Here is a 115,343-nt window from a genome sequence, read left to right as displayed (position 1 = left end):
CTACCCAATACCGCCGTGAAGGATTGCATCTTCCGGATTAACCGCGATATCCGGTTTTCCAAAGACAAGGCGCCGTACAAGAAAAATCTGGCGGCCGCCGTTGGTCCGGGTGGTCGTCATTCGGGGCGGATCGACTATTATTTTCACCTGCAGCCGGGCGGAGAAACGTTTCTGGGCGCGGGCATGTGGCAACCGACGCCGACGCAACTGGCGAAGTTCCGGCAGGAAATTGACTACAATGTCGATGAACTGAAAGACCTCATCGAAGCGCCTGATTTCAAGGCGTATTTTCCCGAAATCTCGGGTGAAAGCATGAAAACGTCACCGAAAGGCTATTCGGCCGACCATCCTGAAATTGGCTTGTTGCGTCGCAAAGAGTTATTTTTTCTGCACCGGTATTCGGATCAGGAGGTGCTCAAACCGGATTTTGTCGAAGAAGTGGTCCGCGGATGCCGGTTGATCAAACCGTATTGTGATTACCTGAATTATCTCTTTTACGAAGAAAAGGACGAATCGATCACTTTGTAATTTCATTTGGATTGGCCGGATCCGTGCGGATCGCCAGATGTAAAAAGAGTTGGGTTGCTCCCTTTTTTGCGTCTAGCGACCCGCACGGATCCTTTTTCATTTCAGAAATCTTCCCACGTCAGGATCAATATTCCAGTCCGGCCGGTAATGTTTTGGCCTGATTGATGAAAGCCGTGATTTGATCCAGGGTGGGCGGGCGTTGGGTCAGCTGGCGGGTCTGGTTAATTTCAGTAATTTTGGCAACCAGATTTTCCGGATTACGCTGGGCCAGTTCCTTGACGGTATCAACACCGGCTTCTTCCAGTAAATCGCTGTAAACCCCGCCAATGCCGTCAATTCGGTTCAGATCCGCGCGATTGGCCAGATCCAGAATGACGCTCGTTTCAACACCGACCGTCGCGGCCAGTTGTTTGCGTAACGCTGCGGTTTTGGTCGCTTCCAGCAACGCTTCACTAGTGGTCAATCCCTGGGTTTTCAACGCTTCGGCCACCAGGCTGGTAATGCCTCTTAATTCTTGAACGGGTAAACTCATTTTTTTAATTTTTTTTAGGAATAATAATGATTATTTTAGGACTTTAACCTGACCAATCGCTTTTTCGGTGGTTTGGTAAAGTCTCCGTACTTGAGACGATTTTTCACCAGAAAGTAACGCGGGCGATCGAATAAACCGGTTTTCCTGAAACTTGACCATCGTAGTCCAATGCAAACCAAGTCTCTTGTGGCGCTGCTCTTTACCGGCCTGTTCCTTTCGTGTCAGGAGCCGGAAAAGGAATCGATTTTGCTCGATCTTCCGCTGGTGGTTCAGGAAGGATACGGGCCTTTTCTGCCGGGGTTCAGCATTTTAAGCCCGGAATCCGACGACTACCCCAAAGGCACGACCCTCGGAAACAGCAGCCAGCCCGTGAGCGGAATTCCTAAAAACTGGACAAACCGCCTGAAAAGCAGAATTGATCTAAACCCCCGGCAGTTTATTTATCAGAATTTCTGTGCGGGCAACGTGGATCCGGTCTGGTATGAGGGCTTAAAGGAGTATTTTAAATGGCCGCGCGAGAACGCCCAATTATCCAGAAAGCCCATCAAATGTTATATCTACGTCGTTCAGGGCTTCGATCCGCAGGCGGGTCAATGGGCGGTACTGGTGGATACGAACAACAACCTCGATTTCAGCGACGAAACCGCCATTTATCCCGAATCGATGGACGAAAACGACTTGACTTTTCCGTATAAAAACCCTTTGCCGGTGACGTATCAGCAGTACCAGAACGGCAATGTTGTTTCGGGGCAGATTCCACTGGTAATCAAACGGTTCAGGGGCAATTTCGTCTATAACTTTCCGCAGTATATGAAGGCGGTTTTGAAACGAGGTTCGCAGGAATACGAAATTGCGGTCAGCTCCGGTAATTTTAACCGGCTGAGTACTGAGAGCGTCCAGATTGCAAAAAAGCCGTCCTGGTTCTGGCAGAAAAAAGTAAAGGCCGACGAGCTTGTTGAAGTGGGTGATTACCTTACGCTGGATGGAACGACGTATAAAAACAAGGGCGTTGATCTCGCAGCGAATGTCTTACAACTGGAACGCATCAATCCGGATTTTAAAGAATTTCTGCTCCAAACCGGACACCCTTTTCTGCCTTTCAAAGCAAAAGAATTCACCACCGGCGCGCCTTTTTCACTCGACGATTACAAAGGAAAATACGTGTTCATCGATTTTTGGGCTACCTGGTGCAAAGGCTGCGTTGCCGACATGCCTGAACTGAAAAAACTCCATCAGAAACTGGACCCAAGCCGCTTTGCCTTTCTGGGGGTGGTTGCCGAAGATTCGCCCGAACGGGCGCGGGCATTCCTGCAAAAACAAGCCCTTACCTGGCCCCAGATTTTTTCGGATTCTACGGACCAACTCACTCAATTCTACGGTATTACCGGGCTTCCGGTAACGGTGTTGCTGGATCCTACCGGAAAAATAATTGCCAAAGATCTTCGCGGAAAATCGTTGGCGGATAAACTCACTGAACTGGATGCGTTTTAGTTTACGGTTTACCGAATCCGGTAAACCGTAAACCACCCACCATTTTACCACCGAACGCCCACTTTCACGCCACCGGTGACGTTTCGGCGCGGAGCTGCATTGTAAAACCGCCCGCCAAACGCGTTCAGATCGTAGCCCAGGCTGTAGGTTTGATCGAGCAAATTATCCCCACTTAGATAGGCATCGAGCGTCCAGCGTTTGGCAACCACTTTTCGAAACCCAACGGTTGCGTTCAGCATCCGGGCGATGTCGGACTTGAAAGCATTGGCATCGTCGAGCGGGAATTTGTCGATGAACTGGTGCGTCAGGTGCGCGTACAAACCCGCCCGCGTCTCGGCATCAAACCCCGTTACAACCACCAGGGGCGGCACGCCCGTCACGCGGTTGCCCGACACATCGGCCGTGCCCTGCTGGTAATTCTTAAACCGGTAATTCGTTACGGTCGTGCTGTTCCAGATGCGAACGCTCCGCCAGAAACTACCCGGTTTCGGAACAATCAGATTATAAGCCACCTGGGCTTCCAATCCTTTCTGGTTGGTGGCACCGGCGTTGATGAAATACTCCGCTCCGCTTTCCACCGACCGGCGAACGATCGTTTGTCGCAACCGGAATTGATACACGGCTACATCGAACTGAAACCGGTTGAGTTGCCCGCGTACAGCCGCTTCCAGGTTGGTGCCCCGCTCCGGTTCCAGCGTCGGATTAAAGGTCCCCTCCGACGGGCGAACTTCCTGAATCGTCGGGGCCGAATAGCCCGTACTTACGCTGGCAAAAACCGATATGGATTCACCAATTTTCTTCAACAAAGCCACCCGAGGGAGCCAAACCGGCTGAAATCCGCGCGGTTGGGCCACGACGGGCTGCACCGAAAAGCGGGTAAAACCGTAGGCCACTTCGTTGCGGCTGAGTCCGGCGGTGGCAATAATTCCCAACGGCAGGGTGGCTTCCAACTGGGCAAACAAAACGGTTTGTGAGGCCCGAAGTTCGTCATCCGCCTGAAGCGTGTCGGGCCGGCCCCGGCGATTGCCGTAATTGCGGTCGACCGTGAAATTCTGCTGCCATTCGCCCCCGAAAACCAGCTGGGTCGGCACGCCCTCTTCCACCAGTTGCCACTTCGTTACCGTCCGACCGCCGATGCCCTGATCGGCCCGTTTTTCGTAGTTGGTAATAAAGGGATTGGCAAAATCGGTTAAAGAGCCGAAAATAACCGTTGTATTCTGGATGCGGTCGTTCCAGCGGTATTGGTGCGAAAACCCCAGATAACCGGTTTTCTGGTAAATAGCCGCCCGCTGGTCAACGCTGCCGGGTGTAACCCGCGTGGAGGGTCGCGCCTGACGCGGATCGGCCAGAAACTGCGCCTGCGTCAACCCGCCGGGGGTCTGGTACATCAAATCAGAATACAGGCCCATGACCGAAACGGTTTGTTTCGGATTAACCGCAAACGTGGCGTTCAAAGCCAGATTGTCGCGATACATCCGGCTATTGACGCGGTAGCCGTCGGATTGCAAATGGCCGTAGTTCAGGGAGATCGCCGAGTTGTTTTTGCCGGTTTGAAATGTATAGTTCTGGCCCGACAAACCGTAGGATCCCGCCAGAGCACTCACTTCGGCCCGGTTGGCCGACTCGCCCAACGAACTGGTCGAACCGCTCAGCAAAACCGTGCCGCCCGTTCCGGCCCCGTACAAACTTCCCGACGGTCCTTTGATGACTTCCACCCGGCCAATGGACCGGACGTCCAGCGCGTTGAGATACGTCGTGCCGCCCGCATCGGTCATCGGTAATTCATTCCAGTAAATTTTAACATTGCGAACGCCAAACGGCGAGCGGATGAGGCTGCCCCGAATCGAGAGCCGATAACTTCCCGGCGACCGTTCGTCCATCCGAACTCCCGGCAACGTATTGAACGCAGGCACCAGCGTCGGGCTCCCAAACCGCTGATTCAGTTCCTTTCCGGAAAGCACATTGACCGACGCGGCCGTTTCAAGCAACGGGCGATTGGTTTCGTATCCGCGTACGGTAACCTCCGACAACTGAATGGAATCCACCACCGATCGGCCGGTTTCGGGTTGCTGAGCATAGGCAGCGAAAGAAATCAGCACGAAAAGGGTACTGTATCGAATCATATTTTTAACGATTTCCTGGGTTTTCCGTAAATGTACGGCCCCAAAATGATTTTATACTCTTTAGGAGGCACTAACCTCAATTCAACGCCAAAAGTTGGCGTTTCATTCAAGTCGGTATTGAGCGAACGGTCAGATACAGCTTATTTTACTGCACATTTTAATGACCAGTAAAGTACGTGACGACGTTGGAGAGACCGAATGACCGATGGCTCCGTGGGATTGGCATTCCGCTGATTGTGCTGTTGGCGAATTTAATTTATCTGAAAGATTACCACGAAAACCCCGTTCTGTATTCCGGTTGGGTGTTTATCGGTATGGGGTATATGACGCTGGCGTGGGAAGGTTCCGTGAGCTGGGTTCATTATGTGCGAACCCATTTTCCCGATGCCCGGCATACTTTCCGGCGGATTACCATCACTTTTGCCGGCTATTTCCTGCTGGCAATTGTTTGCCAGTCCCTGTTCATTTTTCTGACCGATCTGAGCGGGCTTGCCATTATTCCCATTACGCCCCGCGTCTATCAGGCCTACATCGGAATTGGCATCGTTTGTTCGTTAATTCTGGGCACAACCTACGAAATCATCTATTACCTGCAACAATACCGCAACGCCATTGCGGAAGCCGAAGCCATTCAGAAATCACGGATTCAGGGGCAGTTCGACAGTTTGAAGAGTCAGGTCAATCCCCATTTTCTGTTTAACAGTCTCAACTCGTTGTCGGCTCTGATTTCGGAGGACAAACAACAGGCTAATAAATTTCTGGAAGAGTTATCGAGTGTCTACCGGTATTTGCTGCAATCCAATGATCGGAAGCTGGTTACGCTCCAAACCGAAATCAACTTTATCCAATCCTTTTTTTATTTGCTCAAGGCCCGCTACGGCCCGGCCATCGAGTTGCATCTCAACCTCGACAACAGTTTGCTGGATTGTTACTTACCTCCGTTTAGCCTCCAAATTCTGATCGAAAATGCCCTGTGCTACAACATCGTTCTGGCCGACCGCCCACTAATTATCGGCATTGAAGCGCAATCCGGCCGGAACCAGGAGGTGAAGTCGTTGCGGGTCTGGAATACGATTCAGCGGAAAAATCTCCAGGTCAACCGGCAGCCGGGCGGCTTGAGTCAACTGACAGAACGGTTTACCTTGCTGCGGCTGCCCCGCCCGGTCATTACCGACGACGGGCATCAATTTAGTGTCCGGGTGCCGCTGTCCGTCAAAGGTGCCGAATTTTTAATAAATTTACCCTGACTTCTTCGAACCGATGTGGGCTTTACATTAAATCGCTATACCAACCGGGATACCTGGATTGCATTAGGCATTTTGCCCGGTTATTATGTGTTCCTGAATTACATGCTGTTTGGGAAACTATACTTCCAGAGGCTGGATATTTTTGTGGGGGCTTCCCTGATTACGACCATCATCTGGACCCCGGCATTTTTTCTTCATGCCCTGCCCGCTGTTTATCTTCGCAAGCGATTTCCGAATATTCGCCAGACCTGGATGCGCATGTGTCTGGCGTTTTCAATCCATGTCGCGATGTCTTCGGCGGTAATAACGTTTCTTTTTTTCTTCTACGACTGGATCCATTTTCCCGCCTATGCGTTCAATAGCAACCGGCTTTTTTGGGCTATTTCTTTAGGAACAGTCGGCAACCTGGTTGCCAATATCGTCCATGAAAGTGTGTATACTTTTGAGAAATGGTCGCAAACCATCAGCGAAACCGAAAAACTTAAAAAAGCGAATCTTCAGAGCCAGCTCGACAGTTTAAAACAGCAGGTTAATCCCCACTTTCTGTTCAATAGCCTCAACACCCTTTCGTCGCTCATCGATGAAGACACCGACAAGGCCGAACTCTTTATTGAGGAATTATCGAGTGTCTACCGGTATTTGTTGCAGACGAATGAAAATGCGCTGACGAGCCTGCAGGATGAGCTGCGTTTCATCGAATCGTACTTTCATCTCCTGAAAACCCGTTACGGAAACGCAATTGATCTGGACGTACAGGTTGCGGAGGGGTATAAAGCGGCCCAATTGCCGCCCCTTACGCTCCAGATGCTGGTCGAAAACGCCGTGAAGCACAACATCATACTGTCTGACCAACCGCTCCAGATCCGGATTCTGACCACGGAAAACGGTCGATTGACGGTGTCGAACAACTTACAGTTAAAAAACATCCGGGCAACTTCCAATGGCGTCGGCTTGGCTAATATTGCCACAAAATACCAGTTATTAGGTCACGGCGGTATGGAAATCCAAAATACGGAAAATCAGTTCAGTGTCACCCTTCCGCTCATGACTAATTAGCGGAACGATGCTATTTAATCGTCGTTTATGAAGACATTTAACGATACCCGCCTTCGGTTAACCGGGCCCCTGTTATTGTTCTTTTTCGGTTCGTTATTCTTCCGGGTAAAACTACTTCTTAGCTATACATCGGTCGAATTGATACGGTATTTTATCGTTGGCATTGCTTCCGGTTATATTTGCTGGAATCTGACGCGCTGGCAGGTTCGAATGATTCAGCGCCGGTATCCGAGTCTGGGCCACACCCGGTATCGACTGTATTTATTGCTGCTGGCCTTCCCGGTATTGGTGAACATCGGTTATTTTATCCGGCATTTCGGACACATTCTGATTGCTCCGGATGCCGCAGAGCAGCCAACGTATTTTGATGTTAAGTTCTTTATCAATTATTTAGAAACCATCGGTATTCAGATTTTTTACCACATTTTATACATCGGCATTTACGAAGGATCGTATATTTTTATTCAATGGCGGAAAACCAATATTGAAAAGGAAGCCCTCCTCCGCACCCTTTGGCAGGACCGTTTTGAAGTACTCAAAAATCAGGTGAATCCGCATTTCCTGTTCAATTCACTGAATACCTTGTCGTCACTTATCTCCGAAAATCCCGATTTGGCGGAACGATTTGTCGATGACATGGCCAGCGTATACCGCTATTTATTACACACCAACGAACAGGAGCTGACGACGCTCCGGAAAGAACTGGCGTTTATTGGCTCGTATTACCATCTGCTGAAAACCCGCTACGGGTCGGGGCTGTCACTTCAGGTAGCAGTCGGCGAAGCGGATCAGGATGCTTTGCTCCCTCCTTTAACGCTGCAAATGCTGGTTGAAAATGCCGTAAAGCACAATGTGATGCTTCCCGAACAACCGCTGCAAATCGAAATTAAGACCATCGGTGGCGTATTGCAGGTATCCAATACCCTGCAGCGCAAGAAGGTTCGGGTTGAATCGAACCACGTCGGACTGTCCAACATTACCTCCAAATACAAGCTCCTGAATCAAGCCAGCCCCCTTATCGAGGAAAAAGACGGCTCTTTTTGCGTCACGCTTCCCTTGTTACACGAGAAAGTGGCGGCAAATTGAGAAGGGCCCGGTTCATCGGGTGCCTGTACCGCTTCGATCCCCCAAAATGCGGTTTCAACGGAGTAGGATTTGGAAAAAACCAGCCGAATATGCTATTTGTAACAAAGATTTGACCTGAACGATATCACCCGCCTACCCGAAAAATAACGCCCGATTCGTATGGATGTACTGGTAATTGAAGATGAAGAACTGGCTGTCCGTAAGCTGACGAAACTGCTACAGGATGTGGATAATTCCATCCGGATTGTTGGAACGGCCGCCAGTGTGCGCGCTTCGGTACAATGGCTCCAGAACAACGCAACCCCCGACCTGATTTTGATGGACATCGAGCTGGCGGATGGACAGAGTTTTGAAATCTTTGAACAGACGCCGGTCGAATCACCGGTTATTTTTACGACATCCTACGACGAATATGCGCTTCGGGCTTTTAAAGTCAACAGCATCGACTACTTATTGAAACCCATCAAGCGGCACGAACTGGAAGCCAGCCTGGAAAAACACCGGAAACTGCGCAACCCGGCCGAACCCGAAACCGGCGGCCGGATGGCAATCGACGCGCTCGTTCAGCAGCTCCGCCAGCAGATTCAACCCGCCGAATACCGCAAACGGTTTCTGGTAAAACACCTTTCGCAATGGATGCCGGTCGAAGTGGCGGATATCGCTTATTTTTATTCCGAAGAGGGCGTCAGTTTGTTCCGAACGCGAACCAACCAGAAGTTTTCGGTGGATTATACGCTCGACGAACTCGAAGCAATGCTCGATCCCTTGCAGTTTTTTCGCGCCAACCGGCAATTCATTGTCGATATCAACTGCGTGCAGCAGATTCATCCCTATTTTAACAACAAGCTCAAACTGACGTTGAAACCGGCGCCGGAAGAAGAAGTGCTGGTGAGCCGCGAACGCGCCACGGAGTTCAAAAAGTGGATGGGAAAATAGACAACCGATTCTAGAAAAGCCGTTTGGGAAGCTCGATCAGCGGATTGGGCGTTTCTTCCAGCAGTTGCTTCGCACGCCCAAGATCATTCCGGAACTGGCGCTGCAACTGATGAATCAGCAGGGGCGCCATCAGCCGTTGCCAGCCTTTTAACTCCAGACTCAGCTCGTAGGTCACCCGGGTGTCTTTATCGACTCGCTCAAAAAGCCGCTGTTCCCATAATTCGACCGGACTTTCTACGCTCTCGTGAGCGGTCCGGCGGTTTGGTGCGGCCGCGGTTACTTCGACTAAAATCGTCATTTCCTGGTCAAAAAGCCGGACCACCTGCTGGATTTTCATGCCCGACCGGGCCAATCCGGGCATGTCCTGCTTGATGGCGGACAAATTGCTTCGCCACAATAAATCGTATTCGTAACACCCCAATAATCCGTAGACTTCCGTTAACGGCAATCGAATCAATTCGGAATGACGAACGGTAATCATCTATAACGGTTTGTTTGTATGGACAGAAACTCGATTGAAGAAGAGGGAACACACGATCAAAGCCTTTTCCACCCACGTTACTTCTACCATCCTTCCATCTGATTTTGTTCAGCAATAAAGCGTTCTGCTTCTGACAGCGTCTCGCACAACCGGGTCGGCAATACCGGGTTACTTTTCTCAAACAGAGCCTCCGACGACAATTTCGAAAATAAATCCGGCGACAGAATGCTGATGTTGTAGCGCACGCCAGCGTCGTAAATTTTTGGAAAATACTCATTCACGATCCAGTCCACCGTTCCGGCCCAGGCAACGTCAAATTCCTTCGTATCGTGAACGTGAAACCGGCAAGCCTTTTGTTTTCCTTCCGCCAGTTGCCATTCCAGCATCCTGAGCGTAGCCTGCATCAATTCTTCGTCGGTACAAAAGCCGATCCACTTCATTAACAGGTAGTTCTTCGCGGGTTCGTAGCTTAGTATGGCATAGACGACCCCTTCTTCGTTCTCAATTTTTGTTAGTTCATTCACGGCAGATCGCACCCTAAAATAGCGGTAACACATCAGAAACTTTCAATTTTTCAGGCGTTCAGGGAGCCTTTATCAAGCTACTTAAACCCCAATACCCGACCGGTAACGGCCCAGTGTTTCGGGGGTAATTCCTAAATAACTGGCGACAAATTCGGGTGGGATGCGGTTCAATACTTTGGGATGCTCTTCCAGCAACCGGCGATACCGGTCTTCGGGGGCGTCTTTCAACAAAGACGCTTCCCGCCTTTCCACGCGCATGAGCTGATCCTGGAGCAAGAGGGTTGCAAAGCGTTGCCAGACCGGATAGGTTCGGCAAAGTTGCATAACGTCATCGTAGTTCATTTCGAGCAATTGCGTCTCTTCAACGGTCGCAACGTTCACATTCGAAGGTTTTTGGGTAAAAAAGCCAACGAATGAACCCAGCAGTGAATTTTCAAATAAAAACTCTTTGGAAACTTCCCACCCGTCAATTTCATAGAACAGTCGGCCGCACCCCTTCTCGATAAAACCGATGGTTTTACAGGCTGCGCCCTCGCGCACGTACAACTCGTTTTTGGCGATCACGCGGTGATGAATGATTTGCTCAAAGGCGGTTTTTTCCTCGCTGTTTGGTCGAACAATGCGCTCAATATTGAACAGAACCCGATGCATAGAAAAGCAGTATTGAGCAGAAATATAGTTAAAAATCCACGGTATACAAGGTTTCCAATTGTCGATCATGAATACTGGCTGGTAACATCCTGAACAACCCATTGCGCAAAGCCGCCAGCACCGGATTCTGCGTCTGGGCCACCTGACCAATTCGCCGGGAAGTCTCCACAATGTAATGCGTCCGCTTCAGGCGACGCTGCTCAAACCGTTTGAAGGCGACCGGCGCAGCATCGCCAACGGCCAGCTCATCCGCCAAAATGACGGCATCTTCGATGGCCTGACAGGCTCCCTGCCCCATGTTGGGCGTGGTGGCGTGGGCCGCATCGCCCAACAGCACCACCTTGTCGAAGGCGAAGTGAGACAGCGGTTTTAGATCGAAAATGTCGTTCCAGAGCAGGTTTTCGTCTTTCGTTTGAGAAATGATTTCAGGAATTGGCGCGTGGTAATTTTTAAACAAAGCCGTCAAATCCCGGACCTGATACCCGCGCATTTTAGGGTCATTGGCCGGAGCATTCACGCAGGCAAACCAGTAGATTTTATGATCAGCCAACGGCACGATGCCAACCCGTCCGCACACGCCCCAGGTTTCGGTGGCTTCGCTCAAATTCAGATCGGGCCTGTCAACAACCGCCCGCCAGCAGGTATACCCGGCATATCGTGGCTGGGTTGACGGCAGCAGCTGTTGCCGGATCGCCGAATGAATTCCGTCGGCAACCACCAGATAATCCGTAAGATGGACGGTACCGTCGTCAAAACGCATCATCAGGCCGTCGCCACTCTGGTCGATTGAAATGGCCCGTTTCCCGAGTAGAATCGGGGTTCCGGCCAGCTGATCGAGTAAGGCCCGGTGCAGGCTGGCCCGATGAATGGTAAAATTATCGATACCGTATTTTCGGCTCACGGCGCGCGTATCTGTCCGGGTGACCTCCCGGCCGTGCTGATCCCGAATCACCAGGGCATCCAGCGCCCGGCCAGCGGGCAGAATGGCTTCGGAAATACCCAATTTCTGAAACGCTTTGATGGCATTGGCGGCCAGTGCCAACCCGGCGCCAAGGGGTTTCATAATCGGTGCAGCCTCGAAAACGGTCGCCCGAATACCGACTTTCTGTAGGGCGATTGCCGCCGTCAGTCCCGCAATACCGCCCCCGATGATCGTAAAGTGATTGAGATTTTTCATGCTACGGTACGCTCTGCGAGCGCACGATTGTTTGTCGCTCAAAGGTGGCGCAAACCGCCCACTAAAACCAGTTCAACCGCCTTGAAACGGAAAAAGGCAAGGGTGAACCGACCCGCTCAATGAATCAAGGGCAAGGTCACAATAAATTCGCGGTCGGTCTCCTGCACGGTTGGCGTTGGCTGCCCCAGCATTTTGTATTTTGTCAGGATATTGAGCAACCCTTTCTTGGTTGATTTTACCCGATCGATCGGCTTTCGTTGCAGGTTATTCCGCACCGTCAGCAAGGCCAGTTCATCGGTCGAAATGGAGATTTTCAACGGTTGATCGCTGGAAACGATGTTGTGTTTTACGGCATTCTCGATGAGCAATTGCAGCGTAAGCGGTGGCAGTTGCGCATTTAAAAAGCCATCCGAAACCTCGATAGCAAGACTGATCCCGCGCCCATAGCGGGTTTGCAGCAAATGAAAATACGAATGGAGAAATTGAAGCTCCCGGTTCAGCGTTGTCAACTCAACGTCATTGGTTTGAAGAATATACCGGTAAACGCTGGCCATTTCGTCCACAAACTGCTCGGCCTTTACCGGCTCGTCGGCAATCAGTGACGACAGCGAATTGAGGCTATTGAAGAGAAAATGCGGATTGAGCTGGGATTGCAACGCCCGCATTTGCACTTCGGACATTTCCTGCCGGAGTTGCTGCACGGAAAGCTCCGTTTCGAGTTGTTTGCGCTCGTGTTTTTCCTGCTGCCGCTCGATTTTTTGTTCCAGCACGGCCGACCGGATCGCGGCTGTTCGTTGTCGATACCCCAATCCCAACGAAAAAAAGATCAGTTCAAGGATAATTCCAATCTGAATTGCCGTGATGGGTGCCTGCCAGAAATAAATGACCTGGTCCGGATCATAAACCGTAAAAGTCAAGACCATGGATGTGACGGCGCCCACCATCAAACAGGCCGTCCCGATTATAAAATACCGGGCAACGACATCTTTCAAATGTAAAATTTTATAGATTCCGAAAACGGCGATCCCAATCATTCCCAGTCGAATAGCCGTATGAGCGGTGTCGTAAACGCGGGGATACCAGTCTGCGGTCAGGTAACAAATCGTAAATTGAAGAATCACGTAGGCAGCGATGCAAAGCCGCGTATACTGAAAGAGCCGGAACAAAGCCGGAAGTCGTTTTCGCAAGCCAATAAACGCATCGGCGAACCCAAAATAAATGAAGTAGGCGATCATGGGCGCACAGGCCCGGAGGAAGTACGAATCGTTGCTGGAGATGGAAAGCAGTTCCCTGAACTCGTCGACCCGAATGGAGAAATAAGCCAGCCAGGCCAGCATGTAAAGCGTGTACAACCCATAGATTCGCTCCCGATAGGTAATCCATTGGACTACATTGATGAGCAGAATCGAAATCACCATGCCGATGAACATGGGTTGCCAGACTTCATAGGTCATACGGTACGCTAGGCTTGTGCGTTAAGTTACCGGCAAACTTACCAACTATTCAATTCTTTTCCCGATGAAACGGTATAAATGGGGGGTGAAGTGATTATTACACAGAGTTGATCAGAGAATATCAGAGTTACACAGAGTTTTTTTCTCTGATAACCTCAGATATTCTCTGATCAACTCTGTGTAATAATCACTTCAAACAAAAAGCCCCCAAAACACGAGCGGTTTTGAGGGCTTAAGTCAATTGGTCAGCAACGCATCTTACGCGTTTTGCTTCTGCTTGATCAGGTTCAGGGCCGAACCGGCTTTGAACCATTCGATCTGGGTTTCATTGTAGGTATGATTGACCTGGAATTCTTCGCTCGTTCCATCCGAGTGGTTCAGGCGAATGGTCAACTGGCCGTTCGGACTGAATTCGGTCAGACCCAGAATGTCGATCGTATCATCTTCGCGGATGTCACCGTAGTCGTCCGGATCCGCAAACGTCAAGGCCAGCATGCCCTGTTTTTTCAGGTTTGTTTCGTGAATCCGGGCGAATGATTTCACCAGAATGGCCCGAACGCCCAGAAAACGGGGTTCCATAGCTGCGTGTTCGCGCGAGGATCCTTCGCCGTAGTTTTCGTCACCAACGACAATCGAACCAATACCGGCGGCTTTATACGCCCGCTGCGTCGCCGGCACTTCGCCGTATTCGCCCGTCAACTGGTTTTTCACGGTATTGGTCTTTTCGTTGTAGAAATTGACCGCGCCGATCAACATGTTGTTGGAAATATTATCGAGGTGACCCCGGTATTTCAACCACGGACCCGCCATCGAAATGTGGTCGGTTGTACACTTGCCTTTCGCTTTGATGAGCAGTTTCAAGCCCAGCAGGTCGGTGCCTTCCCACGCCTTGAACGATTCGAGCAGTTGCAGCCGATCCGATGTCGGGCTTACCAGGATCTGAACACCGCTCCCATCTTCGGCCGGAGCCTGGTAACCGGCATCGTCCACCGCAAAGCCGTTGACCGGCAATTCGATGCCCTGTGGTTCGTCCAGCATCACTTCTTCGCCCGTTTCGTTGGTCAGCGTATCGGTCATCGGATTGAACGTCAGGCTTCCGGCAATCGCCATGGCCGTTACCAGTTCCGGTGATGCCACAAACGCGTGGGTAGTCGCCAGACCGTCATTCCGTTTGGCGAAGTTCCGGTTGAAGGAAGTAATGATCGAATTCTGACGGTTCGGATCGTCGATGTGACGCGCCCACTGACCAATACAGGGTCCGCAGGCATTGGCCAGCACCACACCACCAATTTTTTCGAATGTATCCAGTAAACCATCGCGTTCGGTCGTGAAACGAACCAGTTCCGACCCCGGTGTTACCGTATATTCCGAATGCGTTTTCAGATTTTTGGAAATGGCCTGCTGAGCGATGGAAGCCGCCCGGGTCAGGTCTTCATACGACGAGTTCGTGCAGGAACCGATCAGACCAACGTCCAGTTTTTCGGGCCAGCCGTTTTCTTTCACCGCCTGGGCAAATTTAGACAACGGCCACGCCAAATCCGGAGTATACGGACCATTGACGTGCGGTTCGAGTTCGGACAGGTTTATTTCAATAACCTGATCATAGTATGATGCGGGATCGGCATACACTTCGTCGTCCGAACGCAGGTGCTCACGAACGGCATTGGCCGCATCGGCCACATCAGCCCGGTCGGTTACCCGCAGGTAATCGCCCATTTTCTCGTCATAAGCAAAAATAGAGGTCGTTGCCCCAATTTCGGCACCCATGTTACAGATCGTCGCTTTTCCCGTAGCCGACAGGCTATCGGCACCTTCGCCGAAGTATTCGACGATGCAGCCCGTTCCGCCTTTTACGGTCAGAATACCGGCAACGCGCAGGATAATGTCTTTGGCGGATGCCCAACCGGATAATTTCCCGGTCAGTTTGATCCCGATCAGTTTCGGCATTTTCAGTTCCCAGGGCAAACCGGCCATTACGTCGCAGGCATCAGCACCGCCGACGCCAATCGCGATCATTCCCAAACCACCGGCGTTGGGCGTATGCGAATCCGTTCCGATCATCAAACCGCCCGGAAACGCGTAATTTTCAAGCACAACCTGGTGAATAATTCCGGCACCCGGTTTCCAGAAACCGATGCCATATTTATCGGAAACCGACGCCAGAAAGGCATACACTTCCCGGTTTTTATTGTTAGCATTTTCAAGATCCTGCGCAGCACCGATTTCCGCCTGAATCAGGTGGTCACAGTGAACAGTCGACGGCACAGCCACTTTGGAACGGCCAGCCTGCATGAACTGCAAGAGGGCCATCTGGGCCGTGGCATCCTGCATCGCCACGCGATCGGGTGCAAAATCAACGTAATCTTTACCCCGATTCAGCGCCTTTTGGGCATTTCCAATGGTTAAGTGGGCGTACAATATTTTTTCCGACAGCGTGAGCGGATGTCCCACAACGTGCCGGGCCGCTTCGACACGTTCGCCGAAACCATCGTATACGCGCTGAATCATGTCAAAATCAAAAGCCATAGACAGGAGGAATTTAAGCAGTGAATAAGAAATAGGTATCTGGGTAGATAACACCCGCTACCGGAAAATGAGTTTCCTGATAAGCGTGTCAAAATTAGATGATTTTCATTCTAAAATAAAACGGGAAGCCATTTTCCGATTAATTTGTAAACGTTATCGCTATTTGGATGCGTTTTTCGTTGCTTTCTGGCGCAATCCCGACCATTATCGGGGTATTGGCCGGGCCGAATCGACATCCAGAACGGCTTTTGTATTCGCCTTCGTAAGAAATAAATTGTATTTCAGAATGCAGAATATAGCCCGGAAGCCGTCGCGCCAACCGATCTTCTTGCCTTCCTGATACGTCCGTCCGTAATACGAAATGCCCACTTCATAAATCCGAATACCGGGAATCCGTGCTATTTTGGCGGTAACTTCGGGTTCAAACCCAAACCGTTTTTCGTTCAGCTCAACATTCTTGATGATTTCACTGCGAAAAACCTTGAAGCAGGTTTCCATATCCGTCAGATTCAAATCGGTCAGCATGTTGGACAGCAGCGTTAAAAACCGGTTGCCGACGGTATGCCAGAAATACAACACGCGGTGGGGCCTTCCGCCCATGAAACGCGACCCATACACCACATCGGCGCGTCCGGCCAGCAAGGGCTGTAGCAAGTGGGCATATTCTTCCGGATCGTATTCCAGATCGGCATCCTGAATGATAATAAACTGACCGTGAGCCTGTTGAATACCCAAACGCAAGGCTTCACCTTTACCCTGATTGACGGGTTGTTTGAAATATCGGATGGTGTCCTGCGGGTTTTTCGCCTGAAACTGCTCGACAATCCGATCGGTCTGATCGGTGGAACCATCGTCTACCACGACAATTTCCCGGCTTAAGGGAACAGGAAGATTGACTTCCGTTACGCGTTTCAGAACCAGTCCGATGGTTTTTTCCTCATTAAAAGCAGGAATGATAATCGACAAAAGCATGGAGAAAAACGGAGTTTACCCCCTATTTTAACAGCTTTTGTTCAATAATCTTAAAAAACGGTTACAAATTTACTGAGCAACGGCGCCCGAACTCCGAAAACCGTCAGCCAGCGTTGCGCCCCTGAGCTCCAAATCCGGATATGAATAGGGTGAGCAGGGCAACTCCTGATCAAAACAACTTTGCTGAAGGGGGCTTTCCTTCGGGGTTAAAATTAGCAATCCGCTCCGGGTCCGGTAGGGTCTGAAAAAATTCGCTTCGGTGGTCAGGTTCCGGTAGCTCAGCGGTTTCGGCAGCAGGGCATATCGTTGCACCGGAAACCGCTCCTGTCCGAGAAAATGAACCGCATAATAACCGATTAAAGTGACTAGTAAACCGGCTAAAACCGCATTACTCCAGGGTCTGAGATTCCAGTAGCGTGTTTGATCCGGGATAAATGGTAACAATGGCAAAAAAGCCGTCATCCAGACAAAGCAATAGCCAAAGCGGAACTCGGGGGCCGACAAAAACCAGAACAGGAAACCGGACAAAGCCACCAAATACGGGAAAACCAGGGGCTGGACCCGCGTCCGAAACATCGGATTCAAATACTGAAAGATGACAACCACCGGCGAACACACGGCCAGTAGCCAGACCGGTTTGTTCAACGCGTAATATTCTTTGTGGTGCCACCACACCGGAATCCATTCTGAAGCGGGTGTTTTCAACAGAGCGGGATCAAAATCCGGTTCGGCAATGCGAAACTTTCCCCAAAATTCAACGAAATCTTTTTCGAAACGAACCCGCTCAAGGGGAATTTCCCAGTCGAACGAAAACAGGTCAAGGGCCGGAAAGGGATACAACAGATACCCCGACAGAATGGTGGTGCGAACCAGCCACGGCACCACCATCAACAAGGCAAAACCGCCTAAGCACCACACGTGGCGCAAAGTCAGCTGTCGCCTGACTGCCCAGGCCAGCGGCACCAAACTCAGCGCAACGGGAATGGTCGCTAATTTGACGGTAATGCAAAGACAGACGAGCATAAACAGAACGACGTGCCGAATGGAAAAAACCGGCCGCATTTCCAGCCAGAGCATGAAGATGGTGATGGGCAAAAGCGTCGCCCACAGATCCGGCGTCGGTGAAAACACCTGACGAATGAGGTAATAGACAATCAGGGCCAGTAGGATGAGCGCTAAAAACCGGATTGGCGTCGCCGAGCGAATCTGCCCCAGAAACCGCCAGCAAACCACTAAAAACACCAGGCCGTTGAGCGGAAACAGGGTCTGGCCTGCCCAGTCCGTAAAGCCAAAAGCGGCCGAAGTGACCAGGAAGCTTGAGTTGAAGGCCAGTCGTCCGTGCAGATTTCCCAGGCCCGGAATCACCCGAAAGCGTTCGTACCACCGAATGGACGGCAGGTGATACATGCCACTGTCAACGTTGCTGGGTTCAAGGGTAGAATACAGCACCACAACTCCCACGAAGAGCCAGAAAAGAGGAATCTGTTTTTGCTGACGGACAAACCGCCGGAGGTAGGTTTTCACCGATGCGAACGAACCCAGTGCTACGGATGCGGCTCCGAGCAGCCAGATTAGCGCCAGAACGTAATTGGCCGGCACAAAAATGGACGCCAGTTGCATCAGCATCACCAAAAGACACAACCCCATTAATAACAGGTCGGTGCCTCTGACGGCTTCAGAGGGATCGACCAACTGCCACTTGATGAGTACTTTATAAAAAAACAAACCGTATGCCAAACAGCCGGACGCCAACACCGCCCATAAAAGTAGAAGGATCATTGCTCGAAATTGAAGCGATTAAAGGAGGAAGCATTCGGTCGAAACACCCTCGCCGACTCAGTCCATCTTCCAACGTTAGGCATTTTACCGGTTTTATATCCAAATTTAATTTTATTTCTTTTTTGACAGGCTGTCCGAATGAAGCGGGCAACTGCATTCCAGAACGGTAGAAACAGCGTTTCAAATTGGCGGATAAGGATAAACCAAAAGGCTTTTTGGTGTAAATCAAGCGATTGTATACTGATCATTATTACCTAATTTTTCGGAACGATTGACCGCCCAAAATCGTTAATCTAATGCAAATATCACCTGCCCGGCAAGCTTTCCCACAATTGGATTCGTAAGTATTATGTCTTTTGCTTCTATATTTGGCACGGGACGTGAGAACCGATTGTCGGTGCAGTTAAACTTTCAACCTGAATCTATATGTCAAAAAACCTGGTTATCGTGGAATCACCCGCGAAGGCGAGGACCATTGAAGGGTATCTGGGTAAAGATTTCGTGGTAAAATCGAGCTATGGTCACGTGCGGGATTTACCAAAAGATGACATGGCGATTGATATCCAGAATGGCTTTCGTCCAATCTATGAAGTCACCCCTGATAAACGTCAGGTTATCAGCGAATTAAAGAAACTCGTAAAGGAATCTGATGTTATCTGGCTCGCAACGGATGATGACCGTGAAGGAGAAGCGATTTCCTGGCACCTCAAAGAAGCCCTGGGGCTGAAAGACGATACCAAACGGATTGTCTTCCATGAAATCACAAAAAAAGCCATTCAGAATGCCATCGAGTCGCCCCGACTGATTGACATCGATCTGGTCAATGCCCAGCAGGCACGGCGTGTGCTCGACCGTTTGGTGGGTTTTGAGCTGTCACCGGTTTTGTGGAAAAAAATCAAATCCGGCAGTTCGATGGCCCTTTCGGCGGGTCGGGTACAATCCGTAGCGGTTCGTCTGATTGTGGAACGCGAACGGGAAATCGACGGGCACAATACCAAATCCAGCTACAAAGTTACGGCGCAGTTTATTGTCGACAACGGCAAGATTCTGAATTCCGAATTGCCCAAAAACTTCAGTACACTCGACGAAGCGCGGGCGTTTCTGGACAAATGCCGGGAAGCCATTTTCACGATCAGGAACCTGGAAACCAAACCGGCTAAAAAGTCACCGGCACCGCCCTTTACCACCTCTACCCTGCAACAGGAAGCCTCACGCAAGCTGTCGTTTTCGGTTTTGCAAACCATGACACTGGCTCAGAAGCTGTACGAAAGCGGTAAGATTTCGTACATGCGGACGGATTCGATCAGTCTGTCTCAGGAAGCGATCGACAAAGCCAAACAGGCAATCACCAGCGATTTTGGCGAAAAATATGTGCATACCCGGCAATACAAAACCAAGTCAGAATCGGCACAGGAAGCCCACGAAGCGATCCGGCCAACCGACTTTTCTGTGAAAACCGCCGGTGGCGACCGCAACGAACAACGGCTGTATGACCTGATCTGGAAACGCTCCATTGCCTCGCAAATGGCTGATGCGCAACTGGAACGGACAACGGCGACCATCGGCATTTCGACCACCCCGGAAGAATTGATTGCTCAGGGCGAAGTCATTAAGTTCGACGGTTTTCTGAAAGTATATCTGGAATCGACTGACGACGAGGATGAGGAAAGCAAAGGCATGCTGCCCCCACTTTCGATTGGTCAGGTGTTGAATCTGGACCAGATGAAGGCCACCCAGAAGTTTAGCCGCCCGGCCCCGCGCTACACGGAAGCGAGTCTGGTGAAAAAGCTGGAAGAAATGGGCATTGGCCGTCCGTCGACGTATGCTCCGACGATTTCGACTATTGTCAAACGGCAATATGTTATTAAGGAAGACCGGCCCGGAAAAGAGCGTGATTTCAAGGAATTGATTCTGAAACAGGGTCAGATTCAGGAGAAAACCGGCAAGGAAAATTACGGTTCGGAAAAGGCGAAACTTTTTCCGACCAACATGGGTCTGGTTGTGAACGACTTTCTGGTAGAATATTTCGAAGGTATTGTCGATTACAAGTTTACGGCGAACGTTGAGAAAGAATTTGATGAGATTGCCAACGGCAAAGTCGGCTGGCAGGACATGATTCAAAACTTCTACGGGGATTTCCACCGGAACGTTGAAACGGTTCAGGGCGCAACGCTGACGGGTTCAAAACCGGGTAGCCGGGACCTGGGAATACATCCCGAATCGGGCAAAAAGGTGTCGGCCCGACTGGGTAAATACGGCGCTTACGTGCAGATTGGCGAAGCCACCGACGAAGACAAACCGCAGTTTGCCAACCTCAAGAAAGACCAGCTGATCGAAAGCATTTCGCTCGACGAAGCCCTCGATTTGTTCTCGTTACCCCGCGAAGTTGGTTTTTTTGAAGACAAACCGATGGTGATCGGAATTGGCAAGTATGGCCCTTACGTCAAGCATGACGACAAATACGTTTCGCTTTCGAAAGACGATGATCCGTATACCGTCACCGCCGAACGCGCCGTTGAACTGATTCAGCAAAAGCGGATTGAAAACATTAGCGAGTCCATCGGCGAATTTGAAGGCAAACTGATTACGACCGGCAAAGGCCGTTTCGGGCCGTATGTCAAACACGACGAAAAATACATTTCATTGCCAAAAGGAGAATTTCCTGCCGGTCTGACACTCGAACGTGCTATCGAACTGATTCAGCAGAAGCGGTTGACGGAAAGCAATAAATACATCAGGGAATTCCCCGAAAATCCGGCGGTGAAAGTCGTCAACGGCATGTACGGACCCTATCTTGCCATTGGAAAACGCAACATCAAAATTCCGAAAGATGTTGAACCCGCTTCGTTGACGCTGGAAGACTGTCTGAAACTGGCGGGCGACACGGGGGGCGATGAGAAACCAAAAGCAAAAAAAGGTACGAAAGCCCCGGCAAAAAGCACGGTTGCGGCTAAAAAAACCGCCGTGAAGAAGTAACACTTACCGCTGACGGAAGTCCGTGAGTACGTTAGGCCACTCGATCCGTATTGATTGAGTGGCCTTTTTTCTTGCTGATTTTCAGTTTTTTACACTAAAAACGACGTTATTTCATCCCGTTATTTGTAAAAACCGCAAAGTGGTTGCCTTCCCCGGCCCCAACTCATGCAGGGCATTGGAAAGAGCATAAAAAGTAAAACTGGTTGGCGGCAGGAGAGCATTCGGCTGTATCAGGAACAGACGGTTTGCCGGTGGGAGCCGAAAATGGACTTTACCGGTAAACAAAAAGCGGTTGCTCTTTTACAAAAGTGACCGCTTTTTTGTTTGCCTCAGATACACTACTTTCAAAAGAGCATTCGTATCCGTTTTTTATGAAGAAACTTGTTGTGCTATCCGGTGCCGGAATCAGTGCCGAAAGTGGACTAAAAACCTTCCGGGATTCGAACGGTTTGTGGGAAAATTACCGCATCGAGGATGTGGCTACGCCCGAAGGCTGGGCGAAAGATCCGGATCTGGTGCTGGAATTTTACAACCAGCGTCGTAAACAGGCACTCGATGCCAAACCCAATGCCGGCCATCTGGCTCTGAAACAGTTGGAAGCGTATTACGAAGTAACGATCATTACCCAGAACGTCGATAACCTCCACGAAAAAGCCGGGTCTTCGAACGTCATCCATCTGCACGGTGAGTTGTTCAAGTCGCGCAGCACGCGGGATGAAAACCTGGTGTATGACATCGAGGGGTGGGAACTGAAGCGGAACGACCGCTGCGAAAAAGGTTCGCAGTTACGCCCGCACATCGTCTGGTTTGGTGAAACCGTACCGCTGATGGAAACCGCCGTTGAAATTACCCATGCTGCCGATGTTTTGATTATCGTCGGCACGTCGATGGTCGTTTACCCCGCTGCCGGATTGATCGACTGCGTTCGACCGGGCGTTCCCATTTACGTCATCGACCCGAATGTGCCGGATATTCGTCCGCGCAAAAACCTGACGTTTATTCCCAAACCAGCCACAACCGGTTTGTCGCGGCTGGCCGGGCAATTGATTACGAGTGCAACGGGCGGGGTTTGATCATCCCGCCTTTTACGTCGGCAATGCTGTGTTCGATCAGAAAGGCTTTTTCATCGACTTCACTGATTTTATCTTTTAACCGGGTGATTTCCAGCCGCGTAACTACTGCATACAGGATGTTAATGTCATTATCCCGCATGCCGCGTTTGCCAAATCCTTTTTCGCCCTTCAAAACGGTTACACCCCGTTCGAGTTCTTCCGTGATCAGTTGGCGGACTTCTTCGTGGCGGTCCGAAACGATCATCACGGCAATGTATTCTTCGATACCGTGAATGATAAAATCGACCGTTTTCGACGCAGCCAGGTACGTCAGCATGGCGTACAGGGCGGTTTCGACGTTAATAAAGACGGCGGCTGACCCAAAAATCAGCACGTTGATCACCATGATGACGTCGCCCACCGACAATGGCGACCGACGGCTGACGTAAATAGCCAGCACCTCCGTTCCGTCGAGGACCCCGCCACCGCGCATGGCCAGTCCGATGCCGGCTCCGAGGAAAAAACCGCCAAATACCGCAATCAGCAATTTATCGGTGGTTACCATCGGGTATGGGATGAAGGCAAGACACAACGCCAGCAACCCGATTCCGAAGGCGGTTTTGAGCGCAAAGGTCCAGGAAACCTGCCGATAGCCCATCCAGATAAAAGGAATATTAACGATTACGACCAGAATAGCCAGGTCGATACCGGTTTTGATCTGGAGCAGGAGCGAAATACCGATGACGCCCCCGTCCAGAAAGTCGTTGGGGAGCAAAAAACCTTTCAGACCCATCCCGGCGCAGAGTACGCCCAGGATGATTAATACAACTTCTTTTATTTCTCGATACAGGGACGAATTTCTGGCCCGTTGGATGCGTTTTTTTACCATGATTTCCTGGTTGATGATGAGCTATAAAATGGAATTCGGAAGCTAGTATAGCCGCGTTTGAGCCATTTGAACTAGTTTCTTTCACTATGAAAACCGGAAGTGTTCTCGCCAATCAGGAAATTAGGGGGCATTGATGGAAATCTGGTGACCGAATAGACGCCGGATCCAGGCAAAGTAAACGTAGAAAACACGGCGTAGCAGGATCCGCTTGATCCCACCGATCAACGTCCAGACCGTGGCAATAATCGCGAAAAACAACAGCGGCTGCTGGTGTGAAACCGTGGGGGCCGCAATCGCTTCGTGAATTAAAAGATGGGCAAAGCCATTCGTCAGATGGTCTGCTTTTTCAAGCGTCGATGAGGCTTCGATCGTAGCAACTTCCCTGGGCTTTTCCACCAGCCGGCCGTCGGACGGCCCGGCCCAGCGGCCCAGCGCCCACCCCATCGGGAGGAGAAAAATCAGGAAAGCTATCGAACGATAAAATTTCATCAGGGAGACGTTCTGGCGGATAATAAAATGAAACTTAACAGGTGGTTTTTACAATTATACTAAATTTTTCGCCAAAAACCCAGCCTTGTTTCAAACAATGAACCAAAAAGCCGGTAATTCGTCGGTACAAAACCATTACCTTTGCGTTTTATCAAATTAGCGCATGCAACTCCTCGACGGAAAATTTCTCTCCCAGCAAATCAAGCAGGAACTCGCGGCCGAAGTGGCCGAAATCAAATCACAAGGTGGTAAAATTCCGCATCTGGTAGCCATTCTGGTTGGCACGGCGGGACGGAGCGAAACCTACGTTGCCAGCAAGATGAAAAGCTGCGAGGAGGTCGGCATGACCTCGACCCTCATCCGGTTTGATGATTCCGTTTCGGAAGATGAATTGATCGAAGCGGTACAGGCCGTGAATGCCAATCCGGATATGGATGGCCTGATCGTTCAGTTGCCCCTACCCGCTCATATTTCCGCCGATAAAATAATGGAAACCATCGATCCGGCGAAAGATGTGGACGGTTTTCATCCAATCAATATTGGCCGCATGGCCAAAGGCTTACCGGCGTATATCTCGGCCACTCCTCAGGGCATTCTGGAAATGCTGAAACGGTATGAGATCGAAACGGCAGGCAAACACTGTGTGGTGGTGGGTCGCAGCCAGATTGTGGGTCTACCCATGAGCATTCTGATGCAGCGCAACACGAATCCGGGCAACTGCACGGTTACTTTGACCCACAGCCGGACGCAAAATCTGGGCGAAATCTGCCGGTCTGCGGACATTCTGATTGCCGCCCTGGGACGTCCGGAATTCATAACCGCCGATATGGTAAAGGATGGCGCGGTCGTGATCGATGTCGGTCTGGAACGGGTGGCCGATGCGTCTAAAAAAAGCGGTTTCTCCTTAAAAGGTGATGTGAAATTTGACGAGGTTGCTCCAAAAACCAGCTCCATCACGCCCGTTCCCGGTGGCGTCGGCCTGATGACCATTTGTTCCCTGATGCAAAATACCCTGAAAGCGGCCCGAAAAGAGATCTATCAGTGAGAGATTTGTGATTGTGTGATTTGTGATTGAGTGAAACGATCACCTTCCAGCCACTCAATCACAAATCACACAATCACTCAATGAAATCAGAATCCGATTCCGATCACCAGTGGCTGAACCAGGAATTCGCCCGATTTGAGGTTGTAAATGGTACGAACACCCGCTTCGAACGGAGTCCGCAGCCGCATGACATTGAAGACGAACGAAAGATCCAGGCCCGTGGTGTAATACTGATCGGAAATAGTCCGGCGTTGGCCCTGCACCAGCACCTGGCTTTCACCCTGCGCGGCATCGTAAAAACCGGTCGCTTTGACACGTTGAATATACACCCAGCGACCAAGCGTCCAGTGCGGATTGAGCAGTGGCAGGCGGTATTCCGCACTGGCGGTCCTTAAATGATCGTAACTCACGTACGATTGACCGCGGGGATAAAACACCGCGGCTGCAAAGCGATACGTCCCCCGCATCTGGTGCTGATAACCCGCCCGTAAGCGCAATGAGTGGTGTTTTCCCAAACCCGGCACATACAGACCGCCCTGCACGCCCCACACTTCTCCGGTCAATTTGCCACCAAAAGGCGTCGTCCGCCAGACCGCCGAAACCGTTTGCCCCCAGCGCGGAGCCACATCGCGTTTGCTCTGTTTCAAGGTTCGGGAGTAAGACAGGCCGTAGGACAGGCCGTGCAGCGCCCGATCAAAGCCTACTTCGGTAACGGGACGCACCGGCAAATCGTAGCCACTAACCTGCTGTAAATTATAATAGGCTGAAAAATAAGCACTTTGCAAATATTTTGAGGTAGTCAACTGCAACGGAATTCGTATACCGGCATTCAACTGGTTGTAATTCCAGGAATCGCTCCGCAATGAATCGAGTGGCGTTCGGCGATCGATGTAGACGGAAGTGGACCGGCGTCCCCGCTGAAAACCAACATCGATGATCGGGAATAAACCCTGATAACTCAGATTACCGTAGTAATTTACCGTTCGTTCCGCCTGATCATACCCCAGGCCAATGTCGATCTGGGTGGTATTGAGCAAATCCTGAGACCGCAATCCCACCGTTCCGCTTTGTCCATCCGATGACACGACGGGACCCCAGCTGTAAATATTGATGGCATGAAGCAGGCGGCTGAAGCGGCTTTTTGGAAAATCGGCGGTTGGGGGCACCGAATCCGTCAGTGCCCTGCGCACCTGTTCACCACCCGGCTCCTGCCGAATCAACGGTCCAAAATACCGCGTCGACCCGTCCCGGACCCGCCCGGCGGGAATCCAGCTGGCGGTATCGATCGGCATTTCGGCAATGCGGTATCCTTCCGCGTGGAAATCATGAAAAATGAGCGTTTTTCCGTTCGGAGAAATAGCCGCGTGATAGGCCCCCAAAGGTCGGGAGGTCACCTGATACTGCTGACCGGTTTTCGTGTTCAGGGCATAAATGTTGTCGATGCCGGATTGGGGCGAATTAAAAAAGACAAACTGCTTCCAGGGTTGCGTATGGCTAATGTTCAGGTTGGAAACCGGGAGCAGATCGCGACGCTCATTCGTTTCAGAATCAATGGCTTGAATCGTTTTTCCGCCTTTTTTCCGGGTAACCACCACCAGCGTCCGGTTGTCGTCCTGCCAGCGCGGCTGAAGAAAAAAATCGTTTTCCGGATTGTCCAGCACCCGGAGTTCCCGGCCGTTTTGAGCATCCAGAATGACCAGCCGGGTCTGGTAGGATTCGTCATTCCGGACGGCAACCAGCTTCGAACCGTCGGGCGAAAGGGCAGCAACGGCGTAGCGGCTGTGGCTGCTGAGCCTATTTACTTGCCCGTTTTTTAGGTCATACAGCTTGATTTCGGAGTTGATTCGCTGGCCAAAGCGGACGTCATACCGGTATTCGGTCCAGCAAATTTTGCCCGCAGCCACCGACAGCATTTCGGGATTATTGAACAAACCGGGAACAAAAAGTTTTTTCTCCGGGCCATTCCGGTCCAGCACCACAAACTGGGCAATATCGCCCAAACCGGATTTCAACGCAATCACCTCATGATCTGAAAGGTACTGCGGATATTGGTAATTTGTGAATACCTTCCCGGATGCCTTCACCGAATACGTTACCGCATCGGTCAATTGGAGCCTTTCCTGTTCTTTCCGCCAGTCTTCTTCAACGTCGGCCATAGTCCGGCGGTAAAGCTCTTCAATCCGGTATTTTGTCGTTTTTTTTACGCTATTGGAAAAAGAAAACGGATACAGTGGAAACCGGTAATACCGATTCAGCACATCACTCCAGGCATCGGCCCCGTAGTTGCGTTTTAAATAAGTAGACATAAAGTAACCCAATACGTAATGATTGGGCACATTGTCGCGGTAGGAACCGCCAACGAATTTGGGATACGTAAAGCGTCGGCCTGCCAGCAGATTAGCCCGTATTCCCAAATCGAAGTTGGGCATCCGACCCCGCCCCGCCCCCGTTAGCGCGGTCTCCGTTCCGACGGCATCCCCTTCCCAAAACCAGTCCGGAACCCCCAGGGTCAAGGCCGAAAAAGCCGTATTGCCAAATACCGTATACGCCAGCCGCGTCAACCCCTGCAGGGCCTTATCATATTGTACGACGTGCCGAAACTCGTGAACGGCCAGCAGGTCGAGCCATTGGTTGGTACCGGCCAGAAACGGGTCTTGCGGAGGCACGGCAAAAAATTCCGAATGCCGGGGCAGCATGGTCACAAAGCCATTGCTGATCATCGTCTGGTTTTGTAAAATCACCGACAATTTACGGGGTTGCTTTTTAAGCGTGGCGCTCACCGGCTCATAGACCTGCTCCAAACGCCGGGCCGTTTGCTGGGCCGTTTGATCGAAACCGGCGGGATAAAGCACCCGGAAATGCGGGGTTTGTAGCTGGTACCAGGGCAAACGGGTGGGGTTTTGATCGAGGATGGGGAGCGTCTGGGCCGCAGCAGACCCGGTGACAAACAGAAAAACCGGCAACCAATAGCGCATAAGCTGTAAAGATGCAATCGAGAATAGTTGGGCTGGTAAGGTACGCAAAACCCGGAAAGATTCGGCTGGAGGTAAAATATGATTTTACAAGTTGGCAATAAACCGGAAAACTACTACCTTCAAACACTCATTTCGGGCTAGTGCCCACGGCCCTTTTTTTCTGTCTATGTTGCCTAACCGACCATTTACCATATTAGTAGCCGAGGACGATGAAGAAGATCGTCTCTTGCTGGATGAAGCGTTTATGCAAAATGGCCTGTTCGACTGCGGACGGTTTGTTGAAGATGGTGACCAGGTAATCGACTATTTGATGAACTGTCTGGGTCCGGAAGCTGCCAACCCGCTTCCTTCGCTCATTATTATGGATATCAATATGCCGCTCCGGAACGGATTGGAAACCCTTCTCGCCATCCGATCCGACCATCAGTTAAAAAATATTCCGGTACTCATCATGACTTCTTCCCGCCAGGAGGTAGAAAAAGCCTATCGAATGGGGGCAAATTCCTATCTGGTAAAACCCATTCAGTTTACTGAATTAATTCAGATGATTGGCGATGTGACCACCTATTGGCGTGATACCGTAAATCTCCCTTACAACGAATATTGATCGCCCGTTTTGCGGTTGTTAGCGCACCATGTGATAGAGCACAGACGCCCGAAAACGCAACTCTCTAAAAGCCTTGCTTCCCAACAGTCCGCCACCCGTATAATAGCGGTGGATGATATTTTTGCTATTGCCTTGAAAGTGAAGCGTATGCCATTTTATTTCCTTTTTCAGCAATACATTATAAGCAACCGGCCAATCGTTTTTGATCGTAATTTTTTTTCGTCCCAATCCAAATTCGTACTCATCCACGTTGTAATTGGTAGCCATCGAAATATTGTGATCAAAAGCGGACCCATCAACACATTCGGATAAATTACGGATTTTTGAATTTTCTTCTTCGTAAAACACGTACAATGCCGTCATGTCAGAAATACCGGCCCGATCGTTTTTAATAATTTTTTCAGCCTTGATCTGATCCATGAACGCCGTAAATCGGGGCTGCGTATACAAATTGACAGTTAGTTCACAAAACCGGTTTATACCTTCCCAGGTCCAGTAGGACGAATGCCCCGAAGCCGATCTAACCCATTGGTAATCAACACCAATGTTATAGGCAGCAAGGTAATTTTTCAAACCGGCCTCGTTAATATAGGTTGTCATATTTGAATAAATCATTACATCAGAATCGGCTACGAAAACCTGGCTATATCCTTCCCTTTTCATCAATTCTTTCACCAGATACCAGCGTACAAAGCAGAATAACTCGTAGTCGTAATGATTCGGTGAATCGTGTTGATAAACACTTTTAAACAGGTCGGTGTCTGCATTTAAAAAGTCGCCGATCGTGTGATGCATAACAAATGGAAACCGGTTATTCTCCGCATCACCCAGCAAGTGAATCGGGCTGTCAGGATTGGAGTGAACGGCTTGCCGGAGTGTGTACTCCAGATAAAAGCTGTAGCCCTGGTGAACAAAAATAATGGGTATACCAGAAGGTCCGTTGGTAGTATTGTTTTGTTCCCGAATTGTGCCGGGTAAGGTTGCATCCATGTGTGGTATAGTCGGAGAAGTATTTATCATATAACCCCTGATGAGTAAAAATCGCCACTAATATAGAGAATCGTCTTAATCGACCCAACAATCACCCCAAACGTTTAAATGTATTTCACAATTATTTCAATTATTTTTTTAATCTTGTCTGAATAAGGCGGATAGATATACTTCAACGTTTCAAATTGTCGTTTTACGACTCCTTTCGCATTTGAAAATTCCTGAAAGCCGTAAAAGCCATTCGATTTTCCAATACCACTCTGGTTGACTCCACCAACCGGTAGTTCCGTATGGGCAAAATGAATCACCGTATCGTTGATGACGGTATTGCCAGCCGTCGTGCGGTTCAACCAGAACTGGCTGGCCGACTCCTTTCGGCTAAAAATGTACAAAACCAGCGGTTTTGCCCGACCCGCCAGAAACCGGATCACTTCTTCACGCGTGTCATACGGAATGACTGGCAGCAGGGGGCCAAAAATTTCTTCCTGCATCACCGTCATTTTGGTCGTCACGTTTTCGAGCAGCGTTGGTTCGATAAACCGGTCATTGGGATCAGTTTGCCCTCCCATACTAACCGTTGCTCCTTTTTGCTGGGCATCCTCCAAAAGTGACTGCAACCGTTGAAAATGGCGGTTGTCAATGATTCGGGCGTAGCTATCTGAGGACTGAATTCCTTTCCCATCCGCATCGTACATCGCCCGAACTGCATTTTTCACTTCCCTCACAAACTGATCTTTTACCGAACGCTGAATCAGGATAAAATCCGGTGCAACGCAGGTCTGTCCAGTATTAATCCATTTTCCCCAGGCAATCCGCCGGGCTGCGGTATATAGATCGGCCGTTTCATCGATTATACAAGGCGATTTGCCACCCAATTCCAGCGTTACGGACGTCAAATTCCGGGCCGCTGCCGTCATGACCACTTTTCCGACCGCCGTACTCCCTGTAAAGAAAATGTGATCGAATGGCAATTCCAACAAGTTTTGAGCTACCGTCGCATCGCCCTCGACAACAGCAACTTCGTCCTCCGAAAACAACGCTTTAATCATGGTCCGAATGAAGCCGGAGGTGGCCGGCGTCAGTTCCGACGGTTTGATAATGGCCGTATTTCCGGCCGAAATAGCCGAAATCAGGGGTTTAATAGTCAGATAAAACGGATAATTCCAGGGTGAAATGATCAACGTGACGCCTTTGGGCTCGTACTGCACAAAGGCGGTTGTGCCCAGCATGCCCAGCGGAGTGGGCACGGGATGTGGTTTCATCCACCGTTTCAAATGTTGAATGGCGACCGTCAACTCGTTACGGGTTGAATAAATTTCGGTCAGTTCGGTTTCGGCGGGCGGTTTTCGGAAATCGGCAAACAGTGCTTTTTCCAAACCCGCCCGATTTGCCATCATAAAAGTTTGAATCTTTTTTAGTTTTGCAATCCGCTCCTGAGCCGTTGTCGATGCCACAAAAGAAGTTTGTAGCCGCTGCGCATCAAACAGTTCCCGAAATTGGGTGGTATTTTGGTGGCTGGCGGAAGACAAATTCATCGCATGATTACATTTTCATGAAAAAACAGGTAATAATACCGAAATACTAATATTTTTGTCAAAACACTGCCCCATGAGTATTGTCAGCAACAATATCAAATACCTCCGCCGACTCAATGGGTTGACTCAGGAACAGTTTGCCCGGCGGATTGGCATCAAACGGTCCCTCCTGGGTGCGTATGAGGAAGCCCGCGCCAACCCGAATCTGGATAATTTGATGTCCATTGCCCGTGCTTTCAGCACAACGGTCGATCATTTACTGAAGAGCGATTTACGAAAAATTCGCGAAACCCCCGACTTGTCGCTGCCTTTGGACCGACCGTCGTCGGGCGACCATTCGACCGGATTTCCGGCATCACCTTTGCCCCGGGACATCTCAGAACCGGAAACCACGGCAACAGCCCCCAAGGCGCTTTCTGCCGTTCTCGAAAAATATTATCAGCAACCACCCACCAAGCCGGCTGTAAATTTTCAGAAACCTGTCGAAAATCATTCGCAAATCAAGCTGGTATCGCAACGGATTGTCCCACGCCCGGTTTCGCGTCGCGAGGGATTTTCGCCCCTGTCGCTGTCTGTTAATCCGCCATCGCCCCCCCCCTTGTCGTTCAACAATAGTTACGAGAGTGTTCGTACTGCAACGAATCCAATTACCGAACACCGGCCGATCCATGATTCCTACCCGGCCAACACCATACCCTGGGTGCGGAAACGGCAGTTTACCGAGTACATCCAGCGGTATCAGCAAGCCGATTTTCTGAATCGACTGGCGGTTTTTCAACTACCTTTACTGCCCCCGGATCATTACCGGGCTTTTGACGTGGGCGACGAGTTTGCTTTTCCCGGAGCGGTTGTAATCGGAAAATACATTAGAAACTGGTATGACATTGCGGAAAACAAATTGCACATATTACTCGTTCAGAACCAGGGGATCCTTTGCCGTCGGGTATTTAATCAGGTAAAACTAAAAGGCACCCTGTTGCTGTCTTCGGATCAGGGTACCATTGGCAGCCGGGAAGTAGCCATTCGGGAAGTGCTTGAAGTCTGGGAAATTACGGCGTTTATCAGTCAACAAATGCCCGAAGTGCCCCCTTCTCTCGACGGAATCAGAAGTCTGGTTGAAGACCTGCACTATGAATTAGATCGCATTCAAAAAAAATAAGACAGAAATACGACAAAGTGCTATAGCCGGTGTAGATGGGTTGGTGAAAAGATGGCTATTTGAAACAAATCTTGCTATATCTTTATTCTAACGTTGTGAATATCTTATTACTAAACCGACCATTGACAAAAAAAAGAACTGGCGAAAAAATACTTAATTGGTTGACCGGTATTGTAAGCGGCAGTGTAATCCTTTTTTTTGTTTATTATGTATTTATTTATTCCGTTAATTTTCCGTTTCAGGATGACAATAGCTTTCTTAAGGCTATTGCTGAAGTACAGAAAGGATTAGGTTGGAAACACAATTTACTGGTTTTTTTTCAGGCCGAAAACGACCACCGTATCTTTGTCCCTCGATTGATTGCTTACCTCGATTATCTGGCTTTCGGCTATTTACATTTCAAAAGTTATATCAGTATTGCCTCCATTAACTTAATCATCATAGCTGGTTTTATTTACGGTTTATTCAGGCAGTTTAAACTTCCGCTCTATTATTTTCTACCGGTTCCCCTGCTCATTTTTCAACCTCAATACCACGAAGTTACGATCTGGGCATTGACTGGCCTTCAGCACATCACTTTACTTCTTATTCTTTGCATTTGCCTGAAACTACTTAAAAAGCCATCCCCCGGTAAAGTCACACTTGCTATTGTGCTCGCCATGCTGGCAACCTTTACGCACGGAAATGGCATTCTGGTGTTCGCAACCGGTGGCTTTCTGCTACTGATCGAACGGAATTACAAAGTGCTGTTGCCCTGGGTTTTATTCACTTTATTGACTTTAGTATTTTATATATTCGATTATACGCCCGGTAGTGGCGTCAAAAGCAGCATCAATTGGGCTCATATGCCGGTTGCATTTGTGGCAAAGATTGGCGCTACGCCGTCGGTTTGGTCGCCAGGGTCAACCGGTGGTTCGATCCTCTGGGGCACAATCATTAGTCTGGTGATGATTCCAACCCTGCTTATTGCCTTCTATAATTCGTTTAAGGCCGGAAAAACCAGCTCCTCAGCCAATACGGAACTCCTGTCATTTTTCTGTTTTATCTTTTTAACCATTCTGTTAATTACGATTTTCCGTTCTTCTTCCCAGATTTTACTGGAAATTCGTTTCAAGATTTATGCTGCTTTAAGCTCGGTGTTTTTTTATTTATTTCTCCTTACTAAATCCGGTCGATTCCGTCCGATTACACTGGCTATTGCTACGGTTCTTTCAGTAGTATTTTATATATCTTCTTATACCGTTTATACGCCGGAGGTTGTTAATAAATATACCCGGCTGGCGGCCGATACGTATAACTGGCCGAAACACCAGAAGGAATTGAGCAACTACAATGCCATCGATGCGAGCCTCCCTTATCTTTTACCCGCGTATCATCAGGGCTTTTGGCGAATCCCCAACTTGTTCGCTGGTTTTGACGAAATGGTTCAGACGGCTTTACAACAAAAAAGTTTTAAACCCGCTACTTTACGCACCGAACACATCATGCACGGCGGAGACCTGCCGCAGCTTCTGGTAGAAATGAAAGAGGCTCCGCTACGCCGTCAGCATTTGCGTGATGATTTATTTCTGGTTTTACACGATGAAAGGCAACAGAAGACGTACCTGGCCGGCACGCAGCCTAAATTTGCCGGCTGGCGTCGATTCATAACAACCGGATCGTTTTTTGGGCCTGACTTTTCAACGGTATTACCCCTTCAAGTCGTCCCACAAGGCCAATACCGCCTGGGTTGTCTGCTAAAGGATGCCGATAATAACCTGGAATTGATCATGACGCAAGAAAATATCACGCTATAATCTCACCGATTAAGGCTGGGTGAGCCGAACCAATAATTTACGAAGTTTACTGATGGCGCCTTCATCCCCGATGATGGCCGTGCTCGTATCGTACCATTCCGGTGTTCCGAGGTTCAGATAACGACCGGATTTACGGGGCAAATCGGTCAATGCGTCTTCGCTGTTGTAGTCTACGCCGTAAAAAACCTCCATCATTGACTTCAATTCCTTCCACGGCACCGTTTTAGAGTGGGTCTGATTGCTATGCCGCGTTTCCAGAGTTACCTCCCGGCGACTAAAGGAAGCCGTCATATGAACTTCCGTACGTGCGCCCGAATTAATTTCGATATAGTTAACCTCAAACGGTTTTTCTTTTCCGGAAACTTCATAGGCTGCCTGAATCAATTCCTGGCTTAAAAACTGCCATTCGGGACGATGCGAAGGCATTCCTGACTGATTGCCTTGCATTTTGTTCTCAAGGGTTACCAAAAAATAGTCCTGATTGTCACTCAATTTCTCCTCATCAAATGCTTTGAGCTGTGTCTTCCGAACCAGATCGTTAACGGTTTGTTCCCAAACCGACGGCAAGTGTCCCGCCCACTTAAAGTCATCATTACCCGTGAAGCCTTCGCCGGTAATTTCGTCTTCGTCCAGTTCATCCCGGTCCGTGTAGGTCATGGTCACGTCGATTGCCAGACGTCCGTCGCCCGCCGGTTGCAGGATGATGGTGAAAAAGTGGGCATACGGCGGTGGAACGACCAAAGCCGTCTGGTACCGGATTTCTATCATTTTAAAGCTTTGCTCAATCATTTTACAAGAATAGGAATTAATTCTTTCCTCTCAAATCGATTGTTTCAAGTCCGGAGAGATACGTCGAAACAATCGATTTTCGATCGACCTTACCGGTCGGTGTTTCCTTGAAAACCGAAAGGGGAACGTCTTTTCTGGGTACGGCATAGGGGCCAACGGCACGCTGAATCGCCTTTTTGATAATTTCCATCCGGTCTGCGGGCCATTCATTTCCTTCTATAAACAAGACAACTTGCTGTCCAAGCCGCTCATCCGGTATACCCGCAATAAAAAACCGGGCTTTTATCGGTTCCTGCGCCAGGATCGTAGCAATCACCTCCTCGACTTTTTCGGGCTGGATTTTCACACCCCCGCTATTGATAATCGAATCGGCGCGGCCCACCAGCCGGAAGTGGGATTCATCGATCAGTTCGATCACATCATTCGTCTGGATGGTTTCATAATCCGTGGCTGCGGAATTGATAAACAGGCAGTTACGGTCATCGACGCCAATCGTTACGCCTGCCAGGACGCGAAAGACTTCGGTTCGTTCCGGGCCATTGAGCCGCCGAATGGCAATGTGAGAGACGGTTTCAGTCATGCCATAGGTGCTAAAAACCGGGGCTTCAACGGCTTGCAACCGTTCCGATAACGTCCGGTCTACGGCGGCCCCGCCCACCAGAATGGCTTTCATTTTATTCAGGATGGGCAGGGAATGACCGGCCTCATCGAGCAGCGTGTGCAGTTGCAGGGGAACGAAAGCGGCAAACTGAAACGGCTCTGAGTCAGCATGAAACGGTTGCAGAGGATTTGAAGACGGTTCTACGACGGTGATCGACAACCCCAGTTCCAGCCCCCGAACGAGCATCATAATACCGGCAATGTAGTCCACATTCAGGCAGGCAAGCGCGTGATCCGCCGGTTTCAACCCGAACGTGTGACCCGTGAGCCGGGCGCTGGCAACCATTTGGCGACGGCTCAAAGTAAGGGCTTTGGGCGTACCGGTGGAACCGGACGTCTGAAGCGTAAAATACGATCGACCAGAAATCCACTCCCGGCAAAATGCGATGGCCTTCGCTTCGTATTCCGTTTGTGGGATTGGTAAATTACCGGGTGCTATTCGCATAAGGTGTACGGAATGAATCGTAAAAATAAGCTACTTTTGCCCCGATTTTTATTGCCTGAGAATAAAACCCGGAAGGCATTCAACGGTTTTAGACATAAAAATAGTTAACCGTTTGGGGTTTGTAGTTAACCAGCAATAAATGGTTCTGATTAACTTATTGCCGATATATAACTGACTTGGTAGCGTATGGCGAATGAAGCATTTGAGAACCCGATTTCGGTCGATAAAGTCACGGACAAGCCCGGATTGCTCGAATATGCGCACTCGGTGGGCAGCGCGCTGATCAAACCGGAAGACAAAGGGAAGATGAAAGGGCGGGCCGTAACGGCCATGCGGGAACAAACCGACGTGCAACTGTCCCAATTGTATCGCCAGATGCAGTTGCTGGCAGAACAGGCCACCGCCATCCGCAACCGTGTTGAGGTATCGGAGCGGATTTATGGTGCCCAGATGGGATTTGAGCCTATTGTCGGACATATATATTATTTCTACGAGAAAAAAGACGGGACCGATGTCCTATCGATGATTTCCCCTTCGGAGTGGGGACGGATTTATCCGTTTCGCCGTTGTGTGGCTACCGTCCGGATGATGGCCGATCATACCTGGGACGTCACCTATCATGACAGTGAATTTTCAGAAGAATAAACGGGAGGTTTCAGACGGGTGGCTTAATGACCGAATGGGTAAAAGGATTGAAAACAGATCTCAACCGACTACCCATTTCACCATTTTTAACCGTCGAACCATTTTTAACCAGTAATCCTTTCAATCGATGCAAAGCAAATATCCCTGGGAAACCATCAAAGAATACCGCGAGATACTTTTTCAGTATTACCAAGGTGTGGCCAAAATAAGTATTAACCGGCCCGAAAAACACAATGCCTTTACTCCCTTGACGGTCAAGGAGATGAGCGAAGCGATGGAGCTCGCCCGTCAGGACGAACGCGTCGGGGTGGTCATTTTAACGGGGGAAGGCGGGAAGGCTTTTTGCAGCGGAGGAGATCAGTCGGTCCGGGGTCACGGCGGGTATGTGGGCGAAGACAGCGTGCCGCGCCTGAATGTGCTCGACTTCCAGATGCAGATCCGGCGCATTCCCAAACCGGTTGTGGCCATGGTGGCGGGCTGGGCCATTGGTGGCGGGCACGTGCTGCACGTCATCTGTGATTTGACGGTTGCGGCTAACAACGCCCGTTTCGGACAAACCGGCCCTAAAGTCGGGAGTTTCGACGGCGGTTTTGGCGCTTCGTATCTGGCCCGGATTGTCGGACAGAAAAAGGCCCGCGAAATCTGGTATTTGTGCGATCAGTACGACGCTCAGGAAGCGCTCCAGATGGGCCTGGTCAACAAAGTTGTGCCACTGGAACAACTGGAAGATACGACGCTGGAATGGTGCCGGAAGATGCTGGAGAAAAGCCCGATTGCCTTGCGGATGCTGAAGGCCTCTTTCAATGCCGAACTGGACGGTCAGGCAGGAATTCAACAATTAGCCGGGGATGCCACATTATTGTATTATCTTTCTGATGAAGCGAAAGAGGGTAAAGATTCGTTTTTAGAGAAACGGCAACCTGATTTTAGCAAGTTTCCAAAATTTCCCTAAGCCTGTTCCATGATTGATCTTCATATCGAATCTCAGTCGAGCGTACCTAAATACCGGCAGATCGTCAACGCGGTGATCAATGGCATTGAAATCGGCACCTTGAAACGTGACCAGCAATTGCCGTCGATCAATGAATTGAGCGAAGAATATTATCTGGCGCGCGATACGGTCGAGAAAGCGTACAATTATTTAAAGAAAGAAGGCGTCATTCAGGCCGTTCAGGGCAAAGGCTTTTTCGTTCGTCGCGACGGGCCGGGGCAGTTGCGGGTCCTGCTGCTGATCAACAAGTTTAGTGCCTATAAAAAGATCATCTATTATTCACTGGTGAATGCCCTGGGGCATAATGCGATCGTGGATTTACGCATTCACCACCACAGTGCCGAGCGGTTTAAAAAACTGCTGGAAGAAAATCTGGGACAGTATCACTACTACGTGGTTATGCCCCACTTTTACGAGGAAACCGAGCAGGTGAATGTCGTCAAACTGCTGGAACAGATTCCATCCAACGAACTGATCATTCTGGACCGGGACATTCCGAAGTTAACGGGTGAATACTCAACGGTTTACCAGCAGTTTGACCGGGACATTTACGAAGCCCTGGAATCCGGTCTGGATGTTCTTCAAAAGTACCAGCAATTGACCCTGGTTTTTCCGAAGGAAGTGTATTACCCGCGGGAAATTGTCCGGGGTTTTCGCAACTTCTGCGTTCATTATCAGAAAGAGTTTGAACTGCTCGACACCCTGACGGGCCGGGTTCTGAAAACCGGTACCGCCTACATTGTTCTGGAAGATGGCGACCTGGTTGAACTGGTCCGCCAGGTCAAGCAACGCGGTTTGCAACTTGGTCAGGACATTGGTGTGCTGGCGTTCAACGAAACGCCTTTGAAGGAAGTACTGGCTGACGGTATAGCCGTCATTTCGACGGATCACGAAAAAATGGGCGAAACCGCGGCCCGGCTCATTCTGGAAAAACGACACGAAAAAGTTAAAAACCCGTTTCAGTTGATCCGACGGGCGTCTTTGTAGGAAAAGCTGGCCGGTGCGGTTTCCTTTAACCGAGCCACCCGAATGCCCGAAAACTGCCGGTTCCACAGCACGTAATCGGCGAGCGGTTCCTCCGAAATCATGACTTCGCCATAGTGCGACGACGCATGCAGCAAATGAGCCCTTCGCTCTCCGCCGGGGCCATTTTGCCAAACCACAAACCCGACGTGTTTCATATCCAGACCGGGTCTCGAAGCCGTCAGCATGATGATGTCGCCCTCTTTCAGACTGTTTTCAATTTCCTTAATGCGTTTTTTAGGAATAAACCAGAAGCTTTGCTGACTGATGGCCGACTCGACCAGCGCGATTTGCTGGCGATTTTTCGGATCAGCCAGTTGCGGGTATTTCCAGGTACTTTTGGTCATGTACGACACTGGTTTCGATACCTGCATCCCTCCTATTTTTCGCGTAACATCCTGAATAATACCTTTTTGTTCATTATCGACCAGCCATTCCGAGAAGTAATGCAAGCGACTCGCAAAACCGTCGATGGCCCCGTTTCGATACCGTATCTTAACCAAGTTTTTACGAAAAATCCGGTCAAACTGGACGGAATCCTGTTCGTTCAGCAGCTGATGACGCGCCAGCGACAACGCCAGGGTGGTTTCCAGAAAGGTTGTGCAGTCGAAAGCGCTGAAATTGACAACCAGTTGCTCGGTTTCATTTTCGTCGAGCGTATGGGCGACGTAAGGGCGCCCCTGAAACGATTTGCTGATGGCAACGACCGTTTCTGCTGGCGTACTTCCCGGTGCCACCACCGCTTGTTTGAATACGGAAGAAGGGATTATTTCCTGAGCAAAGGCAATCGAAAAAGGCACGAATGTGACCAGAATGGTAAACAGTTTCTTCATCAACTACGGTGGTTAAGAAAAACCGGTCTCAAAAAAGGCGGTTTCGGGTAAAAATAGCAAAAATCCGGACGTGTAGGCACTACAATTGGCTATATTACTAGTAAAGAATTTCAGGTACACTTATTTCAAAATACGGTTATTTTAATAGTTGTAAGTTTTTGAATCCGCTTAAAGTCAGATTGATTAAAAGTATATAATTCTTGGCATTGTTCAGTTTCGGCAATTGCCGTATGAATGCAATCATTGATATTTTGAAAACCGATCACCTTTGCAATTGCGATGGCCCGTACCATTTCATTCATCTGATAATGAACCGGTTCAAAAGGCAGAAAAGTCTGCAACATAGCTTCGATGTCATCCGGTTTGCGATCAAGCCGATGTAATACATACGCGCTTTCTTGTAGAGATAAAAAAGATACTAGAAATTTATTGGCTGAAGTTGCAGCCTTGTAAAGTTCCTTCGCTTTTTTATGTTTCAGGGGATCTTGCGGAACCAAAAGGTTAATCAAAACATCCGTATCAAAATAAATCATAAATTGACTTCATTCGCTAAATCGGAAAGATTTAGCGTTGGATCAACCTTCATGTCTTTGAACCTCTCCAAAAGAGCCAATGATTTTTTGTACAGTTCCTTTTGGTTGACAGTGGGAACCGTTGGTACGTCTTCAACGGTAATACTGACTTCCTTACCCGCAAAGTTGGCTTTGATGGTGTCCAGAAATCCACTGTTTAAGGATTCTACCGGTATTTTGTAGGTTAACTGCATGGCAATTCTCTTTTAATTTTCAACAATTTAACACTTTTATACTTTACCCCGTTCAATTTCAGATTGGTCGTTTTTCGAAAATAACAAGGGTAGATTTACCGGTTAGTTTATTTGATTTCCAGCACCAGCACACTCAACGGCGGCAATTCAACCGGAACGCCGGCAGTTGCGGACGCCTTGATTTTGGTTTTTGTCCGGAAAATATCGGTAAAGGTATAGGTTTTCGTGTCGTCTACTTTCAGCGCTGCCCAGGCTTCAGCCGGGATGCGAACCGTCGTTTTAGCGGTTTTCACCTTGTCGAAATTACAGATAATCAACAGCTTCTGTCGGGCCGAATGCCGCAGGTAACTATACAGCCGGTGCTGATCGTATCCCGCACTTTGACCGTCGGTATTGACGTATTGTAAATCGTAAAAACCGCCCGTCCGAATGGCATCGCTGCTGTTGACCAACTGGTTCAGCTGGTGGTAAAACTTCCGTAAATTCTTCTGGTCATCGCTCAATTTTCCGCCGTCAAATTTACCGGGTTTGCCAATTTGCCCATTGGTCCAGGCCTGGTATTCGGGAATTCCCCAATAATCGAAAATGGTCGTCCGGCCGTCTTCCCCCTGAAAACCTTCGGCCTGCGTCGGGTTAACCCCCAGTTCCTGGCCGAAATAAATCATCATCGGGCCGGTGTGGAGCGTGGCAGAAACCGTCATGGCCGGAACCGCCGTCCACGGGTCATTGGCAAAATACCGGGAAGCGATGCGCTGCTCGTCGTGATTTTCCAGAAAACGCAGCATATGATTGGCATACTCGCCGGACTCCTGCTGCCAGACCCGCGTGATGTCTTCCACGGAGCCTTTGCCTTCCATCAGCCGCCGAACGGCATCATACAAACCCACTTTGTCGTAGAGGTAATCGAATTTGCCGGTAAAAATATACGTGTGATATTGTTGCGGATTGTAGATTTCGGCAATAAAAATCAGGTCCGGCCTTACGGCTTTTACCTGCGGTATGGCCCAGCCCCAAAATTCGACCGGCACCATTTCGGCCATGTCGCACCGGAAGCCATCGACTCCTTTGCCAGCCCAGAACAACAGAATGTCGCGCATCTTTGTCCAGGTAGACGGAACCGGTTCGAAGTGCGTCTGCCGGTTGTTCAGGTAATCGACGCCATAGTTCAGTTTGATCGTTTCGTACCAGTCGTTGAGGTCAGGATTTGCCTTGAATACGTCGTTGCCGGTGGCTTTGGCCGGTTTTTCTACGTAGGGCACCGGCGACGCATCTTCCAGAATCGCCACGCCCTGCGGTACCTGAAACGACTGCTCGGGCAAATAGTAAAAGTTGTTTTGCGGATCGAATGGCCTGGTCGTATCGTCGCTTTCGCCCAGGTCATGTACGCCCGCCGGTTTGGCATCGGAATGATACTGCCGGGCAACGTGGTTGGGAATAAAATCAATGATCACTTTCAGTTCATTGGTGTGAGTCCGTTTCAGCAAATCGTCAAACTCTTTCATCCGGTTTTTGACATCGACCGCCAAATCCGGGTTGACATCGTAATAATCCTTGACGGCATACGGCGAGCCCGCCCGTCCTTTTACCACCGCCGGATGGTCTTTTTGAATGCCGTATTCTGAATAATCGGTGATCAGCGCATGTTCGATAATTCCCGTATACCAGACGTGCGAAGCCCCGAACTTCTTCAGTTCCTGCAATGCTTTAACGGTAATGTCGTTAAATTTTCCCACCCCGTTTTCGTCCCTAGTTCCCCAGGGGTTGTTGGTGGTTTGCTGGTTACCAAAAAGACGCGTAAAGATTTGATAAATAATCAGTTTGTCCGATTTTTCACCGGAAGGATCCGTTGTATTCATGTGTGTAAAAAAGGGTTCAATGGAATGGGCTGCTACCCCCTGAAGTAACCCGGCCGCTACGACCATACCGGTAAACGTTCGGCGGTTAATCGGTACAGAACCGGGTTCGGAACGCGTGGTCTTCATGTCCAAGATACAAATTTACAGGTGTCTGCCCGACCCGACCAATCGGATTCGGGGTCAAATTCCAAAACTACTGGCAATATGAAAACAAATCCTTTATTTTGACATATTTTTGAGTAGACTACCGATCCAAGTTACCCCTATGAAACGTACTTTTTACCTGCTTTTTCTCCTGCTTCCTTTCCTTTTAGGGGAAACGCGGGCCCAGACCGCAGCCATTCAACGCGTCGACCCGACCAACTGGTGGGTGGGCCTCAAAAATCCGAATCTGCAACTGTTGGTGTATGGCCCCAAAGCCGGGTCGATGACGTATTCCATTGCGTATCCCGGCGTAAAACTGATCAGCGCCCACAAAGCCGAGAATCCCGATTTTGTGTTTCTCGATCTGACCATTTCGGCAACGGCCAAACCCGGGTCCTTCCGGATTATTGGCAAAAATGGCTCCACAACCGTTTCCCACCGGTACGAATTGAAGCCCCGAACCCCCGGGCCGAAAGGGCAGGGCGTTTCATCAGCTGATTTTATTTACCTGATCATGCCCGACCGCTTTGCCAACGGCGACCCAACGAACGACGCGTTTCCGGATATGCTCGACACGAAGGCCGACCGTTCCATTCCGCATATCCGACACGGCGGTGATTTACAGGGCGTTATGGACCACCTGGATTATTTGCAGGAATTGGGCGTAACGGCCCTTTGGATGACACCGGTTTTGGTGAACGACGAGTCCTTGAAAAAGGAAGCGCCAGACCGGATGCAGGCGGGGTATCACGGCTACCATTTTACCGATCATTATCAGATCGACAAGCGGTTTGGCGGCAACGAAGGGTACCGAAAACTGGCCACGGTTTTGCATCAGCGGGGCCTGAAACTGGTGCAGGATGCGGTGTATAATCACGTCAGCGACGATCATTGGCTGTATAAAAACCAGCCGTTCAAGGATTGGTTCAATCAGTGGCCCAGCTACACCGGCAGTTCGCACAAGGAGCAGGCTTTGTATGACCCGTATGCGTCGGCAACCGACCGAAAGGTGCTGCTCGATGGCTGGTTCACCCCTTTTCTGCCGGATCTGAATCTCCGAAATCCCTTTCTGGCTACCTATCTGATTCAGCACGCGATCTGGTGCACGGAGCTGTTTTCACTGGATGCCTGGCGCGTCGATACGTACAAATACAACGATCTGAATTTTCTAAATCGTTGCAATCAGGCCCTATTAACCGAGTACCCCAAGCTTCATATTTTCGGGGAAGCCTGGGTTGGCAACCCGGTTGCGCAGGCGTTTTTTGTAAAAAACAAGATCGATCAGCCTTTCAAATCCAACCAGCCGGGCGGTCTGGATTTTGTGTTGTATGATGCCACCAATGCCGCTCTGAAAGAAGAGTTTGGCTGGGATTCGGGCGTCAACCGGCTGTATCAGGCACTCACCACCGATGCGCTTTATGCCGACCCGCAAAAACTGGTCACCTTCCTGGAAAACCACGATACCGACCGGTTTCTGTCGGTAATTGGTGACGATTACGCCAACTACAAAATGGGCGTTACGTGGCTGCTGACCACACGCGGTATACCGTCGTGGTATTACGGAACGGAAGTTTTGATGAAGAACACCAAAAATCCGTCGGATGCGGAAGTTCGCCGGGATTTTCCGGGCGGTTTTCCCGGCGATAAAGAAAACAAATTTACGGAAGCCGGGCGGAACAAAGCGGAAAACGATGCGTTCAACTTCGTTAAGAAACTGGCGAACTATCGGAAAATCACGCCCGCTTTATACGCCGGGAAATTAATGCACTATGTACCTCAATACGGTACGTACGTCTATTTCCGGTACGACAAGGCCAAAACCGTCCTCGTTGCCACCAATTCGACGAACCAGGAAATTGGGCTGGAAACGGCCCGGTTTGCCGAACGGATGGCCGGTTTTTCCAAAGCCCGAAACATCCTGACCGACGAGACAATCACGGACCTTTCCAGGCTGAAAATTCCGGCAAAAACGGCGGTCGTTCTGGAGTTGGGTCACTAAACCGGTCTTGATGAAAGCCGACTGGCCTAGCGAATAAATCCTTTTTTATCGCTTTATTGCAGTATACAACCGGCTTAATCACTCGTAAAATGCCCATAAACGCCCTACTATTTGACCTGGATGGAGTCATTGTCGATACCGCCATTTACCATTATCAGGCCTGGCGCCGGATGGCTAACACATTGGGTTTTGACATTTCGCAAGAATTTAATGAGCAGTTAAAGGGCATCAGCCGCACCGAATCGCTGGAAATTATTCTGGCCCACGGTGGTCTGACGGTTTCGGAAAATCATAAACTGGAACTGGCAACGCAGAAGAATGAGTGGTATCTCGAACTGGTTTCCCAGATGACGCCCGCCAACATTCTGCCGGGTGTCACGGCGTTATTCGGGGCGGTAAAAGCCGCCCACCTGAAAACCGCCCTCGGCTCGGTCAGTAAAAATGCCCGGTTGATTCTGGAACGAATTGGCATGATTGATGACTTTGACGCCATTATCGACGGCACGAAAATTACCCGTGGGAAACCCGACCCCGAAGTTTTTCTAAAAGGAGCCGCTGAACTGGAAGTTCGGCCGGACGAATGTGTGGTTTTTGAAGATGCCGTTGCCGGAATCGAAGCCGCCAAACGGGCCGGCATGCTGGCCATCGGAATCGGTGAACCCTCGGTGTTGACGCAAGCGGATCTGGTGGTGCCATCACTGGCGGCCTTAACGTTGGCGGAAGTTCTGACGCTGACCGGACTCAAAACCTAAATCACATGCAAAAACTGGAAACCGCCCTTCAACTTCAAGAGCGAATCAGAACGGCCCTGGAAACCGTTGAGCGTGAATTTCGCCCCTTGTCCGACGAGCAACTGAACTGGAAACCCGACACCAAACGCTGGAGTATCACTCAGAATTTGCAACACCTGAATCTGGCGGAACGGTTTTACATCCGGAATCTCCAGAAAAAAGTCGACGACCTGGGCTTGATCCAGACCAACCCGACCGACCAGACGCTTGAATCGAGTCTGTTTGGCCGATTCATGCGCTACCTCATCGACCCGAATACGAAAATGAAAATCCCAACGGTTCCTTTTCTACAACCGCGCAATGAGCTGGATGCCCGCGATGTGATGAAGCAATTCGTTGAACTCCAGCAGCTTTTGCATGACCTGCTCGATAAAGCTACGTATATAAACTGGAACCAGGAAAAAGTGATGACGCTGTTTGGCAACTGGATTAAAATACCGGTCGGTGATGCTTTTTTGATGCTGGTTGCCCATACCGAACGTCACATCAACCAGGCCCTGCACGTGAAGCAGGAAGCCGCCGGTATTCGGCCGAAGTGAAAACGTTCAGGCGTCATCCGTAGTGCCCGGAAGCCCTAACCGGCTAATTACCAGTTACATAAACTTTTTTTCTCAAGCACATCAAACTCACCTTGCCGTATAAATTAATCGTAAACCCGAATGAAACACTACTTAAAACACGACCCCTGGCTGATTGTTGAAGAAGATTTCCATCGTAACTACAATGAAATTACGGAAAGTGTCATGAGCCTCGGTAACGGACGCATGGGACAACGGGGCAATTTTGAAGAAAATTTTTCGGGCAAAACCTTGCAGGGAAACTACGTTGCGGGGGTTTATTACCCCGACAAAACCCGGGTTGGCTGGTGGAAAAACGGCTATCCGGAGTACTTTGCCAAAGTGTTGAATGCCGCCAACTGGATTGGAATCAACATCACTATCGAGTACGAAACGCTGGATCTCAATACCTGCGAAGTCCGCGATTTCCGACGGGTTCTGAACATGCAGGAAGGCTACCTCGAACGGTCGTTTGTCGCTTTGCTGAAAAGCGGAAAAGAATTGCGGGTTACGTCCAAACGGTTTTGCTCCATTGTCGACGACGAAGCCGGGGTTATCCGGTATAGCCTGACGCCCCTGAATTTCGACGCCAAAATTACGGTTGAACCCTACATCGACGGGACCATTCGGAACCGCGATTCAAATTACGACGAAACATTCTGGGACGAAGTCCGGAAAGAAACCGGGTACGGGGAAGCCTTTATTGAGCTGCGAACGCGGAAAACCGGGTTTCACGTTTGCACCGGGATGAACGTCGAAATTGAACAGGACGGTGCCCGGATCGACTTTCAGTCGCAGCCCATCCGGCAGGAAAAATACGTGGCCAACCGAATGACGCTGGAATGCCGGCAGGGTCAGGAAACCGTCATTTATAAATACGCCGTCAACCTGTCGTCTTTGAATTACGAAACGGATTCGGTGGTTTCGGAAGCGCGGAAGTACCTCCAGCGGATCACCGGCAAAGGGTTCGATCGGATGCTGATTGAACAACAGCAAGCCTGGGCCGACAAATGGAAAACAAACGATATTACCATCGAAGGCGACATTGCGGCTCAGCAGGGCATCCGGTTTTCGATTTTCCAGCTGAATCAGACCTATACCGGTGAAGATGAACGACTAAACATTGGACCAAAAGGTTTTACCGGCGAAAAATACGGCGGTTCGACGTATTGGGATACCGAAGCGTATTGCCTGCCTTTTTACCTCGCCACGGCCGATCAGAAAGTAAGCCGGAATCTGCTGCTGTATCGCTACAAACACCTTGAGAAAGCCATCGAAAATGCGCAGAAACTCGGCTTTAAAGCCGGAGCCGCGCTCTATCCGATGGTGACGATGAATGGCGAAGAATGCCACAATGAGTGGGAAATCACCTTTGAAGAAATCCACCGCAACGGCGCCATTGCCTACGCCATTTACGATTATGTGCGGTATACGGGCGACGAAAACTACCTGACCGAATACGGGCTGGAAGTTCTGATTGCCATTAGCCGGTTCTGGAGCCAGCGGGTCAACTGGTCGGAGGCCAAACAACAGTATGTCATGCTGGGCGTTACCGGGCCGAATGAATACGAAAACAACGTCAACAACAACTGGTATACGAGCTACCTGGCCGCCTGGACGTTGCGCTATACCGTTGAAGTCGTGGGTCGCGTCAAACAACTTAACCTGGAGAAATTCAACGAGTTGTGCGACCGCATTCATTTTCGGGAAGAGAAAGAAATTGCCACCGCCCGGCACATTGCCGAGCATATTCACCTGCCCTACGACGAAAACCGCCAGGTGTTTCTGCAACAAGAATCGTTTCTGGATAAGGAACTGATGCCGGTCAGTGACATTCCGAAAGGGCAGCGGCCTTTGAACCAGAACTGGTCGTGGGACCGGATTCTGCGTTCGTGTTTTATCAAACAGGCCGACGTATTGCAGGGAATTTACTTTTTTGAAGACGATTTCGATCTCGAAACGCTTCGCCGGAATTTCGACTTCTACGAGCCGATGACCGTCCACGAATCGTCCCTCTCGCCCTGCGTCCATTCTGTGCTGGCCTCCAAGCTCGGCATGAAAGAAAAGGCGTATGAAATGTATTTGCGCACTGCCCGGCTGGACCTTGACGATTACAACAACGACACGGAAGACGGCTGCCACATTACGTCGATGGCCGGAACCTGGCTGGCCGTGGTGAGAGGATTCGGCGGGTTCCGGGTCAGGAATAATCAGGTGGTTCTGGACCCCAATTGCCCCGCCAACTGGCAGTCGCTGGCGTTTAAGGTCCGGTTTCGGGGGGCTTTAGTAGAGATCAAAGTGACACAGACGGACGTGAGCGTGCAAAACTTCTCCGACAAATCGGCCGAGATCGTGTTGTTTTCAAAGCCGCTCATCGTCGAAGGCAAAAGTCAGATCTCGGTGAAGCGACCCGCTAATGCCGAGGTGGCCGTAAACGAGAAGTAAGGGCTTTGACTTCCCGCCGAAGAAATTCGGCGGGAAGTCAAAATACACGTTTCTTTAAGCGGCATCTGCTGTTTCCAGTTCGGCAAGGGCACGGGCGGTGCTGCTTTCTGCACCTTCGCCAGTTGGTTCCAGGCCCGTAGTGAGTTTAAAATTCGTAATGTAATAGAGCAACGGATTGGCGCTGTTGTATTCAAATTCAAAAAAAACCGGGTTTTCGTTCCGAAGAATATCGTAGTAATACTGAAATTCCGCCAGCGGAAGCCAGATACCCACCTGTTGATTGAGCGTCGTTGCACCGCCGTAATACCCCGCAACAGCACTCGAAAAGGTCCCACTGAAGGAGGTAGAAAACGCCAGGGTTACGGTCATATTCAGACCATGAAACTCCGGGGCGGTTCGTAGAATAATGACGCGTTCGAGAATGGTTGAAACCGGCGATCCGACGCGCCGAATGGCTGTGTTCACTTCATACTGAGTGATTTCTTTTCGAATGTTTGCCATGTGGTGTGGAGTTAAGGATTTAACATTCAGAAAGATATACAGCGTTGTGGCACGATCAAAAACCGATTTATTCACCGGGTGTTGCGAATCCAGCTACTTTTTAACTTAAGCCCAATTCATTTATTTTTCGGCCCGTTTTTCAGCTTAATCCGAATACGGCTTATTTCCGGCGTTCATCCTGCCATATCAGTGTCTCATTTTTGGCTTCTTTGGCAAACTCCGGACAGCGGCCATCACCTTTTCCGGTAAATCCACCGTCGGGCGAACAAATCGTATCGCAATTGGCAATTAACAGACTGGGAATATCACAGCAGCGGGCCGGAATGTAATACACTTCCTGCCCTTTGTATTCATACCGAAGTACCCTGGCGGGCGGCTCCCAAATGTTTTCTTTTTTAATAGACTCGATTACCTGCTGAATACAGGTGGGCAGTGTCTCCGGTTTCGGATTTTTCTCCTGACAACCCAGAATTACCGTAAGAATAAGTATACTCACACCGTTTTTCATGGCTTGCGTTTTTTTAGTATTGACCCAAAATGAAGCAAAAAGGTTGGAGATCGGATCGGATCCACAATTTATCAGCATTTTTACTTGTCGTATTCACGTTCACCTTCTCTTGCCAATCACCTGATCAAAAGCAACTTACTCCGGCTTTTTATTACTGGCAAACCACCTACCAACCCGCTCCCTCCGACCTTCGGTTGCTCGATCAGCTTCACATCCAAAAATTGTATATCCGGTATTTCGACGTGGATTGGGATCAGGCAACCCGCTCACCCGTTCCCAAAGCCGTCATCCGGTTTGCCCGCAAGCCTACCGGGTTTAGTGTCATTCCGGTTGTCTTTCTAACCAATCAGACCTTGATTCGTTGCCCAACACCGGCCATTCCGGTGTTGGCGGAAAATCTAGTTCGAAAAATCAGTCAGCTTAGTCGGCAGAATGGCATTGCCCATCAGGAAATTCAACTGGATTGTGACTGGACCTCCCAAAGCCGGGAGCGGTATTTTACCTTACTCCGGGAACTGAAAAGCCGCTTCAAAGGTCCGGTTTCAGCCACCATCCGGCTCCACCAGATCAAATATCCGGAGCAGACCGGCCTGCCACCCGTCGATCGGGGCATGCTGATGTTTTATAACATGGCCGACTGGAAACGCCCCCAAACCCACCATTCCATTTATGATCTGGAGGTTGCCCGGCGGTATATCGATTTCCTGGAACGTTACCCTTTGCCACTGGACGTCGTGCTTCCGTTGTTTCGCTGGACGGTCGTATACCGGAATAATCGCTTTTTTAGCTTACTCAACAACGTCGATCAGAAAACGCTGGCGGCTTTCTCATTTTTGAAACTGGAGACCGAAAACCGCTTTGTAGCCGAACGGGATACAACCGCCCTCGGCTTCTCGATCCGGCGGGGCGACCTCTTCCGAACGGAGGCATGCCAGCCCGCTGATTTGGAAGCCGGGAAGCGGCTTTTGCTAGCAAAAATCCAAAATCAAACGCTTACATTTGCGCTCTATCATCTCGATTCCAGCGTAACCGCACCCTATTCTAATGCGTTTTTCCAGTCTATTTTCCGGCCGTCTCCGTAGTGCCCTGTTGTCTCTGGCCATTTTGATCGGCTTTGCCTGTGGCCCCAGCACCTACGATATCAACGAGTTCAAGAGTTTTTTCATGCCCGAAAGCAGCCAGGCTTCGGCCCGCGATCAGATCTACCATTTTACACCCCAGTTGTACCGGTATGACGAGAATTTCGATACGGATGAAGATTCGGTAGAAACGGATGAAAATGTGCTTGCCTGGAAAGCTTACACCCGGGGTAATGTGCCGGAAGCGGAGATTTCATCCGCCCTGTATAGCCTTGATGATCAGGCATCGAATGGCCTGGTGCGCTGGGCAACAACGTCCAATCCGGCCGCCCTGGCTTACCTGCAATTGGCGTGGCGGGCCGAGAAAGCCGCTCCTCGCCCCGTCAATGCCTGGGAAGTCGATTCGGCCCGCCAGGATTCTTCACGGATCGAATTACCCGGTTTGTTCGCAGAAGCCCAGGCGGGTTACGCCAAAACATCGGATCACTTTCTGAAAGAACGGTACGCATTCCAGGCGGTAAAACTGGCGGCCATGTCCAAAAAATACGAACAAAGCCGGATTGCCTACCGGGACCTGGTTCGCCCGCTGGCCAAAAAAACGTTCATCAGTGATTGGGCTTTCTGCCGCCATGCGGGCGCGACCCTGGCGCTGGGCGACACGGCCCGGGCGGTTTATGAATTTGCGCAAGTGTTCGACCGTTGCCCTTCGCGTCGACGGGAAGCCGAAAGCAGCCTGAGAATCTACGGTATTCGTTTTCGGGAAAAAGCCCTGGAATATTGCACGAACGATCACGAAAAAGCTGCCGTATACGCCATTTGTGCCATCCAGCCGAAGCAGGATGCCTTGCCTTTTCTGAAAGAAATGGTGCGCCTGAACCCGAAAAACCCGCTGATCGAACTGGTAATGGCGCGGGAAATAAACCGGAATGAATATTTCTTTTTTCACGACAGCGCACCCATTTACGGCTACGATGAGACATCCCGCGCCGATTCAGTCCGGTTTATGGACCGAAAGAACGAAAGCCCGGATTATTTCCAACACTTGAAAGCGTTTGCTCTGGAATCCACAGAGAACAAAAAAATGGGCAACCCGGCTTTCTGGTACACTGCAACCGCTTATCTGGATTACCTGGGGAAAGCATACGCCGAGGCTAAAACGCATCTGGAACTGGCCAGCCAGCAATCGCCGGTGAATCCGGTATTGAAGAAACAGATTCTCCTGCAACAAATGCTGTTGCTGACGGCTCAAACCGAAACTATTACGCCGGAGGTTGAAAACCAGCTCATCGGCTACCTTGAGCAGTTCGGCAATTCCTATAACTTCTACATGACCAATGCCTTCGTGAAAACCTGCAAGGAATTGGCAGGGAAATACGGCTACGGAAAAGCCGCCGAAAAAGAATCGGGCGGCTGGCTGGCGGGTTGTTTCCGGTCAAAACCGGCCCAATCGGACGGACCCGGTATTGCCAAGGCTTTTTTATTGACAGCCTTGACGTCTTCCCAACTGAATCGGAATGAGATTTATTTCGACAGCCATTCGGATTTATACGACATTGAAGATACCACATCGGCGGCAACGATTCAGCGGGTGGTCAGCTACGCGACGAATCCCGGTCGAACCGAATTTGATAAACGACTTCTTACCTTGACCGGTTTTACCAACGATGACCTTTACATTTTGCTGGGAAGGCGCCTGCTGGCCGAAAATCGCTATGCGGATGCCGCCGACGCCTATGCGAAAGTTACCCCGAAGGCCTGGAAAATCGATGCCTTCAAGGTATACTTTAATGAAAATCCATTTGCCGTCAATTTACGGGGCAGTCAACATGGGCCCGCCACCTCCAACTCGTATACACCGGCTTCTTTTCTCAAAAAGATGGTAATGCTGGAAACGCAGGCCAAAACCGCAACGGGCGACGAAGCCGCCAACCTGTATTATCAACTGGGCTGCGGAGCGTTCAACCTGAGTTGGTTTGGCAATTCCTGGGTCCTGGTTCGGGCGCGCTGGAGCGGCAGCGAACCGGTTCTCAATCAGTATTCATATCATCTGGTTCAAAATCCGCAACAGGATCAGGGCTTGGCCCAGGTTGTTGAACAGGATTATTACACCACCAGTCGGGCGCGGGATTTTTTCGAAAAAGCCATTGCTGCGGCCCAAAATCCGGAACTGGCGGCCAAAGCGTGTTTTATGGCCGCCCGGTGTGAGCAAAATGCGTTTTATACCCGGCAGGAATTTGAAAATGCCCGGCGTCATTATGCGGCTGACCCTGAACCGTTTAATCGGGAAATGAGGACCCTCCGCCGTGAGCACTACTCCGTGTATCTGACCAAATTTGCGAAGCAATACAGGAACACGCGTTTTCAGAAAGAGATGATTCGGGAGTGTGCGACGTATGCCGATTTTCTGGCCGGCCACTAAATCAATTCTTCTTAAACCGTTCGCCAAAATAGAAATTCAAACCCACTGACGCAAAGCCCCATTTATCGCTGGTATTTTTTCCATAGTGGTTGCCTTCCGTATAAGCCGGGCCGGTCGCCTGCATCACCTGGTTGTTGTCATCCAGCGTAGCATCTAGTTTGTCTGTCCGCACCAGATTGAACCGAATGTCTCCAAAAACGCTTATCCGACGCGATAGAGCTGTTGCGCCCCGAATTCCCAGGACCCAAACCAGTTCATGGGTCCTTTTAACGCCGGCTTTCCCCCGGGCTTCGATGCCATCGCGCGAGCGGTGGCTGCCCTGGTTGTTAGTCACCCGTTGCAACTTGCCGGTGGTCAGATCGAACGCTTCAGCCCTGAAAAATAGCAAACCCGCGCCGGCATACGGTCTGATTTCAACCAGTTTGTGCTCCTGCTTCACCCATTCCAACACATTCGCCGAGGCCGTGGCAGCAACCTGGATAAACCGTGTTTTAGCCCCGGAATGGTAAAAATCGTCCTGTTGCGATTGCAGGGTACCAAAGTCGACCGGCAATTCGATCGTTACGGTTTTGGTAATCGGAAGCATCAAGGAGGCACCAGCAAATGGCGTCGATACCGGGTCTTTAAGATCACCGAACAGTTGGGTCAACCCCGTCCGGATGGCGAAACTGGCGGGTTGCGAATCGTCTTTGCGGTCTTTCGGCTTTGGCTGGGCCGAAGCCTGTACTAAAAGTAGACTAAACAGAAATAGACCAAAACCGGAGCGTAATTTTCGTTTCATCAGTCGACAGGTTTACAGCATGGTTCACCTTAGACGGAAAGCCGCTGAAAAAGTCATCTTTTGATACGCTGGTTTCAGCCTGACTAATCCTTTCCACAAAAACCAGGTTGAGTAACCGTGCAGGATCCTTTGCTTTCCAACCACAGGACGCGATGTCGGCATCGTGTTTTGCACTCCATGATTTTTTCACAAAAAAGGTTGAGACGTATGGCACCACACCCTCGGGTCGACGATGGATTTGACGGAGTTGCACCCTTTTACGATGCCCTTTCCCGGCTGGTTTTCGGCAATTCACTGCGAAATGCACAAGCGCATTGGCTCCATCAGGTTCCGGAGGGCGCTGCTATCCTGGTATTTGGTGGCGGTACCGGGTGGCTGCTGTCCCGCATTCTGACCGATTGCAAACCCCGGAAAGTGATATACATCGATGCGTCACCGGTTATGATTTCGTTGTCCCGAAAAAAAGTAAATAACGATAGCCGCGTCGATTTTCGGGTTGGGACTCAAACCGCCCTCCTGGCCAACGATCGGGTTGACATTCTGTTTACCCCTTTTATTCTGGATTTATTCACGGATAACCAACTGAAAAACAGCCTTCTACCCCACTTGCTTCCGTGTCTGGTTACGAACGGTTTCTGGTTCTGCTGTGATTTTGTGGAACCGACTCGCTGGTGGCACCGTCTACTACTCTGGAGCCAATACCGCTTTTTTCGTACGCTCAGCCACATTCAGGCGGATCATTTGCCCAACTGGCTCCCCCTGCTCAATTCGCTCTCCAACTTACGGCTTGGCGAAATTCGCTCTTTTTACGGAGGAATGGTCGCCAGCGGTTTCTGGCAAAAAGTAGCCAGTCCGGAAAATGACCGCATAAGGCCTGATCAATAAGTTGTCTGCTTTCTCCCGGATAGAACACAAAAAAAGCCGGCACGAGATGATCGTACCGGCTTTAACCAACTAAGGATTTCTTTATTTTACTTCTTCAAACGGAACGTCAGAAACGTTGTCCTGGCTGGCCGTCTGCCCATTTTGGCCGTTGGTCGGTCCACCGTCACCGGCGAAACCATCGGCCGGGTTCGGACCCTGCGCACCGCCCGTTGCATTGTACAGTTCCTGTGAAGCGGCTGCCCAGGCGCCATTGAGTTTTTCCACGCCAGCGTCGATCGCGGCTGCGTCCCGGCTGCTGTGGGCCGAACGCAATTCGCTCAGGGCACTTTCGATGGCGGTTTTGTTGCCTGCTGACAACTTATCGCCGTATTCTTTCAACTGCTTCTCCGTCTGGAAAATCAGCGAGTCAGCCTGGTTGACTTTTTCGACAATCTCGCGTTCGGCTTTATCGGAAGCTTCGTTCGCTTTGGCTTCTTCGCGCATCCGGTTGATTTCTTCGTCGCTCAAACCGCTGGAAGCTTCAATCCGGATTTTCTGTTCTTTACCCGTGCCTTTGTCGCGGGCGGTTACGTGCAGAATACCGTTGGCGTCAATATCGAACGTCACTTCAATCTGCGGAATACCGCGCGGAGCGGGTGGAATACCGTCCAGGTGGAAGCGACCGAGTGACCGGTTTTGGGTGGCCATGGGCCGTTCGCCCTGCAGAATATGGATTTCTACGCTGGGCTGGTTATCCGATGCGGTTGAGAAGGTCTCCGATTTCTTGGTCGGAATAGTCGTGTTGGCATCGATCAGGCGGGTCAACACACCACCCATCGTTTCGATACCCAGCGACAGCGGGATCACATCCAACAGGAGCACATCTTTTACCTCACCGGTCAACACACCACCCTGAATGGCCGCACCAATAGCAACCGCTTCGTCGGGGTTCACACTCTTCGACGGTTTGCGGCCGAACAGTTTTTCCACTTCATCCTGCACTTTCGGAATCCGGGTTGACCCACCGACCAGAATTACCTCGTCGATCTGGCTGGCCGAATAACCGGAATTTTTCAACGCCCGGCGGCAGGGTTCCAGACTCCGTTGAATCAGCGTATCGGCCAGTTGCTCAAATTTCGCCCGGCTCAACGTGCGGACCAAGTGTTTCGGAATCCCGTTCACCGGCATGATATACGGCAGGTTGATTTCCGTCGAGCTGGAGCTTGACAGTTCAACTTTGGCTTTTTCAGCGGCTTCTTTCAGCCGTTGCAACGCCATCGGATCTTGCCGCAAGTCGATGTTTTCATCATTTTTAAACTCCTGCGCCAACCAGTCGATGATCACCTGATCGAAGTCATCACCCCCCAGGTGCGTATCCCCGTCGGTCGATTTTACTTCAAACACACCATCACCCAGTTCCAGAATCGAAATGTCGAACGTACCGCCACCCAGGTCGAATACGGCGATTTTCATGTCGTGGTGCTTCTTATCCAACCCGTAGGCCAAAGCAGCCGCCGTCGGTTCGTTGATAATCCGTTTCACGTCCAAACCGGCAATCTGACCGGCTTCTTTGGTAGCCTGGCGCTCAGCATCGTTAAAATAAGCCGGCACCGTGATAACCGCTTCCGTAATGGTTTGTCCCAGATAATCTTCGGCGGTCTGCTTCATTTTTTGCAGAATCAGTGCTGAAATTTCCTGAGGAGTATATTGACGATCACCAATCCGGACCCGTGGCGTGTCATTGGGGCCACGTTCAACCGAATAAGCTACGGTTTTCATTTCATTTTGAACATCATTGAAACGCTTCCCCATGAACCGTTTGATCGATGAAATCGTGTTCTTGGGGTTTGTGATGGCCTGGCGTTTGGCCGGATCACCGACCTTGCGTTCGCCGTTGCCGTTGTCCATAAAGGCCACAACCGATGGCGTAGTCCGACGGCCTTCGCTGTTTGCAATGACCACCGGCTCGTTGCCTTCCATGACAGCTACGCACGAGTTGGTTGTTCCTAAGTCAATTCCTATAATCTTTCCCATGATACTTTGACGAATGTCTTGCTTTTTAGTCTTTTGACAAACTACAATTGCCTATTGAACAAGACCTATGCCAGCCCATGCAAATGCATTAAAACGTGACAGATTGACAGCTAAAGCTGACTGAATGGCTTTTTTAGTTTCTATTTTAGTCTTCTTTCTGACACGATGTAAACCCCTGAACCGACAGAGGTGCTTTTTGGCATGATCTCCTCCATTCGTCGTGTTTTGAAAGAACAAAAGGACGGATTCTTCCATCCGTCCTTCGATTATTTTCCGAACAAACCGCCGAGCAATCCACCCAGCCCGCCAGCGTTCGACTGGTTTTGCTGAGCGGTATTGCCCCCACCCATAAAACCGCCCGCTACGCGCATCAGATCATTCATATCCAGCTTGCCATCGGACATTGCGGAACTGGCCGCGCCCATCCAGTCGACGCCCTGATTACCGGTTGCCGCACCCAGAATCTGGTTTCCATCCACACTCGAATCGTTCGGGTCCTGGGCTTTGTTCATCAACTTGCTCAACACCATCGGCACCACCACTGACGCAACCGACATGGCTACCTGGGGCGAAATACCCAGCCGCTCGATGAGGCTCTGCTGAACGTTCTGCTGCACACCCTGCGTCACCGGACTCTGGTGTACATTGCCCTGGCCGGTCACCATGCCGAGCAGATCGGCCAGATTGCCGCCCTGCGCCTGTTGTTGCAAACCGCCGAGAATACCGCCCGAAATAGCCTGCATGGCTTCTTCATTTTGATGATTCGGAATAGCCGGATTGTTAATAACGGCATCGCCGGATTGCTGGCGAATCAAATTCATAAGGGTCTCCATCATGATTGTAAGTGGTTAATACGCTTTATAGAAATGGATAAAATACCTGAACTTCAGCCAGAAGTGGTTATTTACGGTTTCTTTGTAAATAACTTCCCGATCAGGAATCAGTTTTTATTAAGACGCAATTATTTACGGATTGTAACACATGCCGCCCAAAGAATCTACCCCGGAATCGTCGTTAGCCAATTTGCTGACGGAGCTGGTTTACCCCAGCGAATCGGACGAACCCATTGACTACGTGGAATATACCATCGATTTCGACCCGCCGTTGTCGAGCAACCAAGTCCGGGATTTGTTACTGATTACGCCGGAAATTTACGTTGAAGAAATACCGGAAACCGAGTTCTGGCAACCCGTAGTCACCGACCAGGCCTGGTTTGGGGAAGAAGAAAAGCAACAAACCGCACGCTTTAGGGAGCTGCGGCAACACATCGAAAATCTATTGGAAAACCGGCAGGTGTTCCGGATTGGCGAAACGGAAATGGATCTGTACCTATTGGGCCGGAAAGCAGACGGGCACTGGGCGGGGCTGAAAACGCTCGTAGTCGATACGTCTTCCTAAAAAAAGCAGGCAGCCGGTGAGGGCTGCCTGCGGTTATTTATTTCACAGTTTCAACAACGGCTTTGAATGCCTCGGGGTGGTTCATGGCCAGATCGGCCAGTACCTTTCTGTTTAACTCAATACCGGCTGAGTGAATCTTTCCCATCAGCGCAGAATAGGAAACACCGTGCAAACGCGCACCGGCGTTAATCCGCTGAATCCAGAGGGCGCGGAAATCGCGTTTCTTCTGGCGACGGTCGCGGAATGCATAAACAAGGCCTTTTTCAACCGCGTTTTTTGCTACCGTCCAAACATTTTTACGACGACCAAAGTACCCTTTGGCCAATTTCATTACTTTCTTGCGACGCGCCCTGGAGGCTACGTGGTTCACTGAACGTGGCATTTTTGATTTTGTTTGTTTTTGACAACAGGCGACAGAAACCAGTTAAAAATGAAAAATGAAAAGTTAAAACCAGGTAAATACCCGTTTTACTTTTAATTATTAACTTTTAACTTTTAACTATTCTTGAAGGGGCCTGAGATCGGGTTGAACATGAAACCGCGCGGAGAATCCGCGAAAGTAGGCGTAGTTACGCCAGGTTGAGCATTACTTTGATCCGACGCTCATCTCCTTTGAAAACCAGCGTGTCGTGAACGAGGTTCCGCTTGCGTTTGGTCGACTTTTTAGTCAGGATATGGCTGTGGAAGGCATGCTTCCGTTTGATTTTGCCGGTACCAGTCAGCTTGAAACGCTTCTTGGCGCCCGAATTGGTTTTTACTTTTGGCATTGCTGTAAACAGAATTGTTGCTGATTGTGAAACAGGGCGCAAAGATAGTTAAAAAAATTAAGGTTTAACGTACAGGATTGACTGCCACTGTGAAACAGCAACTGAAAATCTTCACGTTAAACCTTAAAACGGATTATTTTTTCACCTGAACCACCTTCGGTGCCAGAAACATACTCATCCGTTTGCCTTCCAGTTTGGGTTCAGCCTCGACACGGCCGATGTCCTCCAGGCCTTTGGCAAACCGTTGGAGCAGTTCAACACCACGCTCTTTGAAGACGATGGAACGGCCTACAAACTGGACATAGGCTTTCACCTTCGAGCCTTCTTTCAGGAAGTTGATGGCGTGTTTCAGTTTAAATTCAAAATCGTGGTCGTCGGTATTTGGGCCAAACCGGATTTCTTTGATAACGACTTTCTGAGCCTTCGCCTTGATTTCCTTCTGCTTCTTCTTCTGTTCGTATTTGAACTTCGAGTAGTCAACAATGCGGCAAACGGGCGGCACAGCATTTGGGGAAATTTCGACGAGGTCCAGGGCCTGCGATTTGGCCAGTTCAAGTGCCTGTTGAATATCGTAAACGCCCTGTTCGACGTTCTCACCAACTACCCGAACCGAACGGGCTAGAATACGGCCGTTGATCCGGTAAGGTTCTTCGACCACACGCGGTGGGCGCATGGGTCTGCGCTGTAATGCCATAGATACTATTTAGAGTTGAAAAATGGGTCCGCTGTTGCGGGTGATTACGTGCCTATAACGCAATACGATTTATAAAGTTTCCGGTAAAATAAGCATTTTGTGTATTCGGAGCAAGAAAATGAAGACATTGCGCCCTGAACAAGCCAGAATGAACCGTTTCTCCGTTCCGTACTGGCTGTTCAGGGCGCTCGCCTGTCATCAAACGGCTTTCGCCACCGGCTTGATTTCGTTCTGAAAATAGTCGACAAACTCCGCAATCGTCATCGAGCCAATATCGCCTTCGCCCCGTTTGCGGACGGAAACGCGCCCTTCGGCCTGTTCTTTCTCGCCCAAAACAAGCATAAAAGGAACCTTGTTGATTTCCGAATCCCGGATCTTGCGACCGATCTTCTCATCCCGGTGATCGACGTAGCCCCGGATGTCGCTTTCCTGCAAAGTTAGAAAAACTTCGTTGGAATAGTCCTCATATTTCTCCGAAATCGGCAAGACCGCAATCTGATCGGGCGAGAGCCAGAGCGGAAAGTTACCGCCCGAGTTCTCGATCAGGATCGCAATAAACCGCTCCATCGAACCGAACGGCGCCCGGTGGATCATAACCGGACGGTATTTCTGATTGTCTGAGCCGGTATATTCCAGTTCAAAACGATTGGGTAAGTTGTAATCGACCTGAATCGTTCCCAACTGCCATTTCCGCCCGAGCGCATCCCGAACCATGAAATCCAGTTTGGGACCATAGAATGCCGCTTCGCCTAATTCGGTAACGGTTCGTAGCCCCCGTTCGGCAGAGGCTTCGATAATGGCGCCTTCCGCTTTTTCCCACAGTTCATCCGAACCAATGTATTTCTGCTTGTTTTCGGGATCGCGCAACGAAATCTGGGCGCTGTAGTCATCAAAACCGAGTGATTTAAAAACATACAACACCAGGTCGATCACTTTAATGAACTCTTCTTTCACCTGATCCGGCCGGCAGAAGATGTGCGCATCGTCCTGGGTAAAGCCCCGAACGCGGGTCAAACCGTGTAGTTCGCCACTTTGTTCGTAGCGGTATACGGTTCCGAACTCGGCTAATCGCAAGGGCAAATCCCGGTAGGAACGGGGCTTGGTTTTATAGATTTCGCAGTGGTGCGGGCAGTTCATGGGTTTCAGAAGAAACTCCTCCCCTGCCTCCGGCGTCAGAATGGGCTTGAACGAATCTTCCCCGTATTTTTCCCAGTGGCCCGACGTCACATACAGTTGCTTCGAACCGATGTGGGGCGTTACCACCTGCTGATAGCCCGCCCGAACCTGCGCTTTTCGCAAAAAATTCTCCAGCCGTTCGCGCAACATGGTTCCTTTGGGCAACCAAAGGGGCAAACCCGCACCCACTTTTTCCGAGAAAGCAAACAGTTCCAGCTCCTTGCCCAACTTCCGGTGATCGCGCTTTTTGGCTTCTTCCAGCAGGTATAGGTAGTCGTCCAGTTCTTTCTGTTTCGGAAACGTGACGGCATAGACGCGGGTCAGCATCTTGTTCTTTTCATCGCCCCGCCAATACGCCCCGGCCACATTCATGAGCTTGACGGCTTTGATAAAACCGGTATGCGGAATGTGCGGTCCGCGGCATAAGTCCGTAAAGTTGCCCTGGGTATAAAAGGTGATGGTTCCGTCGTCGAGTCGTTCCAGCAGGTCGAGTTTATACGGATCGCCCTTCTTCTCGAAGTAAGCGACGGCTTCGGCTTTGCTGATGGGCTGGCGAACAAACTCCTGTTTCTGCCGTGCCAGCTCGAGCATTTTATCTTCCACCTTCTTGAAATCGTCCTGCGAGAAATGCTGTCCGTTCAGATCGACATCATAATAGAACCCTTTTTCGATCGGCGGTCCGATTCCGAATTTAATGCCCGGATACAGTTCTTCCAGTGCTTCGGCCAGCAAGTGAGCGGATGAATGCCAAAATGTCGCTTTTCCTTCCGTATCGTTCCACGTCAACAAGGTAACCGTTGCATCCGTTGTTATGGGGCGCGTTGCATCCTGTACGGTGCCATTTACCTTGGCCGCCAATACATTGCGCGCCAGCCCTTCGCTGATGCTCATGGCAATCTCCAGACTGGTTACTCCGTTGGGATACTCCCGGACACTGCCGTCGGGCAGTGTAATGCGAATTTGGTCACTCATTGGTTATAAAGTTTATCATTGGTATTCAATCGGCAATTATCCAAAAAGAAGAGGGAAAGCGAAAGCGTTTGCTTAATTTCTTGTTGAATCCCGGTTAAATCGGGATCGGGGCTGAATCATCATGACGCGCACCCGCGTGGTGTCGAGAATCTGACCGGGGCGGGTTGGCTGAACCGGCCGGTCGTCGTACGGAATATCGGCAACATCGCCATACATCTTTCGTTTTTGTACCCGCCAGTACCCATAATAGGCTTGCTGGTCGGCGGCATTCGCCTGCATAGCTAACGCATACTGCCGGGTAGCTTGTTCCCACTCCCGGAATTGTTCGTAACACTGGCCCATGTAATAATGGATACGCGGAAATTCCGGGGCCTGTTTTACAACCTGATCAAAGTGGTGCAGCGCCTGAGCCATATTGCGCAGTTTCATCATCACCAGGCCAGACTGAAACTGGGCCTGCACCATCGTCGGTTCCAGTTGCAATACTTTCTGGTAAAAGAAATACGCACTGTCGGGCGCGGCAGTCTGCTGGTAAATATGGCCCAGGGCGTAGAGTAAACCGGGGTCATTCGGAAAATAACCGGTCCCCCGCTTGTTGTAGGCAATGGCCGTTGCATAGTCTCCCCGAACCGAATGAATGATCGATAACTGCACATACGGCTCCAGAAACCGGGGTTTCAACGTCAGTGCCCTTTTGTAATAAGCGATGGCCCGGGTTGTGTCGCCCGACTGGGCGGCCACCAGCCCGTTCAGATAAAAGGCTTCACCTTCATACGGTGCCATTTGCAGAGCTTTCACCAGATAAAACCGGGCCCGATCCAACTGCTTTTCCTGCTGCAGCAAATCCCCAACCACGATGTATAATTCCGGGGTATTCACTCCCAGGCCTTCGGCGCGTAACGCACTTTCCAACCCCTCGTCGTAGGCTTTGCGTTTCCGCAGGATTTGGGCTTTGACAAAATGATACCGGCCTTCATTATTTTCTTTTTCAAGCGCTTCGTTGATGTCGGCCAGGGCTTCGTCGGTTTTGCCGAGATCCATATAAACCGCAGCCCGTTTGGCATATGCCGATGCCGGACCACTCTGGTTGATGGCCCGCGTCAAGGCTTCCAGAGCGGCCTGATTCCGCGTATCGGCCGAGTTTTGCGGCACAGCGGGAATCCGGGACTGCCGATGGTCATCATCGGAGCAACCCATCAGCAAACACAACCCAATCAGCCCCCAAAGGCCACACCATTTGCCCATCCCAGTTTTGCAAAAATCGTCATTTGTTGCTGCTTACGCAGCAACTGGATTGCAGACAATCGTGCTGTTTCCAGCGCAAATATAGAGCTTTAGATGGAAGAAAACCGATAAAATACGCCCAGAGGCAGCCGCTTGGCAAAACCGTCGGCAAGGTATAGCTCGCCAAATTCGGTGTTGGGGCGGTTTACAAAATGGGCCCGCATCAGATTTTCCAGAATCAGGGCCGAAAACCCCAGGGAATATAAGTTGATGATCAAAAAGAAGTTCTGCTTGTCCAGTAATTCCGAACAGACCTGCAACAGTTCGTTGAGGTTTTCTTCCAGAAGCCACTTCTCGCCTTCCGGTCCCCGACCATAGGCGGGCGGGTCCAGAATCAGACCGTGGTAGGTATTTCCACGCCGGGCTTCGCGCCGGACAAACTTCAGGGCATCTTCCACTACCCAGCGAATGTTGTCGAGTCCGCTGGCTTCCATATTTTCGCGCGACCAGGTAATCACCTGCCGAACGGCATCGACATGGGTTACCTCCGCTCCGGCCTGCCGGGCCGCCAGTGATGCGGCCCCGGTATACGCGAATACGTTTAAAATGCGCGGTTTTTCAACCGGCAAGGCCGATACCTTCTGATGAATATAGGGCCAGTTGACGGCCTGCTCCGGAAAAATTCCGACGTGTTTAAAAGAGGATAACGACAGTTTAAAGGTCAAATCCAGCCCTTGCTGCTGATACGGGATAAACCACTTGCCGTCCATTTTTGAACGCAAAACCCACTCTCCCTTTTCCTGAGATCCCTTATCCCGTTTGAATATGGCATTGGCGCGTTGCTGCCATTCTTCGTCGGTCAGTGATTTGGGCCAGATGGCCTGCGGTTCCGGACGACTGAGAATGATGGCTCCGAAGCGTTCGAGTTTTTCAAAACCGCCCGTGTCGATCAATTCGTACGAAGGCCAGTTTTCGGGGGTCAACAGTTCCAGATTCGTGCTACGCATGACCCAGGGCTAAAATACACTCAAATTCATTGGTACTGATCGGAACAACCGACAGGCGGGAGTGCCGGATCAGAGGAATATTCTGCAACAACGGTTCCGTTTTGATCTGCTGCAGCGTAACCGGTTTGGGAAGAGCGGCAACAGGTTCCAGTTCCACCACCACCCACCGTGGATCTTCCGGTATGGTGGGATCGGGATACGATTCCCGGCTCACCCTGGCCAGCCCGACCACCTGCTTGCCTGCCACACTGTGGTAAAACAACACCTGGTCGTTCAGGCGCATGGCCGCGAGGTTGTTACGGGCCTGGTAATTGCGCACGCCGTCCCACACAGCTTTGCCCTGCTTAACAAAATCGTCCCACGAATAAGCGTCCGGTTCGGACTTGACGAGCCAATAGTTCAATGGTTTGGTGGGTTATAATGAATGGATGGTTAAATACGGCGAAAAGGTCAGTCGACGGGTCAATAATCGTCGAATTCATCGCCATATTTTGATCCGAACTCATCGTGGGCGTGGTCTTCGTCCAGTCCTTTAAACTTCAGTCCTTTTTTAATGATCGAGATTTGCCCGGAGTGGTAGGTGTCATGGTTGATAACACCGTGCAGCATATCATAGTACGTATAGTCTCTACCGGGCACGATATCTTCCAGAAATTCATCATCGTCCCGTTTATCGAGTTCATTGACCAGTTCTTCCTGACTCAGACTAAGTTCCATTTGCAGGGCTTCCCATTCAAAATCGTCGATGACCTGAAAAGATCCGAAATTTTTCTCCGGGGTCTTGATATCGAAATCTTTATCTCCCTGCATTTTTTTAACGCAGAAAATACGCCAGCTGGTCATGTGAAAGACCAGTTCTGCGATGGAATGCGTATTGGGGGTTAGCCGGTGGCCCGCCATTTCGGGCGAAACTCCGCTCAGCACTTCGACCAGCGAAGGTCCGTGCCAGGCTTCTTCCCCTTCATACGTCGTATTGAGTAAATCGATGATCCGTATTAATTCGTCGTTCTGTACCATTGGAATAGCGTTGTAATTGAACTGAGGTCGATACCCTCTTTCGATTCTTTCGGCAAAGGTAAAAGGGTTTGTTATTTTTTCATTGCGTTGCTTCTGTAATCTATCGTTAAATACCTTTTAAATTAAAGATATAAATTATTGAAGAATATCAGGTAAATGCTGCACTTGCGATTGCAGACCATAATCTGAGCCAACTTCCTGAAACAAGAATATATACTCGATTGTATTCATCCAAAGTCTATAGAGCATTAAATATAAAGTAAGAATGAAAATCAAATAAATGTGTCACCGGCTATTGACATTTGTATAGACAATCAATAGTTTTGAATCATTGAGCGATTGCTCATATTTTATTACTCAAAGGGTCAGCCTCCTCTTTGTGTTCAATAAATAGTTCACAATTCTCTGTAGCTATCAACTTATGAACACCAATCGTCACACCGACGAGGAGCTGGTACGGTTTTACCTTGCTACCCAGCAGAGCGACTATTTTGGTCAACTCTACAAACGTTATTCAAACAAGGTATACCGCCGATGTTTGACCATCACCAAAGACCCCGTCGATGCGGAGGATTTCACGCAGGACATCTTTATGCGGGTTTTGTCAGGCTTACACAATTTTAAGGAAAAGTCCACTTTTTCAACCTGGCTGTATACGGTTTCGACCAATTACTGCATGGATCGGATGAAAATGGGTCGCCGGCGGAATGAGTGGGTCGAGTTGGATAACGAGATTGCCAAGACGCTGGTCGAAACCAACGACAATGCCGGAATGGAGGAACGCTACCAGCTGGTAGATCTGATTCTGGAAAAAATCGCTCCCAGTGAGTCGATGTATTTGAGAATGAAGTATGAAGACAACATGAACATCCGCGAAATGGCAATACTTTTACAGGTCAAAGACAGTGCAGTGAAAATGCGGTTAAAACGCGTACGGGATAAAGTAAAGGATATACTCATTTTTTACCAGCTGAATTAATACCGCCTAAACGCCCTGCATTCCTTGAGAAACGTACCGGTTTTTCAAGGAGCGCAGGGCGTTTATTTTTTTTCGATTACGCTGATATTTCCGCTTCCTTCCAGGTAACAGGTCTTTACATTTTGGTAGTCATCCACGCCCTTTTCCCGAAGAATACTGACCAGTTCTTCTTCCGAAATCATCTCCCGTTTCATATTTTGACGCATCAGTTGCCCATTTTTGACGAGCAAAACCGGGTCAGATTCCACAATTCGTTTTAGAAATACGGAATGATAGCCCAACCAATCGATGGCATAATCCCAGAAAACCAGGGTACCAACCAGTATTAAACCTTCCGTAACGGATTCGTACGGCCCGGCCATGGCGTTCTGTGCGGCATCCGAAATCATCGTAATGAGTAATAAGTCACTAAGATTCAGCTGCCCGGTGCCGCGTCTGAAAAACCGTAAATAGATGTAAATGAACCAGTACGTGAGGGTTCCCCGAATAATCATTTCTAAAACGGAAGTCGTGGGGATGAAGACCGACTCCCAGTTAACGTTAAAAATTTTTTCCATGCTGTCTCTGTTTCGTTTGAATCCTGCTACCGGATGCGCTTCGGAAGGAATCGAAAGATAGCAGCAAAAAAGGGTGTTCATCTACTCAAATTGCCTCAGGTTTTGACTGTTTTTAATTTTCGATGTAACTTCACGCCATGAAGCTTATTCACATACGTACGGTGTCGCTGGCAGCCATCATTTTAGTAACGGCTTTGAGTCGTCTGCTACCTCACCCCTATAACTTTACGCCCATTGCCGGACTGGCACTTTTTGGGGCGGCAACTTTTGATCGCAAATGGCTGGGTCTTCTCATTCCGCTGACGGCCATGTTACTCAGTGATCTTTTTATTGGTTTCCACAGCGGTATGGGGGCCGTCTACGGCTCATTTACGCTCATCTGGGCGCTGGGTCTCGTGATGCTACGGAAAATTACCGTTGGGCGGGTCGCGGCAGCGTCGTTGCTATCATCGACCTTGTTTTTTCTGGTTACCAACTTTGCCGTCTGGTATGGCAGTATTTTCTACCCGCAAACTCCGCAGGGTCTTTTGGCTTCTTACGCGGCAGGTTTGGCATTTTATAACGGGCAGTCGTTTTTCCTGAACGCGGTTTTGGGTGATCTGACCTTCAGTACGGTTTTGTTTGGGGCTTATTACCTTTTACAGCGACAATTCCCGGTATTAAAAATGGCCCGTTAAAGCCATCCTAATCATACACGCCGGAAAGACCTGTAAGCTCTCAAAACTTGCAGGTCTTTTTTATGGGTTAAAACTGGCCTTATCAACCATCCCATCCACTATGTTTACCGCCAAACGAATTCCACTGCGCATTATTCTCCCGTTCGCCTGGCGCACGGTTCTCCTCTTTCTGGCGTATTCCACCCTGATTTGCTCCCTCTACACCGTCGCGGGATGGCATTGTCTGGCCATCCCGTTTCTGCCCATCGGCCTGATCGGAACGGCCGTTGCGTTTTATGTAGGGTTCAAAAACAATTCCTCCTACGAACGATTGTGGGAAGGCCGCCGGATTTGGGGCAGTCTGGTTAACGTCAGCCGGTCGTGGTCTATTTTGGTGCTGGATTACGTCACCAATCTGAACGCAACCCACCCCGCGACCGATCCGGAGTTGAAAGCCATTCGGCAACGGCTCATTTACCGACAGCTGGCGTTTTTGAATGCGCTGCGACTCCAGCTTCGCCAACGTACGGTCTGGCAGGAGTGCGTGGGGGCCGAACACACGCTGGTTGAGCGAATCGAGGCCTTTCGGCAACATCAGCTGAATGAAGATCTGAGTCCGTTTCTATCCCCGGAAGAGGTTGGCTTTCTCCTTGAACGGAAGAATCCGGCCACCCATCTCATCCGGAATCAATCGGCCGAGCTGCGGGAATTAAGAGCACAAGGCCTGATTTCGGAGTATTATCACGCCGAACTGGAACGTCTGCTGGTTGAATGCTATAGCCAGCAGGGCGCCTGCGAACGCATCAAATCATTTCCATTTCCCCGGCAATACGCCTTTTTCAGTTTTGTGTTCATCTGGCTTTTCATCCTGATTCTGCCTTTCGGCTTGCTGGGTGAAATGGCCAAACTGGGCGACTGGTACATCTGGCTGACCATTCCGTTTTACACCCTCATTTCGTGGGTGTTCAATACGATGGAAATTATTGGCGACACGAGCGAAAATCCGTTTGAAAACAGCATCAATGACGTTCCGATGACGGCCATCTGCCGGAATGTGGAGATCGATTTACGCGAAATGCTGGGTGAAACCACGCTGCCCGAACGCCTGCAGGCGGTGGATAATATTCTGCTCTAGACGGGCAGCGGGAGGAATAATCAGGGAGAAAACAATAAATAGGCGCGCATTTCAGTTTTATCGACGAAGTGTTGAAAGAATATGTGTCGCCGATTCCTGCCCATCGTACTTGTACTGATTTTTTGCGTTGGATTGAAGCCTGCTGCTGTTTTATCGCCGACCGATAATTACAGCCGGATCGACTCCTACGCGCGTAATGCCCCGGATTCCTATGCCCGCAGCATTACCAGTTTGTCGGACTATCTGACGGCTCCCGCCCGTACGGATATGGACAAAGTTCGGGTGATTTATGCCTGGATGGTGTCCCATATCCGGTATGATATGGAAGCCGTTAATAACCGGAGTTCGCAGAAGTATTATTCAGAATTTGAATATGCCAACCGGGTTTTACGGCAGCGTAAAGGATTGTGTACCGGTTATGCGCTCTTATTCAAATACCTGCTAAAACGGGCCGGGGTACAGGCAGTCAACATTCGGGGTTATGCTCGAACTGAGGACAAAGAAGCGGGACGACCCGTTCAGGTGGTCGATCACGAATGGAACGCCGTCAATATTGAAGATGAATGGTTTTTGCTGGATCTGGCCTGGGCCGTTACGACGGGGTCGGAAGGCAGCAACGATTTCTATTTTTTGACACCACCCGAAGTATTTATCTCACAGCACTTTCCAACCGATTCCCGCTGGCAGTTTCTCGATCAGCCGCTCAGCAAAAGCGAATTCGACCGGTTTCCAAAACTGTACGATCCGTATTTTCAATTGGGATTTGGGCCGGATTTCCCGCGCGACGGGCAGATTCGTGCTCAGGGAATAGCCGAACTCACGCTCCAAAATGAGCAATCACTCGAATACCTGTGCACGGTCAGCCGCTTTGGACAATCGAAAGGATCGGAAGTTCTGGTAAAAGTGACCCGGTACGGCAACCAACACCAGTTGCAGTTCAATGTTCCCATGCGTGGCTGGTCTACACTGCATATTTTTGCCCGCTCCCGTACCAATTCGCGGGTAAAAAAATACGATTGCATCGCGTCCTTCTCAGTCTATAATTCGTGACTTTAGTCCGTGAAATACGGCCTGGTTGGGCCAGACTCCAGAATAATGAGGTTTCATGAACTAAATTCCGGCGCGCTTACCGCAACAATATTCGCAGATTCCGAAACGAATCCATTCGGGCGTAGCTTTTTTCGTGCATGACCACGGTTGTTTCGGGGCCTTCGATAATGGCCGGTCCCGATAAGGTATCTTCGGCACGAATACCGGCGCGGTCATAAATCGGACAGCCGCAGGGCGTCAGATCTTTTTCGTAATAAACGGACCGGTAACCTTTTAGGGCGTGAAAATCGCCTGTTCGATTGGTCGGATTATAATACCCGGCTCGTTGCATGGCCGCCGGTATTTCCCACTCCGGATTATTTTCTGCCAGGACCAGCAAATACCCCAGGGCCGAAGAAACCCCGGCACCCACCGGAACAACCACCTGGCTTATGCCCAATTGCCGGGCAATTTCACAGGCATGAACCGGGCCGGCTCCGCCAAATGCCAGCAGACTATACGACTCGAGTTCGGCCGTATGAGCACCCGTCAGCTCCCGAATCTGAGCCGCAATGGTCGCTTCCACCCCATTCGACACCCGCATCGCGGCTTCTTCAACTGAAATTTTTAACGGAGTAGCCAGGTGCTCCAGAATCGCCTTCTTGGCCAGATCGACTTTTAGGGGAATGGCGCCATAGAGAAAATAATCTTTGTTCAGATACCCCAAAACCAGATCAGCATCTGTCAGCGTGGGATAAATTCCTCCCCGGTCAAAACAGGCTGGACCCGGACCCGGGGTAGCGTGTTCGGCGAGTAAAACCGGCTCATTATTTTCATTGAGTCCAATATAGCTGTTCCCACCTACCGAAAAGCTACGAACCTGATTTTCAAGGGATGCATCCAGCGAATGCATCGACGTCGATGACAGTTCCGTTTGCAGGGACACAAACGCCGAAGAACCGCCAATTCGCAGGACAACCAGGTTTTTCTGCCCGATTTGGTTACCAAAATACCGCCCGGTCATCAACCCGCCAATTCGCGGATACATGATGGATTCGGGATTCTCTGCGGCTTCGTCGATCGGGAGAAGTTGTCCGTGGTTGGTCACCAGCCGAAGCGGAGTAGACCAACTGTCAGCCAGCAGCTTATTTTCCAGATCACGGGCACAGGTGATCGCCATCGCGGGCGGCATTTGAACACTCATACCCACAACCAGCGCTTCCACCTCCGACGGTTCAATCTTACATTCCGTCACGAAATACCCGATTTCTTCCACCAGGCTCTGGGTTGAGTCGTGAATGGTGGTTGGTATTTTCTTGATAGAAAGCTTTCCGGCATCGTCCATTATTACGAAATCCGTGAAGGTTTCCCCTAAATCAATGCTAAAACGGTAACGACCCATAATTGTCCGCTGGAAATTGAGAAGCTGTTTTACTTCGAAGTAATACGCATTTCGGTAATCCGCCATCGCCCACCGGCTTCTTTTCGCAGTTTGCTGGTAGCACTGACCGCTTTGAGAACCGCCCCCGTTGAGCCGGATGCATCGGAAGGCAATTCGGTATATTCTTCAATGGATTGGGCGGTATCTTCGTTGATTTCCAGTTTACGAACCCGGTAATTCCGGTACGTTGTTTTCCCCCGGGACGATTGGTAATCGGCCGGGGTTTTTGCACTGCCATCCGCGCCGGTAATCTTCGCATCCTCGGTAAACCACGACGACAAGTTGCCCGATGCGCCCGCATCGGAATTCAAAACCGCCATCCGGTTTTTGAGAAGCACCAGAATAGAATCCCGCTCCGGATAGAGTTTGGTGGTCGTTGTGCGGGTTTCCGTCCGACGCAGCCGTCGTTTGGTTTCTTCCGTAGCGGGTGCGGAGGTGGTCTGCTGGGCAACGACGGAGGCCGCAAACCCCAATCCGAACACCAGTGTCAAAAACGGTATTTTCATGTTTTTAAAGTTTACGGTTTGAACAGGCGGGCTGTTCGCGGTTAAAAGTAAAGTTTTTCGGCCAATCGAAACGTATTACAGTGTGCTTCCACAATGTCGGCCATTCGGGGCGAATACCCTCCGCCCATCGAAACCACAATCGGCAAACCGTGTTTTTGGGCCTGTTCAAAAACGAATTCGTCGCGCCGTTTACACCCTTCCCTGGTTATGTTCAGCTTCCCCAGCCGATCGGATTCCAGGATATCGACGCCGGAAATATAAAACAGAAAATCGGGCTTTTGTTCTTTTATTAATCGGGGAAGGGTTTCAGACAACTGATGAAGGTAAACGGCATCGGTCATGCCGGTGGGCAATTCCACGTCCAGATCCGACTTTTCCTTGTGAAGCGGATAATTATCCCTGCCATGCATGCTGAATGTAAACACCCGTGGTTCGTGCTGAAAAATAACCGCCGTTCCATTGCCCTGGTGCACATCCAGGTCGATAATCAGCACTTTCTCAGCCAGTTTCCGATCCAGCAAATACCGGGCCGCAACGGCCACATCGTTCAGCAGACAAAACCCCTCGCCCCGGTCCGGAAAAGCGTGGTGTGTGCCTCCGGCCCCATTGAGCGCCACACCGTCTTTTAACGCAATCAGGCTGCAATCAATTGTGCCCTGGGTGATGATCCACTCCCGCCGGATGAGGCTCTCCGAAAGCGGGAAGCCGATCCGACGCACCATTACCGCCGGAATACTCAGCGATTTCAATTGCCGAACATAATCAGCCGTATGAACCGCCAGAACCCAGCGATCCTCGACTGCCTGAGGAGAAAAGAAATTCGCCGGCTGACACGTTCCTTCATACAGCAACTGGTCATGAATCAATTCGTATTTCGACATCGGAAAGCGGTGGCCTTCGGGGAGCGGGTGTCGGTAAATAGGATTATAAGCAATTTTCAACATCCATCGGTAAGTTAGCGGACAGTAACTACAATCATATCCGCTTATGCAAACTGTAATTGTGACCGGAGGAGCCCAGGGAATCGGGCGCGTGACGACTCAGTATCTATTGACCCACGGCTACCGGGTTGCCATTTGGGAAAACGACGCCGAAGCCCTGGAAGAATTTAGTGAAACCATGAAATCCTCGAATTCCAAGGCCCTCGTCCTTAACTGTGACATCAGCTCCGAAACCGCCGTCAAGAATGCCGTCAAATCCACGCTGGAGCGTTTCGGGCAGATTAACCACCTGATCAACAACGCGGCCATTCAGGTCGAAAAACCGCTGGACCGTTTCTCGCTCGACGACTGGAACAAAGTCATAGGCACCAACCTGACCGGCACCTTCCTCTGCTCCAAATATACCGCCCCTTACCTCATCGAACAACAGGGCAGCATTGTCAATCTTTGCTCGACCCGGGCTTTTCAATCCGAACCGGAAACGTTTGCTTACTCGGCCTCGAAAGGGGGCGTTTTTGCGCTGACACACTCGCTGGCGGTCAGTTTGGGTCCCGACGTCCGGGTCAACTGCATCAGTCCGGGGTGGATCGATGTGGCGGCTTTAAAGAAAAAAGGCAAGGCCCGCAATGAACCGTTGCGACCCGAGGATCACGCCCAGCATCCGGCCGGCCGGGTCGGACAGGCCGATGACATCGCCCGGATGATCCTCTTTTTGATCAATGATTCCAACTCATTTATTACCGGACAAAACTTCACTGTAGACGGCGGAATTTCCCGAAAAATGATTTATATATAATCATTGATAAGCCACTCATTTATAAGTACTTACATAAAAAAAGAAAAAATAATTTTACATTTATTTTTTATGTATAACTACTTACGTATTTTTACGCAACAATTCAGACATTTACGGTGAATTGTTGCTACGGTGGTTGCTCAAATGTCAAAAAAAAAGGATACCCATTTACCCGATCATTCGGTGATTGAAACCCGGTGGTTATCGATGGTAAATGAAATCCAGCAACAACACAATGTCCTGATTGATTTGATTGAACAACTGGAGCAAAATCCGGCGACGAATCAGAAAACGGTATCCCAGCTAACGATACTGCAACAACACGTTCTGGACACCCTGACCCATTTGCTCACTGAATCCTTAAACGATCAGGTACCACTGGCCCCGTCGCAGCTGTCTGAGCGATTGCAAAAGAAACAGGCTCACAGCCAGATTCTTGTTCAGCTCAAACAACAGATTGATCACGAATTGAATAACCTGCGGCTGTAACCCATTGCGGATCGAAGCCACTAAATTCAGCATGATGAGTCTTTTTTAAACGTTAATTTTCTCTGTCCTACTCAATAAATTTTATTCTCTGTTCTACCTAAAAAAATAACCCCGGCAAACGTTTGCCGGGGTTTCTGTTTTCAAATTTTTCTAGTCATATAGGCTCAACCTTGATCTGGTTAGGATCATAATTGGCTTCAGCTGGCAGATGCACCTCCAGCCATTCTTCAAGTTGCATCAGGGCACCTTCCTCATTATACGAGTTATAAACCCGACTTGCCAGATAAGTGCCATCTTTGGCATAAACCGTACATCTGAACTTCTTTTTATTTGTGGCGGTGTATACTGTTTTCATTTCCATTTGTGTGATCTTTTAAGTACAGTTGGAGAGAGTTGGGGAACATGAAAGAAGTTGTTACCAGTCGGTTTTAGGCGTTTTCAAAAGTTTTCTATCAAATTAATCAAAGTATGAACTGGCTTACCAATCGTTTTCTTTTAGTGTATAAGCAGTTTTAAGCTAAAGCATCAGCCAGCCCGGTTTATCGGTAAAGAAAGGCCGGTAATGAATTGCAGGGGTGACCCAAAACGCATCTGAATTGCACTAAAAAATTGAGTAAAGGAAAAGCGTACTATACTTCAAAAAGCATCACTCGTCTGATTTAAAAATAGCAAAAATCAAACCAAAGCCTCTAGTATTAATCACATATTTTCTTAATTTATAATCATTTTAAGAAAATTTAAGTTGTTCATATTTTATTTTCAATTTCTCAACCTATGACAATTTATTCCGCCTTTTTTCTGCTGAACGACCTCAATCGGACCGATAAAAAATCGAGTAAACAAACTTTTTATCGTCTTCTTAGCTGCTTCAACAGGACAAGAAAACCGCTAAATTTCGTCATATACCGCTAAAACAGCGTCAACCTTGAGCTTATTGACTGAACTTGTATCCTGCCGTTTTCCACAATCTTACGCCCATCATTTTATAGACATTTACGATCAAAGCAAGCGTTAATAAACCCTACTATTCCATTTAATCAGCCTGTAGAATTACAAAGGAATAAATTGTTTGTACAATTATTAAACCGAAGCCATTACAACTTATTTTGATTAACTAATTCTACCATTTAGCGTACCACATTTTTATTAGTCTGCTCTTTTTTTTGGATGGCTTTGCCCTGATCGATCAACTCCTGGTAAGTAAAATCTTCATTTCGAATATCATTGATTTCATTTTCAACGGTAGCCCGATTAAAAGCCGATCGACTGACGGAATCGGCGTTTTCAGAAATCACTTCCGAATACTTTTCTTTATCGTACTTTTTATTCAGGGGGTCGCAGCTAAAGAGTGCGAAAGAGCTAAATGAGAGAAGGAAAAGCGTTACTAACTTTTTCATGGCCATCGGTTTCTGGTACTTGATACCTGATGGGCTTATTAACTCTCCCGCTTTGATTTTTGTTAGGTACCTTTTTTAATTTGAGTGCCGGATTCCGGGTACCCGAAGGAGGCTGGTACCCACAAATGGGGGATAAAAAAAGAGCTGCAAGCAGTTTGCTTGCAGCTCTTCTGGATAATGGCCAGTGACCAATACGGGAATCGAACCCGTGTTTCAGCCGTGAAAGGGCCGCGTCCTAACCGCTAGACGAATCGGCCATATCCAGTTTTCAGTTGGTCAGCGACTGATTTGCTAACCCTGATTCTGAAATTGTGGTGCAAAGATACGGAGAAAAACGATTGGTGCAAATCCTGGATTAAAAAAAAATGATTTTTCTGCGATTTGACGGGGATTTCCGGTTTCAGCTTATTTTTGGGGATTGCCCGATAAATTCATTATTTGCCTTACATGAAAAAACTCTTTTTAGTCAGTCTTTGCCTTTTACCGGTTTTGACCACCCTCGCTCAGACCACGTTCCAGCATCCCGATCAGTTTTTAGGATATACCGTCGGCAAGCGGTTTTCGCCCCACTACCGGGTGCTGGCCTACGCCGAGTACGTTGCCCGGCAACTGCCCACCCGGGTTAAAGTACTGCCCTACGGAACCACCTACGAGGGGCGTCAGTTAATGGCGGTGGTGGTGGCTTCCGAAAAAAATCTGGCCAGGCTGGAGGAGATTCGCACGACCCACCTCAAACAGATCGGGCTGGGAAATACCGCGGCCTCCGCCCCCCAGGCTTCTGTTTCGGCCCAACCGCCCATTGCCTGGCTGAGTTATAACATCCACGGTAATGAGGCCATTAGCTCCGAAGCATTCATGCTGGTGCTGCATGATTTATTAGACCCTGCGAATCCCGTCTCTCAAAAAATCCTGTCCAATACCGTCGTCATTCTGGACCCCGGACTCAACCCCGACGGCCACGACCGGTACGTTAACTGGTACAATCAGATGAGTGGGACCAACCCCGATCCGACACCCCTCGCCCGCGAACACAGTGAGCCCTGGCCCGGTGGCCGTTACACCCATTATCTGTTCGATCCAAACCGCGACTGGGCCTGGCAAACTCAGGAAATTACGCAGCAGCGAATGGCACTTTACCAACAATGGATGCCCCACTTACACGGTGATTTTCACGAAATGGGCCCGGAAAGTCCGTATTATTTTGCCCCTTCAGCCAAACCTTATCACGAAGACATCACGCCCTGGCAGCGGGAGTTCCAGCAAATTATCGGACAATACAATACCCGGTATTTTGACAAAAACGGCTGGCTGTATTTTACACGAGAAAATTTTGATCTGTTCTATCCGAGCTATGGCGATACCTGGCCAACCTACAACGGGGCCATCGGCATGACCTTCGAACAGGGTGGCGGTGGCCGTGCCGGATTAGCGTACCGGAAAAACGACGGCGACACGCTTACGCTGCGCCAACGCATCGATCATCATTATACCGCCAGCTTTGCCACCCTCGAATCCGTGGCCGACCGGCCGGATGATATCGTCAAAAATTTCAATCGTTTTTTTGAAAAATCGGTCACCAGCCCCGTCGGTGAATTCAAAAGTTACGTGATCAAAACCGCCAATGACGAAGGCCGAATTTTGGCCTTGCGGAAACTGCTCGATAACAACCAGATTCGCTATGGACTGGCCGGAAAATCGCAGAAACTGATCGGATTCAATTATCAGAATCAAAAAAACGAGTCCGTCACCACGGAAAACAATGACCTGGTTATCAGCGCCTACCAGCCCAAGTCAACGCTGTTAAAAATCTTGTTCGAACCCAAGTCGATGCTCGAAGACTCGGTTACCTACGACATAACGTCCTGGTGTATTCCCTACGCCTACGGATTAAAAGCCTACGGTTTGAAAGACCGGTTGACTCCGGTAGCTTACGCCAATCCGGCGGGTGCCGCCGTTGCCAATGGCAGTGCTTCCGACCCCAAACCGTATGCGTATCTGGTGCGGTGGCAGTCGGCGCAGGATGTGCAGTTTCTGGCCGGTTTGCTGAAAAACAAAGTACGGATTCGGGTGGCCGAAAAAACGTTTAAACAGGGCGAACAACGGTTTGAAGCCGGAACGCTCATTATCACCCGCGCCGGCAATGAACGCCTGGGCGATCGATTCTACCAGATCGTTCAGCAGGAAGCCGCCAAACGCGGAATCCGGCTCATTCCGGCATCGACCGGTTTTGTGGCCGAAGGGTCCGATTTTGGCTCCGGCAGCGTTTTTTCGCTTAAAAACCCGCGCGTTGCCGCTATCTCCGGCGACGTCACCTTTGCGACTTCGCTGGGTGAGGTTTGGCATTATTTTGACCAGGATCTCGATTATCCGCTGACCTTGATCGATGCCAATTCATTTCCGAATGCCTCGCTCGACGGTATCGATGTTCTGATTATGCCGCAGGGCTACGGGTATGGCAAAATCCTGAACGACCGGGCCTTAAACAAACTCAAAGACTGGGTTCAGGCAGGTGGCAAACTGATTGTGATGGAGCGCGTGACTTCGTTTTTTGCCGACAAACCGGATTTCGGTTTGAAGAAGAAAGACGACAAACCGGAACCTAAGAAAGAGAAAACCGATAAAAAACCAAACCTGGATACCGATGAATCCTTACGCCAGTATGGCGAACGCGAACGCGAAGCGGTTTCGGAAGAAACACCCGGCAGTGTCTACCGCGTTGATCTCGACCGTACGCATCCGCTGGCGTTTGGCTATCCGAATGGCTATTACGCGCTGGTGCAAAACGTGTACGACTACGATTTCCTGAAAGATGGATGGAATGTGGGGTATTTGAAGAAAGACAATTACGTAGCCGGTTTTGTGGGTAAAAATGCGAAATCGAAACTCAACAATACCTTGCTCTACGGCGTCCAGGAACTCGGTAAAGGGAGCATCGTCTACATGATGGACAATCCGCTTTTCCGCGGTTTCTGGTACAACGGAAAGTTGCTTTTCGGGAACGCAGTATTCATGGTTGGCAACTAAAAAAAGCCCTTAAATCCCGTTATCCGGGATTTAAGGGCAAAATAGACTTACGGTTTCATCAGCTTCAACGTCCGGTTCTGTCCGTTGCTGCTCACTTTCAGAAACAGAAAACCCGCTGGCGTATTGGAAACACCAAAACTCTGTTTCTCGACGGCAGCGGCTTTTTCAACCGGCCGCTCACTGATCAATCGGCCCTGCACATCCGTGATCCTAAACCGCAACGGTTGGCCTTCCGCACCACGGACTTCGACATCGACCTGCTCTTTCACCGGATTTCCCAGAACAATGACTTGAAGTTCTTCCGACTGTTCGGCCGAAAGCCGACCCGGTGAAGGACAATTGAGGGTTTTTCCGGAGTCTTTCAATACATAGGAGCTGCCCTGAACCCGGGCATACATCAAGGTAGGTCCAACGCCTTTCAAGGTTTCGGGAACGACAAAACTGTAGGCATGGCTGCCATTTCCTTTTCCGGCATTCTTCAAATCATCCCGGTAAATATTGGCTACCGTACTTCCCCAGACGGTTCCGCCGGTATAAAACTCAACAGTAACCGGAGTATTCGGTTTGTTCCGATCCCACACCCAGCCCCGAATCGTACCGCACTCCACTTTGTCTAAATAGCCTTCGAAACTGCCGGTTACCGGACTGGATGGGGCGGGAAGAACCGTCAACTGGAAGCTCACGCTATTGCTGGCACCACCGGCGTCGGTGGCCAGGTACGTCAGCACAAATGTGCCCGCCTGCGTCGGCGTTCCGGTGATGATGCGACTGGGTGTGAGCATGACCAAACCGTCCGGCAATCCGGACAATCCGTAGGAAAGTGTAGTTCCTTCGGGGTCGGTAAACGCAACGAGCGTTGCCGAGAAAGGCACTCCCACCTGAGCCGATAGCGGGGCAATCATCACCGTTGGCGTGGGTGGCTTGGGAAGTTGGTTGCCGGGGTTCGAGCCGCTACTCTGACAAATCAGGGCTTTCGGCGAATCTTTCAAAATAAAGCTGCTGCTGGCTACCCGGGCGGAAAGCAGGTGCGATTGATTGTCTTTCAGCGTTTCCGGAATAGCGAATAGAAAAGCGTGTTTCCCGTTTCCTTTCCCGGCATTTTTCAAATCATCCCGAAATACGTCCGCCTGAATGGTGGCAATGACATTGGGGCCGTCGAGAATCTCAACCGGCAGGGCGGTATTGCCTTTGTTCCGATCCCAGGCCCAGCCGCGAAACGTACTGCAATCGGCACCGTAGATAAAGCCGTCGAAACTGCCCACCGCAGTGCCCGGAGCCACCACAACCGTAGCACTGCCGGGTAGGCTGGAGCAACTTCCTACGGTACAGGTAGCCGAATAAACCAGGGTTCCGGTAGCCGAAGTGGGTACCGAAATGCTGGTTGTAGTGCCGGTGCTGCCGTTCGGGCCGGTCCAGGAAACCGCTCCGGATTCGCAACCGGTGATGGTTACCATGACGTAGGGCGTATTCTGAATAACAGTACTGGTAGTTTGTCCGGCAAAAGCAACGACGGGAGCCGTCGGATTGGGCGTGACGGTCAGGTTGAATGCACCTGACCAGGCCACTCCGCCATCACCACTCACCCGGCAATAATAGGACTCCGAATCGTCAGGTTGAACATTGGTCAGCGTCAGGGTAGCCGAAGTTTGATCGGTCACAACAGCCGCCGAGGTACTGGCCGATCCTTTGTACCATTGGTACGTCAGGTTTTCACCCAAAGCCGTAATCGCCGTACTAACCGTACTGCCCTGGCAAACCGTAGTTGATGCGGGAGTCGGCTGCTGATCGATAGCCGTTGCCGTGTACACATCCACCAGCAAAGTAGAACCGCCATCGAGTAAGCCAACATAACCCCCCGCAAAAAGAGCTTTGTTTCCAACACTGGCCGAAGCCAGATCTTTCCGCTTCTTGGAAAGGCTGGCGGTCGACCAGCTCTGTGTAGTCAGATCGTAGATATCGACGACAGTCGAGCTTTGCAAATCGGTTTCCCCACCCGCAAAAAACACCTTGTCACCCACCGTGGTAGCCGTCAAATTGGTTCGTTTAGTAGATAAAGTAGCATCCGACCAGGTACCGGTACTCAGGTCATAGATATCTACCTTATCGGAATACCCCCCCGTCAATAATCCGCGATAACCGCCCGCAAAAAAAATCTTACCCCCGGCAACCACAGCAGCTAATCCACTGCGGGCTTCCGACAAATTGGTTGCAGGCAACCAGGTAGCAGTAGCCACGTCATAAATATCCACCTTTGTTGAATAGGACCCCGCGCTTTTATACCCGCCGGCAAAAAAGATCTTTCCGTTAGCGGCAACCCCAGCCAGGCTCGAACGCGCTTCCGATAATTCGCCAGTTGTCCAGGTTTTATCGATTAAATCGTACACATCGACGGTTTTCACGGTTTTGAGTAGTTTTATAAAAGAGCCTTCCAAGTGAATACCCCCGGCAAAAAGGACTTTTCGTCCGGCCTGGGCCGATGCCAGTAAGGATCTGCTCACGGAGAGATCCGTATGGGACCAGGAATTGTTGGAAACGCTGTAGATATCCACCCGTTTGGAAAAACCGCTTTGGTCGAGACTGCCTCCACCGGCAAAAAAAACGGAATCAGACGAAGCTGTGGCGGTCAGGTCACCCCGGCTTTCACTCAACTCGGCTTCTGACCAGGAATTGGTACCGAGCGTGTAGATATCCACTTTTTTGGACGACGATAGTCCTTCGAAACCGCCGGCAAAAAAGGCTTTTCCGCCAGCACTGGCACCGGCCAGTTTATTACGACTTTGACTTAAAGCGGACGTGGACCATTGGGCAAAAGCGCCGGGAACATGCAGCACCCAGGCAAACAAAAGGGCAACTGTCAGCGGGAACAGGAAAGGTTTCTTCATGAATAACGTAGTGGTTTGAACGAGTTAGGAATTGATTATAAAAAGCCTCCCCGAACAGCAGATGCCCGGGTTGGGTACTGGGAATTGCAGAAGAATCAGGCGGTATTGACCGATCGAAAAAAGGAAGAATTATACTTAACGGCAGGAGCCCGGAATAGATAGATCCGTAGAATTGATACCATGATTAAGAGAATAAGAGGATAGGAATTTTAAGACACTGCAAAATATCAATAAATATTAAAATTATGCTAACAATAAGTCTATTCATATGAAAAAACAGTTACATAAATCTTTATCAGACAAGAATATGCAGTTAAGCAACGAGTTTCGTTGGAAGGGAAGCAGAAAGAAGCTGTTTACAGGAGGTAAGGTCAGGCGGAATGGATCGGATTAAGTAATTTCCTTAGGCTTTGACCAACGATCTACTTAACACGACGACCTGAGCCGGCAGGTGTGAAGTCAACAAAAAAGCACCGCCTTGAAACGGTGTTTTTTGGTGTTCTCCGGCGGACGTAAGAAGGATCAGTTTTTCAAAATCTTGATGGCAAGCGTTTGTTTGCCGCTGGTTGTTGCCGGGCTAACCTGCAACAAGTACACGCCCGATTTTTGACGAAGCATGTCGAACCGCTCCTGCTGAAAGGAGCTTCGGAGTTCGACCGATCGCTCAAAGACGATTTGCCCGCCACCATTCACGACGCTCAGAACCAGCTGTTCACCGGCAATACCACGAATCTCCACCACCAGTTCCTGCACCACCGGATTGGGGCTGGCGACAACCTGCAAGGTATTTTCATCCGAACCGACAGCAATCCGGGCATTCGGCGAGCACTTCAGCGCTTTAGGAGAGCCTTTCAGAACATAGGTGGTATTGAGCACCCGCGCACTGATTGCCCGTTCTATATTGTCTTTTAGCACTTCGGGAACCGTAAAACTATAGGCATGTTCGCCATTGCCCTTTCCGGCCGTTTTCAGATCCTGCCGAAACAATGACGCCACCGTGGTTCCCCAGATCGTAGTTCCGGTATAAAACTCCACCGTCAACGGCATATTGGCCTGTTTCCGATCCCAGACCCAGCCCCGAATGGTGCTACATTCTACTTTATCCAGAAATCCGTCAAAATCACCGGTAACAACCGGCGTCGAAGGCGGATTGGCAATCGTTAGCATAATCGTCGCGGAAGCGGACTCCTGTCCATCGCTGGCCGAAAATGTCAGGGAATAGGACCCAGTTATCGTCGGAATCCCGGAAATGGTGCGGGATGATGCGGTGAAGACCAGGCCGCCGGGTAAACCGGTCAGGCTGTGGGTCAAAGTTCCGCTTTCCGGATCCGTGAAAGCCGGTAAAACGGTCGTAAAAGTAACGCCTTTCGTTGCCTGCAGCGCCGAAAGTACCGGCGGAACCGGCTTCTGGTTTACCGGTGGATTCGGGGTGGCCGTTCCGGCACACGTAAGTTCTTTGGGCGCTAGTTTTAAAACATAAGCCGTTCCCCGAACCCGCGCCCAGATTGTATGTTTCTGGTTGTTCTTCAGGCTTTCCGGCGGTGTAAACCGGTAACCGTGTTGTCCATTTCCTTTGCCCGCATTCAGCAAATCCTGCCGAAACTGATCCGCTTCCGTTTTATCGATCAGGGTGGCGGCCGCTAACGTAGCGCCATCGAGAAATTCGACCGTCAACGGGGCGTCTTTTTGTTTCCGATCCCAGACCCAACCGGAGAAAATCCCGCAATCGACGGTGCTTAAATACCCCTCATAATCACCGACATAGGCCGAAGCCGGTGCCATGGTTGCACTGATGACCACCGGAACCGTGGCTATGCCGTCCGAAGCGGTGTAAGTTAAACTAAAAGTACCCGAAGTCGTGGGCGTGCCGCTCAGCATTCGCGTGTTTTCATTAAAACTCAAACCGGGTATTGAACCCGTTAGTTTATACGTCAACGGATTTGCATCCGGATCGTTAAAAACGGGCAAGGTGGCATTGTAAGCCACTCCGACGGTTCCGTTTAGCGAAACCGGTGCCGGGGCTACGGGCGGGTGGTTTTGCGAAGTCGGCGATTCCGTGGTAATTCGGTAGAGTTTCCCCTCATTGAAGGTGATCACGTACAATTCTCCGTCAAAACCTTCCCCAAAACTCACCGGATTGACCAATACCGGCGTTTGAACCGTGTTTTGGTACGTATTATTCTCACCCCGGCGCAGCAACCACAATTTTCCCTGGGCATAATCGCCGTACACATACCAGCCCTGAAGGGCCGGATAGGCCGTTCCCCGGTAAACATACCCGCCCACGACCGAAGCTTCTTTGTTGCCATTGTTGGAATAGCCCGCGTATTCGTGAAGGGGTGATACGAAACTTCCCGACATCGTACAACCCGTGGTTATGTAAGCATGAGCCCCCTCGAAGCAACGCCAGCCGAAATTCTGGCCAGCCGGCAGGATTTTAGTACGATTGGCGGCCACGAAATCAACTTCCTCATACCCGTCCTGCCCATTATCGCCCAGCCACAAATCCCCCGTCTGGCGATCAAAACTGCCCCGCCACGGATTACGCAGTCCACTTGCCCATATTTCATCCGGAATACCATCGCCGGGAGTCAGATACGGATTCGTCGGAGGAATGCTGTAGGGTGAACCGCTGTTTACATCAATTCGCAGGATTTTCCCATACCGCTTTTGAAGATTCTGGGCATTTCCCAACACATCACCAAGTTGCCCCCGTCCCACATTGCCATCATCCCCGATAAAAATATACAGGTAGTCATCCGGCCCAAACAGCAGGTTTCCGCCCCGATGTCCGCCATCTGGATACGGAATCGTCATGAGAACGACCTCGCTCGAAAGATCGGCCAGATTCGGATTGCTCCCGTTCCGGGTAAACCGGGCCACGACGCCCTGCCCGTCAGACTGGTTATAAAAAACATAGAAATACCCATTGTTGGGAAAACCGGGATGAAAGGCGACGCTGAAAATCCCGTTATACTGAACGTCCAGGAGCTTGCTGGCCGGAATTTGCAGGAATGGGGTGGCAAGCACAGTTCCGTTCGCTTCAATCAGTTTGATTTTGCCCCCTAACTCGGTGATGAATAGCCGGTTTGACCCGCCATGATCGACATCCACCGGTTTGGTCAGGCCCGAAACAACCGTTTGCAGTTGTAGCTGAGGGGTTTGGGACCTGGCGGTTGAGGCTATTCCGGTCAAACACAGGATCCAATAAAAGTAGCAGTTCTTCATAGTCGTTACGGGATAGGATGATCAATTGAAACAGTAACAAAGTTTATTACTTTCATTAATTTTAGTACAAACAAGTTCAATATCTTTTAGCGCTTCCAGTACCATTCCGCACGGAAACCGCCTACCGGGTCAGCTCGGCCATCATGGCGAGGAGCTTCCCGGCCGTTTCGGGCGTTCGGCGTCCCAGGCCACAGGAGGTTGACACATCCACCGGTTTTCCGTAGGCTGTTTCAATGCTCGCCAGAATGTGTCTGTTCTGATCCAGACTAAGTTTTTCGTGAACAAAACCGGCAATAAATCGGGTGTCTTTCGGTAGCCTGATGTTCTTCAACGGAGCATAATACCCGGTTTCCGTCGGTGGGGGCACCAACCCTTCGGCCAATGGATAATGAACGTATGCCAGGGTGTGTTGCGACGGCCATTCGTCAACCAGTTTGTTGGAAAATGCCACCATTTTGCCCAGGGTTTTGGGGTGAACCAGCGCATGATTGTGAAAATCGCCGAGGCACAAATGAATGCCAATCTGAGCACCAGGGTTGATTTTGGCCAGCAAATCTTTGATCGGTTTCAAGGCCAGGCCCATCAACGGCGAAGGGAGCATATAGGCCGCGTACAACTCCGGCGGAACTTCGAGCTGAACGATCACATCGTGACCCGCTTCCGCCAGAACCGCGTTGACTTCCCGCGCAATTACGGTGTTGAACGCATAGGTATAGCGAATCCACTGGAACTGACTGGCAAAGGCGAATCCCATCGCAAAACCGGTGGGAACGCCCAACTGGAATTTGAGATCGGGCCGTTGACGTTCTGCCCGCAACCGTTTGAAAACCGGGTAGCTACTCCTGAAAAACGCGTCATACCCAAACGTTACGTGATCCGGCATTTCAGCTGGCGTCCGCAGCGGTTTCAGTTTCTGAAAATGATCGTAGCTTTCCGCCATTCCGTCTTCACCCCGGACGGGTTCCTTCACGGTTTTCCAGTTTGCCTTGTCTTCGGTAATTTTTTCGATGGCATAAACCACCCAGGCGATGCGGTTTCCTTTCGGAAAAGCCGCGGATTTTTCCCCAATTTCACCGTCGGGCAAACAAAAAAGAACGGGTGCCAGCGAATCCAGCGCGCGGGTCATGCATTCTTCTTCGTCGGAAAACGGCAGGCTCCCCACCAGTAAAGCGGAACGATGGGAAAATTCTGTCAGCGGTTGGGGGGCGTGCTGAGCGGAGGGTTGTTCCTGTTTCAAAGCGATTTAGGATCTAATTTTTGAATGCTTTAAAATACAAATAATATTTTATCCTTCTCGTCCTTACTTGGCTTATCTTTGTTCTTTTAGTCTCCAAACCCATTAAAATACCGCGCTTTTGTGAAAGTTTTCCGGTTGATTTTCCTGTGGCTTGTCTGCTGCACCTCCCTCTTTGCCCAAAAGAAAAACGAAGCCTATCAATACCATATTCGTCAAACCACTTCGCCCGTCAAAATCGACGGCGAACTGGACGAGCAGGCCTGGCTGGAGGCCGATACGGCGACTAATTTTTACATGGTATTGCCCATGGACACCAGTTTTGCCCGGCTTCGAACGGATGTGAAGATGACCTACGATCAGCAAAACCTCTACATCATTGCGGTATGCTATTATGATCCGTTGGCGTCGGCCCGAAAAAACCGCCCTTTCGTGCAATCCCTCCGTCGCGACTGGGAATTTGGCAAAAACGATAATTTTATCTTCTTCATGGACCCGTTCGACGACCAGACGAACGGATTTACGTTCGGAGCCAATGCCGTTGGGGCCCAATGGGACGGTTTGCTGTATGAAGGCGGCAAGGCCAACCTGAGCTGGGATAACAAGTGGTATTCGGTGGTCAAAAATTACGACGACCGCTACGTTTTCGAAGCGGCCATTCCGTTTAAAACCATCCGGTATAAAAAAGGCATTACGCGCTGGGGAATCAATTTCAGCCGCCAGGATCTGCGGACTACCGAAAAGTCGAGCTGGGCCCCCGTCCCGCGGCAGTTTCCGACGGCTTCGCTGGCCTACACCGGCACCATCGTCTGGGATCAGGCTCCTCCGCAGGTGGGCTCCAACGTTTCACTGATTCCCTACGCCCTCGGCGGTTTGACGCGCGATTATGCAAACGATAAACCGACCACTTACCGGCGCGATGTCGGTCTGGATGCCAAAGTGGCCGTAACGTCTTCGCTCAACCTGGATCTGACCGTCAATCCGGATTTTTCGCAGGTCGATGTGGACCGCCAAGTGACGAACCTGGACCGGTTTGAGTTGTTTTTTCCGGAGCGGAGGCAGTTTTTTCTGGAAAACGGCGACCTGTTTACCAACTTCGGTTACGCCAACATTCGCCCGTTTTTCTCGCGCCGGATCGGTCTGGGCGTTCCCATCCGTTTCGGTGCCCGACTCAGCGGCAAACTGAATAAAGACTGGCGCATCGGCGTGATGGATATGCAGACCGGAAAAGTGGATGCGACCGGTTTGCCCGCCCAGAATTTCGCGGTGGTGGCCCTGCAACGACGGATTTTTTCACGTTCCAATATTGGAGCCATCTTTATCAACAAGGAATCGCTCAACTACGAACCGGGGGTTACTGAAGCCGGAAAACCGGTTTATTCCAAATACAACCGAAATGTTGGACTCGAATACAACCTGGCTTCCTCCAACAATACGTGGACGGGTAAGGTGCTCCTGCTCAAGTCGTTCGACCCCCAGAATGGTGGAAAACGCAACCTTGTTCATGCGGCCAATCTGCTGTACAGCACCCGTAAATGGAACATTGGCTGGCAGCACGAATACGTGGGCAGCAGCTATACCGCCGAAGTTGGCTATGTTCCGCGCCGGGGTTACATCAAGGTCAATCCCATCGTGAGTTACATGATGTTTCCAAAAGGAGGCAAAGTATTGAGCCACGGGCCGCAACTCAATTCGTATTCCATCTACAACGAGTCGTTCAAGCAGACCGACAACGAATCCATCTTCCTGTATTTAATCACATTCCGCAGCAAAAGCGTCTTGTCGGTCTGGACGGGCCATGATTACGTCCGGCTTTTGCAACCGTTTGACCCGACGAATACGGGCCGGGATACCCTCGCCCGGGGAACCGAACACCGCTGGAATGCCTTCGGAGCCGACTTCATTTCGAAGCCGCAAAGTTTGTTTACGTATACCCTTTCCAGCCGGTATGGCGGGTATTATGCCAATGGAACCCGCTTATTTCTGTCCACCGAAGTGGGCTATCGTTTCCAGCCGTACGTTAGTCTGGCGTTGAGTGCCAATTACAACGAGATTCGGCTACCGGAAACAAAATCCATTACGAAGTTCTGGCTGGTTGGCCCCCGTATCGACCTGACGATGACCAATCGGATTTTTTTTACCACCTTCGTGCAGTATAATGAACAGGCCAAAAACGTAAACCTCAACGCTCGTTTCCAGTGGCGGTATCAGCCCGCTTCCGATATCTTTCTGGTTTACACGGATAACTACCTGCCGGGTTCGCTCTCGGTCAAAAGCCGTGCGCTGGTGTTGAAACTGACGTATTGGTGGAACGTATAAACAAACTTCCGTAAACAAATAAATGACGTTGGGAGTTGATTGGGTGTACATTAACTCCCACAAACCATGCGTAATTTCACTCAATTTCTATACAGCCTCGGAATTGCTCTTTTTCTTCTGGTCGGCATGACCAGTTGCGAGGCAATCGGGTCTATTTTCAAAGCCGGTGCCTATACGGGCGGTATCCTCGTCATAGTCGTCATCGTCTTGATCATCTGGGGCGTTTCCCGGCTGTTCGGTGGTGGTCGCAAGAGCGATTAAGAAACCGTATTCCCCAATCAAAAAAGCACGCACCGTCTGAACAGTGCGTGCTTTTTTGATGAAACAGACGGGCTTGATTAGGACATCAAGCGACGAGCTCCACCAGATTATCGCGTTGCAAAACGAGTTTCATGCGCTCGCCCAGCTCATCCGAAGCCGTGTAGAGCGGCAGACGGACGCCCGATGAAATAAGGCCCAGAATTTCCAGTATCTTTTTGATCCCCACCGGGTTACCTTCTTCGTATAACAACGGATCGATGCGCAGGAAATGCCCCAGCTCGGTTCTGGCAAAGGCAAAATCGCCTTGCAAAGCGGCATGGATCATCGTCGTAAATTTCGCCGGAAATGCGTTGGCAATGACCGACATAACGCCCACTCCGCCAATGCTGACGATGGGAACGCCCTGCACGTCGTCGCCCGAAATGAGCAGAAAATCCTCCGGTTTGTCACGGACAATTTCCATACACTGTTCGATGATGCACGACGCTTCTTTGACGCCGATGATGTTCTGGTGCTGGGCCAGGGTACAGACGGTTTCTGCGGACATATTGATCCCCGTTCTCGGCGGAATGTTATACAGAATAACCGGCACCGGACTGGCATCCGCAATGCGCGTAAAATGCTCGATGACCCCGCGACGACCCGGTTTGTTATAATACGGGCAAACCGACAAAATGGCATCGACCCCTTCAAAATCCGTGTCTTTGATGGCCTCTACGACTTCCGGCGTTGCATTCCCACCGATGCCATAGACGATCGGCAATTTTTTCGGGTTATTTTCCTTCAAATACTGGAGAAGCTGTTTCTTTTCCGATTTCGTCACCGTCGGCGATTCGCCGGTAGTGCCTTGCAGCACGATGTAATCGACACCTCCGTCGGTAATGTGCCGAACAATCCGGCCAAAGCCATCGAAATCGATGGTCAGGTCGTCGTTGAACGGGGTAACAATGGCGACCCCAACGCCGTGGAAACGAGCATTCATGTATTTATTCTGGATTAGAAGGAATTGGCAAATCAGAAATTAGTGGCAAAGGTACGGTTTTTCAGTGTGAAACCGTATTTCTCTTTACTTAACTGCTCAACATGGCCAGAAACTCGTCCTCGCCGATCATCGTCACCGCCATTTTAGTCGCTTTTTCCACTTTCGAAGGCCCCGGATTTTCGCCGACAATCAGGTAATTGAGTTTTTTGGAAATACCACTCAATACCTTTCCACCGTGGGCTTCAATCTCGTTTTCGAGTTCCTCGCGACTGAAATTAACGAAGGTGCCGGTATACAAAAACGTTTTGCCCACCAGCGTCTCCCCTTTCTTTTCCACGGCTACCCGATCGGTTACCAGTTGCAACCCCGCCAGACGCAGCCGTTCGATGAACACCTGATTGTCGGAATCGGCAAACCAGGCCACCACACTTTGGGCAATCCGGTCACCCACTTCCGGAACACTGACCAGGGTTTCGTATGAAGCCGCCCTTAATGCGTCGATATTTCCGAAATAATCGGTAAGTTTTTCCGCAATCGTGTTGCCGACGTAGCGGATACCCAGTGCAAACAGGACATTCGAAAACGGTTGCGTCTTTGAGCGGTCAATGGCGGTCAGAATATTTTCGACGGACTTCTCCCGCAAACTCACCACGCGGGTTTTGCCCGTTTCAACATCCTTATAAACCTTTTCCAATCCCAGCAATTTCTCTACCGTCAGTTCGTATAAATCCGCCGGGCTGTGCACCAATCCCCGATCGATCAGCAGCTCGATCTTGCCTTCGCCCAGGCTTTCGATGTTCATGGCGCGCCGTTGGATAAAATGTTCGAAACGGGCCTGAAGCTGCGGAGGGCAGCCTTTTTCATTCGGGCAGTAGAAATGAGCTTCGCCTTCTTTCCGTATCAGCGGAGTTTGACAGGCCGGACAAAGCGACGGATAGTCAATCGGTTTGCTGGCATCGGTTCGTTTGCTGAGGTCGACACCGGTAATTTTGGGAATAATTTCACCTCCTTTTTCGACAAAAACCGTGTCGTTCAACATCACTCCCAATCGCTGGATTTCATTGGAATTGTGCAGCGACGCCCGTTTCACCACCGTTCCGGCCAGTAAGACCGGCGTCAGATTGGCGACGGGGGTAACGGCGCCGGTCCGGCCGACCTGATACGAGACACTGTTGAGAACCGTACTGGCGGCTAAGGCTTTGTATTTGAATGCGATGGCCCAGCGTGGACTCTTGGCCGTGTAGCCAAGTTCACGCTGCTGGTCGTACCTGTTGATTTTGATGACGATACCGTCGGTTGCCAGAGGCAGCTCGAACCGCCGGGTTTCCCATTCGTTGATAAATGCCATGACTTCCTGGAAGGAGCCGCATTTCCGCCAGGTCGGCGACACATTCAGGCCCCACTTTTTCATCACCAGCAGGCTTTCTTCGTGCGTTTGAAATATTTCCGGTTCCGACAGAAACGAATACAGGTAACAATCCAGCCGTCGTTTAGCCACCGCACCCGAATCCTGTTGCTTGAATGTTCCCGAAGCCGCATTGCGGGGATTGGCCAGCAGCGGTTCACCAATGTCTTCCCGTTCGCGGTTAATTCGCTCAAATTCAGCCAGTGGCAAAAAACCCTCCCCCCGTACTTCAAACAAAGGCGGAACGTTCGACCCGTTGACTTTGAGCGGTAACGTCCGAATGGTGCGAACGTTGGCCGTAATATCATCCCCCCGAACACCGTCGCCCCGGGTTACGCCCCGCGTCAAAATCCCGTTTTCATACGTCAGACTCAGGGCCACACCGTCAAACTTGAGCTCACAAATGTATTCATAGGACGCCCCGTTCAGCCCTTTTTGAACCCGCACATCGAATTCGGCCAGTTCCGCTTCCGAGTACGTATTTCCGAGTGACAACATCGGAAACCGGTGGTAAACCGTGGCAAATTCCTTGCTGATGGTGCCGCCGACCCGGTGCGTCGGCGAATCGGGCCGGGCCCATTCGGGATACTGCCGCTCCAGGGCCGAAAGCTCTTCCAACAGCTTGTCAAAGGTAAAATCATCGACCTCGGAGCTACTGTTCTGGTAGTATTGGTAGTTATAAAAATTAAGCCGGTCAGTAAGTTCAGCGATTTGTTCCTGAGGATTCATTCTATTTTTGAACTAAGATTTCAATAGCTTTAAGCGGAAAAAGAAAAATCTAAATTAAACTGCAATCATACTAAATCCTTTACTGACTCTGACAACTGTTCCCAATTGTTCCAACAAAAAGAATTAATTTTGGTGTCAACTTTTGCAATTCGTACCCATACATTCAGAAGAACGCCTTCATGACTCCACCACTCATTGCGCCTTCCATCCTGGCGGCTGATTTTGCAAATCTGCAACGCGACGTTGAATTTCTCAACCAAAGTGAAGCGGACTGGATTCACGTAGACGTCATGGATGGGATGTTTGTACCAAACATTTCATTTGGCATTCCTGTTTGCGAAGCCGTTAACCGCCACGCTACCAAACCGTTAGATGTCCACTTGATGATTGTTCAACCCGAACGGTACATCGAAGCGTTTGCCAAAGCCGGTGCCGCCAATCCGGATCGTCCGGGAACCATTACCGTTCATCTGGAAGCCTGTACTCACCTGCACCGGACGCTGACCCAGATTCGGGAGACGGGTTGCCGGGCGGGCGTTGCCCTGAATCCGCACTCGCCGGTCGAACTGCTGGCGGACGTTCTGGATGAAATGGATCAGGTGTTGATCATGTCGGTTAATCCGGGATTTGGCGGACAATCGTTTATTCCCCATACCTTGCAGAAAATCCGGAAACTGCGTCAGTTGCTGGCCGGTTCAGGTCATACGGCCCTGATCGAAGTCGATGGTGGAGTAGGGAACGACAACGTGGCGGCTTTAGTGGAAGCCGGTGCCGATGTGCTGGTGGCCGGCAGTTCCGTTTTTAAGGCCGCACATCCATCCGAAGCCATTCACCAGCTGAAGTTTTTTAACCCGGCCCTTCGGCAGGCGTAAAAACAGGTTTAGTCAATTTATCGAGCTTATTATTTAGGCATGTATACAAAAATAGGGTGCAGTGCAATTGCCGGAAGTTTACTTTTTCTTTCTGTTTTGTCCTGCAAACAGACTCCCAGCACGGGCAATGACCCGACGAATACCAGCGATTCAAGCGTTGTTCAGACCCGCATTCCCACCGTCGAATGGGCTAAAAATGCAACCATCTACGAGGTAAACACCCGTCAATTTTCGGAAGAAGGCACGTTTAAAGCCGTTGAACAGCAACTCACCCGACTCAAGGAACTGGGCGTTGACATTCTCTGGTTTATGCCGATTCACCCGATTAGCAAAGAAAGCCAGCGGACGCTGCCGGGCAATCCGTACGCCGTGGAAGACTATAAAGCCGTTAACCCTGAATTTGGCACACTGGCCGATTTCAAGGCCCTGGTGAAACAGGCGCACGATTTGGGAATGCACGTCATCATCGACTGGGTGCCCAACCATACCGGCCGTGCGCATACGTGGGTGAAACAGCATCCCGACTGGTATACGCGAATCAACGGAAAACTCAGTCCGCCGATCGACGAACAGGGCAAAGTGACCGACCGCCCGGACGTGGTGGATCTGAATTATAAAAACCCGCAGGTTCGGACAGCCATGATCGACGCCATGCAATTCTGGGTGCGTGAATGTGACATCGACGGGTATCGCTGTGAAGTGGCGGGGTATGTGCCGGACGATTTCTGGCGTGAACTGCGCCCTAAACTGGACAGCATCAAAACCGTGTTCATGCTCGCCGAATGGGAAGACAAACCCGAGCATTTTAAAGAATGCTTCAACATGAATTACGGCTGGAGTTCTTACCAGCTGATGAAGTTGATTGCCAAAGGCAAGCGCCCGGCCTCCGCCATCGACTCGCTGTTGAGCCACAACAAGCAACGGTTTCCGCGGGGGTATTACCAGATGCATTTTACCCAGAATCACGACGAGAATGCGTGGGTTGGCACCGGAACCGAGTTGTTTGGCAACGGAGTCGATGCCTTTACCGTGCTGGCTTTTACGTTCGATGGGATGCCGCTGGTGTATAACGGCATGGAGTCTAACCTGAGCAAACGGCTGAAATTTTACGAAAAAGACCCCATTTACTGGGGAAACTACGGCAAAACCGATTTTTACAAAACGTTGTTGACGCTAAAACACCGCAATCGCGCCCTTTGGAACGGACCAGCGGGGGGGGCGTTAATTAAAATTCCGACGGAGAAAGACGATAAGGTGTATGCGTTCTACCGCCAGCAGGAAAATGATCGGGTCATTGTGATCGTCAACCTCAGTCCGACGCCCCAGACCATCCGGCTGAACGGTGACGGTTTTGAAGGGGTGTACACGGAAGTATTCAGCCGCCAACCCGCCGAATTACGCAGTTCCCTGACGTTTGCACTGAAACCGTGGGAATATAAGGTGTATACGAATTAAGTACGGATGAATCAGGGGTGCAGACTCATTTCATTCATAATTTTTCATCCCTAATTCATCGTTCATCATTCATCATTCGTTATCTTGTTTGCATGATACGGGGAGTCTTACTAGTGCTGGTGTGGGTTGTGTTCGGTCGGTCTTCCGTGTCGGCCCAGACGGTACAATGGGCCAGTTCGGTAGTCGGATTTTCGTCGGAAGGTCGCGGAGAAGCCTATTCACAGCAATACCGGGCCAATCAGATCCTGGGAAAACCCAACCGGCTGCCGAAAGTCGGCGATAATCCCTGTGCCTGGTCACCACTCTATCCCGATGGCCCCAATGACGAGTGGATCACGGTCCGGTTTGCAGAAGCGATTCCCATCCGGCAAATCGCCATCTTCCAGAGCGGTAATCCGGGTGCCGTCAGCCAGGTGCTGGTCATCGATGGTTCGGGCCGCGAAATACCGGTTTATAAGGTGGGGCCTTCCGCACAGATTGCCGAAAATGGCCAAACGCCCGTGCTCCGTATAGCCCCGACGGATCCGGTGGTGACCGCTAATACCGTAAAACTGGTCATCAGTCCCAACCGGATTAAAGGCGCCAACCAGATCGACGCCATTGGGATTTCGGCCGATCCCCAGCCCATCGACATTGCCATCAACGTATCCAAAGATGCGCCCAAGGACCTGGTCAAAGAAAATATTGGTTCTCAGGTGAATTCACGCGGTCAGGAAGTGGCCCCGGTCATCTCGCCGGATGGAAAAACGCTGTATTTTACGCGGGGACAACACGAACGCAATACCGGTGATCCCAAAAACCAGGATGTCTGGTATTCGACCCTTCAACCCAACGGCGAGTGGGGAAACGCCGTCAACATGGGACCGCCGATCAATACCACTGCCGACAATGCCGTCAGCGGGATGTCGCCGGATGGCCGTACGCTTTACCTGATCAACGTTTATAAACCGGACGGTTCGGTAACCTACGGTTTATCGAAATCGACGCTGGGGAAAAACGGCTGGTCGTTTCCGGTCGAATGCGTGATCGCCAATAACCACAACCTGCACAAAAATGCGTATACCGAATACGCGATTGTGCCCGACGGGAAAACGATGATTCTGTCCGTTCAACGCCGGAACTCACTGGGAGACAAAGACTTGTACGTTTCGTTTTTACAGCCCAACCAAACGTGGAGCGAACCGGTCAGCATGGGACCAATGCTGAATACGGCGGAGTATGAAGGCGCGCCCTTTGTCGCTTCCGATTCCCGAACCCTGTATTTCACCTCAGCCGGACGACCCGAATATGGCAATGGCGATATCTTCGTCAGCCGCCGGCTCGATGATACGTGGACTAAATGGTCGGAACCGGAAAACCTGGGGCCAAATGTCAACACGCCCGAATGGGACGGTTATTTTACCATTCCGGCCACCGGCGATTATGCGTACCTCAGTTCGATCCAGAATTCGATGGGTGGCGAAGATATTTTCCGCCTGAAACTCTATCCGACCATCAAACCCGATCCGGTTGCTATCGTATCGGGAAAGGTAATTGACGGCGTCAGTAAAAAACCGGTTGCTGCCGAAGTTTTCTCGGCCATCGCCCCCGACAACAAGGAGAACAGCCACGTTAGTTATGACCCCGAAACCGGCGATTACAAGCTATTGCTGGCCATGCAAAACAGCTACAATCTGACGGCAAAACGCGAAGGATACTTTCCAACCACCGAATTTATCGATCTCAGCAAGGACAAACGATTTAAGGAAATTCGTAAAAATCTCATTTTAACGCCCATCAAAGCCGGTCAGCGGGTGGTGTTGCACGACGTGCTGTTCGAGCAAAGCAAAGCCGTGCTGTTAAGCGGTTCCAATGCCGAGCTCGACCGCGTAGTGCAGATGCTGAAAGAGCATCCAACCATGGAAATTCAGGTAGACGGACACACTGATAATCAAGGCGTTTGGGATTTAAACATGAAGCTTTCGCAGGACCGGGTCCGGGTCATCAAGGAGTATTTAATGGAACAGGGAATTCCTGATCTCCGCATCCAGACCAAAGCCTGGGGACCCAGTAAACCCATTGCCAGTAACGAGACCGAAGAGAAGCGCCGGTTGAACCGAAGAGTAGAATTTACGATCCTGAAAATGTAAAGTCCCACAAATCAGTTTATTTTTGCCCGCAGAAAGTTATTCCATTGATTGATGTCCTTATCGCCACACCGTCGAACGTCTGTTTTCATTCTTGCCGGAATCCTGCTATTGGCTTTTATTCTCCGGATTTACCGCCTGGACACCTACGGTATTTGGTTCGACGAGAAAGCGACGCTTCTCATCACCCAGGGTGTCGTGCACGAAGGCGCCAACCAACACGACGTGTTTGACAAGAAGGATTCGCCTTATTTTACGCCACAGGAATTCTGGAAACCAAAGACGATCGCCGATTACAACGAAGCGATCGCCCGCGGAGACATCGGCCACAGTCCGGCCTATTACGTGATTTTGTGGATTTGGCTGAAACTATTCGGGCTCAGTGATTTTTCAATCCGTTTTCCGTCGGTTATATTTAGTACTTTAACCGTTCTGCTGCTCTATTTTTTCGTCAAACGACATTTTCGACAGGACCCCGAAGTGGCCAATCGCCTGGCGTTGATCAGTGCGTTTATTGCCGCCATCGAGCCGCTTTTTATCGCCCAGAGCCACATTGCCCGCAACTATTCGATGACGTTCTTTCTGACGCTGCTCTCGACGCACGTTTTTCTGGTCATCATCGAAAAAGAAAAGAAACGGAAAGTGCCTCTGCGTTTATACGTGGGTTATGGTGCCCTCGTAACGGTTTCAATTCTTTCGCATTACCTGACGATTACGGTTTTTTTATGCCACGGGTTATACACCCTTCTGTACGTCCGGAAATGGCCGATGTGGTATAAATTCGGGGCGTCGTTCGCGGTCGCCATCGGATTGGTTGCTTTATGGCTGACGTATGGCGGTGGACAAACCACCTTTTTCACGCTCAACCACCAGGCGCAGTTTTATCGCCATATCGCCCTCACTAATCCGCTGAACAGTACCTTCGGTATTGTGCTGCCCGCCACGGTCCCGAATGTTTTCTGGCGATCGCTACCGGTTTGGAGCGATCTGGTTCTGTTCACCAATGGCCTGGCATCGGCTGCGGTTGGTTACCGGAATGTGGCGGTCGCGCTCCTGATCGGCGTGCTGTCGGTGGCCCTGATTCACCGGTATCGCAACCAGCGGCAACCGCCCCAGTGGATTAAACTGGCTTTACCCGCCCTGTTTCTGGCCGGTGCGATTTATTATACGGCCAATCCGCTGCAGCACCTGGTCTTGTCGGCCACACTGCCGTTTTTTTACTTATTGGGCGCGGCTCTGCTGGAAGATTTCCGGCCGAATGACCGCCCGTTGCTTGTTTTTCTGGTCCTGCTGTCGCTTGTCCCAACCTTGTTTCTGTTGCTGATGGCGTTCCGGTCCGGCCACACCTACGGCATTACGCAACGGTATTCGGGGTTTTCGTTTCCGTACGTCATCATTCTGGTGGCCATCCTGATTCTGAAGCTTTCGACCCAGAAACTATGGCTCAGTTTGCCACTGGCTGCGATTCTGCTGATCCAGAGCGGTCTGATTGTTCAGTTGCTCCAGCGGATTTACAACGATACCGCCCCGAAGTATACGTCGTTTGCCATTCCCCGCATCGCCAATCCATTCTGGGCATCCGCCAAAAAAATTGAAGCGCTTTATGCGCCCGGCGATACGGTTTTGTATCCCTCTCTGAAACGCCATGAATATAGCGATATTGACAAAAGTGGCCGGCCCTACGCCATTATCGAAGCCCAATTGGTCAATCTCTATTTACCGAAGGATGCAACGTATTATCAGCGTATCGACCCCAACGAGCCGGATAAGATTGTACTGGTCAAAGGACGGACGGGCCAGAAAATCACTATCTTTGACCTCGAAGGAATGAAATACAGGTATTAAAATGACTTCACCAGCACTGACAACCGATATCACCACCCTCAGCGGCCAATTGCGGCTGAAGGTTCTGGAATTGTACAATAAGGCGCATGCCGGGCACATTGGCTGTTCGCTGAGCTGCCTCGACATGATGATTGCCACACTGATTCTTCGCAAACAGGAGGACGATACGTTCATCCTGTCGAAGGGTCATGCCGCAGCAGCTTTGTACGTCTGCCTCAACCATCTGGGCGAAATTACGGACGAACAATTGCAGTCGTTCTACAAAAATGGAACCACGCTGCCCGCCCACCCCGCTCCCAACAAACACAAAGGCATTCCGTTTGCCACCGGCTCGCTCGGACACGGTTTTCCGATCGCTTCGGGCATTGCTCACGCCAACAAATTGCAGGGCAACCCGCATGCGGTTTACGTGCTGATGTCGGACGGAGAAACCAACGAAGGCACGACCTGGGAGGCCGCCCATTACGCCATTCAGCAAGGCCTGGACAACCTGACTGTGCTGATCGACAAAAACGGCTTGCAGGGGTTTGGTCAAACCGCCGATGTGTTCGGCGATACCGCCGATGTCGCCAAATGGAAAGCCATTGGTTTCGAGGTGGTTGAAGCCGACGGCCACGACGTGGAAGCCCTGCTCGTTACGCTCGATACGCTTCGGCTGCAAACCAATGGCAAACCCAAAGTCATCATTGCCCATACGGTAAAAGGCAAAGGGGTTTCGTATATGGAAAACCGGCTCGAATGGCACTACCTGCCCATGACGGCCGATCTGTATGACCAGGCCTGTTCCGACATCAACGATCGGTATTTTACCGCCTAATCCTGTCTGAAAAACAGGCTCTATCTCTACTAGTTAACCACGAATGTCTCAACAGATCCTCCCGTACCAGGACAGCATCCTTCAACTAAAAGGCCCCATTTTCGTCTTCGGAGCCAGCGGCTTTATCGGCGCCAATTTATTCGATCAGATTTTTCAACTCCGCAAGGATTGTTACGCACTCACCCACGATGCGACCAAAGCCTGGCGGCTAAAACTGCTGAATGTACCGGCTGAAAATGTAATCCACTGCGATATTCTCTCCCATAAATCGGTTCAGGAAATTTTCGACCGGTATAAACCCCGTACCATCTTTAATCTGGCGGCTTATGGAGCCTACAGCAAACAGAAGAACGTCAATCTGACGTACGAAACCAACGTAAACGGCACTGTCAATATTCTGGAAAACTGCACGCCGGAAACGGTCTACATCCACGCCGGAAGCAGCTCGGAATACGGTTTTAACTGCACCGCTCCCAAAGAAACCGACCGCGTCGAACCCAACAGCCACTACGCCGTTTCCAAAGTTTCAGCCGCTTACATGCTGGAATTTTACGCGCGCGTCCACGGTTTGAAAACCTTGAATTTGCGGTTGTATTCGATCTATGGTGGCTGGGAGGAACCCGACCGGTTGATTCCCCGGCTGGTGGAAGAAGCCCGGAAAAATACCTTGCCCCCACTCGTTTCGCCCGACATCAGCCGCGATTTTGTTTACATCGACGATTGCGTGGAAGCCTTTGTTCAGGCGGCTTTAAAAGTGGATAAAACGATCAGCGGCCGCTCCTATAACATCGCAACGGGCCAGAAAACCACCATGCGCGAGTTGGTCGATGCAACCCGCAACACCTTCGATCTGACCATCGAGCCTGTCTGGGGCAGCATGGGAAACCGGCAGTGGGACCTCAGCGACTGGTATGGTGACCCCGAAGCCGCCAACGCCGACCTCGGCTGGAAAGCCCGGACTTCCCTGCGTACGGGACTCCGGAAAACCGCCGACTGGCAAATTCAGCACGATTATTCCGGTCGGGTGCTGCCGGCATTTGCCAATCCGACGCTCAACCCGGTTATTACGGCCATTATAGCCTGTTATAAGGACGCCCAGGCCATTCCGATCATGTATGAGCGGCTGGTCAAAACGTTTAATGAAATGAAGGTCCGGTACGAAATTATTTTCGTCAACGACAATTCGCCCGACAATCAGGAAGAAGTGATCGACGGGATTTGTGCGAAAGATTCGAACGTGATCGGCATTACGCATTCGCGCAACTTCGGATCCCAGTCGGCTTTTCTAAGTGGTATGGAAATCTCGACCGGTGATGCCGTCGTGTTGATGGACGGCGATTTGCAGGATCCTCCCGAAATCATTCCCAGTTTCTACGAAAAATGGCAGCAGGGGTTCGATGTGACCTACGGCGTTCGGGTTCAGCGGGAGATGCCGCCCCACGTCCATTTTTTTTACCGAACCTTCTACCGCCTGTTCAAGAAAATGTCGTACATCAACATTCCGGTCGATGCGGGGGATTTCTCGATGATCGACCAGAAAGTGGTTCGGGAACTGGTGGCACTCCCCGAAACCGAGCAGTTTCTGCGCGGACTGCGGGCGTGGGTGGGTTTCAAACAAACCGGCGTCGATTACGTCCGGCCGGAGCGTATGTTCGGCGTTTCGACCAACAACTGGACCAAGAACATCTGGTGGGCGAAAAAAGCGATTTTCTCCTTCAGCTTTGCCCCCCTCGAATTGATGTCCTACGCCGGGTTTATCCTGACGGGTTTGTCGCTGGTGGGCATTCTCTGGCAGATTCTGGCCAAATTTGTGTTCTTCCCAAATACGCCGGCCGGTTTATCAACGGTGATTATTCTGGTCATGCTGTTCGGCGGTATCAATCTGCTGGGGGTATCATTTTTGGGTGAATACATCAGTAAGATTTTTGAAGAGACAAAAAAACGCCCCAAATTTATTCGGACGAAAGTTCGAAAAGGCGAGCAAGTGTATAAAACCGCATCCGAAATCCGGGCGCTGGTGGAAGCGAGAAAGACGAAATAAGTATACGGTTTTCGGTTTTCAGTTTTCGGTGGCTGACGCATGTTTGTAAGCGCATGCGATGTATTGCGACAGCCACCGAAAACTGAAAACCGAAAACCGAAAACTAAATAATTATGCGCAAAGAATTTTCAGCTGCCATTGAACGCATCGCAGCTACCGATGAGAAAATCATTTTCATTACGGGCGATCTGGGGTATAATGCACTCGAAAACGTGGCGGCCATTATGGGACCACGCTTTATCAACGCGGGGGTCGCCGAACAAAATATGGTGGGAGTAGCCGCCGGAATGGCGTATAAAGGCTATAAAGTATTTTGCTACAGCATTGCTCCGTTTGCCGTATACCGGTGTCTGGAGCAGTTCCGCAACGATGTTTGTCTGCATAATTTGCCGGTTTTTCTAGTTGGAAACGGCGGAGGTTATGGGTACGGTATTATGGGATCGACCCACCATGCCATCGAGGATCTGGCTTGCCTGAGCGGTTTGCAGAACGTCAAAACCTGGATTCCGGCCTTTGCCGACGAAATTGATCCGATTGTCGATCGCATCGTTGCCGACGGCCGTCCGGCTTATCTGCGCCTGGGTGCTGGTCCAAAAACGCCGGAAGGAAGCGAAACCACCGGTTCGTTCAAGAAAGTGGTCAGCAGCGAAAACCCGAAAGGAACCGTTGTGGCGCTGGGTCCGGTGGCCGCCAATGTTCTGAAAGCCCTGCAAACATCCGACACGCTGGGCCATCAGTTCGACGTATATACCGCCATGAACCTGCCCCTTGATTTACCCAGTGGACTGGGACAACAGTGGGCCGATTCCCACAATCTGCTGATCGTGGAAGAACACGTTAGCATTGGCGGTTTGGCCCAGCAACTGTCGGTCAAGCTGCTGGAAAACGGTTTGTCGTTCCGGCAGTTTGTCAGCCTGTCGGCGCAGGGGTATCCCGACGGCTTGTATGGTGACCAAAGTTACCATCAGCAGCAATCCGGTTTGGATTCAACCTCTATTCAGGAAAAACTGGCGGCTTTTCTGTGAAAATGAGTTGTTTCGCGGAGAGAAGCGGAGGCAATCGGAGTTTAGCAGAGTTACTCGTTTTGTAGGGCCTGATGGAATCGAAAACACAACCTTTTCCGGTGAAAGACATTCGGCCAGCAGCAGCTTCCGGCCTATCCCTGGTTGTAGGCGGGCTGGTATTGCTGGTGCCCATCCTCGTATATGCCTGGATGTTCAGCCGGTATGCCATCAATATTCCGAAATACGACGACCACGCGCTGAAATTATTTCTCCTGGAGCTGGAAAAAGCCGGTACGCTCCGCGATAAAGTCTACGAATTTTTCAAGCAACACAACGAACACCGCATTGTATACGACCGCCTGATCACCTGGCTGGATTATACCCTGACCGGCAAGCTCAATTATGTGCACCTGATGGTGGTCGGAAATCTGAGCCTGGTTTTGTTACTTGCCGTGTTTGTCAGGGCTTTGCACCGGGCCGGAGGCCTGATCTGGATGGCCTTGCCGGTTTCGCTGCTGTTGTTTAATCTGTCGCAGTGGGAAAACATGTACTGGGGCATGGCGGCTCTGCAAAACTTCACCGTTGTGGCGCTGGCCGTGGCAACGTTTTACGAACTGGCATTTAAAAACCGCGTGGGCTGGCGGGCCATTGCGCTGGCCGTTGCCGCCACGATCACCAGCGGCAACGGTTTGATGATCTGGCCGGTGGGGCTGGTTCTCATCTTTCTTCGGCAGGATTATGCGGGCGTCCTGCGGTGGCTGGCGGCTCTGGCCATTTCCTTCCGGCTTTATTTTCTGGGATACGGAAACCCGCCCGGCAATCCGACTGATCAGGGTTCAGTCCTGGATAAGTTTCACGGCTGGATGCTCTTTCATGGCGCTTCGGCCGAGGCTTTTCCGATTCAGAATTTCATGCTCACCTGCCTGGTCCTGGGAATACTGGTCATTGGAATAACCGCCGTAATCAGCCTTTCGGCCCTTTGGCAGCGGTTTTGGGGGACCAAACTGACGCCGTGGCAGTTGTTCTTTCTCGGTGGCGTCGCCTTCATCGTGGGCACGGGGCTGATCGTTTCGTTTAACCGCGTAGGTTTTGGAATGGGAACCTTAACGACCAGTCGGTACAAAATCTATTCCCTCACCTTGCTGGCCTTTCTTTTTACGTATTGGATTGCGCAATCCAGTCCGTCCCGGCGGCCGCTGAAGGCGGGTCTGGCAACGGGATTTAGTTTCCTGATGGCCTTTTTTTCGTACACTACGTACCTGGACGAAACTATTTATTTACGCAAATACCTGTCTACCAGTCAGTTTAACTGGACGTATACGCAAAACCGGCCCGTTTCAACCATCGATCCGCTCACCCGGAAACTGATCGACAATGCCCCGGCTTTCTACGATGCTACTTTACCATCCCTGTACCGAATCCCGAATAATACCGCCACCATTCGCCCGGATACCTTGTTCAAAGTCGATGGCGACTATGTGACCCGGGTAGATTCATTTCCGGCTTTGGGACTGCGCGACGAGGGCGCGTATCTGGTTGCCCGGTCGGCCCGCCGAATTTATCTTTTTCCATCCCGGCAAAACCTGTCCGGCAGCCGCCGGAGATGGATCAATCCCGGTTCTACCTTTGGTTCCGGTTTTACGGCGCAGTTCCTCGAAGCCGAACTGGATGCCGGCACCTATGCACTCCAGATTCTGGCGGTTGGGCCGGCGAACGAATGGCGGTTTTATGCAACCGGACGTCAACTCATTGCCGCCGGAAAACCCGCTAATCAAATCAAGAAAAACTGGTAGTCTACTGGTTTCCGTTAACCGATGTCACCTTTGACACCCGCGCCCGAATCCGTTCAAAAAGAAAAACACTACCTGATTCAGCTGGACGGACTCCGGTTTCTGGCCGTGACGCTCGTCCTGTTCGATCACTGGCTGGGCGAAAAAGTCCGCTTGCCGCTGGGGTATTTTGGCGTAAATCTGTTTTTTGTCCTCAGCGGTTTTCTCATCACCCGGATTCTGATCCACAGCAAGCAGGCCGACGACCGGCTTCAACGTTCACACCGGCATTCGCTGCGGCAATTTTACATCCGGCGCAGTCTGCGCATTTTTCCCGTTTATTACCTGACACTCATCATACTGGCGGTGGTGGGATTTCAGGCGGCCCGCGAGAATCTGGTCTGGTTTCTGACGTATACGCAAAACTTCTGGATCCTGATTCACCACACCTGGTTCGGTGCGCTGGACCATCTGTGGTCGCTGGCGGTGGAGGAACAATACTACCTCTTTTTCCCGTTTCTGGTGCTTTTCATGCCGCTGCGCCGTTTGCCGGTCATTCTGGGGTGTTTAATTGCCCTGGCCCTGCTGGTTCGCGTGTATTTATACGCCACACAGGCATCCTGGATCATTCAGTTTGTCATGATGCCCACCTGTCTGGACGCCTTTGGTTTTGGCGGTATTCTGGCCTATCTGCTGGTTTTTTACCCGGAGCAATTTACCAAAACGGTCGGAAATCCCCGGTTTCTGCTGGCCAGTATGGCCTTGTATGCCGTCAATGTTTACCTTATGTCGACAACCTTGCCGCCCCGAAATAGTTTTACCGATATCTTCGACCGCTTTTTCACCTCCGTATTTTGCTTTTTTCTAATCGGTAAAGGTGTGATTGGTTATCGCGGAATTATGAAATGGTTCCTGGAACATCCCGTCAGCAGTTACCTCGGCCGGATCAGCTACGGATTGTACTTATTCCATAATCTGGTTTTCAATTATTACCACACTCCGCCCGACTTTATCACCGTGCGCGCCTGGAACCGGATTCTTCGCGAATTCCCCGTTCTGACCGGCACCGGAGCCGATATGGCGCTGAAATTCTTGTTTTTTTACAGCATTACCGTGGCCGTGGCAACGGTATCGTGGTTTTGCATTGAAAAACCGTTCAATGCGCTCAAAGACCGCTTTGCCTACAGCCCTTCCTGAACAATTCTCCGGTTTGCTGGCAAATTAAAGGTGATGTTCGTACTTTTGGTCATTTCCAACATGACAATCACACGTGGACGCAGGGCAACTGGGTTGGTTTAAAAGAGAAGCGAAGGACGCCGATTTATCCAAATCACCCGCTATTTCGGTGGATCAATCGGCCACTATACCTCAGACAAAATCGTCGTCAACCATTTCGTACCTGACCCAACTGGATGGCGTACGGTTTATTGCCGTCGCGCTGGTGCTCTACGACCACTGGATGGCCGAACGCAATTCCCTTCCGCTGGGCCCGCTGGGCGTCACGATCTTCTTTGTTCTCAGCGGTTTTCTCATCACCCGGATTCTGCTCAGCAGCAAAGAGAAACTGGCCGGAAGGCCCGACGGACTGAGTTTTTACCTCAAGACATTTTACATCCGACGAACCATCCGGATCTTTCCGTTATACTATTTTTCACTGCTCATTCTGTTTATTGCCAATGTACCGCTGGTGCGCGAAAAAATAGTCTGGTGCGTCTTGTATGCCACCAATATTTACATTGCCTACTACCAGCAGTGGATGGGGGTTATCGATCATTTCTGGTCGCTGGCAGTGGAAGAACAGGTGTATCTTATTTTCCCGCTTTTACTTTTTTTCGTCCCTCGCCGACAGGTTCCGCTGACCATGTGGCTCCTCATTGCGGGCAGTGTCTGCTTCCGGTATTTTCTTTACACCCAACACTATTCCTGGGTGGTTGCTTACGTATTTACCCCGGCCTGCCTGGATTCGTTCGGTTTGGGCGCTTTGCTGGCGTACCTGTGGCTCTATAAAAAGGAATGGCTTCAGAAATTGTTTTCCACCTCCACCGGATTCGTCGCCAGTCTGGCCGTTTATGTCTTGCTGGTAGGTGTTGCCAAATCCTACGACGATCCGCATAATGTGGTGGCAGAAGTCTGGGACCGGCTGGCCGGATCAGTGCTCGGTTTCTTCCTGATCGGGCGGGCCGCGATTGGTTTTAAAGGCTGGATGCGTTGGTTCCTGGAGAACCCCGTCAGCCGGTATTTAGGGCAAATCAGCTACGGTTTATACATCTTCCACAACCTGATATACAATTTTTATCACACCCCGCCGAGCCACCCAACCATCCGGATCTGGAATAAAATGACCACGCTGGTGCCCGCAATCGATCAGTTCTTCGTATTAAAATTTTTCTATTTTGCCATTTTGACGGTAATCGTGGCTTCCCTGTCCTGGTTCCTGCTCGAAAAACCGATCAATTCGCTGAAAGACCGGTTTTCATACTGAAAATTCCCAGCCAGTACGGGCCCGGCGATCCATTAAATAAATGTTAGACCCGGTGGAGTACAATATATATATCCTATTCCGCTATCTTTGTTTCATTAATCATCACAGCGGCACTATTCGCTAATCATCAGAACTATTGAGTAGTGCTATGAACCTGTTTCTCTCCAGCAAATGAGTCTACACCTTTCAATAGTAATGCCGGCCTACAACGAGGAAGAATGTATCCACGAAGTTGTAGAAACCTGGGTCGATTTACTCAACCGTCAATTTCCAACCGAAAACACGCGTCTGATTGTCATTAACGACGGCTCTAAAGACCGCACCGGTGCCATTCTGGATTCGTTGAAACCAAAATATCCCACCAAATTAGAGGTGGTTCATACGCCCAACGGCGGCCACGGAAACGCGGTCGTTCGTGGCTATCATCATGCCGTCGCGCTGGGGTCCGATTATGTGTTTCAAACCGACAGCGACGACCAGTTTGTTACCGACGATTTTGCCAAATTGTGGGCCAAGCGGTATGAATCGAATTTCATTCTGGGCTACCGCCAGATTCGGTTCGATGCACCCGCCCGGCTGGTGATCACCCGGATTCTGAAATTTAGTCTCTTTCTAATCTACGGAACGTATATTAAAGATAGCAACATCCCGTTCCGTCTTATCAACGGGGTTTACCTCAAAAAGCTGCTGGAACAATTGCCAGTTCCAACGCCGTTTGCGCCCAATATTTTTCTGGCGGTCATGGCCCGGAAAGCCGGTCAGAAAACATTCGATATTCCCATCGTTCATAAAGAGCGTTTGACGGGCACAGTCTCTATTTTACGGTGGAAACTGATCAAAGTTTGTATTCAAAGCTTTCAGGAACTGGCCGAATTCCGGCTGGAACTGGGCTCGAAAGTGAAAGCCCTGAAGGCCGTCGATGTCAAGCAGCCCGTTAAAATGTAAGTAACCAACTGCCAAAAGCGACCATTCGCCCACGATGACGCAGATTGTACGGATCGCCACAGAGTTTATCTGCGAAAATCCGGCCGGTTTGCGTCATCGGCATTTTAGTTTTACTGATCGTCTTGCTTCGCATTCACGTACATGACCAAAAAACAGCTCTGGATCGGAATCGGTATTTTAACGCTTATCCTGGGGGGCTATTTCGCCTACCGCTGGTGGAAAGCGCCCGCCCGATCGACCTGGATGCTGATTCCATCGGATGCGCTGCTGGTACTTGAAAGTTCGACGTTGCAGGATACCCTCTCGAAACAGGCGCAACTCAACGAAATGGCGCTTCAGACAACGCCGATTTTTCAGGAAGCCGCCCGAAGTATTGAAAAGTTCGTCTGGTCGCCCCTCGATACGGCCAGTGCCCTCCAGTTTCTGCGCGACAAACCCGTCTGGTATTCGCTACACCCCACGTCGAAGGACCGCCTTGGGTTTATTTTTTACATTCCCATCGGCTCGCTTCAGGATCAGCCGTTTGTCAACCGGATTCTCAATCCGGATGCCGACCGATTCCGGGTTCTCAGCCACCCTTACGAGGATACTAAAATTCACGAATTGCTCACGGTGCGCAATGAATCGCTCGGCTCCTTTATCGTGCTGGATGATTACCTGGTCGGAAGTCCATCGACCATTCTGATGGAAAGTGTCGTCCGGCGAATGAAGCAACCGTTTACGGAAACACCGCTGCAACGGGCCGATGTTTCGCTCATCCGGCCGGGCAACCTGGCGGGAATCTACGTTCGCAGTTCGGTTTTGTCGGCCATTTTATCACCCCACGAAGCGAGTACAGACTACCAGTCCAAATACATCAAAGCCTTATTGCCCACGGAGTTACTGACCCGGTTCCGTCAATCGCCCTCCCGTTCCCACCTCATCGGTCTTTCGACGGACGACATCGGGGCCAAAACCGCACTCGCCAATCTCTTCGACCGGCAAACGCCTTTTCGGATCAACTGTGGTAACCTGATTCCCGATCAGACCACCACTTTTTTTCATTTTAGCCTGAGTGATGGCCCTCGCTTTGGCAAAGCACTGACGGCTTTTATCAATTCGGAAGACGAACCCGATACGCGCGAAGGGCGCCGAAAACTTCGTCCCCTGCTCCAGAACGAGGAAAATGGAATTTATAAATACGTGGGGACGGAGATTGCCCTGCTCCGTCTGGATGCGCCTTCGGCCGACCGGCGACTGGTGATGCTGATCCACTCTCCCAACGTCGACCGCCTGTGGGACCGCTACCAGCTGGCGGCTCTGCTGGCGTCCGGAACGGATCATGTTTCGAACACAAAACCCTTTTTGCAGTATCGAATTTCATCCATTGAAGCGCCCGACTTACCGGCTTTTCTGTTTGGCGGTCTGTTTCGCGGTTTCGAACAGAACTGGCTGGCTCAGGTCGGCGACTACCTGGTTATTGCCAATGGCCAGGGCGTTTTACAGGAATACTTACAATCGGTCGACCAGCGCACGGTCTGGTCGGAATCGTACCGGCAGCGGGATTTGCTCACCCAAACCCTGCGTCCCGCCAATTTTACCGCCTATACCCGGTTTACACGGGCCGGAGAATCCGTTACGGCCAACTGGCCCCAATCCTGGCAACAACTTCTGAATCACGACGAAACGGCACTAGACAACGTCGAGAATCTGGTTTACCAAAGTACCTACGGACGGGAACGGATTTATTCATCGCTCATCCTGGGCCACACCACACGACGCGCCAGTGAAGCGGTTTTAAACCGGGTTTTTCTCCAGCGCAAGCTTCCCCTCAACGCTCCTCTGCTCAGTCAGCCGATGGTCATCGGCGATTTCGTTGGTAGTTCCGGCGTCATCTGGGCGGTCGACAATGCGCAGCAGTTTATCCTCATTACACCGGAAGGCGAAAAACACACGCTGGGCACGGTCAACGGCCCCGTGGTCAGCCCACTGGTTCCGGTCGATTTCCTGAACAACGGGCGCTTGCAATACGTTTTTGCCACACCCCGCTCACTCTACATCGCCGACCCGGTCAACGGTTTAGCCAAACTACAATCGTTCCCGCTCCCCGAAGGACTCGAACCGGCAACCCTGATGGCACCCCGTCGCGATCAAAACCGGACGTTGATTCTGCTGATGGCTCACCACAATGGCAGTGTTTACGGTTTTGACCGGCAGCAAAAACGATTTGTGCGATCGTTTGCCGTAACGGGCACCGAAGGCGCGGGCGTTTCGGCCTTTCACGCCCCCGTTCGGAATCAATCCCTTGCCGTGATTTCGGTGCAGAAAGAAGGAAAATTGTATTACTGGAATGAAAATGGGGGTTCTGTCCCCGGTTTTCCGGTTGATTTAAAGGCGGAAGTAACGGGGCCGGCCTGGCTGGAAACCGGTAATCCGGCCACGATCACGACCTTGACCCGGCAAGGTGAACTAACGAGTATTTCGTCCGAAGGGCAGATTCTGGAGCGAAATCAGCTGTTCCGACCCATTCGCCGGGGCTCGTTCCAGTTGCTGCCCGAAGTCAATCAGAATGGCTATTTATTGCTGCGGACGTCGGATACCGAAGCGGCTATTCTCGATCGGAAAGGCCATTCTCTGTTTGAGGTGCGGGGCCTGCGGCCGGGGCAGACCACCATCCGGTATCACGTTCTGGGTTCCGGAGTGAGTCTGATCAGCGTAAAATCCGGCAATTTTACCACCCTGTACGACCTGGCGGGTCATCCCGTCGGCGACCGGCCCATTCCGGGTAATTTTCCGGTGGAACTGCAATTTTCACCCACCCGAAACAAATTATTTGTGTATAGTACCGACAACAAAGCCGTTCAGATCTGGTCGGTGAAGTTGCGTTAACCTGTCATGTATGAAAATTGGCGTTATTGCCCGGTATCTGATTCTGCTGGTTTCAATTCTTATTTACATCGGGAGTTGTAATTCCGATGTCATGAATTCTGCGCAAAAAAAGGGACTTATACCCGACGATTACCGCTTTGGGGATCTCTACCGAATGGCCAATCTGCCCCAGTTCAAGGCCCTGCAAATTCCCTGCCCGCCCGCCTATCCGGCCGATAGCCCGCGTAAACCCATCCATTTGTACATCATCGGCGACAGCTTTTCCGAACCTCCGCGCGTGACCCTGAAGGATTTTCCGATTGACTATTTTCACCGGACCAAATGGGGATTTGACCGGCGCGTTCAACTGGACACGACCAAAACCAACACGCTCATTATTGAAACCGTTGAGCGCCATTTCCGGAATCAGTTTGGCAAGTACATTACGGATCTGAAGGTGGTTTCGGATACGACCAGGGCAGAACCGCAACCCCAAAACCGGCTAACGTGGCAGCAGATTACGAAGGAAATGGAAACGCTTTTTTCCCGGGATGCCGTGGAAGGCCGTCTGGAAACCATCTTGTTTTTTACGGACTGGGCGCTGTGGTTTAAAGATCTGAAAGCCTGGTTAACTCTGGACTGGTTCGGTCGGGTGAATCCCCGAACCACGCTGACACCGGACGGCCAACACCTTCTGTATTACATGGATACAGACACTTCGTTAATTAACTCTTCGTTCAAACCCATTTCTGACTCGCTCCTGAATCATTACATCGACACCATTAACGTGGTGGCCGATCGCTATAAAAAAGCCGGTTTCGACCATGTTTATCTGTCCATTATTCCCAACAAAACCAGTATTTACGCACCGGGAATGGGACCACTGCCCTACAATCACCTCATCGAACGCGTCCAGCAAAGTCCACGGTTGACGATCCCGGCGATTGATGTATACACGCCGTACAAAGCCAGCCGGGTTCCGCTGTATGAAACCAGTGATGCCCACTGGAATTGCGAGGGTCGGGCCATCTGGATGCGGGAAGTGACCAAACGATTGAATGCCGACACCCCCTGATATCAACAAAAAAGCTTATCACAGTCAAGTGATAAGCTTCGTGAAGTAGGATGTAGCGGGCTCGAACCGCTGACCTCCGCCCTGTCAAGACGGCGCTCTGAACCAACTGAGCTAACATCCTGTGGTGGTTTCAGGGTCACAAAATTAGGAGATTTCTTCGGTTTCCAAACGCACCCGGTAAACTTTTTGTGATGGAATGCGCCACAAAAGCAGTAATCCGGCCACAAACAGGACCAGTAACGCCAGGACACTGTTGCGCATACTCCCCGTAATTTGCTCGATTAGCCCGTACATCAGCGTTCCAATTACGATCGATAGCTTGTCGGTAACGTCATAAAAACTGAAATACGAAGCCGTGTCCTGCGTGCCTTCGGGGATCAGTTTGGAATAGGTCGCCCGCGAAAGCGCCTGAATACCGCCCATAACGAGCCCAACAACAACGGCCAGCACATAGAACTGGGTTTCAGTCATCACATAATAGGCCCCCACGCAAATACCAACCCAGATCGTTACGGCAATCATCAAGGCGTAAATGTTGCCGAACCGTCCGGACAGTCGCGCGAAAAGAATGGCGCCCGGAATGGCAATCAATTGAATCAATAAAATGGTAATGATCAGGCTTTGGGCGGGCAATTTTAATTCATCGCTGCCAAAAATCGTGGCAATGTACATCACGGTTTGAACCGCCATGTTGTAAATAAAAAATGCCAGCAAAAACTGTTTGAGCATCTTCTGTTTCTGGACCTGAGAATAGACTTTTTTCAATTCCCGAAAGCCATTAAACAGCCAGCCAGCCGACGTAGCGGTCCGGATTCGGCGTTCGGCCGCTGGCAAATACCGGAATGAAAGTTGCGCGAAACCAAACCACCAGATGCCGACGGTCAGAAATGAAATCCGGGAGGCCATGGCGCTCGACATGCCGCCGTACCAGTGCGGAAACAGAATCATCGTCAGGTTGAAAACCATCAGCAGGACACTGCCGATGTAACCCATCGTAAAGCCACGCGCACTAACGCGGTCAATCTGGTCTTCCGTGGCAATTTCGGGCAGATACGAATTATAAAAAACAATGCTGCCCCCCCATCCCACCATGCTGAGAATAAAACAGAAAACCGCAAAGGTGGTGGTCTCCTGCGTAAAAAAATACAGCAGCGCACAGCTGATGGAACCCAGAATACAGAAGAATTTCATGAACGCTTTTTTCTGACCGCTATAATCGGCCAGGGCCGACGAAAACGGGCTCAACAGCGCAATCAGCAGGAAAGAGGCCGAAACCGAATACGAAAAGAGGACTGAATTTTTAACCGAGAATCCCAGAAATGAAATGACGTTTCCGCCCGCTTCATTCAAAGCCGTTGCGCTGAAATAAACCGGAAAAATACTGGAGACGATAACCAGGGAATGGACAGAATTAGCCCAGTCGTAAAGACACCAGGCATTGATGATACGGGGGTCATTTTTCATAAAAAAGAGGACTTAGGAACTTAAGAATGAACGATTTGGAAAATCAGACTTAATAGTAGTAAAACCAGTAATTCAATCCTTGTTTCTCTACTCTTTTTTATAATACCGGACATAATCGATGGTGAACGTAAACGGAAACTTGGTGTAATCAATGAAGCCTCCGCTGGTTCCACCCAACGCCAGATTTAACAACAGGTAATGCGGCTTGGTAAACTGCTGCCACTCGGCCGGGGTAAGATCACTGGCTTTATAGATCGCATAATTGAAATCGTCGATATACATCAGGATCTGGGTCTCACTCCATTCGAGGGTGTAGGTATGAAAAGTAGTAGACAAATCAGTGGTGGCGGGCGAAATACTGATTAATGGAGCATCCTTACCGCTTGCATCCGCCTTGTGGAGACTCCCGAAAACAAACTGGGGAGCCAAGCCGAGCCATTCCATTATATCGATTTCGCCACAGGCCGGCCAACCCACCACATCCCGGTTTTTACCCAACGTCCAGATGGCCGGCCAGGCCCCTTTACCATCCGGCATTTTGGCCCGAACTTCGATTTTGCCGTACAAAAATTCGGCTTTCCCTTTCGAAATGACACTGGCGGAACTGATCGGATTCGATTGAAAATTGTCGTTTAAAGCCGTAATCACCAGATTACCATTTTCAACCCGGCTGTTTTGCAGCCGTTTGGGGTAATAATATTGAGCCTCTTTATTTCTGCTAAAACCAACTTCATACGTCCAGCGCGTGGAATCGGGCAAGCCGGTATAACTAAATTCGTCACCCCACACCAGCTTATACGCCGGCTTGGGTTCAGGTTCGGCCTTGTGTTTACAGGCAGTGAAGAATACCGCAAAGAGCGCAACCACTAAAAAAGAATAATTCATAGGCTAAGTTACTGCTTCAGAAGGTCCAGTAAGCGTTCGGGCTCATCGGTCGTTATGAAATCCACTTTCCGTTCCAGAAACCATTTCATGCTTAGTGTCTCATTCACCGTCCAGACATTGACCGTTAGGTTTTTCTGTTGTGCCTGCCGAATCCAGTCTTCTTTTAAGATAAATATTCCGTAGTAATAATCCAAACCCGAAAGTTTGTCCGCTGCTACCTGTTCCGGCGTCTGATCGCCATTGAGGTAGACAACGTTGGCCGTGGGGTCGATCTGGCGCATTTTTTTACAAACTTCATAATCGAAGCTGCTGTATTCCACCAACGCCTGGGCTTTCATAGCCTTCACCAGTTCAATGGCCTTTCGGGCCGTAGCAAACGTACGGTCCTGGCTAATTCTGGACCCTTTTATTTCAATCATTAGCCGCGTTTTAGCCTGCTGAACACCTTCAGCCAGAAAAGACTGTAAAGTCGGCAACGTTTCTCCATTGCTCAATTTCAAGGCCAGAAGTTTTGAAGAAGGTGTCGTTTCGATTGAAATACCCTGAAGAGACGTATCATGATTGATAAACAAAACCGAATCAGCCGCCATCTGCACATCGAATTCACTGCCGTAACAACCCAATCGAATGGCTTGCCGTAGCGATGCCATCGAATTTTCGGGCGCACCAACGGCTTTCCAGGCTCCGCGATGGGCAATCACTTTCGTGGTGTAAACAGGTGTCGAAACCGGATCTTTTTTTGAGGAACACGCAACGAACAACAAACCGAAGATGACAGACCGTATGCAATTCTTCATACTATGATTAAACATTCATTCGTAAAAGTCGTCTTTTTCTTCAAAAATCGGATAAGTACGGTCTAAATAATCACCTAATCCTTAAAAATAAGGAACAGGCTAAACTTCTGGCCGATAAACGCGGTTAATTTTACAGTTCAACCCTGCCCATACCCTTCATGAACCGACTTTCCCGGGAAACGAGTCCCTATTTGCTGCAACACGCTCACAATCCAGTCGATTGGTTTCCGTGGGGGCCGGAAGCGCTACAAAAAGCGCAACTGGAGAATAAACCGATTTTGGTTAGCATTGGTTATTCGGCGTGCCACTGGTGCCACGTGATGGAGCGCGAATCGTTTGAAAATGAATCGGTTGCGAAGGTCATGAACGACCATTTCGTTTGCATCAAAGTCGACCGGGAAGAACGCCCGGATGTCGATTCCATTTACATGGATGCCGTCCAGGCCATGGGTGTGCAGGGCGGCTGGCCGTTGAATGTGTTCCTGATGCCCGATGCCAAACCGTTCTACGGACTGACCTATCTCCCACCCAATCAATGGGTTAACTTACTGACCAGCGTACGGTCCGCTTTTGACGAACACCGTGATCAACTGGCCGATTCGGCTGACGGTTTTGCGCAGCAGTTGAATATGAGCGTTTCGGAGCAGTATTACCTGACTGATGCGGCCCCGGCTTTTACCCGCGAATTACTGGATTCCATGTACCAGAAACTCGCCGGATCGTTCGATCCCGTCAAGGGTGGGCCACGCCGGGCGCCTAAATTTCCAATGCCGAGCATCTACGGTTTTCTGCTGCGGTATTATTTCATTACTAAAAATGAGGAGGCCCTAAGCCACCTTAGCCGGACGCTCAATTTTATGGCCCTTGGTGGAATTTATGACCAGATCGGTGGCGGCTTTTCCCGGTATTCGGTTGATGACCAATGGTTTGCACCGCATTTTGAAAAAATGCTTTACGACAACGGCCAATTGGTTTCCCTCTATTCCGAAGCCTATAGTCTTACCCGAAGTGCGTTGTATCGCCAGACGGTTTTCCAGACAATCGACTTTCTTCAACGCGAGCTGACCAGTCCGGAAGGCGGTTTTTACTCGGCTTTGGATGCCGATAGCGAAGGCGTTGAAGGGAAGTTTTATACCTGGACGACAGCCGAACTGCGGGCGATTCTGGACGATGACTTTAGCTGGTTCAGCGAGTTGTATCACCTTGCTCCCGATGGCAACTGGGAGGAACACGAGGGCATAGGTCGCAATATTCTCCACCGGGTCATTGCCGATGAAGACTTTGCCCGGATGCAGGGCTGGACGCTGACCGAACTAGCCGAAAAGCTCACCGCAACTCACCAGAAATTGATGGCCGTCCGCGCTACGCGAATCCGCCCCGGTTTGGACGACAAAATTCTGTGTTCCTGGAATGGCTTGATGTTGAAGGGATTAGTTACTGCCTACCGGGTTTTCGGAGCGGATTCTTTTTTAAAACTAGCCGAACGGAATGCCGGTTTTATTCGGGAAAAATTGACTAACCCGGCCACCGGCCAACTCTGGCATAGTTACAAATCCGGCGTAAACGGCGCGGCTGGTCATGCCACAATTACCGCTTATCTGGAAGATTATGCCGCGGTAATCGACGGATACCTGGCTTTGTATCAGGCCACTTTCAGGGAATCGTATTTGTTCGAAGCCGATCGCCTGGCCCGGTATACGCTGGATCATTTCTGGGATGAAGAGGACCACCTTTTCTTTTTCACCGACCAGGCCGGTGAAACCCTGATTGCCCGAAAAAAAGAAGTATTTGACAATGTCATACCGGCGTCAAACTCCATCATGGCGCATAATCTCTACACCCTCAGCCTCTTACTGGAAAAACCGGTCGATGGAGCACCGGCTTACACAGACCTGGCCAATGCCATGCTGGGGCGGGTTCAGCCGTTGCTGCAACAAAATGCCGACTACCTGACCCATTGGGCCGCACTGTATGCCATGCGGGTGCAACCAACTGCCGAAATTGCCATCGTGGGAACGGAGGCTGAAACACGCCGTCGGGAGATCGACCAGCGGTTTTATCCCAATAAAGTTTTGGCCGGAACGGAAACCGTAAGTGACTTGCCGCTACTGGAAAACCGCACACCGCTGAACGGCCAGACGGCCATTTACGTCTGTTACAACCGGGCCTGTCAATTGCCGGTAACGACTGTTGAAGCGGCTTTTAGTACGTTAGGAGAATAAAAAGAGGGCGAAGTTGATTCAGAAAGCAGAAATTTTTAACCACCGATTAAAACGGTGGGCAACCCCAGCAAGATCGTGCCGCCGTGGGCAGTCGTATCACCCTGACGGGCAGCCGGTTTTCCACCAATGAAAACCGTGGCCGATCCCTTCACAATTGAGTCCGGAGGTCCGGCACACCTACACATAGCACCAACACAAGCCGCGGGCTGGCCGCCAATGAGAACTACGGCCTGACCCGGCGGCAAA

Annotated in this window: 95 protein-coding genes and 2 tRNA genes (2 of these 97 only partly in view); 46 read left to right on the top strand and 51 right to left on the bottom strand. The window is 50.5% G+C overall.

Features of this window, described 5'->3' with window-relative positions; all coding sequences use genetic code 11:
* On the top strand, positions 1 to 528 hold the 3' portion of the coding sequence (locus tag EHT87_RS05660; protein ID WP_124904696.1) for a DUF2461 domain-containing protein. It extends 183 nt beyond the left edge of the window; only the last 528 of its 711 coding nucleotides appear in the window; its start codon lies off the left edge, out of view; it ends in the stop codon at positions 526 to 528.
* 124 nt (positions 529 to 652) lie between these two features.
* Here the strand turns inward: EHT87_RS05660 and EHT87_RS05655 are convergent, their stop codons facing one another.
* A complete protein-coding gene (locus EHT87_RS05655; protein ID WP_124904694.1) occupies positions 653 to 1,060 on the bottom strand; it encodes a DUF4332 domain-containing protein in 408 nt (135 codons plus the stop codon).
* Positions 1,061 to 1,228: 168 nt separating this feature from the next.
* On the opposite strand from EHT87_RS05655, the gene EHT87_RS05650 reads away from it, so the two are divergent.
* Positions 1,229 to 2,551 (top strand): TlpA family protein disulfide reductase, encoded by a 1,323-nt coding sequence (locus EHT87_RS05650; RefSeq protein ID WP_124904692.1) that lies wholly within the window; start codon positions 1,229 to 1,231, stop codon positions 2,549 to 2,551.
* 44 nt (positions 2,552 to 2,595) lie between these two features.
* On the opposite strand, the gene EHT87_RS05645 is transcribed toward EHT87_RS05650, so the two are convergent.
* Positions 2,596 to 4,674, bottom strand: coding sequence for a TonB-dependent receptor (locus tag EHT87_RS05645; protein WP_124904690.1), 2,079 nt, complete (start codon positions 4,672 to 4,674; stop codon positions 2,596 to 2,598).
* A gap of 176 nt (positions 4,675 to 4,850) precedes the next feature.
* Between EHT87_RS05645 and EHT87_RS05640 the strand changes: the two genes are divergently transcribed.
* The 4 genes from EHT87_RS05640 (at position 4,851) to EHT87_RS05625 (ending at position 8,999) form a co-directional block, all read left to right on the top strand.
* Positions 4,851 to 5,921, top strand: coding sequence for a sensor histidine kinase (locus EHT87_RS05640; protein ID WP_221621981.1), 1,071 nt, complete (start codon positions 4,851 to 4,853; stop codon positions 5,919 to 5,921).
* A 15-nt stretch (positions 5,922 to 5,936) separates the two neighbouring features.
* Entirely contained in the window at positions 5,937 to 6,977 is a 1,041-nt protein-coding gene (locus EHT87_RS05635; RefSeq protein ID WP_229320861.1) for a sensor histidine kinase, read from the top strand.
* Positions 6,978 to 7,004: 27 nt separating this feature from the next.
* Entirely contained in the window at positions 7,005 to 8,063 is a 1,059-nt protein-coding gene (locus tag EHT87_RS05630) for a sensor histidine kinase (RefSeq protein ID WP_124904686.1), read from the top strand.
* Between the two features lie 159 nt (positions 8,064 to 8,222).
* Positions 8,223 to 8,999, top strand: a complete 777-nt coding sequence (locus tag EHT87_RS05625; protein ID WP_124904684.1) for a LytR/AlgR family response regulator transcription factor — start codon at positions 8,223 to 8,225, stop codon at positions 8,997 to 8,999.
* A gap of 10 nt (positions 9,000 to 9,009) precedes the next feature.
* Here the strand turns inward: EHT87_RS05625 and EHT87_RS05620 are convergent, their stop codons facing one another.
* The 8 genes from EHT87_RS05620 to EHT87_RS05585 form a co-directional block, all read right to left on the bottom strand.
* Entirely contained in the window at positions 9,010 to 9,480 is a 471-nt protein-coding gene (locus EHT87_RS05620; protein WP_124904683.1) for an SRPBCC family protein, read from the bottom strand.
* An 83-nt stretch (positions 9,481 to 9,563) separates the two neighbouring features.
* The gene (locus EHT87_RS05615; RefSeq protein ID WP_124904681.1) at positions 9,564 to 10,004 is read right to left on the bottom strand and encodes a hypothetical protein; all 441 of its coding nucleotides are present in this window, start codon (positions 10,002 to 10,004) and stop codon (positions 9,564 to 9,566) included.
* An 81-nt stretch (positions 10,005 to 10,085) separates the two neighbouring features.
* Positions 10,086 to 10,655 (bottom strand): Crp/Fnr family transcriptional regulator, encoded by a 570-nt coding sequence (locus EHT87_RS05610; protein WP_185716148.1) that lies wholly within the window; start codon positions 10,653 to 10,655, stop codon positions 10,086 to 10,088.
* 28 nt (positions 10,656 to 10,683) lie between these two features.
* Positions 10,684 to 11,832 (bottom strand): FAD-dependent monooxygenase, encoded by a 1,149-nt coding sequence (locus EHT87_RS05605; RefSeq protein ID WP_124904677.1) that lies wholly within the window; start codon positions 11,830 to 11,832, stop codon positions 10,684 to 10,686.
* Positions 11,833 to 11,948: 116 nt separating this feature from the next.
* Positions 11,949 to 13,286, bottom strand: a complete 1,338-nt coding sequence (locus EHT87_RS05600; protein ID WP_124904675.1) for a sensor histidine kinase — start codon at positions 13,284 to 13,286, stop codon at positions 11,949 to 11,951.
* A gap of 258 nt (positions 13,287 to 13,544) precedes the next feature.
* Positions 13,545 to 15,812, bottom strand: coding sequence for an aconitate hydratase (locus EHT87_RS05595; protein ID WP_124904673.1), 2,268 nt, complete (start codon positions 15,810 to 15,812; stop codon positions 13,545 to 13,547).
* Between the two features lie 204 nt (positions 15,813 to 16,016).
* Positions 16,017 to 16,784, bottom strand: coding sequence for a glycosyltransferase family 2 protein (locus tag EHT87_RS05590; protein ID WP_124904671.1), 768 nt, complete (start codon positions 16,782 to 16,784; stop codon positions 16,017 to 16,019).
* 69 nt (positions 16,785 to 16,853) lie between these two features.
* Complete coding sequence (locus EHT87_RS05585; protein ID WP_124904669.1) at positions 16,854 to 18,563, bottom strand: LIC_10190 family membrane protein; 1,710 nt, start codon at positions 18,561 to 18,563, stop codon at positions 16,854 to 16,856.
* 426 nt (positions 18,564 to 18,989) lie between these two features.
* Here EHT87_RS05585 and topA point away from each other — a divergent pair, with 426 nt between their 5' ends.
* Together topA and EHT87_RS05575 are read left to right on the top strand one after the other, a co-directional pair.
* Positions 18,990 to 21,539: a type I DNA topoisomerase gene (gene topA, locus EHT87_RS05580; RefSeq protein ID WP_124904667.1), complete on the top strand. Its 2,550-nt coding sequence runs from the start codon at positions 18,990 to 18,992 to the stop codon at positions 21,537 to 21,539.
* 371 nt (positions 21,540 to 21,910) lie between these two features.
* Entirely contained in the window at positions 21,911 to 22,612 is a 702-nt protein-coding gene (locus tag EHT87_RS05575; protein ID WP_124904665.1) for an SIR2 family NAD-dependent protein deacylase, read from the top strand.
* On the opposite strand, the gene EHT87_RS05570 is transcribed toward EHT87_RS05575, so the two are convergent.
* Positions 22,587 to 23,480 carry a YitT family protein gene (locus tag EHT87_RS05570; RefSeq protein ID WP_124904663.1) on the bottom strand — a complete coding sequence of 298 codons (894 nt, stop codon included), beginning with the start codon at positions 23,478 to 23,480 and terminating at the stop codon, positions 22,587 to 22,589. The genes EHT87_RS05575 and EHT87_RS05570 overlap by 26 nt on opposite strands.
* A 120-nt stretch (positions 23,481 to 23,600) precedes the next feature.
* Positions 23,601 to 23,969, bottom strand: coding sequence for a hypothetical protein (locus EHT87_RS05565; protein WP_124904661.1), 369 nt, complete (start codon positions 23,967 to 23,969; stop codon positions 23,601 to 23,603).
* 163 nt (positions 23,970 to 24,132) lie between these two features.
* On the opposite strand from EHT87_RS05565, the gene EHT87_RS05560 reads away from it, so the two are divergent.
* A complete protein-coding gene (locus EHT87_RS05560; RefSeq protein WP_124904659.1) occupies positions 24,133 to 25,014 on the top strand; it encodes a bifunctional 5,10-methylenetetrahydrofolate dehydrogenase/5,10-methenyltetrahydrofolate cyclohydrolase in 882 nt (293 codons plus the stop codon).
* Between the two features lie 86 nt (positions 25,015 to 25,100).
* On the opposite strand, the gene EHT87_RS05555 is transcribed toward EHT87_RS05560, so the two are convergent.
* The gene (locus tag EHT87_RS05555; protein WP_124904657.1) at positions 25,101 to 27,989 is read right to left on the bottom strand and encodes a hypothetical protein; all 2,889 of its coding nucleotides are present in this window, start codon (positions 27,987 to 27,989) and stop codon (positions 25,101 to 25,103) included.
* A 166-nt stretch (positions 27,990 to 28,155) separates the two neighbouring features.
* Here EHT87_RS05555 and EHT87_RS05550 point away from each other — a divergent pair, with 166 nt between their 5' ends.
* The gene (locus EHT87_RS05550; RefSeq protein ID WP_124904655.1) at positions 28,156 to 28,596 is read left to right on the top strand and encodes a response regulator; all 441 of its coding nucleotides are present in this window, start codon (positions 28,156 to 28,158) and stop codon (positions 28,594 to 28,596) included.
* Positions 28,597 to 28,614: 18 nt separating this feature from the next.
* Here the strand turns inward: EHT87_RS05550 and EHT87_RS05545 are convergent, their stop codons facing one another.
* Both EHT87_RS05545 and EHT87_RS05540 read right to left on the bottom strand, forming a co-directional pair.
* The gene (locus EHT87_RS05545; RefSeq protein ID WP_124904653.1) at positions 28,615 to 29,586 is read right to left on the bottom strand and encodes a hypothetical protein; all 972 of its coding nucleotides are present in this window, start codon (positions 29,584 to 29,586) and stop codon (positions 28,615 to 28,617) included.
* 104 nt (positions 29,587 to 29,690) lie between these two features.
* Positions 29,691 to 31,121 carry an aldehyde dehydrogenase family protein gene (locus EHT87_RS05540; RefSeq protein ID WP_124904651.1) on the bottom strand — a complete coding sequence of 477 codons (1,431 nt, stop codon included), beginning with the start codon at positions 31,119 to 31,121 and terminating at the stop codon, positions 29,691 to 29,693.
* Between the two features lie 73 nt (positions 31,122 to 31,194).
* Here EHT87_RS05540 and EHT87_RS05535 point away from each other — a divergent pair, with 73 nt between their 5' ends.
* Together EHT87_RS05535 and EHT87_RS05530 are read left to right on the top strand one after the other, a co-directional pair.
* Positions 31,195 to 32,280: a helix-turn-helix transcriptional regulator gene (locus EHT87_RS05535; RefSeq protein ID WP_124904649.1), complete on the top strand. Its 1,086-nt coding sequence runs from the start codon at positions 31,195 to 31,197 to the stop codon at positions 32,278 to 32,280.
* A gap of 356 nt (positions 32,281 to 32,636) precedes the next feature.
* Positions 32,637 to 34,076 (top strand): hypothetical protein, encoded by a 1,440-nt coding sequence (locus tag EHT87_RS05530; protein ID WP_124904647.1) that lies wholly within the window; start codon positions 32,637 to 32,639, stop codon positions 34,074 to 34,076.
* Between the two features lie 9 nt (positions 34,077 to 34,085).
* Here EHT87_RS05530 and EHT87_RS05525 read toward each other — a convergent pair whose 3' ends face one another.
* A complete protein-coding gene (locus EHT87_RS05525) occupies positions 34,086 to 34,844 on the bottom strand; it encodes a hypothetical protein (protein ID WP_221621980.1) in 759 nt (252 codons plus the stop codon).
* 37 nt (positions 34,845 to 34,881) lie between these two features.
* The gene (locus EHT87_RS05520) at positions 34,882 to 35,970 is read right to left on the bottom strand and encodes an AMP-binding protein (protein WP_124904643.1); all 1,089 of its coding nucleotides are present in this window, start codon (positions 35,968 to 35,970) and stop codon (positions 34,882 to 34,884) included.
* Between the two features lie 186 nt (positions 35,971 to 36,156).
* On the opposite strand from EHT87_RS05520, the gene EHT87_RS05515 reads away from it, so the two are divergent.
* From EHT87_RS05515 to EHT87_RS05505, 3 genes are all read left to right on the top strand, one after another.
* Positions 36,157 to 36,615, top strand: a complete 459-nt coding sequence (locus EHT87_RS05515; protein WP_124904641.1) for a DUF2452 domain-containing protein — start codon at positions 36,157 to 36,159, stop codon at positions 36,613 to 36,615.
* Between the two features lie 127 nt (positions 36,616 to 36,742).
* On the top strand, positions 36,743 to 37,567 hold the full coding sequence (menB, locus tag EHT87_RS05510) for a 1,4-dihydroxy-2-naphthoyl-CoA synthase (RefSeq protein WP_124904639.1): 825 nt from the start codon (positions 36,743 to 36,745) through the stop codon (positions 37,565 to 37,567).
* Between the two features lie 9 nt (positions 37,568 to 37,576).
* Positions 37,577 to 38,593, top strand: a complete 1,017-nt coding sequence (locus tag EHT87_RS05505) for a GntR family transcriptional regulator (RefSeq protein ID WP_124904637.1) — start codon at positions 37,577 to 37,579, stop codon at positions 38,591 to 38,593.
* Here EHT87_RS05505 and EHT87_RS05500 read toward each other — a convergent pair.
* The 4 genes from EHT87_RS05500 to EHT87_RS05485 all read right to left on the bottom strand — a co-directional run bounded on the left by EHT87_RS05500 (position 38,566) and on the right by EHT87_RS05485 (position 42,084).
* Positions 38,566 to 39,462: an N-acetylmuramoyl-L-alanine amidase-like domain-containing protein gene (locus EHT87_RS05500; protein WP_124904635.1), complete on the bottom strand. Its 897-nt coding sequence runs from the start codon at positions 39,460 to 39,462 to the stop codon at positions 38,566 to 38,568. The two genes, EHT87_RS05505 and EHT87_RS05500, sit on opposite strands and share 28 nt — an antisense overlap.
* Before the next feature lie 125 nt (positions 39,463 to 39,587).
* The gene (locus tag EHT87_RS05495; RefSeq protein ID WP_124904633.1) at positions 39,588 to 39,995 is read right to left on the bottom strand and encodes a type II toxin-antitoxin system VapC family toxin; all 408 of its coding nucleotides are present in this window, start codon (positions 39,993 to 39,995) and stop codon (positions 39,588 to 39,590) included.
* Complete coding sequence (locus tag EHT87_RS05490; protein WP_124904631.1) at positions 39,992 to 40,228, bottom strand: hypothetical protein; 237 nt, start codon at positions 40,226 to 40,228, stop codon at positions 39,992 to 39,994. Before EHT87_RS05490 ends, EHT87_RS05495 begins: the two co-directional genes overlap by 4 nt.
* Positions 40,229 to 40,335: 107 nt before the next feature.
* Positions 40,336 to 42,084 carry an alpha-amylase family protein gene (locus tag EHT87_RS05485; protein WP_229320931.1) on the bottom strand — a complete coding sequence of 583 codons (1,749 nt, stop codon included), beginning with the start codon at positions 42,082 to 42,084 and terminating at the stop codon, positions 40,336 to 40,338.
* 265 nt (positions 42,085 to 42,349) lie between these two features.
* Between EHT87_RS05485 and EHT87_RS05480 the strand changes: the two genes are divergently transcribed.
* The 4 genes from EHT87_RS05480 to EHT87_RS05465 all read left to right on the top strand — a co-directional run bounded on the left by EHT87_RS05480 (position 42,350) and on the right by EHT87_RS05465 (position 48,020).
* Positions 42,350 to 44,227 (top strand): glycoside hydrolase family 13 protein, encoded by a 1,878-nt coding sequence (locus tag EHT87_RS05480; RefSeq protein WP_124904629.1) that lies wholly within the window; start codon positions 42,350 to 42,352, stop codon positions 44,225 to 44,227.
* A gap of 89 nt (positions 44,228 to 44,316) precedes the next feature.
* The gene (pgmB, locus tag EHT87_RS05475) at positions 44,317 to 44,979 is read left to right on the top strand and encodes a beta-phosphoglucomutase (protein WP_124904627.1); all 663 of its coding nucleotides are present in this window, start codon (positions 44,317 to 44,319) and stop codon (positions 44,977 to 44,979) included.
* Between the two features lie 5 nt (positions 44,980 to 44,984).
* Positions 44,985 to 45,557, top strand: coding sequence for a DinB family protein (locus tag EHT87_RS05470; RefSeq protein WP_124904625.1), 573 nt, complete (start codon positions 44,985 to 44,987; stop codon positions 45,555 to 45,557).
* Positions 45,558 to 45,677: 120 nt separating this feature from the next.
* A complete protein-coding gene (locus tag EHT87_RS05465) occupies positions 45,678 to 48,020 on the top strand; it encodes a glycoside hydrolase family 65 protein (protein ID WP_124904623.1) in 2,343 nt (780 codons plus the stop codon).
* A 54-nt stretch (positions 48,021 to 48,074) separates the two neighbouring features.
* On the opposite strand, the gene EHT87_RS05460 is transcribed toward EHT87_RS05465, so the two are convergent.
* The gene (locus EHT87_RS05460) at positions 48,075 to 48,521 is read right to left on the bottom strand and encodes a hypothetical protein (protein ID WP_124904621.1); all 447 of its coding nucleotides are present in this window, start codon (positions 48,519 to 48,521) and stop codon (positions 48,075 to 48,077) included.
* Positions 48,522 to 48,681: 160 nt separating this feature from the next.
* Positions 48,682 to 49,017, bottom strand: a complete 336-nt coding sequence (locus EHT87_RS05455; RefSeq protein ID WP_229320859.1) for a DUF6970 domain-containing protein — start codon at positions 49,015 to 49,017, stop codon at positions 48,682 to 48,684.
* A gap of 41 nt (positions 49,018 to 49,058) precedes the next feature.
* On the opposite strand from EHT87_RS05455, the gene EHT87_RS05450 reads away from it, so the two are divergent.
* Positions 49,059 to 50,111: a hypothetical protein gene (locus tag EHT87_RS05450; RefSeq protein WP_124904619.1), complete on the top strand. Its 1,053-nt coding sequence runs from the start codon at positions 49,059 to 49,061 to the stop codon at positions 50,109 to 50,111.
* Positions 50,074 to 52,527, top strand: coding sequence for a hypothetical protein (locus EHT87_RS05445; RefSeq protein WP_124904617.1), 2,454 nt, complete (start codon positions 50,074 to 50,076; stop codon positions 52,525 to 52,527). The genes EHT87_RS05450 and EHT87_RS05445 overlap by 38 nt, the downstream gene beginning before the upstream one ends.
* A 1-nt stretch (position 52,528) precedes the next feature.
* Here EHT87_RS05445 and EHT87_RS05440 read toward each other — a convergent pair whose 3' ends face one another.
* Positions 52,529 to 53,308, bottom strand: coding sequence for a hypothetical protein (locus EHT87_RS05440; RefSeq protein ID WP_124904615.1), 780 nt, complete (start codon positions 53,306 to 53,308; stop codon positions 52,529 to 52,531).
* 207 nt (positions 53,309 to 53,515) lie between these two features.
* Here EHT87_RS05440 and EHT87_RS05435 point away from each other — a divergent pair, with 207 nt between their 5' ends.
* On the top strand, positions 53,516 to 54,193 hold the full coding sequence (locus tag EHT87_RS05435) for a class I SAM-dependent methyltransferase (RefSeq protein ID WP_185716147.1): 678 nt from the start codon (positions 53,516 to 53,518) through the stop codon (positions 54,191 to 54,193).
* Positions 54,194 to 54,274: 81 nt separating this feature from the next.
* Here the strand turns inward: EHT87_RS05435 and dnaK are convergent, their stop codons facing one another.
* Together dnaK and EHT87_RS05425 are read right to left on the bottom strand one after the other, a co-directional pair.
* Positions 54,275 to 56,206, bottom strand: coding sequence for a molecular chaperone DnaK (dnaK, locus tag EHT87_RS05430; protein ID WP_124904611.1), 1,932 nt, complete (start codon positions 56,204 to 56,206; stop codon positions 54,275 to 54,277).
* 266 nt (positions 56,207 to 56,472) lie between these two features.
* Entirely contained in the window at positions 56,473 to 57,042 is a 570-nt protein-coding gene (locus tag EHT87_RS05425; RefSeq protein WP_124904609.1) for a DUF937 domain-containing protein, read from the bottom strand.
* Between the two features lie 145 nt (positions 57,043 to 57,187).
* On the opposite strand from EHT87_RS05425, the gene EHT87_RS05420 reads away from it, so the two are divergent.
* Positions 57,188 to 57,604, top strand: coding sequence for a nuclease A inhibitor family protein (locus tag EHT87_RS05420; protein WP_124904607.1), 417 nt, complete (start codon positions 57,188 to 57,190; stop codon positions 57,602 to 57,604).
* 37 nt (positions 57,605 to 57,641) lie between these two features.
* Here the strand turns inward: EHT87_RS05420 and rplT are convergent, their stop codons facing one another.
* The 8 genes from rplT to EHT87_RS05380 form a co-directional block, all read right to left on the bottom strand.
* The gene (gene rplT, locus EHT87_RS05415) at positions 57,642 to 57,986 is read right to left on the bottom strand and encodes a 50S ribosomal protein L20 (RefSeq protein WP_114409337.1); all 345 of its coding nucleotides are present in this window, start codon (positions 57,984 to 57,986) and stop codon (positions 57,642 to 57,644) included.
* A gap of 187 nt (positions 57,987 to 58,173) precedes the next feature.
* The gene (gene rpmI / locus EHT87_RS05410) at positions 58,174 to 58,371 is read right to left on the bottom strand and encodes a 50S ribosomal protein L35 (RefSeq protein ID WP_124904605.1); all 198 of its coding nucleotides are present in this window, start codon (positions 58,369 to 58,371) and stop codon (positions 58,174 to 58,176) included.
* Between the two features lie 133 nt (positions 58,372 to 58,504).
* A complete protein-coding gene (infC, locus tag EHT87_RS05405; protein ID WP_124904603.1) occupies positions 58,505 to 59,065 on the bottom strand; it encodes a translation initiation factor IF-3 in 561 nt (186 codons plus the stop codon).
* A gap of 198 nt (positions 59,066 to 59,263) precedes the next feature.
* Positions 59,264 to 61,213, bottom strand: coding sequence for a threonine--tRNA ligase (gene thrS, locus EHT87_RS05400; protein WP_124904601.1), 1,950 nt, complete (start codon positions 61,211 to 61,213; stop codon positions 59,264 to 59,266).
* A gap of 72 nt (positions 61,214 to 61,285) precedes the next feature.
* On the bottom strand, positions 61,286 to 62,458 hold the full coding sequence (locus EHT87_RS05395; protein ID WP_124904599.1) for a tetratricopeptide repeat protein: 1,173 nt from the start codon (positions 62,456 to 62,458) through the stop codon (positions 61,286 to 61,288).
* Positions 62,459 to 62,547: 89 nt separating this feature from the next.
* Positions 62,548 to 63,444: a class I SAM-dependent methyltransferase gene (locus EHT87_RS05390; protein WP_185716146.1), complete on the bottom strand. Its 897-nt coding sequence runs from the start codon at positions 63,442 to 63,444 to the stop codon at positions 62,548 to 62,550.
* A complete protein-coding gene (locus tag EHT87_RS05385; protein ID WP_124904597.1) occupies positions 63,437 to 63,847 on the bottom strand; it encodes an EVE domain-containing protein in 411 nt (136 codons plus the stop codon). Before EHT87_RS05385 ends, EHT87_RS05390 begins: the two co-directional genes overlap by 8 nt.
* A 59-nt stretch (positions 63,848 to 63,906) precedes the next feature.
* Positions 63,907 to 64,461, bottom strand: coding sequence for a DinB family protein (locus tag EHT87_RS05380; RefSeq protein WP_124904595.1), 555 nt, complete (start codon positions 64,459 to 64,461; stop codon positions 63,907 to 63,909).
* Positions 64,462 to 64,882: 421 nt separating this feature from the next.
* Between EHT87_RS05380 and EHT87_RS05375 the strand changes: the two genes are divergently transcribed.
* Entirely contained in the window at positions 64,883 to 65,440 is a 558-nt protein-coding gene (locus tag EHT87_RS05375) for an RNA polymerase sigma factor (RefSeq protein ID WP_124904593.1), read from the top strand.
* Positions 65,441 to 65,502: 62 nt separating this feature from the next.
* Here EHT87_RS05375 and EHT87_RS05370 read toward each other — a convergent pair whose 3' ends face one another.
* Complete coding sequence (locus EHT87_RS05370) at positions 65,503 to 65,997, bottom strand: DUF421 domain-containing protein (protein WP_124904591.1); 495 nt, start codon at positions 65,995 to 65,997, stop codon at positions 65,503 to 65,505.
* A gap of 137 nt (positions 65,998 to 66,134) precedes the next feature.
* On the opposite strand from EHT87_RS05370, the gene EHT87_RS05365 reads away from it, so the two are divergent.
* From EHT87_RS05365 to EHT87_RS05355, 3 genes are all read left to right on the top strand, one after another.
* Positions 66,135 to 66,674 (top strand): DUF6580 family putative transport protein, encoded by a 540-nt coding sequence (locus EHT87_RS05365; RefSeq protein WP_124904589.1) that lies wholly within the window; start codon positions 66,135 to 66,137, stop codon positions 66,672 to 66,674.
* A gap of 100 nt (positions 66,675 to 66,774) precedes the next feature.
* Positions 66,775 to 67,788 carry a bestrophin family protein gene (locus tag EHT87_RS05360; RefSeq protein WP_124904587.1) on the top strand — a complete coding sequence of 338 codons (1,014 nt, stop codon included), beginning with the start codon at positions 66,775 to 66,777 and terminating at the stop codon, positions 67,786 to 67,788.
* Between the two features lie 81 nt (positions 67,789 to 67,869).
* Entirely contained in the window at positions 67,870 to 68,838 is a 969-nt protein-coding gene (locus EHT87_RS05355; RefSeq protein WP_124904585.1) for a transglutaminase domain-containing protein, read from the top strand.
* Positions 68,839 to 68,914: 76 nt separating this feature from the next.
* Here EHT87_RS05355 and EHT87_RS05350 read toward each other — a convergent pair whose 3' ends face one another.
* From EHT87_RS05350 to EHT87_RS05340, 3 genes are read right to left on the bottom strand one after another with little or no spacing between them, the layout of a single operon-like run.
* Positions 68,915 to 70,285 (bottom strand): hydantoinase/oxoprolinase family protein, encoded by a 1,371-nt coding sequence (locus EHT87_RS05350; protein ID WP_124904583.1) that lies wholly within the window; start codon positions 70,283 to 70,285, stop codon positions 68,915 to 68,917.
* Positions 70,249 to 70,764 (bottom strand): hypothetical protein, encoded by a 516-nt coding sequence (locus EHT87_RS05345; protein WP_124904581.1) that lies wholly within the window; start codon positions 70,762 to 70,764, stop codon positions 70,249 to 70,251. Before EHT87_RS05345 ends, EHT87_RS05350 begins: the two co-directional genes overlap by 37 nt.
* Before the next feature lie 41 nt (positions 70,765 to 70,805).
* Positions 70,806 to 71,708 carry a histone deacetylase family protein gene (locus tag EHT87_RS05340; RefSeq protein ID WP_124904579.1) on the bottom strand — a complete coding sequence of 301 codons (903 nt, stop codon included), beginning with the start codon at positions 71,706 to 71,708 and terminating at the stop codon, positions 70,806 to 70,808.
* A gap of 43 nt (positions 71,709 to 71,751) precedes the next feature.
* Between EHT87_RS05340 and EHT87_RS05335 the strand changes: the two genes are divergently transcribed.
* Both EHT87_RS05335 and EHT87_RS05330 read left to right on the top strand, forming a co-directional pair.
* Positions 71,752 to 72,501 (top strand): SDR family oxidoreductase, encoded by a 750-nt coding sequence (locus EHT87_RS05335; RefSeq protein ID WP_124904577.1) that lies wholly within the window; start codon positions 71,752 to 71,754, stop codon positions 72,499 to 72,501.
* Positions 72,502 to 72,708: 207 nt separating this feature from the next.
* Entirely contained in the window at positions 72,709 to 72,990 is a 282-nt protein-coding gene (locus tag EHT87_RS05330) for a hypothetical protein (protein ID WP_221621979.1), read from the top strand.
* A 154-nt stretch (positions 72,991 to 73,144) separates the two neighbouring features.
* Here the strand turns inward: EHT87_RS05330 and EHT87_RS05325 are convergent, their stop codons facing one another.
* The 3 genes from EHT87_RS05325 to EHT87_RS05315 form a co-directional block, all read right to left on the bottom strand.
* Positions 73,145 to 73,345, bottom strand: a complete 201-nt coding sequence (locus tag EHT87_RS05325) for a hypothetical protein (protein WP_148096025.1) — start codon at positions 73,343 to 73,345, stop codon at positions 73,145 to 73,147.
* Between the two features lie 772 nt (positions 73,346 to 74,117).
* Positions 74,118 to 74,387, bottom strand: a complete 270-nt coding sequence (locus EHT87_RS05320) for a hypothetical protein (protein ID WP_124904571.1) — start codon at positions 74,385 to 74,387, stop codon at positions 74,118 to 74,120.
* Positions 74,388 to 74,572: 185 nt separating this feature from the next.
* Positions 74,573 to 74,644, bottom strand: a tRNA-Glu gene (locus tag EHT87_RS05315).
* A 190-nt stretch (positions 74,645 to 74,834) separates the two neighbouring features.
* Here EHT87_RS05315 and EHT87_RS05310 point away from each other — a divergent pair.
* Positions 74,835 to 77,411: a M14 family metallopeptidase gene (locus EHT87_RS05310; RefSeq protein ID WP_124904569.1), complete on the top strand. Its 2,577-nt coding sequence runs from the start codon at positions 74,835 to 74,837 to the stop codon at positions 77,409 to 77,411.
* Positions 77,412 to 77,458: 47 nt separating this feature from the next.
* On the opposite strand, the gene EHT87_RS05305 is transcribed toward EHT87_RS05310, so the two are convergent.
* The 3 genes from EHT87_RS05305 to EHT87_RS05295 form a co-directional block, all read right to left on the bottom strand.
* Positions 77,459 to 80,293: a Kelch repeat-containing protein gene (locus EHT87_RS05305; RefSeq protein WP_124904567.1), complete on the bottom strand. Its 2,835-nt coding sequence runs from the start codon at positions 80,291 to 80,293 to the stop codon at positions 77,459 to 77,461.
* 522 nt (positions 80,294 to 80,815) lie between these two features.
* A complete protein-coding gene (locus tag EHT87_RS05300) occupies positions 80,816 to 83,521 on the bottom strand; it encodes a PQQ-dependent sugar dehydrogenase (protein ID WP_124904565.1) in 2,706 nt (901 codons plus the stop codon).
* 121 nt (positions 83,522 to 83,642) lie between these two features.
* A complete protein-coding gene (locus tag EHT87_RS05295; protein WP_124904563.1) occupies positions 83,643 to 84,758 on the bottom strand; it encodes a hypothetical protein in 1,116 nt (371 codons plus the stop codon).
* Positions 84,759 to 84,878: 120 nt separating this feature from the next.
* Between EHT87_RS05295 and EHT87_RS05290 the strand changes: the two genes are divergently transcribed.
* The gene (locus tag EHT87_RS05290) at positions 84,879 to 87,074 is read left to right on the top strand and encodes a DUF5916 domain-containing protein (RefSeq protein WP_124904561.1); all 2,196 of its coding nucleotides are present in this window, start codon (positions 84,879 to 84,881) and stop codon (positions 87,072 to 87,074) included.
* A gap of 66 nt (positions 87,075 to 87,140) precedes the next feature.
* The gene (locus EHT87_RS05285) at positions 87,141 to 87,335 is read left to right on the top strand and encodes a hypothetical protein (protein WP_124904559.1); all 195 of its coding nucleotides are present in this window, start codon (positions 87,141 to 87,143) and stop codon (positions 87,333 to 87,335) included.
* Between the two features lie 85 nt (positions 87,336 to 87,420).
* On the opposite strand, the gene dapA is transcribed toward EHT87_RS05285, so the two are convergent.
* Entirely contained in the window at positions 87,421 to 88,317 is an 897-nt protein-coding gene (gene dapA / locus EHT87_RS05280; RefSeq protein ID WP_124904557.1) for a 4-hydroxy-tetrahydrodipicolinate synthase, read from the bottom strand.
* Between the two features lie 88 nt (positions 88,318 to 88,405).
* Complete coding sequence (gene ligA, locus EHT87_RS05275; RefSeq protein ID WP_124904555.1) at positions 88,406 to 90,451, bottom strand: NAD-dependent DNA ligase LigA; 2,046 nt, start codon at positions 90,449 to 90,451, stop codon at positions 88,406 to 88,408.
* Positions 90,452 to 90,630: 179 nt separating this feature from the next.
* Between ligA and rpe the strand changes: the two genes are divergently transcribed.
* The 13 genes from rpe (at position 90,631) to EHT87_RS05210 (ending at position 109,729) form a co-directional block, all read left to right on the top strand.
* Positions 90,631 to 91,323 carry a ribulose-phosphate 3-epimerase gene (gene rpe / locus EHT87_RS05270; RefSeq protein WP_124904553.1) on the top strand — a complete coding sequence of 231 codons (693 nt, stop codon included), beginning with the start codon at positions 90,631 to 90,633 and terminating at the stop codon, positions 91,321 to 91,323.
* 39 nt (positions 91,324 to 91,362) lie between these two features.
* On the top strand, positions 91,363 to 92,778 hold the full coding sequence (locus tag EHT87_RS05265) for an alpha-amylase family glycosyl hydrolase (RefSeq protein WP_124904551.1): 1,416 nt from the start codon (positions 91,363 to 91,365) through the stop codon (positions 92,776 to 92,778).
* Positions 92,779 to 92,870: 92 nt separating this feature from the next.
* Positions 92,871 to 94,907, top strand: a complete 2,037-nt coding sequence (locus EHT87_RS05260) for an OmpA family protein (protein ID WP_124904549.1) — start codon at positions 92,871 to 92,873, stop codon at positions 94,905 to 94,907.
* Between the two features lie 51 nt (positions 94,908 to 94,958).
* The gene (locus EHT87_RS05255) at positions 94,959 to 96,749 is read left to right on the top strand and encodes a glycosyltransferase family 39 protein (protein WP_124904547.1); all 1,791 of its coding nucleotides are present in this window, start codon (positions 94,959 to 94,961) and stop codon (positions 96,747 to 96,749) included.
* A 1-nt stretch (position 96,750) separates the two neighbouring features.
* The gene (locus EHT87_RS05250; protein ID WP_124904545.1) at positions 96,751 to 97,566 is read left to right on the top strand and encodes a transketolase; all 816 of its coding nucleotides are present in this window, start codon (positions 96,751 to 96,753) and stop codon (positions 97,564 to 97,566) included.
* 43 nt (positions 97,567 to 97,609) lie between these two features.
* Entirely contained in the window at positions 97,610 to 99,607 is a 1,998-nt protein-coding gene (locus EHT87_RS05245; RefSeq protein WP_124904543.1) for an NAD-dependent epimerase/dehydratase family protein, read from the top strand.
* A gap of 113 nt (positions 99,608 to 99,720) precedes the next feature.
* The gene (locus EHT87_RS05240; RefSeq protein ID WP_124904541.1) at positions 99,721 to 100,632 is read left to right on the top strand and encodes a transketolase family protein; all 912 of its coding nucleotides are present in this window, start codon (positions 99,721 to 99,723) and stop codon (positions 100,630 to 100,632) included.
* Between the two features lie 71 nt (positions 100,633 to 100,703).
* Complete coding sequence (locus tag EHT87_RS05235) at positions 100,704 to 102,404, top strand: hypothetical protein (RefSeq protein ID WP_124904539.1); 1,701 nt, start codon at positions 100,704 to 100,706, stop codon at positions 102,402 to 102,404.
* A gap of 21 nt (positions 102,405 to 102,425) precedes the next feature.
* Positions 102,426 to 103,577 carry an acyltransferase family protein gene (locus EHT87_RS05230; RefSeq protein ID WP_124904537.1) on the top strand — a complete coding sequence of 384 codons (1,152 nt, stop codon included), beginning with the start codon at positions 102,426 to 102,428 and terminating at the stop codon, positions 103,575 to 103,577.
* 73 nt (positions 103,578 to 103,650) lie between these two features.
* Complete coding sequence (locus tag EHT87_RS05225) at positions 103,651 to 104,862, top strand: acyltransferase family protein (protein WP_310587512.1); 1,212 nt, start codon at positions 103,651 to 103,653, stop codon at positions 104,860 to 104,862.
* A 171-nt stretch (positions 104,863 to 105,033) separates the two neighbouring features.
* Positions 105,034 to 105,807 (top strand): glycosyltransferase family 2 protein, encoded by a 774-nt coding sequence (locus EHT87_RS05220; protein ID WP_124904535.1) that lies wholly within the window; start codon positions 105,034 to 105,036, stop codon positions 105,805 to 105,807.
* Positions 105,808 to 105,948: 141 nt separating this feature from the next.
* Positions 105,949 to 108,675: a hypothetical protein gene (locus EHT87_RS05215; protein ID WP_124904533.1), complete on the top strand. Its 2,727-nt coding sequence runs from the start codon at positions 105,949 to 105,951 to the stop codon at positions 108,673 to 108,675.
* A 10-nt stretch (positions 108,676 to 108,685) separates the two neighbouring features.
* A complete protein-coding gene (locus EHT87_RS05210; protein ID WP_124904531.1) occupies positions 108,686 to 109,729 on the top strand; it encodes an alginate O-acetyltransferase AlgX-related protein in 1,044 nt (347 codons plus the stop codon).
* Positions 109,730 to 109,775: 46 nt separating this feature from the next.
* Here EHT87_RS05210 and EHT87_RS05205 read toward each other — a convergent pair.
* The 4 genes from EHT87_RS05205 to EHT87_RS05190 form a co-directional block, all read right to left on the bottom strand.
* Positions 109,776 to 109,850, bottom strand: a tRNA-Val gene (locus EHT87_RS05205).
* Positions 109,851 to 109,873: 23 nt separating this feature from the next.
* On the bottom strand, positions 109,874 to 111,193 hold the full coding sequence (locus EHT87_RS05200) for an MFS transporter (RefSeq protein ID WP_124904529.1): 1,320 nt from the start codon (positions 111,191 to 111,193) through the stop codon (positions 109,874 to 109,876).
* A gap of 87 nt (positions 111,194 to 111,280) precedes the next feature.
* Positions 111,281 to 112,078 carry a glycoside hydrolase family 16 protein gene (locus tag EHT87_RS05195; RefSeq protein WP_124904527.1) on the bottom strand — a complete coding sequence of 266 codons (798 nt, stop codon included), beginning with the start codon at positions 112,076 to 112,078 and terminating at the stop codon, positions 111,281 to 111,283.
* A gap of 8 nt (positions 112,079 to 112,086) precedes the next feature.
* On the bottom strand, positions 112,087 to 112,875 hold the full coding sequence (locus tag EHT87_RS05190) for a glycerophosphodiester phosphodiesterase (RefSeq protein WP_185716145.1): 789 nt from the start codon (positions 112,873 to 112,875) through the stop codon (positions 112,087 to 112,089).
* Between the two features lie 158 nt (positions 112,876 to 113,033).
* On the opposite strand from EHT87_RS05190, the gene EHT87_RS05185 reads away from it, so the two are divergent.
* Positions 113,034 to 115,097 carry a thioredoxin domain-containing protein gene (locus tag EHT87_RS05185; protein ID WP_124904523.1) on the top strand — a complete coding sequence of 688 codons (2,064 nt, stop codon included), beginning with the start codon at positions 113,034 to 113,036 and terminating at the stop codon, positions 115,095 to 115,097.
* A gap of 35 nt (positions 115,098 to 115,132) precedes the next feature.
* On the opposite strand, the gene EHT87_RS05180 is transcribed toward EHT87_RS05185, so the two are convergent.
* On the bottom strand, positions 115,133 to 115,343 hold the 3' portion of the coding sequence (locus EHT87_RS05180) for a PAAR domain-containing contractile injection system baseplate protein (protein WP_124904521.1). It continues 83 nt past the right edge of the window; only the last 211 of its 294 coding nucleotides appear in the window; its start codon lies beyond the right edge, outside the window — the gene reads right to left on this strand; it ends in the stop codon at positions 115,133 to 115,135.

Origin of the sequence: Larkinella knui, assembly GCF_003858645.1 — a bacterium.
Classification (GTDB): Bacteria; Bacteroidota; Bacteroidia; order Cytophagales; family Spirosomataceae; genus Larkinella; species Larkinella knui.
Note: the sequence above shows the minus strand (reverse complement) of the source record. Positions and strands in the feature narration are given on the sequence as shown.

What these genes read in the sequence shown, in the direction of transcription:
- pgmB (WP_124904627.1), top strand. Translation starts at nt 44,317, where the DNA reads ATGCCCATAAACGCCCTACTATTTGACCTGGATGGAGTCATTGTCGAT.
- EHT87_RS05465 (WP_124904623.1), top strand. Translation starts at nt 45,678, where the DNA reads ATGAAACACTACTTAAAACACGACCCCTGGCTGATTGTTGAAGAAGAT.
- EHT87_RS05620 (WP_124904683.1), bottom strand. Translation starts at nt 9,480, where the DNA reads ATGATTACCGTTCGTCATTCCGAATTGATTCGATTGCCGTTAACGGAA.
- EHT87_RS05265 (WP_124904551.1), top strand. Translation starts at nt 91,363, where the DNA reads ATGTATACAAAAATAGGGTGCAGTGCAATTGCCGGAAGTTTACTTTTT.
- EHT87_RS05330 (WP_221621979.1), top strand. Translation starts at nt 72,709, where the DNA reads ATGGTAAATGAAATCCAGCAACAACACAATGTCCTGATTGATTTGATT.
- EHT87_RS05650 (WP_124904692.1), top strand. Translation starts at nt 1,229, where the DNA reads ATGCAAACCAAGTCTCTTGTGGCGCTGCTCTTTACCGGCCTGTTCCTT.
- EHT87_RS05310 (WP_124904569.1), top strand. Translation starts at nt 74,835, where the DNA reads ATGAAAAAACTCTTTTTAGTCAGTCTTTGCCTTTTACCGGTTTTGACC.
- EHT87_RS05610 (WP_185716148.1), bottom strand. Translation starts at nt 10,655, where the DNA reads ATGCATCGGGTTCTGTTCAATATTGAGCGCATTGTTCGACCAAACAGC.
- EHT87_RS05585 (WP_124904669.1), bottom strand. Translation starts at nt 18,563, where the DNA reads ATGATCCTTCTACTTTTATGGGCGGTGTTGGCGTCCGGCTGTTTGGCA.
- EHT87_RS05460 (WP_124904621.1), bottom strand. Translation starts at nt 48,521, where the DNA reads ATGGCAAACATTCGAAAAGAAATCACTCAGTATGAAGTGAACACAGCC.
- EHT87_RS05505 (WP_124904637.1), top strand. Translation starts at nt 37,577, where the DNA reads ATGATTGATCTTCATATCGAATCTCAGTCGAGCGTACCTAAATACCGG.
- EHT87_RS05435 (WP_185716147.1), top strand. Translation starts at nt 53,516, where the DNA reads ATGGCACCACACCCTCGGGTCGACGATGGATTTGACGGAGTTGCACCC.
- rpe (WP_124904553.1), top strand. Translation starts at nt 90,631, where the DNA reads ATGACTCCACCACTCATTGCGCCTTCCATCCTGGCGGCTGATTTTGCA.
- EHT87_RS05560 (WP_124904659.1), top strand. Translation starts at nt 24,133, where the DNA reads ATGCAACTCCTCGACGGAAAATTTCTCTCCCAGCAAATCAAGCAGGAA.
- EHT87_RS05200 (WP_124904529.1), bottom strand. Translation starts at nt 111,193, where the DNA reads ATGAAAAATGACCCCCGTATCATCAATGCCTGGTGTCTTTACGACTGG.
- rpmI (WP_124904605.1), bottom strand. Translation starts at nt 58,371, where the DNA reads ATGCCAAAAGTAAAAACCAATTCGGGCGCCAAGAAGCGTTTCAAGCTG.
- EHT87_RS05595 (WP_124904673.1), bottom strand. Translation starts at nt 15,812, where the DNA reads ATGGCTTTTGATTTTGACATGATTCAGCGCGTATACGATGGTTTCGGC.
- EHT87_RS05320 (WP_124904571.1), bottom strand. Translation starts at nt 74,387, where the DNA reads ATGAAAAAGTTAGTAACGCTTTTCCTTCTCTCATTTAGCTCTTTCGCA.
- EHT87_RS05555 (WP_124904657.1), bottom strand. Translation starts at nt 27,989, where the DNA reads ATGCGCTATTGGTTGCCGGTTTTTCTGTTTGTCACCGGGTCTGCTGCG.
- EHT87_RS05305 (WP_124904567.1), bottom strand. Translation starts at nt 80,293, where the DNA reads ATGAAGAAACCTTTCCTGTTCCCGCTGACAGTTGCCCTTTTGTTTGCC.
- EHT87_RS05350 (WP_124904583.1), bottom strand. Translation starts at nt 70,285, where the DNA reads ATGGCGGATTACCGAAATGCGTATTACTTCGAAGTAAAACAGCTTCTC.
- EHT87_RS05220 (WP_124904535.1), top strand. Translation starts at nt 105,034, where the DNA reads ATGAGTCTACACCTTTCAATAGTAATGCCGGCCTACAACGAGGAAGAA.
- EHT87_RS05540 (WP_124904651.1), bottom strand. Translation starts at nt 31,121, where the DNA reads ATGAATTTGTCTTCCGCCAGCCACCAAAATACCACCCAATTTCGGGAA.
- EHT87_RS05590 (WP_124904671.1), bottom strand. Translation starts at nt 16,784, where the DNA reads ATGCTTTTGTCGATTATCATTCCTGCTTTTAATGAGGAAAAAACCATC.
- EHT87_RS05345 (WP_124904581.1), bottom strand. Translation starts at nt 70,764, where the DNA reads ATGAAAATACCGTTTTTGACACTGGTGTTCGGATTGGGGTTTGCGGCC.
- EHT87_RS05450 (WP_124904619.1), top strand. Translation starts at nt 49,059, where the DNA reads ATGAAGCAAAAAGGTTGGAGATCGGATCGGATCCACAATTTATCAGCA.
- EHT87_RS05445 (WP_124904617.1), top strand. Translation starts at nt 50,074, where the DNA reads ATGCGTTTTTCCAGTCTATTTTCCGGCCGTCTCCGTAGTGCCCTGTTG.
- menB (WP_124904639.1), top strand. Translation starts at nt 36,743, where the DNA reads ATGCAAAGCAAATATCCCTGGGAAACCATCAAAGAATACCGCGAGATA.
- EHT87_RS05215 (WP_124904533.1), top strand. Translation starts at nt 105,949, where the DNA reads ATGACCAAAAAACAGCTCTGGATCGGAATCGGTATTTTAACGCTTATC.
- EHT87_RS05360 (WP_124904587.1), top strand. Translation starts at nt 66,775, where the DNA reads ATGTTTACCGCCAAACGAATTCCACTGCGCATTATTCTCCCGTTCGCC.
- EHT87_RS05480 (WP_124904629.1), top strand. Translation starts at nt 42,350, where the DNA reads ATGAAACGTACTTTTTACCTGCTTTTTCTCCTGCTTCCTTTCCTTTTA.
- EHT87_RS05260 (WP_124904549.1), top strand. Translation starts at nt 92,871, where the DNA reads ATGATACGGGGAGTCTTACTAGTGCTGGTGTGGGTTGTGTTCGGTCGG.
- EHT87_RS05570 (WP_124904663.1), bottom strand. Translation starts at nt 23,480, where the DNA reads ATGGTAAAAAAACGCATCCAACGGGCCAGAAATTCGTCCCTGTATCGA.
- EHT87_RS05440 (WP_124904615.1), bottom strand. Translation starts at nt 53,308, where the DNA reads ATGAAACGAAAATTACGCTCCGGTTTTGGTCTATTTCTGTTTAGTCTA.
- infC (WP_124904603.1), bottom strand. Translation starts at nt 59,065, where the DNA reads ATGGCATTACAGCGCAGACCCATGCGCCCACCGCGTGTGGTCGAAGAA.
- EHT87_RS05230 (WP_124904537.1), top strand. Translation starts at nt 102,426, where the DNA reads ATGTCACCTTTGACACCCGCGCCCGAATCCGTTCAAAAAGAAAAACAC.
- EHT87_RS05605 (WP_124904677.1), bottom strand. Translation starts at nt 11,832, where the DNA reads ATGAAAAATCTCAATCACTTTACGATCATCGGGGGCGGTATTGCGGGA.
- ligA (WP_124904555.1), bottom strand. Translation starts at nt 90,451, where the DNA reads ATGAATCCTCAGGAACAAATCGCTGAACTTACTGACCGGCTTAATTTT.
- EHT87_RS05520 (WP_124904643.1), bottom strand. Translation starts at nt 35,970, where the DNA reads ATGCGAATAGCACCCGGTAATTTACCAATCCCACAAACGGAATACGAA.
- EHT87_RS05535 (WP_124904649.1), top strand. Translation starts at nt 31,195, where the DNA reads ATGAGTATTGTCAGCAACAATATCAAATACCTCCGCCGACTCAATGGG.
- EHT87_RS05355 (WP_124904585.1), top strand. Translation starts at nt 67,870, where the DNA reads ATGTGTCGCCGATTCCTGCCCATCGTACTTGTACTGATTTTTTGCGTT.
- EHT87_RS05630 (WP_124904686.1), top strand. Translation starts at nt 7,005, where the DNA reads ATGAAGACATTTAACGATACCCGCCTTCGGTTAACCGGGCCCCTGTTA.
- EHT87_RS05365 (WP_124904589.1), top strand. Translation starts at nt 66,135, where the DNA reads ATGAAGCTTATTCACATACGTACGGTGTCGCTGGCAGCCATCATTTTA.
- EHT87_RS05470 (WP_124904625.1), top strand. Translation starts at nt 44,985, where the DNA reads ATGCAAAAACTGGAAACCGCCCTTCAACTTCAAGAGCGAATCAGAACG.
- EHT87_RS05250 (WP_124904545.1), top strand. Translation starts at nt 96,751, where the DNA reads ATGACTTCACCAGCACTGACAACCGATATCACCACCCTCAGCGGCCAA.
- EHT87_RS05550 (WP_124904655.1), top strand. Translation starts at nt 28,156, where the DNA reads ATGTTGCCTAACCGACCATTTACCATATTAGTAGCCGAGGACGATGAA.
- EHT87_RS05425 (WP_124904609.1), bottom strand. Translation starts at nt 57,042, where the DNA reads ATGATGGAGACCCTTATGAATTTGATTCGCCAGCAATCCGGCGATGCC.
- EHT87_RS05325 (WP_148096025.1), bottom strand. Translation starts at nt 73,345, where the DNA reads ATGAAAACAGTATACACCGCCACAAATAAAAAGAAGTTCAGATGTACG.
- EHT87_RS05645 (WP_124904690.1), bottom strand. Translation starts at nt 4,674, where the DNA reads ATGATTCGATACAGTACCCTTTTCGTGCTGATTTCTTTCGCTGCCTAT.
- rplT (WP_114409337.1), bottom strand. Translation starts at nt 57,986, where the DNA reads ATGCCACGTTCAGTGAACCACGTAGCCTCCAGGGCGCGTCGCAAGAAA.
- dnaK (WP_124904611.1), bottom strand. Translation starts at nt 56,206, where the DNA reads ATGGGAAAGATTATAGGAATTGACTTAGGAACAACCAACTCGTGCGTA.
- EHT87_RS05420 (WP_124904607.1), top strand. Translation starts at nt 57,188, where the DNA reads ATGCCGCCCAAAGAATCTACCCCGGAATCGTCGTTAGCCAATTTGCTG.
- EHT87_RS05575 (WP_124904665.1), top strand. Translation starts at nt 21,911, where the DNA reads ATGAAGAAACTTGTTGTGCTATCCGGTGCCGGAATCAGTGCCGAAAGT.
- EHT87_RS05490 (WP_124904631.1), bottom strand. Translation starts at nt 40,228, where the DNA reads ATGCAGTTAACCTACAAAATACCGGTAGAATCCTTAAACAGTGGATTT.
- EHT87_RS05370 (WP_124904591.1), bottom strand. Translation starts at nt 65,997, where the DNA reads ATGGAAAAAATTTTTAACGTTAACTGGGAGTCGGTCTTCATCCCCACG.
- EHT87_RS05495 (WP_124904633.1), bottom strand. Translation starts at nt 39,995, where the DNA reads ATGATTTATTTTGATACGGATGTTTTGATTAACCTTTTGGTTCCGCAA.
- EHT87_RS05335 (WP_124904577.1), top strand. Translation starts at nt 71,752, where the DNA reads ATGCAAACTGTAATTGTGACCGGAGGAGCCCAGGGAATCGGGCGCGTG.
- EHT87_RS05195 (WP_124904527.1), bottom strand. Translation starts at nt 112,078, where the DNA reads ATGAATTATTCTTTTTTAGTGGTTGCGCTCTTTGCGGTATTCTTCACT.
- EHT87_RS05210 (WP_124904531.1), top strand. Translation starts at nt 108,686, where the DNA reads ATGAAAATTGGCGTTATTGCCCGGTATCTGATTCTGCTGGTTTCAATT.
- EHT87_RS05390 (WP_185716146.1), bottom strand. Translation starts at nt 63,444, where the DNA reads ATGCGTAGCACGAATCTGGAACTGTTGACCCCCGAAAACTGGCCTTCG.
- EHT87_RS05340 (WP_124904579.1), bottom strand. Translation starts at nt 71,708, where the DNA reads ATGTTGAAAATTGCTTATAATCCTATTTACCGACACCCGCTCCCCGAA.
- EHT87_RS05380 (WP_124904595.1), bottom strand. Translation starts at nt 64,461, where the DNA reads ATGGTACAGAACGACGAATTAATACGGATCATCGATTTACTCAATACG.
- topA (WP_124904667.1), top strand. Translation starts at nt 18,990, where the DNA reads ATGTCAAAAAACCTGGTTATCGTGGAATCACCCGCGAAGGCGAGGACC.
- EHT87_RS05190 (WP_185716145.1), bottom strand. Translation starts at nt 112,875, where the DNA reads ATGAAGAATTGCATACGGTCTGTCATCTTCGGTTTGTTGTTCGTTGCG.
- EHT87_RS05500 (WP_124904635.1), bottom strand. Translation starts at nt 39,462, where the DNA reads ATGAAGAAACTGTTTACCATTCTGGTCACATTCGTGCCTTTTTCGATT.
- EHT87_RS05285 (WP_124904559.1), top strand. Translation starts at nt 87,141, where the DNA reads ATGCGTAATTTCACTCAATTTCTATACAGCCTCGGAATTGCTCTTTTT.
- EHT87_RS05240 (WP_124904541.1), top strand. Translation starts at nt 99,721, where the DNA reads ATGCGCAAAGAATTTTCAGCTGCCATTGAACGCATCGCAGCTACCGAT.
- EHT87_RS05655 (WP_124904694.1), bottom strand. Translation starts at nt 1,060, where the DNA reads ATGAGTTTACCCGTTCAAGAATTAAGAGGCATTACCAGCCTGGTGGCC.
- EHT87_RS05395 (WP_124904599.1), bottom strand. Translation starts at nt 62,458, where the DNA reads ATGGGCAAATGGTGTGGCCTTTGGGGGCTGATTGGGTTGTGTTTGCTG.
- EHT87_RS05185 (WP_124904523.1), top strand. Translation starts at nt 113,034, where the DNA reads ATGAACCGACTTTCCCGGGAAACGAGTCCCTATTTGCTGCAACACGCT.
- thrS (WP_124904601.1), bottom strand. Translation starts at nt 61,213, where the DNA reads ATGAGTGACCAAATTCGCATTACACTGCCCGACGGCAGTGTCCGGGAG.
- EHT87_RS05375 (WP_124904593.1), top strand. Translation starts at nt 64,883, where the DNA reads ATGAACACCAATCGTCACACCGACGAGGAGCTGGTACGGTTTTACCTT.
- EHT87_RS05485 (WP_229320931.1), bottom strand. Translation starts at nt 42,084, where the DNA reads ATGAATACAACGGATCCTTCCGGTGAAAAATCGGACAAACTGATTATT.
- EHT87_RS05600 (WP_124904675.1), bottom strand. Translation starts at nt 13,286, where the DNA reads ATGACCTATGAAGTCTGGCAACCCATGTTCATCGGCATGGTGATTTCG.
- EHT87_RS05245 (WP_124904543.1), top strand. Translation starts at nt 97,610, where the DNA reads ATGTCTCAACAGATCCTCCCGTACCAGGACAGCATCCTTCAACTAAAA.
- EHT87_RS05565 (WP_124904661.1), bottom strand. Translation starts at nt 23,969, where the DNA reads ATGAAATTTTATCGTTCGATAGCTTTCCTGATTTTTCTCCTCCCGATG.
- EHT87_RS05545 (WP_124904653.1), bottom strand. Translation starts at nt 29,586, where the DNA reads ATGGATGCAACCTTACCCGGCACAATTCGGGAACAAAACAATACTACC.
- EHT87_RS05235 (WP_124904539.1), top strand. Translation starts at nt 100,704, where the DNA reads ATGGAATCGAAAACACAACCTTTTCCGGTGAAAGACATTCGGCCAGCA.
- EHT87_RS05625 (WP_124904684.1), top strand. Translation starts at nt 8,223, where the DNA reads ATGGATGTACTGGTAATTGAAGATGAAGAACTGGCTGTCCGTAAGCTG.
- EHT87_RS05515 (WP_124904641.1), top strand. Translation starts at nt 36,157, where the DNA reads ATGGCGAATGAAGCATTTGAGAACCCGATTTCGGTCGATAAAGTCACG.
- dapA (WP_124904557.1), bottom strand. Translation starts at nt 88,317, where the DNA reads ATGAATGCTCGTTTCCACGGCGTTGGGGTCGCCATTGTTACCCCGTTC.
- EHT87_RS05300 (WP_124904565.1), bottom strand. Translation starts at nt 83,521, where the DNA reads ATGAAGAACTGCTACTTTTATTGGATCCTGTGTTTGACCGGAATAGCC.
- EHT87_RS05525 (WP_221621980.1), bottom strand. Translation starts at nt 34,844, where the DNA reads ATGATAGAAATCCGGTACCAGACGGCTTTGGTCGTTCCACCGCCGTAT.
- EHT87_RS05255 (WP_124904547.1), top strand. Translation starts at nt 94,959, where the DNA reads ATGTCCTTATCGCCACACCGTCGAACGTCTGTTTTCATTCTTGCCGGA.